At 67.0% G+C, this 109,090-nt stretch carries 104 protein-coding genes and 1 tRNA gene; 40 read left to right on the top strand and 65 right to left on the bottom strand.

The annotated features are described in order from the left end of the window. Positions 1–435 precede the first annotated feature (435 nt). Positions 436–639 (top strand): exodeoxyribonuclease VII small subunit, encoded by a 204-nt coding sequence (locus tag DPM12_RS15930; RefSeq protein WP_112259317.1) that lies wholly within the window; start codon positions 436–438, stop codon positions 637–639. Positions 640–701: 62 nt separating this feature from the next. Here DPM12_RS15930 and DPM12_RS15925 read toward each other — a convergent pair whose 3' ends face one another. The 11 genes from DPM12_RS15925 to DPM12_RS15875 all read right to left on the bottom strand — a co-directional run bounded on the left by DPM12_RS15925 (position 702) and on the right by DPM12_RS15875 (position 10,205). Continuing rightward, positions 702–1,232, bottom strand: coding sequence for a DUF4245 domain-containing protein (locus DPM12_RS15925; RefSeq protein WP_112259316.1), 531 nt, complete (start codon positions 1,230–1,232; stop codon positions 702–704). Positions 1,233–1,256: 24 nt separating this feature from the next. Further along, positions 1,257–2,327, bottom strand: coding sequence for an ABC transporter ATP-binding protein (locus tag DPM12_RS15920; protein ID WP_112259315.1), 1,071 nt, complete (start codon positions 2,325–2,327; stop codon positions 1,257–1,259). Beyond that, positions 2,324–3,127: an ABC transporter permease gene (locus DPM12_RS15915; RefSeq protein ID WP_112259314.1), complete on the bottom strand. Its 804-nt coding sequence runs from the start codon at positions 3,125–3,127 to the stop codon at positions 2,324–2,326. The genes DPM12_RS15920 and DPM12_RS15915 overlap by 4 nt, the downstream gene beginning before the upstream one ends. Continuing rightward, positions 3,124–3,957, bottom strand: coding sequence for a molybdate ABC transporter substrate-binding protein (gene modA, locus DPM12_RS15910; protein ID WP_112259313.1), 834 nt, complete (start codon positions 3,955–3,957; stop codon positions 3,124–3,126). Before modA ends, DPM12_RS15915 begins: the two co-directional genes overlap by 4 nt. Beyond that, complete coding sequence (locus DPM12_RS15905; protein WP_112259312.1) at positions 3,954–4,358, bottom strand: TOBE domain-containing protein; 405 nt, start codon at positions 4,356–4,358, stop codon at positions 3,954–3,956. Before DPM12_RS15905 ends, modA begins: the two co-directional genes overlap by 4 nt. 105 nt (positions 4,359–4,463) lie before the next feature. After that, the gene (locus DPM12_RS23250) at positions 4,464–5,195 is read right to left on the bottom strand and encodes a DUF1707 SHOCT-like domain-containing protein (protein ID WP_123788561.1); all 732 of its coding nucleotides are present in this window, start codon (positions 5,193–5,195) and stop codon (positions 4,464–4,466) included. Beyond that, a complete protein-coding gene (locus tag DPM12_RS15895) occupies positions 5,192–5,827 on the bottom strand; it encodes a DUF1707 SHOCT-like domain-containing protein (protein WP_112259311.1) in 636 nt (211 codons plus the stop codon). Before DPM12_RS15895 ends, DPM12_RS23250 begins: the two co-directional genes overlap by 4 nt. Positions 5,828–5,899: 72 nt before the next feature. Next, positions 5,900–7,099 carry an ABC transporter ATP-binding protein gene (locus DPM12_RS15890; RefSeq protein ID WP_112259310.1) on the bottom strand — a complete coding sequence of 400 codons (1,200 nt, stop codon included), beginning with the start codon at positions 7,097–7,099 and terminating at the stop codon, positions 5,900–5,902. A gap of 16 nt (positions 7,100–7,115) precedes the next feature. Then, the gene (locus DPM12_RS15885; protein ID WP_281269661.1) at positions 7,116–7,961 is read right to left on the bottom strand and encodes a carbohydrate ABC transporter permease; all 846 of its coding nucleotides are present in this window, start codon (positions 7,959–7,961) and stop codon (positions 7,116–7,118) included. Between the two features lies 1 nt (position 7,962). Continuing rightward, positions 7,963–8,916: a carbohydrate ABC transporter permease gene (locus DPM12_RS15880; protein WP_425467604.1), complete on the bottom strand. Its 954-nt coding sequence runs from the start codon at positions 8,914–8,916 to the stop codon at positions 7,963–7,965. A 2-nt stretch (positions 8,917–8,918) separates the two neighbouring features. Further along, positions 8,919–10,205, bottom strand: coding sequence for an extracellular solute-binding protein (locus DPM12_RS15875; protein WP_211659043.1), 1,287 nt, complete (start codon positions 10,203–10,205; stop codon positions 8,919–8,921). 133 nt (positions 10,206–10,338) lie between these two features. Here DPM12_RS15875 and DPM12_RS15870 point away from each other — a divergent pair, with 133 nt between their 5' ends. Beyond that, on the top strand, positions 10,339–11,028 hold the full coding sequence (locus DPM12_RS15870; RefSeq protein WP_112259308.1) for a spermidine synthase: 690 nt from the start codon (positions 10,339–10,341) through the stop codon (positions 11,026–11,028). Positions 11,029–11,041: 13 nt separating this feature from the next. Here DPM12_RS15870 and DPM12_RS15865 read toward each other — a convergent pair whose 3' ends face one another. Both DPM12_RS15865 and trhA read right to left on the bottom strand, forming a co-directional pair. Beyond that, positions 11,042–11,839, bottom strand: a complete 798-nt coding sequence (locus DPM12_RS15865; RefSeq protein ID WP_112259307.1) for a hypothetical protein — start codon at positions 11,837–11,839, stop codon at positions 11,042–11,044. 79 nt (positions 11,840–11,918) lie between these two features. Next, complete coding sequence (trhA, locus tag DPM12_RS15860) at positions 11,919–12,605, bottom strand: PAQR family membrane homeostasis protein TrhA (RefSeq protein ID WP_211659042.1); 687 nt, start codon at positions 12,603–12,605, stop codon at positions 11,919–11,921. Positions 12,606–12,748: 143 nt separating this feature from the next. On the opposite strand from trhA, the gene DPM12_RS15855 reads away from it, so the two are divergent. Further along, entirely contained in the window at positions 12,749–13,516 is a 768-nt protein-coding gene (locus DPM12_RS15855) for an isoprenyl transferase (RefSeq protein WP_112259305.1), read from the top strand. A gap of 351 nt (positions 13,517–13,867) precedes the next feature. Then, positions 13,868–15,145 carry an RNA 5'-3' helicase PhoH2 gene (phoH2, locus tag DPM12_RS15850; RefSeq protein WP_112259304.1) on the top strand — a complete coding sequence of 426 codons (1,278 nt, stop codon included), beginning with the start codon at positions 13,868–13,870 and terminating at the stop codon, positions 15,143–15,145. Between the two features lie 31 nt (positions 15,146–15,176). On the opposite strand, the gene DPM12_RS15845 is transcribed toward phoH2, so the two are convergent. The 6 genes from DPM12_RS15845 to DPM12_RS24520 all read right to left on the bottom strand — a co-directional run bounded on the left by DPM12_RS15845 (position 15,177) and on the right by DPM12_RS24520 (position 22,145). After that, complete coding sequence (locus tag DPM12_RS15845; protein ID WP_123788562.1) at positions 15,177–16,457, bottom strand: hypothetical protein; 1,281 nt, start codon at positions 16,455–16,457, stop codon at positions 15,177–15,179. A 2-nt stretch (positions 16,458–16,459) separates the two neighbouring features. Continuing rightward, positions 16,460–17,104: an ABC transporter ATP-binding protein gene (locus DPM12_RS15840; RefSeq protein ID WP_112259302.1), complete on the bottom strand. Its 645-nt coding sequence runs from the start codon at positions 17,102–17,104 to the stop codon at positions 16,460–16,462. An 88-nt stretch (positions 17,105–17,192) separates the two neighbouring features. Beyond that, complete coding sequence (locus DPM12_RS15835; protein WP_112259301.1) at positions 17,193–18,602, bottom strand: class II fumarate hydratase; 1,410 nt, start codon at positions 18,600–18,602, stop codon at positions 17,193–17,195. 148 nt (positions 18,603–18,750) lie between these two features. Next, complete coding sequence (locus tag DPM12_RS15830) at positions 18,751–20,823, bottom strand: thioredoxin domain-containing protein (protein ID WP_112259332.1); 2,073 nt, start codon at positions 20,821–20,823, stop codon at positions 18,751–18,753. Positions 20,824–21,060: 237 nt separating this feature from the next. After that, positions 21,061–21,525 (bottom strand): VOC family protein, encoded by a 465-nt coding sequence (locus tag DPM12_RS15825; RefSeq protein WP_112259300.1) that lies wholly within the window; start codon positions 21,523–21,525, stop codon positions 21,061–21,063. A 2-nt stretch (positions 21,526–21,527) separates the two neighbouring features. Further along, positions 21,528–22,145, bottom strand: coding sequence for a helix-turn-helix domain-containing protein (locus DPM12_RS24520; RefSeq protein WP_211659039.1), 618 nt, complete (start codon positions 22,143–22,145; stop codon positions 21,528–21,530). Between the two features lie 94 nt (positions 22,146–22,239). Here DPM12_RS24520 and DPM12_RS15815 point away from each other — a divergent pair, with 94 nt between their 5' ends. Next, a complete protein-coding gene (locus DPM12_RS15815) occupies positions 22,240–23,202 on the top strand; it encodes a formylglycine-generating enzyme family protein (protein ID WP_112259299.1) in 963 nt (320 codons plus the stop codon). A 4-nt stretch (positions 23,203–23,206) separates the two neighbouring features. Here the strand turns inward: DPM12_RS15815 and DPM12_RS15810 are convergent, their stop codons facing one another. Both DPM12_RS15810 and mca read right to left on the bottom strand, forming a co-directional pair. Further along, the gene (locus tag DPM12_RS15810; RefSeq protein ID WP_123788563.1) at positions 23,207–23,515 is read right to left on the bottom strand and encodes a hypothetical protein; all 309 of its coding nucleotides are present in this window, start codon (positions 23,513–23,515) and stop codon (positions 23,207–23,209) included. Positions 23,516–23,520: 5 nt separating this feature from the next. Next, positions 23,521–24,384, bottom strand: a complete 864-nt coding sequence (gene mca, locus DPM12_RS15805) for a mycothiol conjugate amidase Mca (protein ID WP_112259330.1) — start codon at positions 24,382–24,384, stop codon at positions 23,521–23,523. A 111-nt stretch (positions 24,385–24,495) separates the two neighbouring features. Here mca and DPM12_RS15800 point away from each other — a divergent pair, with 111 nt between their 5' ends. Together DPM12_RS15800 and greA are read left to right on the top strand one after the other, a co-directional pair. After that, positions 24,496–24,969 (top strand): DUF4307 domain-containing protein, encoded by a 474-nt coding sequence (locus DPM12_RS15800; RefSeq protein ID WP_112259297.1) that lies wholly within the window; start codon positions 24,496–24,498, stop codon positions 24,967–24,969. 187 nt (positions 24,970–25,156) lie between these two features. Beyond that, the gene (greA, locus tag DPM12_RS15795) at positions 25,157–25,660 is read left to right on the top strand and encodes a transcription elongation factor GreA (RefSeq protein ID WP_112259296.1); all 504 of its coding nucleotides are present in this window, start codon (positions 25,157–25,159) and stop codon (positions 25,658–25,660) included. A gap of 178 nt (positions 25,661–25,838) precedes the next feature. Here the strand turns inward: greA and DPM12_RS15790 are convergent, their stop codons facing one another. The 5 genes from DPM12_RS15790 to ilvA form a co-directional block, all read right to left on the bottom strand. After that, positions 25,839–26,678 carry an ABC transporter permease gene (locus DPM12_RS15790; protein WP_211659038.1) on the bottom strand — a complete coding sequence of 280 codons (840 nt, stop codon included), beginning with the start codon at positions 26,676–26,678 and terminating at the stop codon, positions 25,839–25,841. After that, positions 26,665–27,639, bottom strand: coding sequence for an ATP-binding cassette domain-containing protein (locus tag DPM12_RS15785; protein ID WP_112259295.1), 975 nt, complete (start codon positions 27,637–27,639; stop codon positions 26,665–26,667). Before DPM12_RS15785 ends, DPM12_RS15790 begins: the two co-directional genes overlap by 14 nt. Before the next feature lie 259 nt (positions 27,640–27,898). Continuing rightward, complete coding sequence (locus tag DPM12_RS15780) at positions 27,899–28,306, bottom strand: DUF2089 domain-containing protein (RefSeq protein WP_112259328.1); 408 nt, start codon at positions 28,304–28,306, stop codon at positions 27,899–27,901. Positions 28,307–28,311: 5 nt separating this feature from the next. Then, positions 28,312–29,145: a hypothetical protein gene (locus tag DPM12_RS15775; protein ID WP_112259294.1), complete on the bottom strand. Its 834-nt coding sequence runs from the start codon at positions 29,143–29,145 to the stop codon at positions 28,312–28,314. 56 nt (positions 29,146–29,201) lie between these two features. After that, positions 29,202–30,413 (bottom strand): threonine ammonia-lyase, encoded by a 1,212-nt coding sequence (gene ilvA, locus DPM12_RS15770; RefSeq protein ID WP_112259293.1) that lies wholly within the window; start codon positions 30,411–30,413, stop codon positions 29,202–29,204. A 120-nt stretch (positions 30,414–30,533) separates the two neighbouring features. On the opposite strand from ilvA, the gene DPM12_RS15765 reads away from it, so the two are divergent. Next, positions 30,534–31,523 carry an LLM class flavin-dependent oxidoreductase gene (locus DPM12_RS15765; RefSeq protein ID WP_112259292.1) on the top strand — a complete coding sequence of 330 codons (990 nt, stop codon included), beginning with the start codon at positions 30,534–30,536 and terminating at the stop codon, positions 31,521–31,523. A 4-nt stretch (positions 31,524–31,527) separates the two neighbouring features. On the opposite strand, the gene DPM12_RS15760 is transcribed toward DPM12_RS15765, so the two are convergent. Together DPM12_RS15760 and yczE are read right to left on the bottom strand one after the other, a co-directional pair. Further along, positions 31,528–32,670, bottom strand: a complete 1,143-nt coding sequence (locus DPM12_RS15760) for a cystathionine gamma-synthase (RefSeq protein ID WP_112259291.1) — start codon at positions 32,668–32,670, stop codon at positions 31,528–31,530. A gap of 7 nt (positions 32,671–32,677) precedes the next feature. Continuing rightward, positions 32,678–33,355, bottom strand: a complete 678-nt coding sequence (gene yczE / locus DPM12_RS15755; protein WP_425467602.1) for a membrane protein YczE — start codon at positions 33,353–33,355, stop codon at positions 32,678–32,680. 53 nt (positions 33,356–33,408) lie between these two features. Here yczE and yczR point away from each other — a divergent pair, with 53 nt between their 5' ends. The 3 genes from yczR (at position 33,409) to DPM12_RS24340 (ending at position 35,867) form a co-directional block, all read left to right on the top strand. Beyond that, complete coding sequence (gene yczR / locus DPM12_RS15750; protein WP_211659036.1) at positions 33,409–34,857, top strand: MocR-like transcription factor YczR; 1,449 nt, start codon at positions 33,409–33,411, stop codon at positions 34,855–34,857. An 87-nt stretch (positions 34,858–34,944) separates the two neighbouring features. Beyond that, positions 34,945–35,607 (top strand): peptide-methionine (S)-S-oxide reductase MsrA, encoded by a 663-nt coding sequence (msrA, locus tag DPM12_RS15745; RefSeq protein ID WP_425467603.1) that lies wholly within the window; start codon positions 34,945–34,947, stop codon positions 35,605–35,607. A 38-nt stretch (positions 35,608–35,645) separates the two neighbouring features. Beyond that, on the top strand, positions 35,646–35,867 hold the full coding sequence (locus DPM12_RS24340; protein WP_112259288.1) for a recombinase family protein: 222 nt from the start codon (positions 35,646–35,648) through the stop codon (positions 35,865–35,867). A gap of 2 nt (positions 35,868–35,869) precedes the next feature. Here DPM12_RS24340 and DPM12_RS15735 read toward each other — a convergent pair whose 3' ends face one another. The 3 genes from DPM12_RS15735 to DPM12_RS15725 all read right to left on the bottom strand — a co-directional run bounded on the left by DPM12_RS15735 (position 35,870) and on the right by DPM12_RS15725 (position 38,498). Further along, positions 35,870–36,073: a helix-turn-helix domain-containing protein gene (locus tag DPM12_RS15735; RefSeq protein ID WP_112259287.1), complete on the bottom strand. Its 204-nt coding sequence runs from the start codon at positions 36,071–36,073 to the stop codon at positions 35,870–35,872. Then, positions 36,073–36,834, bottom strand: coding sequence for a DUF2975 domain-containing protein (locus tag DPM12_RS15730; RefSeq protein WP_158542921.1), 762 nt, complete (start codon positions 36,832–36,834; stop codon positions 36,073–36,075). Before DPM12_RS15730 ends, DPM12_RS15735 begins: the two co-directional genes overlap by 1 nt. Before the next feature lie 299 nt (positions 36,835–37,133). Beyond that, positions 37,134–38,498 (bottom strand): cystathionine beta-synthase, encoded by a 1,365-nt coding sequence (locus DPM12_RS15725; RefSeq protein ID WP_112259285.1) that lies wholly within the window; start codon positions 38,496–38,498, stop codon positions 37,134–37,136. A 120-nt stretch (positions 38,499–38,618) separates the two neighbouring features. Here DPM12_RS15725 and DPM12_RS15720 point away from each other — a divergent pair, with 120 nt between their 5' ends. Continuing rightward, positions 38,619–39,662 carry an SGNH/GDSL hydrolase family protein gene (locus tag DPM12_RS15720; RefSeq protein WP_112259284.1) on the top strand — a complete coding sequence of 348 codons (1,044 nt, stop codon included), beginning with the start codon at positions 38,619–38,621 and terminating at the stop codon, positions 39,660–39,662. 142 nt (positions 39,663–39,804) lie between these two features. Beyond that, positions 39,805–40,035 (top strand): DUF4287 domain-containing protein, encoded by a 231-nt coding sequence (locus DPM12_RS15715; RefSeq protein ID WP_112259327.1) that lies wholly within the window; start codon positions 39,805–39,807, stop codon positions 40,033–40,035. Between the two features lie 158 nt (positions 40,036–40,193). Here DPM12_RS15715 and DPM12_RS15710 read toward each other — a convergent pair whose 3' ends face one another. Beyond that, positions 40,194–41,000 carry a Bax inhibitor-1/YccA family protein gene (locus DPM12_RS15710; protein WP_112259283.1) on the bottom strand — a complete coding sequence of 269 codons (807 nt, stop codon included), beginning with the start codon at positions 40,998–41,000 and terminating at the stop codon, positions 40,194–40,196. A 174-nt stretch (positions 41,001–41,174) separates the two neighbouring features. Here DPM12_RS15710 and DPM12_RS15705 point away from each other — a divergent pair, with 174 nt between their 5' ends. Further along, positions 41,175–42,971, top strand: coding sequence for a DUF3352 domain-containing protein (locus DPM12_RS15705; RefSeq protein WP_112259282.1), 1,797 nt, complete (start codon positions 41,175–41,177; stop codon positions 42,969–42,971). 26 nt (positions 42,972–42,997) lie between these two features. Here DPM12_RS15705 and DPM12_RS15700 read toward each other — a convergent pair whose 3' ends face one another. Then, positions 42,998–43,933 (bottom strand): alpha/beta hydrolase, encoded by a 936-nt coding sequence (locus tag DPM12_RS15700; RefSeq protein WP_112259281.1) that lies wholly within the window; start codon positions 43,931–43,933, stop codon positions 42,998–43,000. Between the two features lie 83 nt (positions 43,934–44,016). On the opposite strand from DPM12_RS15700, the gene DPM12_RS15695 reads away from it, so the two are divergent. Further along, positions 44,017–44,787, top strand: coding sequence for a type 1 glutamine amidotransferase (locus DPM12_RS15695; RefSeq protein WP_211659034.1), 771 nt, complete (start codon positions 44,017–44,019; stop codon positions 44,785–44,787). Positions 44,788–44,790: 3 nt separating this feature from the next. Here the strand turns inward: DPM12_RS15695 and DPM12_RS15690 are convergent, their stop codons facing one another. Together DPM12_RS15690 and DPM12_RS15685 are read right to left on the bottom strand one after the other, a co-directional pair. Beyond that, positions 44,791–44,991, bottom strand: a complete 201-nt coding sequence (locus DPM12_RS15690; RefSeq protein WP_112259280.1) for a cold-shock protein — start codon at positions 44,989–44,991, stop codon at positions 44,791–44,793. Positions 44,992–45,204: 213 nt separating this feature from the next. Continuing rightward, a complete protein-coding gene (locus tag DPM12_RS15685; protein ID WP_146751920.1) occupies positions 45,205–45,495 on the bottom strand; it encodes an HAD family hydrolase in 291 nt (96 codons plus the stop codon). A 44-nt stretch (positions 45,496–45,539) separates the two neighbouring features. Between DPM12_RS15685 and DPM12_RS15680 the strand changes: the two genes are divergently transcribed. Together DPM12_RS15680 and DPM12_RS15675 are read left to right on the top strand one after the other, a co-directional pair. Beyond that, complete coding sequence (locus DPM12_RS15680; RefSeq protein WP_112259278.1) at positions 45,540–46,781, top strand: MFS transporter; 1,242 nt, start codon at positions 45,540–45,542, stop codon at positions 46,779–46,781. Between the two features lie 396 nt (positions 46,782–47,177). Further along, complete coding sequence (locus DPM12_RS15675) at positions 47,178–48,560, top strand: GGDEF domain-containing protein (protein WP_123788565.1); 1,383 nt, start codon at positions 47,178–47,180, stop codon at positions 48,558–48,560. A 61-nt stretch (positions 48,561–48,621) separates the two neighbouring features. On the opposite strand, the gene DPM12_RS15670 is transcribed toward DPM12_RS15675, so the two are convergent. Both DPM12_RS15670 and DPM12_RS15665 read right to left on the bottom strand, forming a co-directional pair. Next, the gene (locus DPM12_RS15670; RefSeq protein ID WP_123788566.1) at positions 48,622–49,323 is read right to left on the bottom strand and encodes a hypothetical protein; all 702 of its coding nucleotides are present in this window, start codon (positions 49,321–49,323) and stop codon (positions 48,622–48,624) included. Between the two features lie 185 nt (positions 49,324–49,508). Beyond that, positions 49,509–49,964: a MarR family winged helix-turn-helix transcriptional regulator gene (locus DPM12_RS15665; RefSeq protein WP_112259325.1), complete on the bottom strand. Its 456-nt coding sequence runs from the start codon at positions 49,962–49,964 to the stop codon at positions 49,509–49,511. A 96-nt stretch (positions 49,965–50,060) separates the two neighbouring features. Between DPM12_RS15665 and DPM12_RS15660 the strand changes: the two genes are divergently transcribed. After that, the gene (locus DPM12_RS15660) at positions 50,061–50,285 is read left to right on the top strand and encodes a nuclear transport factor 2 family protein (protein ID WP_112259275.1); all 225 of its coding nucleotides are present in this window, start codon (positions 50,061–50,063) and stop codon (positions 50,283–50,285) included. 94 nt (positions 50,286–50,379) lie between these two features. After that, positions 50,380–51,246, top strand: coding sequence for an LLM class F420-dependent oxidoreductase (locus DPM12_RS15655; RefSeq protein ID WP_112259324.1), 867 nt, complete (start codon positions 50,380–50,382; stop codon positions 51,244–51,246). 55 nt (positions 51,247–51,301) lie between these two features. Here DPM12_RS15655 and DPM12_RS23645 read toward each other — a convergent pair whose 3' ends face one another. From DPM12_RS23645 to DPM12_RS15635, 3 genes are all read right to left on the bottom strand, one after another. Further along, a complete protein-coding gene (locus tag DPM12_RS23645; RefSeq protein WP_211659032.1) occupies positions 51,302–51,898 on the bottom strand; it encodes a hypothetical protein in 597 nt (198 codons plus the stop codon). An 84-nt stretch (positions 51,899–51,982) separates the two neighbouring features. Then, entirely contained in the window at positions 51,983–52,870 is an 888-nt protein-coding gene (locus tag DPM12_RS15640; RefSeq protein ID WP_211659031.1) for an MBL fold metallo-hydrolase, read from the bottom strand. Positions 52,871–53,017: 147 nt separating this feature from the next. Then, a complete protein-coding gene (locus tag DPM12_RS15635; protein WP_211659030.1) occupies positions 53,018–54,379 on the bottom strand; it encodes an MFS transporter in 1,362 nt (453 codons plus the stop codon). A gap of 219 nt (positions 54,380–54,598) precedes the next feature. Between DPM12_RS15635 and DPM12_RS15630 the strand changes: the two genes are divergently transcribed. Beyond that, positions 54,599–55,303: a TetR/AcrR family transcriptional regulator gene (locus DPM12_RS15630; RefSeq protein ID WP_112259273.1), complete on the top strand. Its 705-nt coding sequence runs from the start codon at positions 54,599–54,601 to the stop codon at positions 55,301–55,303. Positions 55,304–55,497: 194 nt separating this feature from the next. Here the strand turns inward: DPM12_RS15630 and DPM12_RS15625 are convergent. The 5 genes from DPM12_RS15625 to DPM12_RS15605 form a co-directional block, all read right to left on the bottom strand. Then, positions 55,498–55,571: transfer RNA gene (locus tag DPM12_RS15625), tRNA-Leu, on the bottom strand. Positions 55,572–55,658: 87 nt separating this feature from the next. Continuing rightward, on the bottom strand, positions 55,659–56,204 hold the full coding sequence (gene def, locus DPM12_RS15620; protein WP_211659029.1) for a peptide deformylase: 546 nt from the start codon (positions 56,202–56,204) through the stop codon (positions 55,659–55,661). Next, positions 56,201–56,719, bottom strand: coding sequence for a glycine cleavage system transcriptional repressor (locus DPM12_RS15615; RefSeq protein ID WP_112259272.1), 519 nt, complete (start codon positions 56,717–56,719; stop codon positions 56,201–56,203). The genes def and DPM12_RS15615 overlap by 4 nt, the downstream gene beginning before the upstream one ends. A gap of 9 nt (positions 56,720–56,728) precedes the next feature. Continuing rightward, positions 56,729–58,021: an SAM-dependent methyltransferase gene (locus tag DPM12_RS15610; RefSeq protein WP_112259271.1), complete on the bottom strand. Its 1,293-nt coding sequence runs from the start codon at positions 58,019–58,021 to the stop codon at positions 56,729–56,731. An 18-nt stretch (positions 58,022–58,039) separates the two neighbouring features. After that, positions 58,040–59,362: an NAD(P)/FAD-dependent oxidoreductase gene (locus DPM12_RS15605; RefSeq protein ID WP_112259270.1), complete on the bottom strand. Its 1,323-nt coding sequence runs from the start codon at positions 59,360–59,362 to the stop codon at positions 58,040–58,042. A gap of 294 nt (positions 59,363–59,656) precedes the next feature. Here DPM12_RS15605 and DPM12_RS15600 point away from each other — a divergent pair, with 294 nt between their 5' ends. Next, entirely contained in the window at positions 59,657–60,970 is a 1,314-nt protein-coding gene (locus DPM12_RS15600) for a hypothetical protein (RefSeq protein WP_123788567.1), read from the top strand. 17 nt (positions 60,971–60,987) lie between these two features. On the opposite strand, the gene DPM12_RS15595 is transcribed toward DPM12_RS15600, so the two are convergent. The 4 genes from DPM12_RS15595 to DPM12_RS15580 all read right to left on the bottom strand — a co-directional run bounded on the left by DPM12_RS15595 (position 60,988) and on the right by DPM12_RS15580 (position 65,314). Next, entirely contained in the window at positions 60,988–61,587 is a 600-nt protein-coding gene (locus tag DPM12_RS15595; RefSeq protein ID WP_211659044.1) for a methionine ABC transporter permease, read from the bottom strand. 59 nt (positions 61,588–61,646) lie between these two features. Beyond that, a complete protein-coding gene (locus DPM12_RS15590; protein ID WP_112259267.1) occupies positions 61,647–62,849 on the bottom strand; it encodes a methionine ABC transporter ATP-binding protein in 1,203 nt (400 codons plus the stop codon). Positions 62,850–62,927: 78 nt separating this feature from the next. Next, positions 62,928–63,845 (bottom strand): MetQ/NlpA family ABC transporter substrate-binding protein, encoded by a 918-nt coding sequence (locus tag DPM12_RS15585; RefSeq protein ID WP_211659028.1) that lies wholly within the window; start codon positions 63,843–63,845, stop codon positions 62,928–62,930. A gap of 557 nt (positions 63,846–64,402) precedes the next feature. Next, positions 64,403–65,314, bottom strand: coding sequence for a uracil-DNA glycosylase (locus DPM12_RS15580; protein ID WP_112259266.1), 912 nt, complete (start codon positions 65,312–65,314; stop codon positions 64,403–64,405). Between the two features lie 179 nt (positions 65,315–65,493). Between DPM12_RS15580 and DPM12_RS15575 the strand changes: the two genes are divergently transcribed. Continuing rightward, a complete protein-coding gene (locus DPM12_RS15575) occupies positions 65,494–67,488 on the top strand; it encodes an N-acetylmuramoyl-L-alanine amidase (protein WP_112259265.1) in 1,995 nt (664 codons plus the stop codon). Positions 67,489–67,643: 155 nt separating this feature from the next. Here DPM12_RS15575 and DPM12_RS15570 read toward each other — a convergent pair whose 3' ends face one another. From DPM12_RS15570 to DPM12_RS15535, 8 genes are all read right to left on the bottom strand, one after another. Continuing rightward, positions 67,644–68,573, bottom strand: a complete 930-nt coding sequence (locus DPM12_RS15570) for a Ppx/GppA phosphatase family protein (RefSeq protein ID WP_112259319.1) — start codon at positions 68,571–68,573, stop codon at positions 67,644–67,646. Further along, the gene (locus tag DPM12_RS15565) at positions 68,570–69,085 is read right to left on the bottom strand and encodes a DUF501 domain-containing protein (RefSeq protein ID WP_211659027.1); all 516 of its coding nucleotides are present in this window, start codon (positions 69,083–69,085) and stop codon (positions 68,570–68,572) included. Before DPM12_RS15565 ends, DPM12_RS15570 begins: the two co-directional genes overlap by 4 nt. Continuing rightward, positions 69,082–69,507 (bottom strand): septum formation initiator family protein, encoded by a 426-nt coding sequence (locus DPM12_RS15560; RefSeq protein ID WP_158542920.1) that lies wholly within the window; start codon positions 69,505–69,507, stop codon positions 69,082–69,084. Before DPM12_RS15560 ends, DPM12_RS15565 begins: the two co-directional genes overlap by 4 nt. 169 nt (positions 69,508–69,676) lie before the next feature. Next, positions 69,677–70,957 (bottom strand): phosphopyruvate hydratase, encoded by a 1,281-nt coding sequence (gene eno, locus DPM12_RS15555; RefSeq protein ID WP_112259262.1) that lies wholly within the window; start codon positions 70,955–70,957, stop codon positions 69,677–69,679. Positions 70,958–71,095: 138 nt separating this feature from the next. Then, complete coding sequence (locus DPM12_RS15550; RefSeq protein ID WP_112259261.1) at positions 71,096–72,085, bottom strand: adenylate/guanylate cyclase domain-containing protein; 990 nt, start codon at positions 72,083–72,085, stop codon at positions 71,096–71,098. Then, the gene (locus DPM12_RS15545) at positions 72,082–72,627 is read right to left on the bottom strand and encodes a PH domain-containing protein (RefSeq protein WP_112259260.1); all 546 of its coding nucleotides are present in this window, start codon (positions 72,625–72,627) and stop codon (positions 72,082–72,084) included. Before DPM12_RS15545 ends, DPM12_RS15550 begins: the two co-directional genes overlap by 4 nt. A 90-nt stretch (positions 72,628–72,717) precedes the next feature. Further along, a complete protein-coding gene (locus DPM12_RS23245) occupies positions 72,718–73,569 on the bottom strand; it encodes a biotin--[acetyl-CoA-carboxylase] ligase (protein WP_211659026.1) in 852 nt (283 codons plus the stop codon). A gap of 100 nt (positions 73,570–73,669) precedes the next feature. Then, entirely contained in the window at positions 73,670–76,279 is a 2,610-nt protein-coding gene (locus DPM12_RS15535; protein ID WP_112259259.1) for a phosphoenolpyruvate carboxylase, read from the bottom strand. 225 nt (positions 76,280–76,504) lie between these two features. On the opposite strand from DPM12_RS15535, the gene DPM12_RS15530 reads away from it, so the two are divergent. From DPM12_RS15530 to DPM12_RS15510, 5 genes are all read left to right on the top strand, one after another. Further along, positions 76,505–77,557 carry a hypothetical protein gene (locus DPM12_RS15530; RefSeq protein ID WP_123788569.1) on the top strand — a complete coding sequence of 351 codons (1,053 nt, stop codon included), beginning with the start codon at positions 76,505–76,507 and terminating at the stop codon, positions 77,555–77,557. Positions 77,558–77,846: 289 nt separating this feature from the next. After that, entirely contained in the window at positions 77,847–79,367 is a 1,521-nt protein-coding gene (locus DPM12_RS15525; RefSeq protein WP_342778799.1) for an acyl-CoA carboxylase subunit beta, read from the top strand. A gap of 93 nt (positions 79,368–79,460) precedes the next feature. Next, entirely contained in the window at positions 79,461–79,682 is a 222-nt protein-coding gene (locus DPM12_RS15520; RefSeq protein WP_112259256.1) for an acyl-CoA carboxylase subunit epsilon, read from the top strand. Between the two features lie 82 nt (positions 79,683–79,764). Next, positions 79,765–81,441 (top strand): DUF885 domain-containing protein, encoded by a 1,677-nt coding sequence (locus DPM12_RS15515; RefSeq protein ID WP_112259255.1) that lies wholly within the window; start codon positions 79,765–79,767, stop codon positions 81,439–81,441. 140 nt (positions 81,442–81,581) lie between these two features. Continuing rightward, a complete protein-coding gene (locus tag DPM12_RS15510; RefSeq protein WP_112259254.1) occupies positions 81,582–82,214 on the top strand; it encodes a Maf family protein in 633 nt (210 codons plus the stop codon). 73 nt (positions 82,215–82,287) lie between these two features. Here DPM12_RS15510 and DPM12_RS15505 read toward each other — a convergent pair whose 3' ends face one another. Together DPM12_RS15505 and DPM12_RS15500 are read right to left on the bottom strand one after the other, a co-directional pair. Then, a complete protein-coding gene (locus DPM12_RS15505) occupies positions 82,288–83,817 on the bottom strand; it encodes an acyl-CoA carboxylase subunit beta (RefSeq protein ID WP_112259253.1) in 1,530 nt (509 codons plus the stop codon). A 91-nt stretch (positions 83,818–83,908) separates the two neighbouring features. Then, positions 83,909–85,075: an acyl-CoA dehydrogenase family protein gene (locus DPM12_RS15500; RefSeq protein WP_112259252.1), complete on the bottom strand. Its 1,167-nt coding sequence runs from the start codon at positions 85,073–85,075 to the stop codon at positions 83,909–83,911. Positions 85,076–85,293: 218 nt separating this feature from the next. On the opposite strand from DPM12_RS15500, the gene DPM12_RS15495 reads away from it, so the two are divergent. The 6 genes from DPM12_RS15495 (at position 85,294) to DPM12_RS15470 (ending at position 92,218) form a co-directional block, all read left to right on the top strand. Then, a complete protein-coding gene (locus tag DPM12_RS15495) occupies positions 85,294–87,090 on the top strand; it encodes an acetyl/propionyl/methylcrotonyl-CoA carboxylase subunit alpha (RefSeq protein WP_112259251.1) in 1,797 nt (598 codons plus the stop codon). A 4-nt stretch (positions 87,091–87,094) separates the two neighbouring features. After that, the gene (locus DPM12_RS15490; RefSeq protein WP_112259250.1) at positions 87,095–88,558 is read left to right on the top strand and encodes a hypothetical protein; all 1,464 of its coding nucleotides are present in this window, start codon (positions 87,095–87,097) and stop codon (positions 88,556–88,558) included. Further along, positions 88,548–89,132, top strand: coding sequence for a hypothetical protein (locus tag DPM12_RS15485; protein ID WP_112259249.1), 585 nt, complete (start codon positions 88,548–88,550; stop codon positions 89,130–89,132). The genes DPM12_RS15490 and DPM12_RS15485 overlap by 11 nt, the downstream gene beginning before the upstream one ends. Beyond that, positions 89,122–90,261 (top strand): hypothetical protein, encoded by a 1,140-nt coding sequence (locus tag DPM12_RS15480; protein WP_112259248.1) that lies wholly within the window; start codon positions 89,122–89,124, stop codon positions 90,259–90,261. Before DPM12_RS15485 ends, DPM12_RS15480 begins: the two co-directional genes overlap by 11 nt. 197 nt (positions 90,262–90,458) lie before the next feature. After that, a complete protein-coding gene (locus DPM12_RS15475; protein WP_112259247.1) occupies positions 90,459–90,854 on the top strand; it encodes a PPOX class F420-dependent oxidoreductase in 396 nt (131 codons plus the stop codon). A 110-nt stretch (positions 90,855–90,964) separates the two neighbouring features. After that, complete coding sequence (locus DPM12_RS15470) at positions 90,965–92,218, top strand: hypothetical protein (protein ID WP_112259246.1); 1,254 nt, start codon at positions 90,965–90,967, stop codon at positions 92,216–92,218. Between the two features lie 65 nt (positions 92,219–92,283). On the opposite strand, the gene DPM12_RS15465 is transcribed toward DPM12_RS15470, so the two are convergent. Continuing rightward, on the bottom strand, positions 92,284–93,669 hold the full coding sequence (locus tag DPM12_RS15465) for an NAD(P)H-quinone dehydrogenase (RefSeq protein WP_342778798.1): 1,386 nt from the start codon (positions 93,667–93,669) through the stop codon (positions 92,284–92,286). A gap of 105 nt (positions 93,670–93,774) precedes the next feature. On the opposite strand from DPM12_RS15465, the gene DPM12_RS15460 reads away from it, so the two are divergent. The 5 genes from DPM12_RS15460 (at position 93,775) to DPM12_RS15440 (ending at position 99,864) form a co-directional block, all read left to right on the top strand. Next, entirely contained in the window at positions 93,775–94,638 is an 864-nt protein-coding gene (locus tag DPM12_RS15460) for a purine-nucleoside phosphorylase (protein WP_112259245.1), read from the top strand. An 88-nt stretch (positions 94,639–94,726) separates the two neighbouring features. Then, positions 94,727–96,487 carry a phospho-sugar mutase gene (locus DPM12_RS15455; protein WP_112259244.1) on the top strand — a complete coding sequence of 587 codons (1,761 nt, stop codon included), beginning with the start codon at positions 94,727–94,729 and terminating at the stop codon, positions 96,485–96,487. A 47-nt stretch (positions 96,488–96,534) separates the two neighbouring features. Then, a complete protein-coding gene (deoC, locus tag DPM12_RS15450; protein WP_112259243.1) occupies positions 96,535–97,485 on the top strand; it encodes a deoxyribose-phosphate aldolase in 951 nt (316 codons plus the stop codon). Between the two features lie 61 nt (positions 97,486–97,546). Continuing rightward, positions 97,547–98,995: an aldehyde dehydrogenase family protein gene (locus DPM12_RS15445; protein WP_112259242.1), complete on the top strand. Its 1,449-nt coding sequence runs from the start codon at positions 97,547–97,549 to the stop codon at positions 98,993–98,995. Continuing rightward, positions 98,992–99,864 carry an aldehyde dehydrogenase family protein gene (locus DPM12_RS15440; RefSeq protein WP_112259241.1) on the top strand — a complete coding sequence of 291 codons (873 nt, stop codon included), beginning with the start codon at positions 98,992–98,994 and terminating at the stop codon, positions 99,862–99,864. Before DPM12_RS15445 ends, DPM12_RS15440 begins: the two co-directional genes overlap by 4 nt. Positions 99,865–100,082: 218 nt before the next feature. Here the strand turns inward: DPM12_RS15440 and DPM12_RS15435 are convergent, their stop codons facing one another. From DPM12_RS15435 to DPM12_RS15425, 3 genes are all read right to left on the bottom strand, one after another. Continuing rightward, complete coding sequence (locus DPM12_RS15435) at positions 100,083–101,435, bottom strand: HAAS signaling domain-containing protein (RefSeq protein ID WP_112259240.1); 1,353 nt, start codon at positions 101,433–101,435, stop codon at positions 100,083–100,085. Between the two features lie 2 nt (positions 101,436–101,437). Further along, positions 101,438–101,773, bottom strand: a complete 336-nt coding sequence (locus DPM12_RS15430; RefSeq protein ID WP_112259239.1) for a PadR family transcriptional regulator — start codon at positions 101,771–101,773, stop codon at positions 101,438–101,440. Positions 101,774–101,925: 152 nt separating this feature from the next. Next, a complete protein-coding gene (locus DPM12_RS15425; protein WP_112259238.1) occupies positions 101,926–103,062 on the bottom strand; it encodes an adenosine deaminase in 1,137 nt (378 codons plus the stop codon). A 102-nt stretch (positions 103,063–103,164) separates the two neighbouring features. Here DPM12_RS15425 and pta point away from each other — a divergent pair, with 102 nt between their 5' ends. After that, positions 103,165–105,321, top strand: a complete 2,157-nt coding sequence (gene pta / locus DPM12_RS15420) for a phosphate acetyltransferase (RefSeq protein WP_112259237.1) — start codon at positions 103,165–103,167, stop codon at positions 105,319–105,321. 41 nt (positions 105,322–105,362) lie between these two features. Here pta and DPM12_RS15415 read toward each other — a convergent pair whose 3' ends face one another. Next, positions 105,363–106,319 carry an LLM class flavin-dependent oxidoreductase gene (locus DPM12_RS15415; RefSeq protein WP_211659024.1) on the bottom strand — a complete coding sequence of 319 codons (957 nt, stop codon included), beginning with the start codon at positions 106,317–106,319 and terminating at the stop codon, positions 105,363–105,365. A 59-nt stretch (positions 106,320–106,378) separates the two neighbouring features. Here DPM12_RS15415 and DPM12_RS15410 point away from each other — a divergent pair, with 59 nt between their 5' ends. After that, a complete protein-coding gene (locus DPM12_RS15410) occupies positions 106,379–107,575 on the top strand; it encodes an acetate/propionate family kinase (protein ID WP_112259235.1) in 1,197 nt (398 codons plus the stop codon). A 19-nt stretch (positions 107,576–107,594) separates the two neighbouring features. On the opposite strand, the gene DPM12_RS15405 is transcribed toward DPM12_RS15410, so the two are convergent. Then, the gene (locus DPM12_RS15405) at positions 107,595–108,899 is read right to left on the bottom strand and encodes a thymidine phosphorylase (protein WP_245951289.1); all 1,305 of its coding nucleotides are present in this window, start codon (positions 108,897–108,899) and stop codon (positions 107,595–107,597) included. Between the last annotated feature and the right edge of the window lie 191 nt (positions 108,900–109,090).

The raw sequence follows: 109,090 nt of genomic DNA, 5'->3' as shown, positions 1-109,090 counted from the left end.
AAGTAAGTCAGCACACTGTTGAGTTCTCAAGAATCGGACACACACAAAGCGCAACCGATGCTGAGCGCATCCGATGATCGTCGTCAAATTCGAAGGGATACTTCGAACTCCACGCCAACAAGACCGCTATCAGGCCTTGGATCCTCGGAATTGCCCTACCCGAGCGTGATGAAACCTCTGAGAACGGGTTCTCGGTAGGCTCCGACGCCCGGGCCTCCATCTATCGCCGCAACCCCAAGCATACATGAGTATGTCTCGACGATACGCCGATCATCCGGATTGATTGCCCCGGGCCGGCCACCGTTCTCGGCGTCCCGCATCCCGCGAGCAGATAGAAACTTACGACCCCCACCCATGCCCCGTCAAGTCGGCGGCTGGTGAACCAGCACACACCAAGACTCCGACGGCTGCGCGGCTGGCTGATAGTTTCGCCTCATGAGCAACGGGGAGCCGACCTACGAGGAGGCACGCGACGAGCTCGTCCAGATCGTGACGAAACTCGAAGCCGGCGGAACGACACTGGAAGAGTCGCTTGCACTGTGGCAACGAGGCGAGGAACTCGCCGCCCTCTGCGAGCGCTACCTCGAAGGTGCACGGTCCAAGCTCGATGCGCTGACGAGTAACGACGACTCCAGCTAGGCGCCTCGGACGGTTCGATCGCACCCACCTCGTGGATCCGCTCTGCTGCTCCCACGCCGGCGTCATTCCAACCAGCCGACGAACTCCTCGAGCGCTTCGTACGAGGCCGTGCCACGGACGATCGTCGCGACGCCGTCGTCGCTCCTTCGCACCAGGGCCCGATCGGGCCGCCGATCACGCTCCTGCCACCGTTGCCACGACTCCCCGTCGATACGGCTGGCACCATCCTCGTCGAACCCGGCCAGCCGCTCCCGCAGGTACGCCTCGATCTCGCCGTCCGACTGTTCGAGGCCGACGAACTCGTCGCCATCGATGAGAAAGCCCAATCGCCACCGGTTTCCACCCGGCCGCGTTTCATGGTCGATGCTGGTGGCACGCCACGTGTCCGGTGTCGACTCCGGTGCGAGCACGTCGTAAGGGTAGTCGTCCTGAATGGTGTCGACGACGCTCTCGTATTCGACAGGATCCGGAACCTGGCTCTCCGGCCGGTTCAGCGCGAAGAACCCGGCTATCAGGCCCAGAAAGCCGAAGAGCAGGATGCAGGTACGGACGACGTCGCTGAGTGTCTCGATACCCCGCTGCTTGCTCGCCATAAACCCATCTTCCTACGTGGCGTACTACGCGGGATACACGGTCACCTCGCTGGCCTTCACAGATGCCCACACGTCACTTCCCGGGCCAAGGCCGAGATCGGCAACGGCGACCGGCGTGACGTCGGCGAGCATGGGAACCGTTCCGTCAATCGTGAGCCGTACCAGGTCTCCGTGTGCCTCGACATCGGTCACCCGGCCGGGCCACACATTGCGAGCCGAACCCACCGGTCGATCCGTACTGATCGTCACCGCATGGGGCGGGAAGGCGACGTACACGGCTCCGCTGACCTCACGCGCGACGGCGACCACGGCGTGCGGGCCGACCTCGACGACAGTCCCCGAGGCCGTACCACGCAGCAGATTGAGCCCGACCAGGCGAGCCACGTACTCCGTGCGGGGGTGGCGCGCCAGCTCCGACGGTGTCCCGTCCTGAACGATCTCGCCGGATTCGAGTACGACGACCCGGGTGGCCAGCAACATCGCCTCGATCGGATCGTGTGTGACCACGATGGTGCAACCAGGGTATGACTCGAGGTGACGCCGCAGCTCCGCGCGTACCTTCGGCCGAGAACCCGCGTCGAGCGCGGCCAGGGGCTCATCGAGCAGCAACAGGCGCGGATCGACGATCAAGGAACGGGCCAGCGCCACCCGCTGCGCCTGGCCACCGGACAGCTCACGGGGCTTGCGCCGTTCGAACCCTTCGAGGCCCATGCGCTCCAGCCACGCGATCGCATGCGATTGTGCGTGTTCGCGTCGCATCCCCCGGGCACGCAGGCCGAACGCGACGTTCTCGACGACGTTCATGTGCGGAAACAGCAGATAGTCCTGGACCACGAACCCGACCCGACGGCGCGCCTTGTCTACGTGGAGCCGTCGGGCGGTGTCATCGAGAAGCACCCCGGCCACGCTGATACGGCCGGTATCCGGACGAAGCACACCTGCGAGTACCTCCAGCAACGTGGATTTGCCTGCCCCGTTCGGTCCGAGCAGGACAATCACTTCTCCGGGTTCAGCCGACAGCTCCACGTTCAAGACGAACTCGTCTCGCCGCACCATCACCGCCGCCGCAAGACCGGGAGGGAGAGGAGCCGTCATGTCGCACGCATCCATCTGCCACGCAGCGCGATCAGGATGGTCACGGAAATGCCGATCATCAGCACACTGAGCACCACCGCCGTATCGATGTCGCCGGCGCCGATGGCCACGTACGCTTCCAGCGGCAACGTTCGGGTGGTGCCCGGGAAACTGCCCGCAAAGGTGATCGTCGCGCCGAACTCACCCAAGGCTCTGGCCCAGCACAACACGGCACCGGCCAGGATTCCCGGAGCAACGGCAGGCAGGGTTACTCGCCGAAAGATCAGCCACGGCGACGCACCGAGCGTCGCCGCGATGTCGTCATAGCGATGATCTGCGGTACGCAGAGCACCTTCCACGGCGACGACGAGGAACGGCATCGCGACGAACGTCTGGGCCAGCACCACGGCTACGGTCGTGAACGGGATGCTCACACCGAAGAGCTGATCCAGCCAGCTACCCACCACACCGCGCCGTCCGAACGCCATGAGCAGCGCCACCCCACCGATCACCGGGGGTAATACCAGTGGAACCGTCACCAGGCCGCGCACCACGGTCAAACCGGGGAGCCTGCTTCTCGCCAGGATCCACGCCAGCGGCACGCCACCCAGCAACGACAGCGCCGTGGCCGCGGTCGCCGTCATCACCGAAAGCCGGAGCGCCGTCACTACGGACTCCGAGATCAGAAGATCGGGAAACCGTGCCCATGGTGCTCGCCAGAGCAATCCGGCCATCGGCAGGAGCAGGAGGCCCAGTCCCACAAGTGCCGGCACCAGGATCACGGGCGGTACGCGCCAGTCGTGCGGGCGGCGATGCGTCATGGTTCCAGGAATCCTGCGTCCTCGAGGACCGTACGGCCGAGTTCTCCCGTGATCTCCTCCATGACGGCCGTAGCCGCTCGACGATTCGGCGCGTCAGCCAGCAGCGCTGCCAGGTATTCGTTGGTTACCTCGCGCGCGCCATCCACCTGGATCATGTGGGCCGCGTCGCCGGCGGCCCAGGCGTCGGAACGGTACACCAGCGCGGCGTCGGCCTCCCCAAGCGTCACGAACGCGAGCGCCTCCTTGACGTCCGTGGCCAGCGTGTCCGCAGCCGGCTGCACATCGTGGTGCGCGAAGAGCGCCTCCGAAGCGCTCCCGCACGGCACCTGCGGTTCGCAGAGAGCGATCCTGAGATCTTCGCGACCGAGATCGGTGAGCCCGGTGACATCGCCGGGATTTCCGGGCGGCACGACGATCACCAGCGTGTTGCGGGCGACAACGGCCGCCTGTCCGTCCACGACTCCGCCGCGGACGGCGACGTCCATCGTCGGGCGGTTGGCGGTGGCGAGGATGTCGGCACGGGCACCGGACAACGCCTGTTCGACCAGACCGGAGCTGGGACCGAACGAGAAGGCGATCTCGAGGTCCGGATACTTCTGGGTGAGCTCCGTGGCCAGCTCCTCGAAGCTCTCGGTCAACGACGCCGCCGCGAGAACGGTCACGGGACCGGCGGGATCGTCGGGCGCCGACCCGGAAGCCGTCTCGGAATCCGCCGACGTGCCTGGGCGGGGCCGTACGCCGTCGTCGCTGGTCCCGGCGCCCAGCCAGGACCAGAGCACGAGAGTCACGAACATACCCACGAGGGCGAGGAGGGACCGGGTTCCCCTCATGCTCGCTCACCAGGTAGGTCGACGACGACGTTGGTGGCTTTGATGGAGGCGATCGCGGCGACCCCCACCTGCATGTCGAGTTCCTCGGCGGCTTCCCGGCTCATCAAAGAGACGACGCGGTGCGGTCCAGCCTGGATTTCCACCTGCGCCATCACGCCGTCCTTGCGGACCGAGGTGACGATCCCCGGAAAGTGATTGCGGGCAGATTCGTACGGTGCGGGCAGCGCGGCTTCCGAGGGGACGAGCTCGCGCGCCACCCGGGCGAGCTCGACGCCGTCGATGGCCATCCGTCCGGAGCCGTCCTGGGTGTAGGTCAGCCGCCCCTTCTCCACCCAGCGGCGCAGCGAATCGTCGCTCACGCCGAGGAGGCGGGCCGCCTCTGCGATCCGAAATTGCGGCACATACTCCACGATAACGCCGCATCTGCGCCATGACTACTGATCTGAGGACGCAGATGCGCGGACAGGACAAGAGATCATCGACGTCCCGAACCGGCTGCGTTCCGGCTAGCGTTTACGCTTCTTGGGCGGCCGGACCGTGATCTCGCCCAGCACGATGAACCCGCTGATCCGGCATACCGGCGCGCCCTGCGTCACCGGCCTGTCCAGCTTCATCTTCCGCTCACCGAGGATGTTGGTAATCGAATCCATGCGAACATCGATACCCTCCGGAACGATCACCGTGACGCTGCCGAGCACCGCTCCCACACGGATCTCCACCTCGGGAGAACGCACGATCGCATCCGTGAAATCGAGCTCGACACTGCCGATCAGCGGCACGACGTCAAGCCGTCGCGGAACCTCCCAGCGACCATCCCGCTTCTCGTCACTGAGAATCGCGTTGATCTGCTCCTTCTGGACCTGATCCGCGGGCTGATGGCCATCCGGCTGCCGTGGCACCGGATCGGCCGGTCGCGGATGCAGGGCGGGCTGGCCCTGCCAGTTCGGTCCCGCTGCTCCAGGTACGTTCGGTCCCGCTGCTCCAGGTATCGGATACGGCCCTTGGGGCAGGTCCCGAGTGATGGGTTGCAGATCACCGTACGTACGGGCCCGGTAAACGGCGTCGAGGCGCTCTTCGAGCTCGGTCAACGTCAAGCGTCCCTCACCCGCCGCCTGCCGTAATGCCTCCGCGACGCGCTCGCGATCCACGTCGGAACAGCGCAGATCGGCAGGGCTCTCCACTCGGGGAACCTCACTTTCCGGGGTCGGCTCCTCACGCTCCGACGGGGTCTCGCTCATGTCGAACTCTCCGGCTTGCGCTGGACAGATACGCCACCGAAGACAGCCGTGCCGGTGACTCGCACCGTCGGCGCTCCGGGCGAACCGGGCTGCTCACCAACTTGATCATCGAATGCGCCGAACACGCCACTGCCGTCGACGACGACGTGAATGTCGTCGGGAACGACGATCACCGCTCCCCCGACAACCGTCTTGATCCGGATCTCGACCTCGGCGGATTCGAACCTCGCCTCCCGAAGATCCAGCTCGGCGCCCCCGCAGACGAGGTTGATCGAGTATGTTTCCGGAACCACCCACTGTCCTCGCCGGCGGATACCGCTGAAGACCGCCTTGGCGCGACGTGTGCTCGGCACGCCCCCGAGCCGATCGGGCGTCTGGTATACGTCATCGGAGGGCGCCGACGACACCACAGGAGGGGCGGGACGATCTCGAAGTCTGGGGATATCTGGAAGGTCTTCAACGACCTGTTCCAGTTCTCCGTATGTCTTCGCACCGTACAGCGCATCGATTCGCTCATCGAGCTCGTTGATACTCAGCCGGCCGTCGGCCGCGGCCTCGCGAAGCCCTTCGGCTAGCCGATCACGGTCTGCATCGGAAGCCCGCAAGGTACGAGGATCTCGGCTGTCGTTCACACTGCGACCCTACAACGGCCCGCGTCCTCCCTGTGGAGGACGCGAACCAGGAGATCATCTACACGGTTCGCTCTACACTGCCGTCGCGCCGGCGGATTCGTCCACGTTCACGTCCCGGGCGGTCATGTTGAAGCCCGACACAGGATCGAAGACATGGACCTGGCGAAGATCCAGCCACAGCGACGCCGTGCTGTTCTCGGCGATCTGACTCGCCGTATCCAGGCCCACCACCAGCTGCGTACGCAACGCCTCACTGTCCAGTTCTCGTTCGAGGTCGGCCAGCTGATCGCGGATGTCGTCCGGAGCCTCGTAAGGAACGTAGGCGTATTGCTCGTTGCCCAGCCACTCGATCACATCGATATTCGCCTCGAACGTGACGCCGTGATCGCGAACCGCGTCGGACACGATCGCGGCATCGTCGAACGACTCCGGGCGGGCACCGAGCAGGACGATGTCCTTGCCGTCGAGCTCTGGGGAGCGCGAATCGGGCAACCGCATCGCACCGAACGGCGTGTTCAGCTCACCTGCCGATACCACGGCCGGGATGAAGTTCATCGGCGGAGAGCCGATGAACCCGGCGACGAAGAGATTGACCGGTTCCCTGTACAGCTCGCGTGGCGAGGCCACCTGCTGCAGGATGCCCTTGCGCAGGACCGCCACCCGATCTCCGAGAGTCATCGCTTCAACTTGGTCGTGGGTGACGTAGACGGTGGTGATTCCGAGCCGCTTCTGCAAACGGGCGATCTCCGTACGCATCTGACCGCGAAGCTTCGCATCGAGATTGGACAGCGGCTCGTCGAAGAGGAAGGCTTGCGCCTGCCGCACGATGGCACGGCCCATGGCTACGCGTTGCCGCTGGCCACCGGAGAGGTTGGCCGGTTTACGCCCCAGGTGCTCGACCAGTTCGAGCAACTCAGCTGCGCCATGTACGCGGCGCTCGATTTCGGCGTCGTCGAGCTTTTGCAGGCGCAGTGGAAAGGCGATGTTCTCGAACACCGTCAGGTGCGGGTACAGCGCGTAGTTCTGAAACACCATGGCGAGATTGCGATCTCGAGGTGCCTTCTCGTTCACGCGGGTGTCCCCGATGAAGAGATCGCCACTGGTGATGTCTTCGAGCCCGACGATCATACGAAGCAGCGTCGACTTTCCACAGCCCGAGGGGCCCACGAGGATCACGAACTCGCCGTCGGCGATGTCCAGGTTGATGTCGTTGACCGCAGGAAAGCCGTCACCGTACTGCTTGACAACGTTTCTCATCGTGATAGCAGCCATGAATTCTCCTCGAAGATCAGCCCTTGACCGCACCCTGGGTCAGGCCAGAGACGATGCGCCGCTGGAACAGCAGAACCAGGACGACGACCGGAATGGTGACGATGACGGCAGCGGCGGCGATGGCACCTGCCGGATCCTCGAACTGTGACGCGCCAGTGAAGAACGCGAGTGCGGCCGGCACCGGCCGGGCCGCCTCCGTCGAGGTGAGAGAGATGCCGTAGACGAAGTCGTTCCATGCGATGAAGAACGAGATGATCGCCGTGGTGAAGACGCCTGGCGTGGCCAGCGGAACGATCACCCTGCGAAATGCCTGCCACGTCGTGGCCCCGTCGACCTGAGCCGCCTGCTCCAGCTCCCACGGAATCTGGCGGAAAAACGCGGACAGCGTCCAGATGGAGATCGGCAAGGTCAAGGACAGGTAGGGAATGATCACGCCCGGCCAGGTGTCGTAGAGGCCGATGTGGCGCCACAGATTGAACAGGGGCGTAACGATCGAGATCACCGGGAAGATGGCTACGGCCAGCGCCGTCGTCAAGATCACCTTCTTGCCCGGGAACTCGAGCCGGGCGATCGCATATGCGCAGAACGTGGACAAGAGGACGGCGAGGAACGTGGCGATCACGGCGATGCCGATGGAATTGCGCAAGGCCGAGAGGAACAGTGTCTGCGCGTCACCCACGAGGATCATCTCGTAGTTGTCCAGTACAGCGTCGGCCGGAAGGAATTGCCGGTTGCCGAGGTCGGCAGCGCTCTTGAACGACAGCGACACGATCCAGGCAACGGGGAACAAGGCATAGATCAAGACCGCGGCGCCCGCGATCCACCAGAGGGCCTTCTGCCGCAACGTTGTCCGCTCGTCCACGTCACGCCTCCCCTCTCGCGCTGGCCAGATTGATCCGGAACAGCTTGATGTAGGCGACGCTGATGAGCACCACACTCAGGAACAGCAACACCGACACTGCGGAACCCAGACCGATCTCCAGCCGGCTGATCGTCTGCCGGTAAGCCAGGAACGACACCACTTCGGTGCCCTGCGCTCCCTGCGTCATGATGAAGACGTTGTCGAAGATGCGGAACGCGTCGAGCGTGCGGAACAGCAGCGCCACCATGATGGCGGCTTTCATGTTCGGGATCGTCACCTTGTAGAGGCGCTGCCACCACGTGGCGCCGTCGACTTTCGCCGCCTCCAGAAGATCATTCGGGATCTGTGCCAGCCCGGCCAGCAGGAGCAGGGAAATGAACGGAGTCGTCTTCCAGATCTCCGAGAGAATGATGACGGCGACGGCCGAACCGAAACTGCCAAACACGTTGGTGTCTTCGGTGATTCCCGGGACCCAGCTCAGCCACGACGTCGCGAATCCGGTGTTGATGTCGAAAGCGTAGAGCCAGGCGAACGCCGAGACGACGGTGATGATCGCGTAGGGGATCAGGATGGCGGTCCGCAGAAGCGGCCGCAGCACCCGCAATGCCCGGTGCATGACCAGCGCGAGCGCGAAACCGAGCACGGCCTCCACCGCTACCGTGATAGCGGTGATCAGCACCGTGACGCCGACCGCACGCCACCACACGCCGTCGGTGAGGATCACCCAGTAGTTCGTGAGCCAGGTGAACTCCCGCGCGTCCGGATCGGTGAGGCGGTACTTGAACAGCGACTCGTAGACGGCCTGGGCGATCGGGTAGGCCGTGACAAGCAACATGACGACGAACGCCGGCGCGGCCAGCCACCAGCCCAGGCGACGTTCGGCTCGTGCGCGCTCGCTCATCCGGCGAGGTGCCGGAGCGCTGCCCGCCGTGCCGGGCCGGGATGTCTCCGTGATGCTCACAGCAGCCGCTCCCCTCGCAACACGTCCAGGATCAGGTTGGTCGCCGTCTCCGGGGACTGGTCCGGCCGCACGGCGGCAGGCGGGTGCCACGTGTTCTGGATACCGGTCGACACCTCGTTGTAATAGGGCGTCTGTGGCCGTGGAGCCGCCACCTCCAGCGATTCCCGGATCACGTCGGCCATCGGGAAGACCTCGCGCACCTCAGGATCGTCGTAGGCGGCGGTGTGTGCGGCGGGATTGCCGTCGTTGACGAAGTAGAAAGCTTGGTTCTCCGGCGCGACAATGCATTGCACGGCGTCCAGCGCCGCATCCTCGTGCTCGGTGAACGCTCCGATGCCGATGTTGATGCCGCCGTACGGGGGCCGCGGCTGCTCGCCCGGCTCCATGGCTGGATACATCGTCCAGCCGATGTCGTCGAGAACGGCCTCGTCCAGCGTGCCTTCCTCGACGGCGTCGATGGTCGCCGCCCAGACGAAGGGCCAGTTGACCATGAACGATCCACGATCGCCCCGGAATTGCATCATGGCGCCCGGCTCGTCCTGGTTAGGCAGCCCGGGCCCGCCGAGTCCTTCCCGGCCGATGGTGCCCACGACCTCGGCCGCCGCCCGGCCGGCCGGAGAGTCGAGACCGAGCTCGACGTCCTCGACCGGCACCTCGGTATCAGTGATGATCTGTCCACCCGCCGACTCGACGAGGGCATTGATCCACACCGTCAGGGCCTCGGCACGAATACCCTGCACACCGATGTACGCGTCGTGCTCACGCGCCGCATCGATGATTTCGTCCCAGGTGACGGGTTCCTGCTGCGGATCCAGCCCGGCTTCTTCGGCTACCGATTTGCGGTACCAGAGAATCTGCGTGTTTGCCCAGAACGGCGCCGCGACCAGTTCGTCCTTCCACGTCGCGCCGTCGATCGCACTCTGCACGACGTCCTCGGTGACCACCCCGGCGACGTCGGAGGGTATCTGGGCGAGAAAGCCTGCCTCGGCGAACTCCGGGATGAACGGCGGATCGAGGCTCATCAAGTCGATGGACGAGTCGTTGGCGGCGAGCCGGCGTGCAAGCTGCTCACGCTGGGCCGAGGCCTCGCGTGGCAACAGCGACGTCTCGATCCGGTACTGGCCGTCCGCCTCCTGTGTACATCGCTCGGCAATCTCGGCTTGACCACCGTCGTCCGGATTGATGTACCAGGTGAGTGTCGGTGCCTCCGCGTCTGCGCCGCAGGCAGCCACGGCCGTGATCACGGCCACCGCCATTCCAGCGGCTACGCCCTTCTGCCCCACAGCGGCCTCCCCATTGAGCGCTCCCTGTGTCGCCCGAGCCGTGTTCGTCGCCACGAACCGGCACGGCGTTGAGGGAACATTACGCCAAGTCAATCCAGTAGCCAAGAGCCTGTATTCACATAGCCTGTCTGGTGTGGACGAATCACCAGAAACCCTTGCCCGTGGCGATGGCGTCGGCGGCGAGATCGTGCTGCGGCGACGCAACACCGGCCCGGGTGAGATACATGAACTCATCGTCAACGGCGCGTTCCTCATGGACACCGCGGAGACATCGACCGAACGCCTGCTCGCCGAGGCCGTGCTCGACCAGCATCCGGCCCCGCGCCGGATCCTCATCGGCGGGCTCGGCCTCGGGTTCACGGTCCGGGCACTGCTCGATGACCCGCGCGTCGAGCACGTCGACGTCGTCGAGCTCGAGCCATTGCTCGTGGAGTGGCTGCGAGCCGGGCTGGTGCCGGGTGCCGACACCACCCTCGCGGATGCCCGCGTCGAGATCCGCATTGCCGACGTGCGAGACGTACTCGCGGAGGCTCTCCCGGACTCCTACGACGCCATCCTGCTCGACGTGGACAACGGGCCAGGTTTCCTCGTCCACGAGTCGAACGCGCACGTCTACGAACCAGCAACGCTGTCCACGGCGGCGCGTGCCCTCGCCGGGGAAGGCATGCTGGCGATCTGGTCGGCCGCGCCGTCGGACGCACTGGCCAGCACGCTGGCCGACACGATCGGCGACGTCGCCGAGCTCGTGCGCACGGTACGGCGCCAGGAACGAGATGTGGAGTACCACGTCTATCTCGCCCGGCATCCAGGACGGCCCGGCTAGGGCAGCGGCCCCGTCACCGCCGGCCCTGCGACTCGAGGCTCGACTCACTCGGCGGCCAGGAACGCTCCTGGGCAGGATCGACACTCGCGTCATACACCGCGCGTTCTCCGAGCGGCTCGTCGAGCTCGAGCTCGACAGAGAAGCTCGGATTTCCAGGACATTCCGCGCCTTCCTGTACCGGTTCGACGAGGATCACCACCGAAACGGTGTCGTCATCGTCGAGAATCACGGGCTCCACGGCTCTGTCATCTGGCGCTTGTCCGTTCGCGCAGTCCACTTCCCACGCCCGGAGCGAGACCGTCGACGACGCAGCGTCCGGCTCGGTGCCCGGATCCAGGACGAATCGCGCGTGCCCCCACCCTGGCGCATCCACCTCGAGGCCGCACTGCCCCCAGGAACGGGGGACCCAGCCGCTGTCCGCTCGCTCCAATGTCGCGTAGGCATGGTTCGGCCCATCCGGTGGTGCGTCGTGCGCCGTTCCGAAGAGCTCCAGCTCGTCGTCGCTCTCGGACGCGATCGACCAGTCGTGGACCTCGAACAACTCGCGTTCACCCTCGATCGACGCGAGATCGATCTCGCTCGTGCGTTCACCGAGTGCCGGCAGCGACGAGGTGTCGGCCGGGATGTCGCCGAACTCGACGGGTCCGCACGAGACGACGAGATCGCTCGCCGCGGGTCCGGTCAGGCCGGGACCGCCGTCGTCGACGGCATCATCGGTGACGACGGTCGACGAATCGTCGTCACCGCATGCTGCCAGCAGCGCCAACGACGTCGCACCGAGTGCGGCAAGGAATGACCGGCGAACACTCATGCTGGTGTGACGTATCGCACCACACCACGGTTCCTCCGACACGCCCCGTACCCATCGCAGCCGTAGGGCGATCAAATGATCAGGTCGTGGCCACGGACCCGATACTGAACGCGGCGAGCCAGATCCCGACGTGGTGGCTGGCGAAGCCGGCCACCGTGAACGCGTGGAATATCTCGTGGAAGCCGAACCACCGGGGCCACGGATTCGGCTTCTTGAGGCCGTAGATCAACGCGCCCGCCGTATACATCAATCCACCGACGATGATCAACGTGACCACTGCCGCGCCACCGTGTGACGCGAACTGCGGCAGCCAGAACACCGCCGCCCAGCCGAGTACGACGTAGATGGGGATGTAGAGCCACCGGGGTGCGCCGAGCCAGAACACCCGGAATCCCACCCCGAGCAGGGCACCGATCCAGACCAGCGTCAGCAGGATACGCGCCTGCTCGGTCGGCAACACGAGCAAGGTGAACGGCGTATACGTGCCGGCGATGATGAGGAAGATGTTCGCGTGGTCCAGCCTCCGCAACGTCGCTCGTACCCGCGGCGACCACCGCCCCCGATGGTAGGCAGCACTGATACCGAACAACATCGCGGCGGTGAGAGTGTAGACGGCGGCGCTGATCCGCACCGCCGTCGACGGCGCCAGCACCACCAGCATCAACCCCGCCACAACCGCGACGGGAAAGGTGGCGACATGCAGCCAGCCCCGCAGCCTCGGCCGGACCGCCGACAATGCATCGCGTAGCTGCGTGTCGGTCGACATGGTGCCACGGTAAACCATAGCCGGGGCCCGAGCGTCCCATCTGTCCGGAACGTCAGGACGGATCATGGTCGAGAGCGGCCATGGGGGTAGTCTTCGGTCGGTGAGAGGGCACCCGGCAGCCGCTCGACCTGTCAGGAGGGTACGTGGGCACGAGACTGTTGCACGTCGTCTATCGACTATACGAACGTCGCCTGCGACACCAGCTCGAGTCGGCGCGGCTACCCGGACACGTTGCCGTCATGCTCGACGGAAATCGCCGGTGGGCCCGCGCGTTCGGGGCTCCGACGGCCAGCGGCCATCAAGCCGGCGCCGAACGGGCGCAGGAGTTCCTGCGGTGGTGTGACGAACTCGATATCCGCGTCGTCACCCTTTTCCTGCTGTCCACCGACAACCTCCGGCGTTCCGAGGACGAGCTCGTCCCGCTGCTCGGGATCATCGAGAACCTGATCCAGGACCTCGCGGCCGCCGCCCGCTGGCGCGTGCATCCGGTCGGTGCTCTCGACTTGCTTCCCGACCGGACCGCAACCGTGTTGAAGGAGGCCGCGGATGCCACGCGTGAGATCGACGGCATGCACATCAACGTCGCCGTCGGCTACGGGGGGCGCCAGGAGATCGCCGACGCCGTCCGCGCCCTGCTGCTCGAACAGGCCGACCGGGGCGGCTCGCTGGAGGAACTGGCCGGCACGGTGACGGCCGAGGACATCGCGCGGCACCTGTACACGAAGGGCCAGCCGGATCCGGACCTGGTCATCCGCGCGAGTGGTGAACAACGCCAATCGGGCTTCTTGCTCTGGCAGAGCGCCAATTCCGAGTACTACTTCTGCGAAGCACTGTGGCCCGACTTCCGGCTCGTCGACTTCCTGCGCGCCTTGCGTTCGTATGCCGAGCGGGAGCGCCGGTTCGGCCGGTAATCACGACGCAACGAGCCACCTCAACGTATCCCGGAGCACACGAGACCGTCACGTCTTGTTCACTCCGTCATCCGGGCGTGTCCGGGCGTGTGAAAGGCACCACGCTGTACATTAGGGGGTAGCGGCCGGTCGGGAAGCCGGTCGTCCGGGAGGCCCGTCCAACGTGCTGACACTACGGCGCGAAGGGAGGGCCGGCACCCGGCCCTTCGGGCCCGGTCCCGGCCCTCACAGCGAGAAGGGACGCCTGAGAGGGGTGCACTCAGGCGCGCGAGGGAGACGGACGTGACCGCTTCCAGCACTCAGACTCAAGGGCATCTCCCGACCCCCGATCCGGCAGACCGCACGACGTACGTGCTCGACACCAGCGTGCTCCTGGCAGATCCATTCGCTCCGCTGCGCTTCGCCGAGCACGAAGTGGTTCTGCCGATCGTCGTCATCACCGAACTCGAAGGTAAACGGCACCACTCCGAGCTGGGCTACTTCGCCCGCAGTGCCCTGCGGCTGCTCGACGATCTGCGGATCGAGCACAGCCGCCTCGACGATGCCGTGCCCGTCGGCGACGCCGGCGGAACGGTGCGCGTCGAGCTCAATCACAGCGATCCGGAAGTGTTGCCGCCCGGCTTCCGTCTCGGTGACAACGATTCCCGCATCCTCGCGGTTGCCTTGAGCCTCTCCCGCGACGGACGTTCCGTCGTGCTGGTCTCCAAGGATCTTCCGATGCGGGTCAAGGCCTCAGCAGTGGGACTGACGGCAGACGAGTACCGTGCCGAAACGGTCGTCGAGTCCGGCTGGACCGGCATGGCCGAACTCGAAGTGCCCAGCTCGCTCGTCAACCCGCTCTACCAGGATGGCAACGCCGATATCGAGGAGGCACGCGAGCTGCCCTGCCACACGGGTCTCGTGCTGCACAGCGAGCGGGGAAGCGCACTTGGCCGGGTCGCGCCGGACAAGTCGGTCCGGCTGGTTCGCGGTGACCGTGAGGTCTTCGGACTTCATGGCCGCTCCGCCGAGCAACGCATCGCGCTCGATCTCCTGCTCGACGAGGAGATCGGAATCGTGTCGCTCGGTGGACGGGCCGGTACCGGCAAGTCCGCCCTCGCACTGTGTGCGGGCCTGGAAGCCGTCCTCGAACGGGGACAGTACAAGAAGGTCACGGTCTTCCGCCCGCTGTACGCCGTCGGCGGGCAAGATCTCGGCTACCTGCCGGGCAGCGAGTCCGAGAAGATGAGCCCGTGGGCCCAGGCCGTCTACGATACCCTCGGAGCGTTGACCACACCGGATGTCGTCGACGAGCTCCTCGCACGCGACATGTTCGAGGTGCTGCCGCTCACCCACATTCGGGGCAGGTCGTTGCACGACTCCTTCGTCATCGTCGACGAGGCACAGTCACTGGAGCGCAACGTCCTTCTGACCGTGCTCTCCCGGGTGGGCAGCAACTCCCGTGTCGTCCTCACACACGACGTCGGCCAGCGGGACAATCTCCGGGTCGGACGCTACGACGGCATCGTGGCGGTCGTGGAGAAGCTCAAGGGACACCCGCTGTTCGCCCACATCACGCTGTCGCGTTCCGAGCGTTCCCCGATCGCCGCCCTGGTGACCGAGATGCTTGAGCAGAACGCAATGCAGTAGCCCGTCGGGGAATCAACCTGGTAATCGCGGGCTACGTCAGCCAGCTCACGAGAACGAGGCTGAGCAGCACGACATCCGGGCCAGCTATGGCCTTGTTGACCGCTTGGAGCGAGACGGCTCCCATCGGCGTGGACGCGACCGTGACGCTCGTTCCCGCGTCGGGTGCCGCATGGCGCCGCATGATGATGCCGACCGGCAGAACGACGAGAACCAGCGTCACGAGCGGTGACAATGAAAAACCGAGCATCATGACCATGGCAATCGCCAGGCAGACCGCCAGGCTCGGAACGACGAGCGCAATCGAGGTTCCGATTCCGCTGACGGCCCAGGTTCGTGGCAAGGCCCTCGAAGCGAGCCACGTCTCGGCACTCCGAGACGTCGAGAGCGTGACGAAGAACTCCAGGAATACGCCAACGAGCATGGCCGGCACGAGGCCGAGGATCTCGTGGACGGCAAAGATCAACGGCAGCGCCAGGGCAATGCCGATCGCGACAGCCGGAAAGCTGCGGATGAGCACCGCGATTGCCAGGTTGACCGGCCATGAGGCTCGGTACACCGATTCCGGAAGCAGTCTCCGGATCACCTTTGCGTCACGCTGCCGCACGATTCGGACGATCTCGCCGTCCATCAGCGTGACTCCGGCCCCCACGGACCACCTGTTTCTGGCACCGCGCTGGAGTTGCCACCGAGGTGTCAGCTCGGACCTGACGCCGGTTGACAACAGCGTCCTCGGCCGTGCCGCGGCCACGCTCACCATCAGGCCACACCCGATGATCGCAGCGACCAGAGCGTTCCACGCCACGCCCGTCGCGATGACAACACCGACCGCGCCGAGCGTGATCGGCACGAGCCGTGCGATCCCGTCGAGGTCACGACGTTGGACGTAAATGGTGACCATCACCAGGAGCACGAGCACAGTCCAGGTCACGAGCGACGGAACGACAGACGATGATCCGATGGCAGCCGACGCCAGGCCGGCCAATACGGCGATGACGGCGGCAAGAAGTGCACCGACCACGAGGACCTTGACGGCCTCGCGCCGCAGCCACCTGGACGGGTGCCGGCGCCACGCCAGCCATTGCAATCGACCGGCCGACACCGCCAGTGGCCCGGCAAAATACCAACCTCCGGACCATAGCCCCAGCACGAAGAACAGCAGGGACGCTGAGACCCATCCCGGCGGATGTCCTCGTCTCTCGGCCTCGGCGAGAATGTCCGGCACCGCACTGTTTCCCACCGCGTACAAAAGCATGGCGGCAAGAGCGACCGCGAGGGCCAGCTCGTACAGGCTTCCCCACGATCGCGACTTCATGCTCAGCCCGGCGCCGCCATGGTGATGACCGGACACCCCAGCCGCTCGACGAGCACCGACGAGTGACTCGACAGCACTATGCAGCGCCTCGGTTCCGCCGCTTGCTCTAGCTCGCGAACAAGCGTTTCGAACCCTTCGCTGTCGAGATGGTTTTCTGGTTCGTCGAGCAAAAGGACATGCCAGGGTCGCACGTGAACCGTCGCGAGTGCGGCGCGCTGACGCTGACCAGAGCTCAACGACTCGGGCATCCGGTCCCGTATTCCAGCAACACCGAACGACTCCAGCGCACGGTGCACCGCATCCGCATCACGCTCGGGCGACATCAGCATCATATGGTCGGCGACGGTGAGATCTGGAAGCCAGGTGAAATCGTCGAGAACACCGTAGACCGATCTCCAGTGAGATGCCGACGACGGATCAGAAACCTCACCAACAATCGTGATCGATCCCGCGTCCAGAGGCATGGCCCCAGCGAGACATTCGAGCAACGTCGACTTCCCCGCGCCATTCGGACCAACCAGCGCCACCAGACCGCCACCGCTGACCTCCAGGTGGAAGTTCTCGAAGACCAGCGTGTCGCGGAATGTCTTGCGAAGACCGACAGCCCGCAACACGGCCTGACCGCGTTCGCCCTCGCGCCCCGTCACCCTCGCGCCTCACTTGATCGAGTGCGAGTACGGGTTTCTATCGCCGCCCGCACTGGCACTCGATCACGATTGACCAACAAACGGCTGTTCAGGGGTACGTCATGCGCAGCACGTCGAGGGCCTCGTCGAGCTGGGCCTCGGTGAGCTTGCCCTGCTCGATGTAGCCGCGTTCGACCACCACCTCGCGGATCGTCTTGCGCTCGGCGAGGGACTGCTTGGCCACCTTGGCCGCCTCCTCGTAGCCGATATACCGGTTGAGCGGGGTCACCACCGACGGCGACGACTCCGCGTACTCGCGGCAGCGTTCCTCGTTGGCCGCCAGCCCGGCCACGCAGCGGTCGGCGAAAAGCCGGCTGATGTTGGTCAGCAGCCGGATGGACTCCAGCAGGTTGCGCGCGATCACGGGCAGCATGACGTTCAGCTCGAAATTGCCGGACGAGCCGGCGAAGGTGACGGCCGAGTCGTTGCCCACCACCTGCGCGCACACCATGCACAGCGCCTCGGGGATCACCGGGTTGACCTTGCCCGGCATGATGGACGAGCCCGGTTGCAGATCCGGGAGGGCGAGCTCGGCGAGACCGGTACGTGGCCCCGACCCCATCCAGCGGACGTCGTTCGAGATCTTGGTGAGCGACACCGCGACGGTGCGCAACTGGCCAGAAAGCTCGACCAGGCCGTCCCGGGCGCCTTGCGCTTCGAAATGGTTCCGCGCCTCGGTGAACGGGAGGCCGGAGTCCGCAGCGAGCCTGCTGATCACCTCCGAGGCGAAACTGGGCGGGGTGTTGATCCCCGTTCCCACGGCCGTCCCGCCCAGGGGAAGCTCGGCGACGCGCGGCAGCGTCGCCTCCAGCCGCTCGATGCCGTTGGCCACCTGGGCGGCGTAGCCTCCGAACTCCTGGCCGAGCGTGACCGGAGTGGCATCCATGAGGTGGGTGCGTCCGCTCTTGACGACGGAGGCGAACTCGTCGGCCTTGGCCGCGAGCGCCCCGTGCAGGTGCCGCAGCGCGGGAAGGAGATCACGCACGACGGCTCGGGTGGCGGCCACGTGGATGGCCGACGGGAAGACGTCGTTGCTGGATTGGGACGCGTTGACATGATCGTTCGGGTGGACCGGCGCGCCGAGACGCTCCGTTGCGAGCGTCGCGAGCACCTCGTTGGTGTTCATGTTGCTCGACGTGCCAGAGCCGGTCTGGAAGACGTCGATGGGGAACTCGTCGTCGTACTGTCCGCCGGCGACGTCGTTGGCGGCGTCGTGGATCGCCGTGGCGATATCCGGATCGAGCGCACCGAGCTCGGCGTTGACACTCGCCGCCACCCCCTTGATCGACGCCAGGGCATGCACCAGCGACGTTTCGATGCGGGTGCCGGATACCGGGAAGTTCTCCACGGCCCGCTGGGTCTGCGCGCGGTACTTGGCCGCCGCCGGCACCCGCACCTCGCCCATCGTGTCGTGCTCGATGCGGTATCCGTTCTCGGTGGTGTTCGTGACGTCACTCATCGCTTGCGCTCGTCTCCTCGATCATGGCGTCGTCGCCGTCGACTCGTACGTGTGCGGGCCAGCCCACCGCTGCCAGCAACGGCATGCGGGCACGCTGCCGACTCCATCATCCCGCGCGGCTCGCGCGTATCGACCTGAGGGTCGCCGGTCAGCTGGTCGACATCTGGCTGGCCAGCTCGCCGGGATCGTTGGTGGGACGCAGGCACGTGAATTGCCGGCAGACGTAGGCGGCCGGCGCGTCATCGACGAGCGGGCGATCGCGTAGCAGCGGCACGGCCGCCGCCTCCACTTCGTTCGTGTCGCCGACGGTCACCGCCGCTCCCGGGGACGGGTGCCGCAGCGCCGCGTGGTGCAGTACGCGGGTGCGATCATCCGCCGGGTCACCGACCACGGCAACCTCGATCGGCCCGGCGTGCCACGCTTCGGCGACGGACATTCCCCAGCCGGCGAACCGCGGCGCTTGCGCGGCCAGCGCGTCGTACACGCCCAGTGCCGCCTCCGCCGCCTCGCGGTGTCGTGCCGAACCGGTGTAGGCGGAGAACGTCAGCAGGGCGCCAGCCGCCGCCGACCACCCCGACGGCACGGCGTTGTCGGTCGGGTCCTGGGGGCGGCGGACACCGGCCAACCGGACATCGGTGGCGTCGTCGGCGGTGTCGAAGAAACCGCCGGCGCCGTCGGCGAACCGGGTGAGGACCACCTCGAGCAGCTGCTCGGACAGCGCCAGCCATGCCGGCTCGCCAGTGACGGCGAGAAGGGTCAGGAAGCCCTCGGCCACGTCACCGTAGTCGTCGAGCACGCCGTCGGCCGCACCGGCCGTGCCGTCGCGGGAGACCCGCCGCATCCGCCCGCGGTCGTCGAGATGCAGCCGGACCAGCACGTCAGCGCAGTCGACGGCGGCCTCGATCCACGACGGCTCGTCGAGCAACGCTCCAGCCTCGGCCAGGGCGGCAACGGCCAGGCCGTTCCACGCCGACACGATCTTGTCGTCGCGTTCTGGCTGCGGCCGCTTCTCGCGAGCTGCATGCAGCTCGCGCCGCACACGCGCCCAGCGTTCCCAGTCGTCGGGGTCGGCCGCTAACTGCAGGGTCGACGCGCCACGCTCGAACGTCCCGCTCTCCGTCACCCCGAACAGTTCCATCGCCCAGGCGGCATCGTCGGCGTCGAGCACCTGAGACATTTGAGCCGGGGTCCAGACGTAGGCGGCGCCCTCGGCGGGGTGACCATCCTCCGGGTCCGGCGAGTCGGCGTCGAGGGCGCTCGCGAACGCACCTTCCGGGGTGCGCAGGTCGCGAATCATGAACTCGGCCGTCTCCCGCACGACGCGCCCGGCGAGCTCCGATCCCGTGGCCCGCCACAGGTGTGTATAGGCCCGGAGGAGGAGGGCGTTGTCGTACAGCATCTTCTCGAAGTGCGGAACCACCCACGCATGGTCGACGCTGTATCGCGCGAATCCGCCGCCGAGCTGATCGTAGATGCCGCCGCGAGCCATGCGCTCGCCCGTCACCTGGGCCATCGACAGCGCATTCTCGTCACCGGTGCGTGCGTGGTGGCGTAGCAGGAATTCCAGGACCATGGACGGTGGAAACTTGGGAGCCGAACCGAAGCCGCCGTGCTCGTGATCGAATGTCGACGCCAGCCGCTGCACGCCCATCGCGAGACGCTCCGCGGACGGTGCCACTCCGGCGGCCTCGATGCGCGGGCCGGCGAGCCGGGAGGCGATCTCCTGAGCGGCATCGTCGACCTCGCCCCGCCGGTCCTGCCAGGCCCCGGCCACGGCCTCCAGCACCTGCCGGAACGACGGCATCCCGTGATACGGCTGTGGCGGGTAGTACGTGCCGGCATAGAACGGCTTTCCGTCAGGCGTGAGAAACACCGTCATCGGCCAGCCACCATGGCCGGTGAGCGCTTGCACCGCTTCCATGTAGACGGCGTCGACGTCGGGGCGTTCCTCGCGGTCGACCTTCACCGAGACGAAATTCTCGTTCATGTACGCGGCGACGGCTTCGTCCTCGAACGATTCGTGCGCCATCACGTGGCACCAATGACATGCCGCATATCCGACACTCAGAAGGACGGGGACATCTCGCCGTTCGGCTTCGGCGAATGCCTCGTCACCCCATTCCCACCAATCGACCGGATTATCCCGGTGCTGGAGTAAATAGGGACTCGATGCGTGGCTGAGGCGATTCACCCAAATCCTTCTTCGCGTGTCGGCGGGCATGTCGAACGGCATGGTCAATCCCTACCAGCCCACGCTACCCGCCGTACCTCGTTCCCCCGAATACCGTCCGCCTGACCCCCGAGCAGCAAACGATCTCCTATATGGGGTGACCCTAGGCCGGTGATCAAAAATTGACGTCGATACCCGGACGCGCCGCCAAACGCGAAATTCGCGACAACGGCGCGTCGGGTATCGACGTCAATTCTGGCGGCCGGAACCCAGCCGAGTTTCGACGGATCAGCCGGTCCCGGCATCACCGAAAGCCTGAGACATCGCCTCCTGGTCGAAGGCGGTCTCGTTGACCTCGTTGAGGCTGTACCAGTTTCCCGAAACGTCACGGAAGACCGCCTCAACTCCATAGGGACGCGTCGTGGGTTCTTGCAGGAACTCCACACCACGAGCCGAGTATTCGGCATACGTCTTGGCACAGTCGTCGGTGTTCCACGCCCCACCACTGAGCACACCCTTGGCCATCAGCGTCCGCAACATCGTGGCCGTCTCGTCGTCGTGCATCGGTGGTCCGGGAACGGTGAGCGCGAACTGGAACGTGGGCTGTGCCGGTGGCCCGACAGTCAGCCAGCGAAAACCGTCGTCCAGCTCCACGTCATGGCGGACCTCGAATCCGAGCTTGTCGACGAAGAACGCCTTCGCCTCGTCATAATCGTGCACATACACGCTCGCGACACCGAGCTTTGTGATCATTTCTACTCCTCACCCGAAGGGATGGTCATTTTGACGGACTCGCGCAAGTCGAAGTCAACGCTAGCCACGCCTGGCCTGGACGAGCTTCTCCAGGTGTGCTGTCTTACCTCGGCGCCCGGTTGGTCATCTCCCCGCTGGAATGTCGCTTCTCCAGCTGGTTCACCACTGGTTTCCGGTCGGCCACTTACCTCCGGATGCGTGGCAGCCGTTCGCTGCGCAGGACCACCCCCGGCGAGCAGGTAACACCCGGGGATCGGCGGCGGACCGGATGCCCGTGCCCGGCGCTGAAACTCCGACGGCGGCATACCGGAGAGCTTGGTAAAAAGGCTGCTGAACGAGCCCAAACTCGCGAACCCGACGAGGTGGCACACCTCGGTCACCGTGAGGTTGACCGAGCGAAGGAGGTCTTGAGCACGCTCGATCCGCCGGCGCGAGAGGTACTGACCTGGTGTCTCGCCATACGCCGCCCGGAACGCGCGCGTGAAGTGGTAGCGCGAATAGCCAGCCGCATTCGCAATCTGGTCGAGGTCGAGCCGCTCCGCATAACTGCGATCGATGAGATCACGAGCCCTGCGTACCGCGACCAGCGTCTCGACCGCGGCAGTACCTGGCATGCGCATGGTACGTATCGTAGGCGTATCCGCCGACATCGTCGGGCGGACCTGGCGAGATCTGCCCGCGAATGGCAGGTGATCAGCGAGAAGAGGACGGAGCATGAGCGAACACTCCCCGTGCTGTGGAGCCAGCCGAGCTGGCAGCACCTCGGACATCGACGACGATCCGGTCCCTCACCCGGCTGCTGCCACTGGCATCACGAACGCGCTTGACGCGAGCCCCATGGTTCACCTGCCAGGCGGCACGTTCATCATGGGTACAGACGCCGACGACGGCTACCCGGCGGACGGCGAGGGACCCGCCCGCGAGGTAACGGTCAGCCCGTTCTGGATCGACGCCACCACCGTCACCAACGCCCAGTTCGCCGCCTTCGTCGAGGCCACCGGCTGGATCACCGTCGCCGAACGGCTCGGCACCTCATTCGTATTCTCCGGTTTCCTTCCCGAGAATGTCGATGGAACCCAACCGGTACCTGAAGCGCCCTGGTGGCATGAAGTCCCGGGCGCCACCTGGCGTCACCCGGAGGGGCCAGGTTCCGGCATCGAGGACCGCTGGGACCATCCAGTCACCCATGTGACCTGGCGTGACGCCCGATCCTACGCGAAATGGGCGGGCAAACGGCTACCCACGGAAGCAGAATGGGAGTACGCGGCCCGCGGCGGCCTGGAACGGCGCCGCTACCCCTGGGGCGACGAGCGCGAGCCCGGTGGTCACCATCGCATGAACGTGTGGCAAGGCAACTTCCCGGATAACAACACCGCCGAAGACGGCTACGTGGGCACCGCGCCGGCGCATGCCTACGAGCCCAACGGATACGGCCTGCACAACATGACCGGCAACGTCTGGGAATGGTGCCTGGATTGGTTCGATCCCACCTGGCATCGCGACGCGCCACGTGTCGACCCTGCCGGACCGGGCCGGACCGGCCGCAAGTCCATGCGTGGCGGCTCGTACATGTGTCACCACAGCTACTGCTTCCGGTATCGCGTCGACGCGCGCAGCTCCAACACGCCCGACAGCTCGGCCGGCAATATCGGCTTCCGCTGCGTCCAGTCCGCCTGATCCGTCAGCGTGGGCCGTCGGTGCCCCCACGACGAGGCTCGTCTCCCACGGTGCCCGATGCGCCGTTTTCGCCGATGCCCTCAGAGCCGGATCGGTCACGATGGGTACCCGGCTCGGCCGCCCGAGCGCCGGTGCCCGACTCGTCGAAGTTCACCCGCCGCAGGTGCTTGCGCATGCCCCGATACAGCACGATCAGGGTGAGCAGGAGCGCCACGACAAGCCAGAACGTCGCCGGACCGGCGTTGACGGGTATACCGCCCCACTCACCGCTCCGGCCGTCGCGGAACGCGCCCACTGCTTCTATCACGTCCACGCCACTCACCTTACTCCGGCAAACAGATCATCTTCCGGTAGCCTCGGCTCGATCAAGCTACGAGCCAGCTCATAATCCTCGGTTGGCCACGCCTTCTGGTGGACCTCCAGGGGAACCGCGAACCAGCGCCCCTCGGGATCGATCTGTGTCGCGTGCGCCAGCAGCGCCTTGTCACGCACGGGAAAGTACTCGGCGCATTCCACCCGGGTAGTGATGCGCCGATCCCACTCGGGGTTCGGTTCCCAGTTCTCGAGCCGCTCCGCGTACGGCGATTCGAGGCCACGCCGTGTCATCTCCTCGTGCAGCGCGACGATCCGCTCGCGATGGAAGGCATGGTGGTAGTACAGCTTCGCCGGTTGCCAGGGCTCGCCGGCCTCCGGGTAAGCCTCGGGATCGCCCGCTGCGTCGAACGCGGCAACGGTGACCTTGTGACACATCACGTGGTCCGGATGGGGGTACCCGCCGTTCTCGTCGTACGTCGTGACGACGTGCGGCCGGAAGCGGCGCATGGATGCGACGAGCCCGGCAGCGGCTTGGTCGACGGGCTGCAGGGCGAAGCATCCCTCGGGCAACGGTGGTGGGGGATCACCTTCCGGAAAGCCGGAATCGACGAATCCGAGCCACTCCTGATGGATGCCGAGGATCTCGCGCGCGGCGGCCATCTCCTGCCGCCGAATCTCGCTCATATTCTCCAGGACGTCGGGACGATCCATGTTCGGGTTGAGGATCGATCCACGCTCGCCACCTGTGCAGGTCACGACGAGAACCTCGACCCCTTCGGCAACATAGCGTGCCGTCGACGCCGCACCCTTGCTCGATTCGTCGTCCGGGTGTGCGTGTACGTGCATCAACCTGAGTGTTTCCGCCATGCTCACCTCTCGCCCCTCGTTGGTGCCGGTTCGATGCCCGCACTACAGCAGCACGTACCGGTCACGACATAATGGTGCCGTACCGACCGCCCTCACCATTCGGAACCCCCTGTGACCCACGACGATTCCACGTTCCAGCACCGCCCGGCAGCTCAATCCGACGCCGACGCGGGCCATGACTGGTTGCGCGACCGATACGGGCACCAGGACGACGGCCGCACCCACAGCAACGGGCGTGGTGCGCGGCGACGTACACAGCTCATCCTTGCCGCCACAGGGGCCCTACTGGCAGTAGCGGTCAGCTGGTTCATCGTCGATCTCCAGAGCGATGGGTACCAAGCCGAGCTGCACTCGTGGAACGATCCCGTCGATGACCGGATGCCGGTGACGGTGGAAGTCGACCGCCCACCCGGCACCGCGTTGGAATGCGAACTGGTTGTGGTCGACCGCCGCTTCGTCGTCGTCGGACAGCTGACCCTCGAGATCCCCGCGAGCGACGACAGGCAGCAACGCGTCGATGCCGAGATACCGTTGCGCGGCGACGGGATCGCGCCAAAAGTAGAGGAATGTTCCGTCCCCGAATAGGAGAGGCTCCCAGCTCGCGGGCCGTGGGTTGGGCGATATGTCCGTTTTGTTCATGGCCGATGCGGCAGCTAAGTTGATATCGTTGTCTATTCTTCCCGAAAGTCCACCTGACGGGAACTGGGCTGTCGGAACCAGACCACACCCTCCAGCGGGTGTGGTCTTACCACGATAGGCAAGGAGCAATGCTGTGACCGCTGGAAGCGACAATGTCGCCTGGCTTACCCAGGACGCATACAACCGTCTCCAGGAAGAGCTGGAGCATCTGATGGGGCCAGCACGGAGCGAGATCGCCAAGCGGATCGAAGCAGCACGTGCCGAGGGGGATCTCTCGGAAAACGGCGGTTACCAGGCGGCCAAGGAGGAGCAGGGCAAGCAAGAAGCCCGCATCCACCAGCTGCAACAGCTACTGCAGCGCGCCAAGGTCGGCGAGACACCGTCGGATGACGGCGTCGTCGAGCCTGGCATGATCGTTGAGATCAAGTTCGCCGGTGACGACGAACCCGAGCAATTCCTGCTGGGTTCCCGGGAGCTGGCCGCGCTCGACGATTCCGTCGAGCTTGAGGTGTACTCGCCGCAGTCGCCGCTCGGGGCCGCCATCAACGGCCAGCCAGCGGGTGCGACTGTCACCTACCAGGCGCCCAATGGTCGCGACGTCACAGTCGAGATCATCAGCGCCAAGCCTTACGGCTGAGCGCGGGCGAACCTGCTCGAGCAGACCGAGATCCTGCCGGTACGTGGACGAAGGTCCGGCCGGCACACTCCCTGAACGAGAAGTGCGGGGCCGGGGATGGTCGTCCCGGCCCCGCACTTCTTGCCCTGGCGGCTACACGTTCCCTGGATCGACTCCAGTAACCCTGAGCCAGCCTTCGTCACTTGCTCGCTGCGGCCTTGTACTTGCGAACCGCCAGCGGGGCGAAGACCACGGTGATGAGCAGGCACCAGATGAGGGCCGCCGCCACCGGGTTCTGCATCGGCCACGCATCCGACACGATGATGCTCTCGTTTCCGAACAGCTCGCGAGCCCCTGCGACCATCGAGCTGATCGGATTCCACTCCGCAATGGTCTGCACCAGGGCCGGCATCGTTTCCGGTGGCACGAACGCGTTGGACAAGAACACCACGGGGAACAGCCAGATCAGACCCGCCGAGGCCGCGACCTGGGGATTGCCCACCGACAGCCCGATGACCGCACCAACCCACAGCATGGCGAAGGCGAACAGCAACATCAGCCCCACGCCAGCGAGGAACGGGCCGACGCCGTTGTGGACGCCCCACCCGACGATCACACCGCAGATCATCATGATGACGAGCACGACGAGCTGGCTGCACAGGTCCGAAACGACCCGTCCGGCGATCACCGATGAACGCGCCATGGGCAGGGATCGGAAACGATCGATCAATCCCTTGTGCATGTCGTCCGACAACCCGACGCTGGCCGGCGCTACCGCGAATGCCATGGTCTGCACGAAGATTCCGGCCATGAGAAACTCGCGGTAATTGACGCCCTCGACCGGAATCGCCCCGCCGAAGACGTAGGCAAACAGCAGCACGAACATGATCGGCTGGATGAACATGTAGATCTGGGTGTCGGGCACCCGGAGGCTACCCCGGATGTTCCGCCACGCGATGATCATAGTGTCGCTCAGCACCTGCCGGATGCCCACCGCCTGGACACTTCCTACCTGCGGTGCATGTTCAGTCGTTGCCACTGGACACCCCCTGGGCCACGGCCTCTGCCGCCGGTTCCTCTTCCGCGAACCGTCCTGTCAGATGCAAGAACACATCGTCGAGCGTCGGACGTCGCAGCCCGATGTCGTCGATCTCGACCTCTGCCGCGTCGAGATCACGGATCACCTGGACGAGACCCTTCGATCCGGTCGCCGCCGGCACCGTGAGACGCCGCGTGTGCTCGTCGACGGAACACTCACCGGCACTGCCTCGTTGCAAGATCTCCGTGGCCGTGGACAGCGCGGCGGGATCATGGACGACGACCTCGATGCGCTCGCCGCCCACCTTGGCTTTGAGCTCGTCGGCGGTTCCCTCGGCGATGATGCGCCCGTGGTCGATCACCACGATCCGATCGGCCAGTGCGTCGGCCTCTTCCAGGTACTGGGTGGTCAACATGATGGTCGCACCACCACTGACCCGTTCCCGGATCACGTCCCACAACTCCATCCGGCTCGCCGGATCGAGCCCCGTGGTGGGCTCGTCGAGGAACAACACCTTCGGGTGGATGAGCAAGCTCCCCGCCAGGTCGAGCCGGCGACGCATACCTCCCGAATACGTCTTGGCAGGCCGATCGGCCGCCTCCGCCAGCGAAAACTGCTCGAGCAGCTCGTCGGATCGGCGCCGGGCCTGCTTGCTCGACAGCTGGTACAGCCGCCCGAACATCCACAGATTTTCTCGCCCGGTCAGGTTCTCATCGATCGCGGCGAACTGCCCCGACAGGCCGATACTGGCGCGCACCGCCTGAGGTTGCGTGACGACATCGTGCCCGGCCACAGTCGCCCGCCCTCCGTCGGGAGCCAGCAAGGTGGTGAGCATCCGAACCGTGGTTGTCTTGCCTGCACCGTTGGGACCCAGCAGCCCCAGCACGGTGCCTTCGGCTACGGTGAGGCCGACGTCGTCGACGGCTCGCACCGCCTTCTCTCCCGAGCCGAAGGTCTTCATCAACCCTTCGGCAGAAATGGCATTCAATGTGCGATTCCTTTCGTGATCAGAGCAACATCACATCGCTCACGAAGATCAGCTTTGCGACCCACCAGGCAACACACTGCGGCCACGCTCGCACCGTCATCGCCTCAGCGGATCTCGACCAGCTACCGACTGTTCATGGTGTCAGGTGGCACCGACATGGTCGGCCGATGTCGCTGGTTCTCCATCGCCGGCTCTCCCCGGGCATCGGTGATGCGAAAGCCGGCGCGGTGCGTCAGCTCAGCAGCTCGGTCGCTTCTTCGAGATCGAGCTCACCAGCCGCCAGCCGCCGCAGTACGTCTTCACGATCGACAGGTTCTGCGTCGGACACGGTGACGTCTGCCTCCTCGATGCCAAGACGGCCCAGCAGCTCCGAATACCGGACACGGGCCGTCGGGTAACTCACCCCCAGTTCGCGGGCAAGCTCCTTCATATTGCCTCGTGATGTGAGGAAGACGCGAAGGATTTTTCGATCCTGCGCGCTCAGTGAACAATAAGTACACCCCGTGAATCGGCCGGACAACTCGGTGCCGCACGCCTCACAGCCCAGGCGTGTGACGTGCAGCACGTTGGCACAGACCGGACACTCGCGAGGCGGTTGATAACCCTCCGCCTCCCGGCCCGCGCGTGGCGAGGGCGGCATCGTGGTCATCGCGCATCCCCCCGGTCCGGCGTGCGAAGCACCACCGCTCCCATGACGGCCTCGACATCAATCTGCGACCCCCCGAGACCGACGACGATCTCGCCGTGCCGATCCCGGCCGCGGCGCTCGGGTTCGAGCGTGAGCCTGCCCATCTGGACGTCGGAGCGGACCTCGGCGTCCGTCCCCTCTTCCAGGGTGAGCTGCAACGAACCGGACTCGCAGCGCAACCAGGAGTGGCCTTGCGTTTGAACCATGTCAACCTGCGCGGACCCGGCCTGCACCAGAAGGTCGACCGGACCCTCGACATCATGGATCCGGCACGAGCCCGCCGTGACACGGACGTGGTCCAGCGCGCGCGCCCCGTCCACGTGCAGCGAACCTGCGATGACCTCGACCCCCACTGCGAGGTCGGGGCGCACCCGGACCTTCAGTTCCAGATCTCGCGCCAGGCCATGTTGAACCCGATCTGCAACCTCCCTCCAACGCCCACCGACCAACAGCGTGAAGGCGTCGTCGGCCCGAACGATCTCCGTCTCGCCGGTGACCAACAATGTGGCCCCCTCACGGCGAAGGGTGTGTGGCCCCTCCACCGCGACGGTGGCCACGCCGGGATCACCGACGATCCGGACCCGGCGAGACGTGGCCCGGACGGTGATTCTCGTGACCTCCGACGCTGCGGGCAGCGTGGCACCTTCGAGCGTGCCAGACTCGGTGACGGCCGGCTGCTCCTCGGATCCTGCCCCAGTGGTCTCGTCGAGCAGCTGCGCAGCCGTCGTCGGGTCCATCTCGCCGGCCGCGACCTTCTCCAGGATTTCACGGGTCGCGTCACCTTCACTCATGCCACGATCCTCTACCTGGATTCAATAATTGTCAACTCAGCTTTAGAAAAAAGAAGTTAATCTTCAGGTAATGACAAGGGGTATCCGGTGTGACGCAACCGCGCGATCACGCGCGAGCGATGCTCGGGGCCCCGAGTCTCGAGATGCAGCGCCACCTCCACCTGGTCAACCGGCAACGAAGCGCTCGTGCGCTGATGAACGACATCCAGGACGTTCGCATCAACCGAGGCGAGCTCCCCGAGCAGTTTGGCCAGCGCGCCCGGCGCATCGGGCACCCGCACCCGGATCGACAGGTAACGTCCCGCGGCGGCCATGCCGTGGCGAATGACCCGCATGAGCAACAACGGGTCGATGTTGCCGCCGGATAGCACCGCGACCACCGGAGGTTCGTACACACCCGGATCTTCGAGTAGCGCCGCCACCGCCGCGGCGCCGGCCGGCTCCACCACCTGTTTGGCGCGCTCTAGAAGCGATACGAGGGCCTGCGACAGCGCCTCCTCACTGACCGTGATCACGCTGCCGTGGTGCGCCCGGATGATGTCGAAGGGCACATCTCCCGGACAGCCCACGGCGATCCCGTCCGCCATCGTCGACATCCGCTCCAGCGAGACGGGCGCGCCCATACCCAGCGACGGGGGATATGCTGCTGCGCCTTCTGCCTGGACCCCGACGACACGCACGTCCGGACGGGAATGCTGGACCGCCATCATGACACCGGCGAGCAGCCCGCCCCCACCAGCGCCGACCAGTATGGTGCGCACGTCCGGGCATTGCTGGAGAATCTCCATGCCGACGGTGGCCTGCCCTGCCACGATGTCAGGATGATCGAACGGATGGATCAGCACGGCGCCGGTTTCCGCGGCGAACGCCCGGGCGGCCAGCAGCGCGTCGTCCACCGTCGTACCAGCGAAACGCACATCGGCCCCGTATGCCCGGGTGGCTCGTTCCTTGACGATCGGCGCTCCGTCCGGCATGAACACCGTCGCCCGCGTGTCGAGCATGCTCGCCGCGAGGGCCACGCCCTGGGCGTGATTGCCCGCACTCGCCGCGACGACACCGTTCTGGCGTTCCTCCGCCGACATCCGCGCGATCCGCACGTAGGCACCGCGTATCTTGAACGAACCGGCGCGTTGCAGGTTTTCGCACTTCAGATAGACCGAGCCGCCGACCTTGGCACCCAGCCACCGGGAATCCTCGATCGGCGTGGGCCGCACGACGTCGTGCAAGAGGGTGGCCGCCGACTCGATCCCCTCCATTGTCACGTCCATGAGTCCTGATCCTGTCACCACGAACGCGAGTCCGCATCAAGCCACCGGAGCACGCCAGCGTCAACCTCGACGCCGTGTACGCAACCGTTCGATCGCCCCGGGGGTATTAGTGTGGCACCTGTGAAACTCGCATGGTTGTGCAGTCATGAGTCATATCAGCCCGAGGTGCTCCTCGATCACGCCGTACTCGCCGAGCAATCCGGATTCGATGCCGTCACCGGTGCGGATCACTTCCATCCGTGGGTGGACGACGCGTCGGCGTCGAGCTTCGTATGGAGCTGGTTCGGCGCCGCCGCTCAGGCGACGTCCCGGGTCGAACTGGCCACGAGCGTCACCGCCCCGCTGTATCGCTACCACCCGGGATTGATCGCTCAAGCGGCCGCGACACTCGACCGGCTGTCCGGGGGCCGCTTCATCTTGGGCGTGGGCACGGGTGAAGCCATCAACGAGGCTCCGCTCGGCTACGCGTTCCCCGGCTATCGCGAGCGCATCGCCCGCATGGAGGAAGCCCTGCGGATCATCCACGGGCTGCTCGCCGGCGAAAAGCTCGACATCGACGGCGAGTACTACCGGGCGCAGACCGCGAAACTCTACAGCCCACCGGTCGGCAACGTCCCCGTCTGGATGGCCGCTGGCGGTCCCAAGTCCGCGACGTTCGCCGGCCAGCACGCCGAAGGTTTGATCACGAGCGTGAAAGACCCGGCGGACGCGCTCGAACGCGTCATCGGGCCATATCGCGAAGCCGCCGCCGCACGGGGAGCCTCGACCACCATCATGGCCACCCGGTGGGTGGTCCTGGCGAGCAGCGACGACGAAGCCTGGGAGGCACTCGCCCCGATGCGCGGGCTTCGCGCACCCGGCCGCCTGGAGACCGCCGACCCGATGGTGTTGCGGGAACGGGCCGACGCCATGGACCGGCAGGAGATTCTGGGCAAGTACACGGTCGTTCGTGACCTGGAGGGCCTGGCCGAGGCGTATCGGCCACTGGTGAGCGAGGTCGGCGCCGACTACGTCGCGATACAGGTCGCCAGCGCCGAGCCGGCGAGCACCATCAAACAGATCGGTTCCCAGGTGCTTCCCGCGCTCCGTGACTGGGCGGGCACCGGCTGACGAGTCAAAGCTGCAACGCCTGCTCGAGGTCGATGAGGATGTCGTCGATGCTCTCGATGCCCACGGACAGCCGGACCAGGTCCTCTGGCACCTCGAGCGGGCTCCCTGCGGCGCTGGCATGCGTCATCCGTCCGGGGTGTTCGATGAGCGATTCCACTCCGCCCAGTGACTCGCCAAGCGTGAAGACCTGAGCGCGATCACACACCTGCACGGCCGCCTCCTCGCCGCCAGCGACCCGGAACGCGACCATTCCCCCGAAGCGGTGCATCTGCTGCCGCGCCAGGTGGTGGCCCGGATGCGTGCGCATCCCCGGATAGAGGACGTCCGCCACGCGCGGATGCTCCATCAGCGCCGTCACCACGCGCTCGGCGTTGTCGCAGTGCTTCTCCATCCGCACGGCCAGCGTCTTCAGACCGCGCAGGACGAGCCACGCGTCGAACGGCCCGGCCACGCCCCCGATCGCGTTCTGGTGAAACGCCAGCCGTTCACCCAGCTCGTCATCGGCCACGACGAGCGCACCACCGACGACGTCGGAATGCCCTCCGCAATACTTCGTCGTGGAGTGAACGACGACGTCGGCACCCAGGAACAACGGCTGCTGGAGGTACGGCGTCGCGAACGTGTTGTCGACGACGAGCAGTGCGCCCACCTCGTGCGCGGCGTCGGCGAGCATCTCCACATCGGCGATGTTCAGCAGCGGATTGGTGGGAGTCTCGACCCACACGACCTTCGTTTCGGGCCGCAGTGCCGCGCGCACCGCGTCGACGTCGGATACCGGTGCTGACGTCCACGAAACACCCCAGCGTTCGACCACGCGGCTGACCAGCCGGTACGTCCCTCCGTATGCGTCGTCCGGGATGACCAGGTGATCGCCAGGCCCCATGACCGTACGCAAGAGCGTGTCTTCGGCGGCCATGCCGCTGGCGAACGCCAGACCGCGGCTGCCCCCTTCGAGAGAGGCCAGGCACTCTTCCAGAGCGACGCGGGTCGGGTTGGCCGAGCGGCTGTACTCGTAACCTTCGCGCAGCCCTCCGACCCCGTCCTGGGCGTACGTGCTGGTTGCGTAGATGGGTGGAATCACCGCACCGGTTCGTGGATCGGGTTCTTGACCGGCGTGGATGGCTCGCGTTTCGAATCCGTGCACGATATGGACCCTACGTGGTGCCGTCGGAGCCGCGCAGCCCGCCCGGCGATCCCGAACCCACGCGTGCCTGCGTGGGAACCGTCAACACCGGCAGCAACCGGTGCACCAGCGGGCCGATGCCTAGCGCGTAAAGCACCGTGCCGACACCGACGGTGCCTCCGAGCAGCCATCCCGCCGCCACGACACAGACCTCGATCGATGTCCGCACCACCCGCACCGAGCGGCCTGTCACCCGGACGAGGCCGGTCATCAGGCCATCGCGCGGGCCGGGCCCCAGGCGAGCCCCGACGTAGGCGGCGGTCGCGACGCCGTTCAGCACGATGCTGACGAGCATGAACGCGACGCGCGCCGCAAGGCCGTCCGGTGCAGGCAGGAAGAAGAGGGAGGCGTCGAGCATGAGGCCGATCACCACGACGTTGCTGACCGTTCCGACGCCCGGACGCTCGCGCAACGGTATCCACGCGAGCAACACCACAGCACCGGCGGTGATCGTCACGACGCCGATCGACAGCGGTGTCCGCAGGGCGATGCCCTGGTGCAGAACGTCCCACGGGTACACGCCCAGCCCAGCTTCGATCATCAGTGCCATGCTGAATCCGTAGAGCACCAGGCCGAGATAGAGCTGGATGAGGCGACGCGCGAGGTATGGGCCGGCGAGGGCTCGTCGTCGGGATGCCACGACCGACATCGTCGCGCATATTGGCATTTTTTGCGAGGGCCAATCGTGAAACAATGGCCTACATGCGAGCGATCGACGGTCGGCAACTGGCCCGGCTGCTTGGCCGTACCCAGGAGGCCGATCCGATCGGCGGCACCGGAACCGTCTATCGCCATCTCGCCTCGGCCATCCAGATGCTGATCCTCGACGGCCGGCTCGCCATACAGACCCGCCTGCCCAGCGAACGCGAGCTCGCCACCGCACTCGCGACGAGCCGCACGACGGTCACCGCGGCGTACGACGCCCTGCGAACCGCGGGGTACGCCGCCAGCAGGCGAGGCGCCGGAACCTGGACCACGCTGCCCGATGACCGGCCGGCCGATCCCGTCGCGGCATTCGCACCGTCCACGACCTCCACGCACATCGACCTGGCGCCGGCCGCACCTGAGGCGCCCGGCCCCGAGCTGCGCGCCGCCTACGAGCACGCGCTGACCCAGCTACCGCACTACATGTCCGGACACGGGTACCACATCCTGGGATTGCCGAGTCTGCGCGATGCCATCGCGGCCCGCTTCAATGCCCGAGGGCTGCCGACCACGCCGGAGCAGATCATCGTCACCTCCGGCGCACAACATGCCTTCACGCTGGTTCTCGCCGCGCTCGGGCGCGCTGGCGACCGCGTGATCATCGACCACCCGACGTATCCCAACGCGCTCGACGCCATCCGCCGTATCCACGCGGAGCCGGTTCCCGTGACGCTCGCCGAGGACGGGTGGGACCTCGAGGCGCTGGCGGCTGCCGTGCGCCAGTCCGGTCCCCGGCTCGCCTACCTGCTGCCCGACTTCCAGAACCCCACGGGCCTGCTGGCCTCCGACGTCGAACGCCGGCACCTGGCGGAGACGCTGGCCCGGGCCCGCGTCGTCACCGTCGTCGACGAGTCGAACGTCGAGGTCGGGTTCGTCACGCCGCCGCCACCGTTGGCCACCTATGCCCCGGGAGTTATCACTCTCGGCAGTGCCGGCAAGTCCTTCTGGGGCGGCTTGCGCATCGGCTGGATACGGGCCGAGCAGACGATGATCCGCAGGCTCGCGACCACCCGGGCCAACCTCGACCTCGCCTCGCCACCCGTCGAGCAGGAAGCCACCGCCCATCTGCTCCGGCAGGCGGACGAGATTCTCCCCCACCGCCGTGCTGACCTGCGAGAGCGCCGGGACGCGATGATCGCCCTGCTCGCCGAGTACCTCCCAGGCTGGCGTGTCCGGCCACCCGATGGCGGGCTCGCCCTGTGGTGCGACATGGGCATGCACGTGTCCAGCAGGCTCACCACGGCGGCCGGACAGCACGGACTCCGGCTGGCGGCCGGGCCACGATTCGGAGTCGACGGCGCCTTCGAGCGCCGGATCCGCCTTCCGCTCACCTTGCCCAGGGACGTCATGCAGCCGACAGTCCAGCGGCTCGCGCACGCGTTCGAGTCCGTCGCTGCTGGCGGAGACCCGGTGGCCACCACGAATCTACGCGAGCTCTTCGCGTGAGACGGAACATCGCGGGCGACGATAGCGTTACGCCGTGTAGAGGCTGTCCGCCACATCGTCACCATCGTTGCGAGGTCCTCCGTGTCCATCTTCGATCAATCCGCCAAGACCCGGCTGGTCCAACCCGACGACGCCCTACCCGGCCGGGCTTCCCGCCCGTTCGCCCTGTCCGGGACGCACACCGTCCTCGGAACGCCGATCGACGCGGCCCCGCCGGCCGGACACCAGGAAGCCGTTTTCGGAATGGGTTGCTTCTGGGGCGCCGAACGCGAGTTCTGGCAGGTTCCCGGCGTCTGGACAACTGCGGTCGGTTACGCCGGCGGATACACGCCCCACCCGACATACGAGGAGGTATGCAGCGGGCTGACCGGGCACGCCGAGGCCGTTCGCGTCGTCTTCGATCCCGACCGCGTGTCCTTCGCGGACCTGCTCAAGCTCTTCTGGGAATCCCACGACCCCACGCAAGGGATGCGACAGGGAAACGACATCGGCACGCAGTACCGTTCCACCATCTACTGGACCACCGAGGGGCAACGAGACGCCGCGCTGGCCTCCCGCGACGCATACGGCCAGCGGCTATCCAGCGCCGGACACGGCGAGATCACCACCGAGATCGCCGAACTCGGCACCTTTTACTACGCCGAGGACTATCACCAGCAGTACCTGTCGGAGGCCAAGAACCCCAACGGCTACTGCGGCCTTGCCGGCACTGGCGTCAGTTGCCCGGTCGGCACCGGAACCGGACTGTGACGCTACGCTGACAGCGCCGCGAAGACGCCGGGCTCGGCATTGTTCGCCACGAGAAGGACTGCGTTGACCGGCTAACACGCTCACCGCGCGAGCTGGGGGACGTGATCGATCTCGCCAACCGTCATGGGCTTGACTTGGCCACCTGTACCGGTGAGGTCGACCCAGCGACACCGGCCGGCCGTATGGTCGCGCGCATCCTTGGCGCTACAGCTCGCCAGGAGGCCGAGCGCAACGCGGAGTCTTGTCGGGCGTTCGACTGAACTCAATCGACGTACGTCAACAGGTCGCCGGGTTGGCAGTCAAGCTCTCGGCAGATGGCTTCGAGGGTAGCGAGCCGGATTGCTTTGGCTTTGCCTGTCTTGAGGATCGACAGGTTGGCCACCGTGATGCCGATGCGGTCGGCGAGTTCGGTGAGTGTCATCTTGCGCTCGACCAGCATCCGGTCGAGCCTGGTCTCGATCGGCATCAGACCGTCAACCTGCGCTCGGACTCGATCGCGGCACCATGGCGGAAGATCTCGGCAATCAGGAGTATCAGCCCGCCAAGGGCAAGCTGCCCCAAGTTCACGTCGTCCGGGTAGACGCCAGCGCTGAACGGAGTCAGGTGCGGCCCGATTCCAAACGACTCCATCGAATAGCCGACTTGCATGGCACTGGTGAAGTGATTCACGGCCGGTTCCAGGACAGAAATCGCAATCACCAGCCCTCCGATGGCACGCAGATGACGTACAGTGCGGTTGCTGAACGCCTCACCGGCAGCTGCCGTCGTGAGCAGCCGCCAGAGCAGGAGCAACAACCCGCTGAGCACCGCCAGGCCGATCACGCCTCTGGTGACCGTGGCCGCGACGTATGGGCTCCAGCCGCCCGTCGACACGAGCTCGACCTCGCCCCGCAACTTGGCAACCGTCGGCCGGACGTCCGCGTCCTGGCGACGCACCTGCTCCGTGGTCGACCCAAGGTCATCGTGCAAGAAGTTCCTGAAGCATTCGCTAGCGGAGGTAGTCGCCCTGATATCGGCCGACTCGCACACGTCCGCATAAAGCGCAACTGGCATCGAGATGGTGCTCTGGACGGAGAACGGTCCGACCTCGATGTCCGCGGGATACGTGACCTTTCCCGTCAGCGCCAAAACGCCTACCACCGCCGTCGTCACCGCAGCCGCCGCCACGAATGTGCCGGCGACCAGCGCGATCCAGCCACCGATCCGGAACGCTCGCCGCGTCGTCATGCCGCGTCCGCCTAGCCCACTACGGGAAACGATATATTGAGAAACAATAAAATCATATCGCATTGCGATATGTCATGGCGTGCACAATATCCGTCAGCGCATAGCCGCGCAGCGGTCAGCAACCGAGCAGACGGGAATCGCCCTGCTCGCTGTATGTCGCCGGCCAGACGACGACTTCATCGGATATTGGGACCTCACCGCGGGCCGGGCAACGGTCGATGAGCCAGAGATCGCCTACGAGCTGTATCAGCGTGCGCACGGACAGCTGACCAGAGCCGGCCTGCTCTTCGCCGGTGACGTCACTGAGCGACGTAGCCGAGCAGATCTGCCCGGGTCAAGACGCTCACCGGCCGCCCGTCCTCGATCACGAGCACGGCGTCGACCGTGCGAAGCATCTCGTAGGCCTTCGACACGGGTTGTCCCCCACCCAACGTCGGCAACGGCTCGGACATGTGCTTCTCGACCTGATCGGTCAACGTGGCCGTACCGCTGAACAGCGCGTCCATCAGGTCTCGCTCGAACACTGCCCCGGCGACCTCGGCCGCCATCACTGGGGGCTCGGCACGCACGACCGGCATCTGCGAGACGTTGTACTCGCGCAGGATCGCCACCGCGTCGGCGAGGCTCTCGGCGGGGTGGGTGTGCACCAGGTCCGGAAGGTCACCGGACTTGTCCCGGATCACGTCGCCCACCGTCGTGCCCTCCTCGGGCGACAGGAAGCCATACGACATCATCCAGCTGTCGTCGAAGATCTTCGACATGTACCCACGCCCGCTGTCGGGCAGCAAGACCACCACGACGTCGTCGGGTCCGGCCCGCTCGGCCACTTGCAGCGCGCCGGCGACGGCCATGCCGCACGAGCCGCCGACGAGCAATCCCTCTTCACGCGCCAGCCGCCGCGTGAAGTGGAACGAGTCATGATCCGAGATCGCGACGATCTCATCACAGATGTTCCGGTCGTATGTCTCCGGCCAGAAATCCTCGCCGACGCCCTCGACCAGATACGGGCGTCCGCTGCCGCCCGAGTAGACGGAGCCTTCCGGATCCACGCCGATCACCCGGACCTGGCCACCGGACACTTCCTTGAGATAGCGGCCAGTCCCGCTGATGGTGCCACCGGTACCGATACCGGCCACGAAGTGGGTGATCCCGCCCCCGGTTTGCTCCCACAACTCGGGGCCCGTGGTCTCGTAATGAGACCGGGGATTGGCTGGATTGGAGTACTGATCGGGCTTCCACGCTCCGGGGATCTCTTTGACCAGGCGATCGGAGACGGAATAGTACGAGTCGGGATGTTCAGGGGGCACCGCCGTGGGGCACACGACCACCTCGGCGCCATACGCCTTCAAGACGTTGCGCTTGTCCTCACTCACCTTGTCCGGGCAGACGAATATGCACCGGTATCCACGGCGCTGCGCGACGATGGCCAACCCCACCCCGGTGTTGCCGCTAGTGGGCTCGACGATCGTTCCGCCAGGGCCGATGCGGCCCGCGCGCTCGGCCTCCTCAACCATTCGCAGGCAGATCCGGTCCTTGACCGATCCTCCGGGGTTGAAGTATTCGACCTTTGCCAAGACGGGAACGGACAGATCCGCCCCCAGTGTTCCCAGCTTCACGATCGGGGTCCGGCCAATGAGCTCGATGACGTTCTCGTAGTACTCCACCCACCAAATCTAACTCCCGTCGACCCCCGGTGTCGCCGTTCACCAGGAGGTCAGATGCCTTTTCCCGGCTCTTCCAGCCAGCATGTGCCGAAAGCGTGATCCGCGAGTTACATTTGCGGCATGGTCGGGCCGTTGAATGCTGCGAACGTACGTCGTATCACCACTACCGCCGCCGCTTACGGCGGCGGTATCGGTTTGCTGAGCGCATCGTTCTATGGGTTACTCCGGCTGCAAGCATCGCTCGCGCGCCGCACCATCACCGGCGTCCCGCTCGAGGAGCCACCCAATGCCGACGGAGTCTACGGCGACCACCCGGGCTCACCGATCTCGTTTACCGTGATCGGCGACTCGTGCGCCGCGGGTTACGGTGTGCATCATCCCGACGAGGCACCCGGAGCTCTCATCGCCGCCGGTCTCGCCGAAATCGCCGAGCAGCCAGTGCGCCTGACTACGGTGGCCAGGGGCGGGGCGCGCAGCGCCGACCTGGCCGACCAAGTGGACCGCGCCCTGGTGGCGTCACCGAATGCCGCCCTGATCATCATCGGGGGCAACGACGTGACGCACTCGGTATCACCAGAACGGGCCGTGACGATGTTGACCGATGCCATACTGCGGTTGCGGGACGCCGGCTGCGCCACCGTCGTCGGTGCCTGTCCCGATCTCGGCACCATCAAGCCCATCCAGCCGCCGCTTCGCTGGCTGGCACGCCAATGGAGCCGCAAGCTCGCCGCGGCGCAGACGATCGCGGCCGTCGAGGCCGGCGCGCGCACGGTCTCCCTCGGCTCCATCCTCGGCCCGGAGTTCGCCGCCTCCCCACGCGAACTGTTCAGCGAGGACCAGTTTCACCCCTCCGCGGCAGGCTACGCGCATGCCGCGGCCGCGGTGTTGCCCTCCATCGCTGCCGGGCTCGGCCTCTGGCCGGCCGACGAGTACGAGCTCGAGCCGCCCGAGGGCGAGGGCGTCGCGCCGATCTCGGTCGCTGCCGCCACGGCAGCTGGCCACGGTGGGACCGAGGTGGCGGCAGCCACCGTCGACGGACGGGAGGCCGGTCCGCGCGGTCCCTGGGCGAAGATTCGCCGCAGGAACACGTCGAACAACGCGAACGTGCCGCCGCTCCCGGATGCCTCGGAAGATGCCGACGACGGTCACCTCACCTCGGCATGAACTCATCCCGACGCCAATCGCCCACCGCCGACGGCGGCTCGTGACCTGGCCGGAGAAAGGATCAACCGATAGGCCTTGTGCGACCCGTACCCGTGAGGCAGAGTCGTCATAAGGAGCCCCTCACGAGTAGATGGAGGCCGCTATGAGCCTGAACCACTCCGAGGAAACCCATCGCAATCTTCTCGCCAGAGTTCCTCGCATCACTGGACGAGAACTTCCCGAGTGGTTCGCGGCGATCGAGGACGGACCGTCGTTCTTGAGATTCGAAGACCGGGTCAAGTGGCTGCGCAGCGAGCACGGGCTGTCACACGGCCACGCGACCGCCATCGTCCACGAACACGATCTTCGCCGCGCAGCCCGCGCATTCGAGTAGCTCGGAGCGATACCGCCCCAACGAGCCGCGTAGCCACCGGCAGGCGCCCACCCTGACGTCTGCCGGGGTAGCACGCCACCCACAGAAATGGCCCCGTCCGGCTTCGTCACCGGAACGGGGCCACTCGCATATGAGGTGATGGGCTCGACTGCGACGGTTTACTCTCCGCGAAGGATGGCCAGCAGCCGCAGCATCTCGATGTAGAGCCAGACCAGCGTGACAGTGAGGCCGAACGCGGCCGTCCACGCGTACTTGGACGGAATTCCCTGCTTGACGCCCTTCTCGATGAAGTCGAAATCGAGGATCAGCATGACGGCGGCCAGGCAGACCGCGAACAGGCCGATGGCGATCCCGAACCATCCATCACGGAATCCGAACGTCCCGTCGGTCCAGTTGAACAGGCGGGCCACCAGGTTGAACATGACGAAGACGAGGTACCCGCCCATAGCGATCATCGCGCCCCGCACGAACTTGGGTGTCACCCGCACCCTGCCGCTGCGGTAGAGGAACAGCGCGACGGCGAAAACCGAGATGGTTCCGAGGATCGCCTGCGCGACGATGCCGTTGAGTGGCGTACCACCGGCGCTGAACGCGACGTTTTCGAACATGAAGCTGATCCCGCCGACGAACAGGCCCTGCAGGGCCGCGTAGGCGAGGATGAGCGGCGGGCTCGGCTCCTTCTTGAAGGCGTTGACGAGGCCCAGAACCAGGCCACCGATCAACCCGATCCAGACGAGTCCCGGCTGCCACCAGCCGACGACGGCGCCGATCAGGAGCACGCCGAGGGTACCGCCAGTACGGGTGACGACGTCGTCATACGTCATGCGCCCCGTCTGCGCCGGACTGGCCGACGGTGCGGCATACATATCCTCGAGCTGACCAGTGCTCGGCGTGTGCACGTCAGACGTGGCCGAACGGCCGCCGAATGCCGCCGCCCGGCCGAAGACCGGGTTTCTACTCTGCATCGCTCTCCTCCCAAGCCCACCGGTGGGCAGATTTGAACATTCACATCTACTGTACCGATCAGGCAATGCCCAGCCAGAGCCGGACAACTCCGAGGGTGACGGGGGAGGCAGATCGGTTCCGACTTCCGCTAGCCTACCCTTCGGACGTACGTGCATTGTGATGAAGGGGGCGAGATGTCCAACGCGGGCACACCCGGTGAAGACAGCAATCCGGGAGCCAGTGAGAACCCGCAGGCCGCTGGCAACGACATGCCGGACATGCCGTCCGGCTCGTCTGCCGAGCAGCCACCGCCGCCTCCACCGAGCCCGGCACCGTCCCCGGAAGGGACGCACTCCCCGGGATCGACGGCGTCCACGGCGAGCGTGCCGCCACCACCCGCTCCACCGCTACCGTCCGCCGGGGCAAACGAGCCTCCCAGGCGGCGCCGGCGTGGTTTCCTCATCGGCGCCCTGGTCGCCGCGATCGTGCTGCTCGTGCCCGGTGCCGTCTTCGCCTGGCGCGCTCTCGACGGCGGCGGCCCCCAGCCTCACGACGTCTTGCCCGCAGACACCCTCGGTTACGTCCGTCTCGACCTCGACCCCTCGGCCAGCCAGAAGGTCGAGGCCTCCCGCTTTCTCGACACCTTCCCCGCGTTGGACGACGTGGCCGAGTTCAACGGCGACGAAGACCTGCGCGAGGTGATGGTCGACAAGATGGCCGAGGACGCCGGCTGCGAGATCGACTTCGGCCAGGATGTCGAACCCTGGCTCGGCGACCGAGCCGGTATGGGTTTCCTGCCTCCTCGCGACGACGGGACCGACCCCGACGTCGTGTTCGTCATGCAAGTGAACGATGAAGACACGGCGGCATCCGGACTGGAGACACTCCAGGAGTGCGGCGGGGGCGAGCCCGAACCCATCCCCCACACGTTCGTCGACGGCTATCTGATCCTCGCCGCCGAGCAGGATCTTGCCGACGAATACGCCGAGTCTGCACGAGACTCCTCGCTTGCCGATAACGACGAATTCGTCGACGCCATGGACCGGCTGGGCGACCCTGGCATCGCGTCGATGTGGTTTTCCGGTGAGGCCCTCGTCGAGTTCGCGGACACCTCCATGATGGAGGACCAGATGGACACCTCCGACGAGTTCGGCAACGACCCGATGACGGGAATGGACCCCGGCGCTCCGGACATGGACCAGCTTCGCGAAATGGTCGAACAAACCTACCGCAGTATCGCGATGACGGTCCGCTTCGACGACGAGTACGCCGAGATCGTCACGGCGGCGACCGGAGATCTTTACAAGGAGCTCCCCGGCGGTGGCGTGCGTGCCGACGTCCCCGAGGACACCACCATGATGTTCGGGTTTGTCAACGGCAACCAGTATCTCCAGGACAACTGGGAGTTCCTCACGGAGTCGGCGGGCGAGGAAATGGCGATGATGGAAAACATGGTCACCGCCATGGGCCTCTCGCTGCCCGAGGATCTGGGGACGATGCTCGGGGACAACCTGCTCGTCGCCGTCGACGCCAACAATCTCGATCTCGATGCGCTCACCAGATTCGGGGACATGGAGTCCCTGCGGTTCGGCATGCGGGTCGACGGCGATCCGGACGCGGTGAGCGACGTCTGGAGCACCCTCGAGGAGATGGCGGCCATGTCCGGTGACTCGCTGGACGATGTGCCGTTGACCACCACGGACGACGGCTACGTGATCGCCTCCGACGACGCCTACGCCGGCGAGCTGACGGAGGGCGGCACGCTCGGTGAGACCGACAGCTACAACACGGCGGTCAAGGATGCCGACGACGCGCACGCGGTCATGTATCTCGACGCCGGTGTGCTCACCGAGGAGCTGACGTCCCAGCTCACCGCCGAAGGGGTGGAGCCCGAGATCATCGAGTCGATCCAGGCCATCCAGGCATTCGGCTACTCGGCACACCTCTACGACGGCTACACGGAGGCCACCTTCCGCATCATCACCGACTGAACATCACCTCACCGCCGAGGCGGCGTTCAGACGGCCGCCATCCACGTGAAAACCGTGTCGAAGTACCGTTCGCGGGCGGGTTCGGCAGAGAGTGCCAGGTCATGGATTCCCCCGGGGATCCGCTCGACCGTGACGTCCGGCCCCAGTGCGGGGGCGCGGCTGGCGATGTGTTCGACGTCGAGCACGCAGTCCGCGTTGTACATGCTGGGTGTCCACCTCTTCGGGTCGCCGCTGTGGGTGGAGCAGCACACCAGGACGGGGCAGTCGATGCTGAGCCCGCGCGCGACCTCGGCATGGCCGCGTCGTATCGCGCGCACCCAGCCGGCGAGTATGGGGAATCCTTCGTGCGGTTTCCAAGTGAGATCGTAGTCCCATATGCCGTCCGCGCCGCGATGGATGCTGCGCCCGTAGTGCGGAGCAAGCGAGCTGACCGGCACGTGCGGGCGAAGCCGTCCCAGCACGTCGATGATGCGGGTGAGCACCACTCGGCTGAACCATGAAGCGTTCAGATCGAACCAGGGGCTGTTGAGCACCAACGCATCGACAATCCCCTGGCCACGACGGTCGTGCGCCCACAGGCTAGTGATCAAACCGCCGGTGGAGTGCCCGAGCACCACGAGCGTGTCGTGCCCGTCCTCGTCCCGGACGATCTGCGCGGCAGCGTCCAGCTCGTCCTGGTATTCGCGCAGGTCGGTGCAGTAGTTCGGAGTCTGGTGCGGGAGGAGGGATCGGCCGTACTTGCGCAGATCGAGAGCGTAGAAGTCGTAGCCTTCCGCAGCCCACGCGTCGGCCAGATGCCGTTGAAAGAAGTAGTCGACGAACCCGTGGACGTACAGCACGGCCCGTCGCGACGGCGCATCCGGAACGCGCCGCACGAGTGTCGCGATGACATCGCCCTCGCCGTCGGGCGGCAGTTCCAGCGTGCGCGCACTGTACGGCGGACCAAGCACATCGGGTTTCATCGGAACATCATCACACGAGCACGCCACCAGCTCCCGCCATCCCGCGCACAGCCGAGCCAAACGACGTGCATATCCTCGGACGGGTGAGCGTGCCGCGCGTCCTGGTCATCCAGAACACCCGCCGCAGTGGGCCGCGCCGTCTCGGTGACTGGTTACGCGCTGACGGGCTCGAGCTCGACGTCAGGCTGCCGTTCGATGGCACGCCACTCCCCGATCGCCTGGATCATGACGCGCTCGTCGTTCTTGGCGGTGGTTTCATGCCGGACGACGACGAACGCGCCCCCTGGCTCGGCTCGGCGCGCTCCTTGATTTCTCAGGCCCTCGACGACGAGCGTCCCGTGCTCGGAATCTGTCTTGGTGGACAACTGCTCGCGCATGTCGGCGGCGGAAAGGTTCAGGCCGACGCTGGCATGCCCGAGCACGGCAGCACGTCGATCCAATTACGTGACGAAACCCGGGACGACCCGCTGTTGTGCGATCTGCCGTCCGAGGTCACGGCGCTCGAACACCATGTCGACGCCGTCATCGATCTCCCGCCGAACGCCAGCTGGCTGGCGTCGAGCGAGAAGTGCCCACACCAGGCGTTCCGCCTGGGATCGTGCGCGTGGGGCTTGCAGTTTCATCCCGAGGCGCCGGCTACGGCGATCCTGAACTGGGATGCCGACAAGCTTCGCCGGCATGGCCATGACCGCGAGCTCCTTTATGAGCAAGCGCTCACCGATGAGCCCACCGCTGAGCGCCATTGGAGGGCCATGGCCGCCGCGTTCGCCCGGACCGTCCGGGAACGGCACAGATCGAGATCATGCGCTGCCTGGCGGCCCCCTCCCGTAGGCGAAGGCCGCCTCAGCAGCTAGAACTCACAGTGTCCGTACGCGAGAGGCTTGCAGCCCCTTCGGGCTCTGGACTACCTCGAACTCCACCCTCTGATTCTCTTCGAGACTGCGAAAGCCAGTGCCGTCGATCTCGGAGTAGTGAACGAATACGTCCGGCCCATCTTCGCGGGAGATGAAGCCGAAGCCCTTCTCCGCGTTGAACCACTTGACTGTTCCCTGTGTCATTGTCTCTCCCTACAGGGTTGGAAAATTTCGGTGCCACACTGTGCGACACCTCAGGCCGGTCTAGACGCGACCTTCACATACCCTGAGGGTTGATGACGCGCCCGCAACCTCGTTACTTGCGAGCGTGCAGAACACGAACACAAAAACTACGACCAACTCCTAGGATACAACGTCGCGGGCGTACAGGGGAACGAGCGACGGGCCGGCTCTGCATCATCTCCCGGCCTGCTGGCCCTCGACGTCGGCGCGTACCACATGCGCGACCTCCGCGAGCGTCGAGAAATGCAGGTCCGGAGTTGCCACTTCCGCCGGTTCGGGCGTGGCGCCGTACCCGACCTTTTCGCGCCGGCGCTCGATCCAGCACGTCCGATAACCGAGCTTCTCCACCGCAACGATGTCGTGATACCGGCTCTGCGCCACGTGCATGATGTCGGAGCGGGTATAGCCGTGGACAGCCGGCCGCTGTGGTGACCCCGGCTTCCGGCGGATGCAACGTACTGTCATGACGAATTGCCCTATGTCATGCAGACGACCATACTCATCCATCTATGTCCGAGTCGCCAGCTTCGTTCCGCAGCGTCTTCGCGGTGCCCGAATTTCGCCGGCTGTGGACCGCGCATGCGCTATCCGTCGTCGGTGACCAGCTGGCTCGAGTCGCCATCACGATCCTCGTCTACGATCAAACCCGCTCGGCCGGCCTCTCGGCATTGACCTTCGCCTTGACGTTCCTCCCGGACTTGATCGGCGGTGCCGCCCTCGCCGGACTCGCTGACCGCTTCCCGCGGCGCACCGTCATGGTGAGCACCGATCTAGCTCGCGCCGTACTGGTCGCGGCTATGGCGATACCGGGGATGCCGTTGGCCGCACAGGCCGGCCTGCTCTTCCTCGTCCAACTGATCGCGGCGCCGTTCGCCACATCGAGGCAGGCGATCCTGGCCGACATGCTTCCCGGCGATCGGCTGACGGTCGGGTTGGGATCCATATCGATCACCTCGCAAGCCGGGTTCGGCATCGGCTTCGGCGCGGGCGCCGCGCTCGTGGCTCACCTGGGCGTCCATACCGCGCTACTGATCGACTGCGCGACATTCGTCGTATCCGCCACCATCATCCATTTCGGCATCAGCCTGTACCGGCCCACCCACGACGCGAATGGTGCGAGCGAACGAGGGCATTGGGAGGCTGTTCGGCAGGGTTGGACGATCGTCATCAACAATGCACGGTTACGCACATTAATGGCGATCGCCTGCTGCTCGGGGTTCTACGCCGTTCCCGAGGGCCTGGCCGTGCCCTACGCCGACGAACTCGGCGCAGGAACGGCCGCCGTGGGATGGCTACTCGCCGCGAACCCGGCCGGGACGGTCGTCGGCATGGCCCTCCTCCGCGTGATCAACCCTGATCGCCGGCTCACGCTGCTCGGCCCCATGGCAGTGTTCAGCAGCCTAGTCCTCTTGCCCACCGGATGGACGCCAGGACTCGCGGCAACGGTCACCTTGTGGACCCTCAGCGGGTTCTTTTCCGCACACGACATCGTGACCCAAGCCACGTACGTCCGCATTGCACCACCGGAGCGCCGGGGTCAAGCGATTGGCGTAGCGATCGCCGGACTCCGGGCAGCGCAAGGTATCGGGATCGTCGCCGCTGGACTCGTCGCGCAGATCGTCGCGCCGGCGGTGACCATCGCTGGTGCAGCCCTTCTGGGCACGATGGTCACCGCCGTTGCGGCGTACCGATGGATCCGGGCGTCGTCGCCTCGTCCCAGTTCTCCGCCTAAACCGAGACCTGCCAGTTGAAGTCAATGACGAGCCACATGCAAGCACCGCCACGGTACGTCAGTCCCAGCTATTCGCGCGCATGGCGAAACCTCCTCTCGACACTCGACTGACCACTCTCTCCGGTACGTCAGTCCCAGCTATTCGCGCGCATCACGAAACCTCCTTCCGTCCGGAATCCCAAGCAGGGGCTAGGCACGAAGACACGTCGATGCACCGCCAAGTGGGATGGAACTATCCAGCGATCGCATTCAAAGACCCCCGCACTACTTGGCGAGACAGCATGCTTCCGCCGCCCCGGCCAGCCGATCTCAATTTGCACCTATTGTCCATATTGCTTGACGGACGATTCGGATATTATGTGGCACACGTGCCCACAGAGGGTGTGGATCTGACCAAGCAGAGGCAGGTGCACGTGTGACACGGCGAACGTGGCAGTGGTGTCGAGGCTGGGCGCTATGGCGCGTGCCCAAGTCAGTGCTCGTTCTGATTCTTGTCGTTAACAGCCTCGCCGTCGTTGTCACAGCAGGCACTGCGTTTCTCGTGCGCATAGACGTCGAGGATCTCGCGCGATTCGGTATCTTGGCTGGTTTTGCCTGGGCATCAATCGAATTAACTCGACACATCGAGCGTCGACGCTCATTCGCGCATCAGGCCTACGTAGCCCATGTGGACCCTACAAATGTCTGGTTCTTCGCCGGGGTCATCGTGTTACCCCCTGCTCTGGCCTCTGCGCTGGTCTTGGTCACGGCTCTGCTTATGTGGTATCGCGTCAAAGAACGCAAGGCTGTGCCGTATCGACGGGTCTATTCCGGGGCAACCACTCTGTTGGGAGCTCAGACAGCAATACTGATCCTGTCAGCGGGAATGTCGGCCTACCCGGGCATCCCAAGCGAGTCGCTGCCAGTATCCCTCGTAGACGTAGGCGTCATTGTTCTGGCCGCGGTATTTTGCTGGGCGGTCAACTTCGGCCTGGTGCTGGCTGCTCTGGCCCTCTATAACCCCACGGTGCGCGCAAGCGATCTATTCGAGAACTTCAATGAGCAACTCGTAGACGCTGCTGCATTCGGTCTAGGGTTTGTCAGCGCCATACTGGTCGTCCACCAGCCGCTCGCGTTGTTAGGCGTGATGATTGCCATGGTCGTATTCGGCCGCAGTCTCTTGGTGAGCCAGTACGAGCATGCCGCACGCATCGACAGCAAGACCGGCCTCGCGACCGCAGGACGGTGGCACGATTTCGCCGCGGAAATGCTGTCCCGGGCACGACATCACCAGACGAACCTCGGTCTGCTCATCGTCGATCTGGATCACTTCAAGAGCCTCAACGACACCTACGGCCATTCATTCGGCGACGATGCTCTCAAGTCAGTCGCCGAAGAGTTGCGTAGCGAGGTGCGCGAATTGGATGCGTGCGGCCGATGGGGCGGTGAGGAATTCACGGTCCTCGTCTCCGATGTCGGCTCGGCTCAGAACGTGCACCGGGTAGCTGAACGCATCCGCCTGCGCATCCAGTCCATCGTCCTCCAACCCCCTGATCAAACCGACGAAACCGTCACCATCAGTGCATCGCTCGGTGGAGTGTTCTACGTCCCCGATGAGACAACGACGCTCGACGAGCTCCTCCTCGCCGCCGATTCCGCGCTCTACGAGGCGAAGAACGACGGCCGCAACACCGTACGGATGACCACCGCGGGCACCGCGCAACCACCGGCAGATGATCGGGGACCGGTCTCGACAACAGATTCGGAGTCAGGCGATGACGCGGACACCGAAACGGTCCGTAGACAGGATTCCGAGTAGGGCTCCGCAGAGCGTAGGGCGATCTCACCCGGCTCCACCACGAGCGACGATCGACGAGAAATCATCCGTCCGTGCGCGTCCGCCGGCTGCGGGACACCAAGACGGCGGTTACGACGATCCAGATCATGGCGGTGAACCGGCCGATTGCGACGAGCGGGGCGGCTCCGGAAGTCAGGAACGTGATCAGCGAGACGACTGAGATCGACGCGATCACGACGCCTACCACGGACAACCATCGAGGCAACGCGCCTGCAGAGATCGCCATCCAGGCGATACCAGCGACGAGCAAGCCGAGCGTCCCCACGTGCGCTGGTCCCCCAGCACCGAAGTAGAGGTGGTGCAATGCCTGCACGAGAGCCTCATCGTGGGTGATGTCCGCCTGGCCGAGCACCCATTGCAGCACTCCGTTGATTGCCAGAAAGATCGCGGAGAGGCTCCCACCGACCGCGCCGATGGCGGGAGCGGATGTGTTCGGCACGAGCTGTCGCATCCTCGATAGCGACGCGGCGGTGAACACGCCGAGCGCGATCGCCGCACCGAACTGCACGAGGCCCGTGATCTGAGAGACCGTCGGGTTGTCGGCAAAGTAGTCGCGGGCGGCGTCCGCGTCCGAGAACGGTGACGGCGCGGCACCCGCACCGAGGATGGGCCCGAGAATCAGGCTCGCGACGAACGACGCCACAAAGGTAACGGCAGGTGCGACGAGCGACGGCCCAGGGGCCGTGACGGCGGGCGGATCGGTGGTGTTCTGTCGTGTCGTCATGGTCGGCTCCTCAGCAGCTTCGCGGTTCGTGACGTGACGGGCCGGCTCACGGGAACGTGGGCAGACCGCCTCCGAAAACATTAGATTACTAATGATTCGATGTCTAATGTTCCGCAGAGACCCCCTGCCGCATCGCCCACGGATGCACGCTCGCTCGTGGACGTGATCACCCCGCGCGACGCGGGCTACACCTGGCCGTCATCCGCCGGTTCATAGCCAGCCACGTTCGCCCGGAGCCGGTCGAGGAGCTCGCGAAGGTGGCCCACCTCATCGTCGGACATCCCGGCGCGCAGTGCGCGGTCGAAGGTGACCGCGGCATCTCGCAATCGCAGGAACGCAGCCTCCCCTTCGGGCGTGAGTTCCATGAGATGGACCCGGCGATTCGCCGGGTCACGACGGCGCGTGACCAGCCCGCTGTCTTCCATCGCGGCAAGATGGTGGGTCAGTGTCGCACCGCGAATACCCACCGCGTCGGCAAGTTCACGCTGGTTGGCCACCGACCGGTTCTTCAGGGACATCAGGATCAGCCAGATCGGCCGCGAACCCCCTGCCTCGCTCAACGCCTCATCGAAGGCGCGGCTGACGGCCTTGGCAGTGTTCGACAACGCTATCCCGATCGGGAGCTCCCTGGGCGCCGACATGGCAGCCATGGTACCAAGAAACATAGCCGTCTAATTGATTGATATCTAATGATTAGCGATCTATGCTTTGGTGCGGGACCGGAAAGGAGATGACTGATGTCGACGACGGGTGCAGACGCACCGGCGCGCGAGCTGGTCGATCGATGGACAGTCGCCGAGCTGCAGGGCGACGTCGCCGTGATCAATGGCGTGCTGAACCAAGAGGCGGCCTACCAGGGCAAGCCGTTTTCGGGCCGGTTCCGTCTCACGCTGGTCGCGGTAGACGACGAGAGCGACCACAAGATCGTGAACATTCAACTGTCGTCCATGGCCGATCAGTAGATCGGCTCACATCCCAACCACGGCGCACCAGCAGCGTGCCCGCACCGCCATGACCGCAGAGGTGGGGGCGCGGCACCTCGAGGAAGGCGTACACATGCGGGTCGACATCAACATCACGAACTACTCCTGGCCCCAGACACCGGGCGCTGAGCTGAGCCGGATCGTGCAGCGCGCCGACGACGGCGGCCTGGACACGGTGTGGGTTGCCGATCACCTGTTACAGGTCGACCCCACCTCCACGCTCGAGGCCGAGATGCTCGAGGCCTACACGACCCTGGGATTTCTGGCCGGCCAGAGCCAGCACGTCCGGCTGGGCACCATGGTGTCCGCCGCCACCTATCGCCCTCCCGCGCTGCTGATCAAGGCGGTGACCACGCTCGACGTGCTCTCCAACGGGCGGGCATGGCTCGGAATCGGTAGCGGCTACAGCGAGAGCGAGTGCCAAGCGCTCGGGTTGCCGCTCCCACCCGTTAGCGAACGGTTCGCCCGGCTGGACGAGATCCTGCGGCTGGCGTTGCAGATGTGGACCGGCGACGAATCTCCGTTCGAGGGCAGCCACTACCAGTTGGAACGGCCCGTGAACATCCCCCAACCAGTGAGCCAGCCCCACCCGCCAATCCTCATCGGCGGGATGGGAGAGAACAAGACCCTGCGCATGGTGGCCCGGCATGCCGACGCGTGCAACCTCTTCGACGTGCCCGACGGCGGCGCCACGCTGCGCCACAAGCTGAGCGTGCTGGCCAAACACTGCGACGCCGAGGGGCGAGCGTATTCGGATATCACCACCACGGTGAGCACCCGCTTCGAACCGGGAGAAGCGCCCTCCGAGTTCGCCGACCGTTGCCATGCCCTTCGCGAACTCGGGTTCGAACACGTCGTGGCCATCCGGTCGGGACCGTGGACGGTGGCCGACGTGACCACACTTGCGAAGGCGCGCGAGCTGCTGGCGAAGGGCCCGTAGGCATCCGGGAGAGCGTGGTCGGGATGTCCGCAGCTACGACGCTCCAGGCACTGCCCTATCCATCAGGCGCCGCGCTCGCATGCGGCGCAGTGTCCCCGAGTGCGATCAAGACCTCCCGTAGCGCGTCCGCAGTGGCGCGAGCGCTGGCACCCCCTGGCCTGAAGGCGCCGGAGCACGTTGCCGTGCCACCGGACGAGAGCAGCAGGCCTTTCGACAGATCTGTGGGGCGTAGCCGGTACGGCGCACCCTGCCGGCGAAGCGTCGCCACGATGTCGAATTCCGCGCGTGTCAGGCCCAGCCTTTCCAGCTCCGTGTCTATGGACTGGTCCATGAGCGCCGTCAGGCGCGCGGCACGCTTGGCCAGCTCGAGCGGCAGCCCGGCGATCTCCGGTAGTTCGTCCGGCCACGTCGCGATCAGGTCGTCGACGAAGTCAAGGGCCGTCCCGGATTGAACATACGGGCACACGGCCAAGCAGGCCGAGGCCGTGGCAGAGGGAGCGCGACGCGTCCCGGCCACAACCGGCTCGGAAGTTGGCTCGGCGCCATGGCACAAGCCGACGTAGACCGGCCCGCCGACGAGGTACCCGGCCACAGCGATCTGCGGACAGCCGCAGCACTCGGCCAACGCGTCGCCGAGGTGACACACCGTCACATCCGAGGGGTGGTCGAGTACGGCGACCTCGCCACGGTCCAGCAGACTGCCGTCACGTCGTGATCGGGACGGAGAGACGGAGCCTCACAGTGCAGCGTCACCGGCGGTGTTGAGATCCAGCCGGATCGGGCCGCCAGCAGCGTGCAGCATGGCACCGATGCCTTCGGCAAGATCCAGATCGGTGCCGTGATTCTCGGAGTAGGCGACTCGCAGGTTCACCGGATGTCGCTCCTGATCGTGCCACCCGGCCCATCGCTGCCGGGCCCGTTCGGTCAGCGCACCGAAATCGCAGGTCTCCTCGGTGGTGACCTCCAGCAACCAGTGAAAGTACTCCCGCATTCCGGTCAGCACCGCGGCGTCGGCCGGCACGGGCCCGTGCCCCGGCACCACCCGCGCGGCGTCGAAGCTGTCGAGCCAATCCAACGCCCGCAACCACCCGGTGATCCTGCCCTGCAACGCAAACGGGGTCACTCCGGAAAACACCAGATCCCCGGCGAACAGCGTGCCCGAGACGTCGTCGTACACCACAAGATCACCCGGGGTGTGCGCGGTCTCCGGAACCGGAACAACCATCACCCGGCGGTCGCCCAGATCGAACATCGTGCGCTCGGACACCGGCTCGATCCGCTCCGGCGGATCGATCGCACCCCACATGCCATCCGGTGCGTCGAACACGCTGGGAAAGGTGTGTGGCCCGGCCCGAACGTCCGCACAGGCGGCTTCGGCCGCATACACGCTCGCGCCACGACGGGCCAGCAGACCCGCCCCGTTAACGTGGTCACCGTGGGCGTGGGTCAACACGATCCGCAGTTCTGCAGAATCGATACCGATCTGATCGATCAGCCGCCGTGTCAGGTGCTCCGTCGCCGCCGTGTCCACCATGACCGTGCCCGACGATCCCGTGACCCAGCCGGTGTTGTTGCGAAACCACCCTCCCGGAAGTCGCGCCGCAACCGAAACGCCTGGTGCCATCCGCTCGATGTGCATCACCTCCGTGCCCCCGGGGCAGTTCATGTGGCTCGGCTGCTGTTGATCGGCTGGAACCAGGTCGGGCCTTGCACGACCAACGCCATCGAAAGCTTCAACAGGAGCGTGCTGTTTCGACAGTGTAAGGGGTCCTCACCGGGCAAGTGCTGCTGTGCTTGGGCGGGGAAGGACAGTGAGGGCGATGAGAGCGGCGACCACCCAGAGCACGGCGCCGATTATCATGCCGAGCGCGTATCCGTCGTTGAGGGCCTCGAGCGTGGCGCTCTGGCCGGTACGGTGCTGGGCGGCGGTGCCGAGCACGGCCAGTCCGACTGACGCGCCGACCTGGCGTGAACTGCTCAGCAGGCCCGAGGCAGTGCCCGTCTCGTGAGACGCGACGCCCACCGTGGCAGTGGAGACAACGGGCCCGAGGCAGAGCCCGAATCCGACGCCGGTGACAATCGACGGACCAATGACGTCAGTGACGAAAGATCCGTCAGCACTGATGAGGCCGAACCAGGCGAACCCAACCGCGGCAATCAATGCGCCCGCGACCATGAGAGTCCGGCGAGCGACACGGTAGCCGAGTTTGGTGGCAAGTACGGAGCCGACGATCACACCAAGCGCAAGCGGCAGGAGCTGGATTCCTGTCATGGCCGGGCTGGCGCCGAGCACTCGTTGGATGTAGAGGGACACGAAATAGAAGGCTGAGGCCATGGTAGCGCCGAAAATGAGATTGTAGGCGTTGGCACCGGCCACCGAGCGGTTGGCGAAGAGGCCGAGCCGGATGAGCGCGTCGCGGGTGGTGGTCCGCTCGATATAGACGAATGCGGCCAACAGTGCGACGGCGACCGGCAGGGACGTCAGCGTGACCGGCGAGGTCCAGGAATGTTCGTCTGTGCGGACGATGCCGAACACGAGCAGGATCATTCCCACCGTGGCCAGCACGGCCCCCAATACGTCCGGACGGCCGCTGCGCCCGGTATGCAGATCGTCGGCGACACCGCGCCCAGCCAGGAGAAGCGCGCCAACGGCCATCGGAACACTGACGAACATTACCCATCGCCAGCCCGCGTACTCGGTAAGAACACCGCCGATCAGGACGCCAAGCACGCCCCCGCCAGCGTTCATCGCGCTCCACACGCCGAAGGCCTTGACTCGGGCCTTGCCGGAGGGGAACGTCGCGGTCAACAGCGCCAGCGCGGCCGGAGCCAGCGTGGCGGCCCCGATGCCTTGCACGGCGCGGGCAGCGACGAGATGGCAGGGTTCCTGCGCGAAGCCACCGGCGAGGGACGCTAGTGCGAACACGGCGAGCCCGAGCAGTAGGACACGCTTGAGACCGTACCGGTCGGCGATCTTGCCGCCCAGCAGGAGTAGCCCACCGAAAGTGAGGGCGTAGGCGTGGATCACCCAGGTCAGGTCAACTGCGCTGAAGCCGAGGCCAGCAGCGATCCGCGGGAGTCCGACGTTCACGACCGACAGGTCCACCGACACCATGAACTGCACGACAGCCACTGCGGCAAGGGTGAGTCCTGGCCGAGCACCCCGATCGGTGACCGATTTTCCGCTTGCTGATTCCGTGTTTGTCACCGCGGTTCAGTCCCTTGCACTGTTGTCGTATGGGAATTTAGGAACGCGTTCCTAAATTCCCATACGGATCACCCCGCTGTCGATCCCGGAGGTCGAAGCCACCCGATTTTGGGCGCGGAAGCGGCGAGACAGCATCATGGGACGGTGCCCCAACCCAATGCACCGCACGGCCGTATCGGCCGGCCGCCGGCGACCTCCCGCAGGCAGATCCTGGCCGCAGCCCGTCGGCTCATCGATCGGGACGGCTGGGAAAAGCTGACCATTCGCCGCCTAGCCGTCGAGATCGGCGTCGGGGCGACGACGCTGTACCACCACGTACAGGACAAAGAGGATCTGCTGTTCTTGCTGATCACCGAATACGCGGACCAGATTCCGCACCCCGACCTGCCCACCGACCCGCGAGAGCGCATCATCGCGACCGCCACCGCCATCCACGATGCCCTCGCAGACTGGCCGTGGGCCGCAGAGGTCCTCACAGCCGACGGGTTCATCGCCCGACTCGGCGAATCAGCCCTGTGGCTGGTCGAAACCATCCTGGCCGGAGCGATCGACCACGGATGTACACCCGAACAGGCCGTCCATGTCTTCCGCAACATCTGGTATTACACCGTCGGAGAGATCCTCGTCCGCGCCCACTCCCACCGCCGGCGGGCGGGCAACGAACGCCCTGCCGATCGTGGCGCCTTCTTCAGCAGCCTCGACGAGTCCCGGATGCCACACCTAGCCGCCGTCAGCGATCAATGGCCAACGCTGGCCGCGCAAGACACCTACCCCGAGGGACTCCGGGCCTTCGTCGACGGGCTGATCGCACAAGCCACATCGGCCATGCCGCCAGGCCAAGGTCGCTGATCAAGATGTCCAGATCGAGTGGGTGCGTGGTGGGACCAGGCCAACGCGTTGTCTCGTGTCACGATGCCCGGGAAGTAGGTTTCGTCGCCTCAGATCCGGATGCCGGCGCAAGCGGGCCGAGTCAATGCCGGGCTGGGCCTGCAGCTTGGCGTGGTGCTTTGCACGCGTGTTGGTCCAACAACCCGTCTGTGCCGTGCCCCCGGTGGGATTCGAACCCACACTGTGCAGATTTTAAGTCTGCTGCCTCTGCCTATTGGGCTACGGGGGCATTCCCGACGAAAAGCACTGTACGTCACCGCGTGACCATTGGCTATGGTTCCCGTCGCTACCCGAAGGGTAGCCCACGGCCCCCGCCTTACAGGTAGGTCTTACGCGCGTAAACGGCGTGTGCCCCAGCGACCCGGTCGAGGAAGAGAAAACCGTCACAGTGGTCGATCTCATGCTGCACGGCCCGGGCCTCGAACGCGTCGGTCTCCACCACGATCTCGTCACCGCTGGGCGGTAGCTGGCCGGTGACCGTCAGGCGCGTCGCGCGTTTGACATCACCGGTGAGCTCCGGCACCGACATGCACCCTTCGCGGCCCTTCTCCTTGCGCGACGCCTCGACAACCCGCGCATTGCACAGGACGAACGTGCCGTGTGTCGTTCTGGCCTTGGGATGCTCCGTCACGTCGACACAGAAGACGTGCCAGGCCAGCCCCACCTGATTGGCTGCCAGTCCCACGCATCCGGGCGACACGCGCATCGTTGCCACGAGGTCGGCCGCCAGCTGGACGACGCTCGCATCGCCCGGGTCAACCTTCTCCGAGGGCGTCGACAGCACCGCGTCCGGCGCCCGGAGCACCTCGCGCACTTGCCCTTCGGTCCCCAGGTCATGCACCGACCAATCGTGCAGGCTCACAAGACGTCCGTCTCTTGCGCTCGCAACGCGACGTCGATACCGAGCTGGCGACCGATGGCCGTGAGCTCGGCCGCCAGGACCGACTCGTCGGCATCCACCGGCAGATCCACTTCCGCGACAACCATATAGAGATCGTTCGTCAGGCGCGTGGTGAGATCGGTGATGTTCCCACCCGCGCGGGCCAGCACGCTCGTCACCGCCGAGACGATACCGAGCCGGTCGCCGCCGTGCACGGTGAGCACGTACGGGCGCCCGCTCGACGTACCGGGCTCGTCCCGGTCGACTTCGCGCGCGCTGACCTGCAACGTGCCGTCTGCGGCCAGATCACCGAGCGCGCGCTCGACCTGCGAGACGGTCGTATCTCCCTCGCAGAGCAGCATCATGGCGAAATGGCCACGCAGGCGGGTCATGGTCGAGTCTTCGAGGTTGATCCCGAGCTCCGCCAGCGCGCTCGTCGCTTCGGCGATGATTCCGGGGCGATCATGCCCGATGACGGTAACGGCGATGAGGCTCACGAGACACCATCAAACCGTACGGACCATCGGAACGTGACTGCGGCCCTCGTCGTCGCGCCGCACCGCCAGAACCTGATGGATCGCGATCCGTCCCGCGTCGAACGAGAGCGCCGAGCCCGTCATGTACAGCCGCCACACTCGCGCGCGGGCCGTACCGGCCAACCGCACCGCACGCATCCAGGCCGTTTCCACATTGTCCACCCAGGCGCGCAGCGTGCGGGCATAGTGCTCACGAAGGTTGTGGACATCGCGTACCTCGAACCCGGCACCCTCCAGCTCGCTGACGATGTCCCCGATCGGCATGAGCTCGCCGTCGGGGAAGACGTAGGCGTCGATGAACGTGCGCCGACGGCCGCTTCGGTGCGTCGCGTGCCGCTGTGCTGCCCGGACAATCTGCTGATTGAGCAGCCGGCCACCCGGGCTGAGCAGCTCGTACAGCCGCGCGGTATATGACGGCCAGTTCCTCGCGCCCAGGTGCTCGGCCATACCGACACTGGCGATGGCGTCATACGGGCCGTCGTCGATGTCCCGCCAATCCTGAACCCGGACCTCGGCGAGATCACCGATCCCGGCATCGTCGATCCGGCGCTGGGCGAACTCGCCCTGCGCTTCGGACAACGTCACGCCCACGGCCCGGACGCCGTACTCGCGGGCGGCGTGCAAGACGAGCGAGCCCCACCCGCAACCGACGTCCAGCAGCCGCATTCCGGGTTCGAGGCCCAGCTTGCGGCAGACGAGGTCATGCTTGTCCCGCTGCGCATCCTCCAGCGTGTATGCGGGATCGTCTGGCTTGGTCCAGTACGCGCAGGAGTACACCATTGACGAGCCCAGGACGAGCTCGTAGAAATCGTTCCCGACGTCGTAGTGGTGACTGATCGCGGCACGATCCCGCTTCTTGGAATGCCGCTCGCCGGCGAGCTCGGCTTCGATCACCGGGGGTTTCGGCTGCGGGCCGAGCGCACCGAGCAACACGGCCGAGCGCAGCGCCTCCGCGCGGTCGGAGGCCGACAGCTTGGGGCGGGAATCCACCCGGTCCAGCACGGTCTCGAGTTCGGCCAGGGCCTCTTCAAGGTCTCCCTCGACGTCGAGCTCGCCGGCTACCCAGGCGCGGGCCAGACCCAGCTCGTCAGGCTGCCATAGCACCCGCCGGAGAGCCCGGCGCGAGGTCACCACGATGACCGGGCCGTCTGCCGGACCGGCACGTGATCCATCCCACGCCCGAATCGCCAGCGGCGACGGTTGCGCCAGCACTCGCTCGACCAGTCCGGCGATTCGTCCTGCGGCTCCCCCGGCGCTCATCATGCTCAGTTTCTCACTCCTCTAATGCTTCGTGGTGGCGGCGCGGCGAAACTCCTCGCGGGGCATGCGCATCCGCCCCAGCGTCACCACTTCACGGCGGAACAGCAGGGCCATCGTCCAATCGACCACCACACGCGCCTTCCGGTTGAAGGTCGGCATCTTGCTCATGTGATACGTGCGGTGCATAAACCACGCGGGAAATCCCTTGACCTTCACGCCATACACGTGCGCGACCCCGCGATACAAGCCGAGGCTTGCCACCGACCCCACGTACTTGTGCCGGTAGGCCTTGGGCTGCTTCCCCTTCAACGTCGCGGCGATGTTCTTCGCCAGCAGCTTCGCCTGCCGTACGGCGTGCTGCGCGTTGGGCGCGCACACGGCGTCGGGATCGTCGGCGGTGAGATCCGGCACGGCGGCGTTGTCACCCGCCGACCAGGCATCATCGAGACCCGTCACGCGCAGCTCCGGCGTGCAGCTGACCCTGCCGCGCCCGTCCAGCGGGACGTCGCTCTCGGTCAATACCGGATTCGCCTTGACACCGGCGGTCCACACGATCGTATCCGCGTCGAAGGGCCGGCCCTTCGACAGCACGACATGGCCGTTCTCGCACGATTCGAGGAACGTCTTGAGCCGGATCTCGATTCCTCGCTTGCTCAGCTCCTCGACGGTGTACACGCCCATCTCGGCGCCCACCTCGGGCAGGATGTGGTCTGCAGCATCGACCAGAACCCAGCGCATCTCGCGAGCCCCGATCTGCGGGTAGTACCGCTTGCGCGCGTACTGGGCCATGTTCTCGAGCTCGCCCAGCGCCTCGGCACCGGCGAAGCCGCCACCGACGAAGACGAAGGTGAGCGCGCGGCGACGGGCGTGTTCATCGGTTGTGGACGCCGCGATATCGAGCCGATCGAGGACGTGGTTACGCAACGCGATGGCCTCTTCAACCTGCTTGAACCCGATCCCGTTGTCGGCCAGACCCGGGATGGGCAGCGTCCGGGGGATCGAGCCCAGCGCGAGGACGAGGGTGTCATACGTGAGCTCGTACGGCTCTCCCTCCTCCGGCGCTACCGTGACGCGCTTGTCCGCGTGAGCTATCGAGGTGACCCGCCCCGTGATCACGTGGCACCGGCGAAGCACGCGGCGCAACGGCACGACGACGTGCCGCGGTTCCAGCGAGCCAGCAGACGCCTCGGGCAGGAATGGCTGATAGGTCATGTAGGAGCGGGGATCGACGACCGTGATCCGGGCCTGCCCCGGGCCAAGCTTCTTCTGCAGCCCGAGTGCCGTGTACATCCCGACGTAGCCACCGCCGAGGATGAGGATGTGCGGAGCGTTCTCTTGGGTCATTCGTCACGCCTCTGTCCGAGTCTTGGAATATCCAACCAGGCCGTGGCGCGCCATCGCGACCCTGCCTCGTGTGTCCCGACACCTCTTACCCTAATAGCTTGTGAACATGTTCACAAGCTATTTACGCTCCAGATGCCGCGCATCGACCCGGCCGCAGGGTTTCCCCTTTCGCCTGACTTCCGAGGCAAAACGGATCAACCTTCACGATCTCGGTTGCGCACAGTCATATCACCTGTGAAAGTAAACGGTGGAAAGGTCTGGTGGCTTCGGTCCACGAATTCGGAAGGCGAGAACGTGCGAGTAGGTCGTGATGTCCAGGACGCGTTCGAGGCGAAGATACTCGGCGGTCTCAAACTCGTGCCCGGCGAACGCGTCGAACTTCTCGTGCGCCTCGACGGCAAGCAACCGGACGCCGACTGCCTCATCATCACCAACGGCCGCGTCATAGCACTTCAGAGCACCGACGAGCCCGTCACCTGGATCCGGCGCCAGGCACTGGCCGACGACGTCCAATCGTGGCGGCTCAACCGCAGGTTCCGCAGCCGGCTGTCGATCACTTCCGGCTACGGCCGCACGGAGGTCTTCGGCTCGAACCTGAACGTCTTCGACGACGATCTCGTCGAAGAGCATCTGGCACGGCTCGTACGCAACCGGGCTGCCCCCGCCACGTCTGGTGTCCTCAGGTCGCTCCGCGCCCAGGCGCACTGGGTGTCCAGCGCGCACGGCCGCGCCGTCTACGTCATCGACCGGGAACAGATTCCCTCGGACACGGGCACGGTCATCGATCTCGACATGGTCGAGCGGCAGCTGAGCCTGTTCGACTACTGGCCCAGCAGCGAAGTCCACCGGCACCTCGCCGCATGCCTGCCCATGGGCGGTTGCCATCTCGCCAGCGTCACCCCCGCAGCTCGACAACGATCCAGCACAGCGGTATCGCAGGAACACGTCAGCGCCGTCCTGCGGGCACTCGTCACCGTCGACACTGCCAAGATCAAGAAATCGGCCGGCCGGGAGAGCGACGTCCTCTCGCGGCTTATGGCCGTCGTCGCCCACATCCGCGCCACGTCCGCCTGGGCTTCGACCAGACTCGACGACGGGCTGCGCATCGACCTCGACGCCGAGGTCCGGCAGATCGCGCTTCGGAGTCACCGCATCGCACAGCTACGCATGGAGATGGGCGACCGGCCACCGGAGCGTTCCGAGACGGGCCGACGTGCGAACGCGGTGTACACGTCGTCGTGGGCATCCCTCGACACGCTTGTCGCCCACCTCGACGAGCGTGTCGATCGTCTGGAGGCATACCGCGACCGCCTGCGCGCGCTCTCCCGGGAGCTCGACGATCTCGCGGACGCCACCCGCGTTGCCGGTGTCACCGAGAAGATCGCACAGCTGGCCGCGTCCACGGCACCCGACGAATCCACAACGGCCGAGCTGACGCTGTTTCCCCACCCGCGCGAGGCCGTCGACGCTACGTCCGACGCGATCGCCGCCCTGCGCGAGGAGGTCGACCGGCTGTCGGAGCACGCCCACGCCTCCGCCTCCGCGTCGTCAGGATCGCACCCAACGTCGGGGCCGCGCCCCAGGGCGGGATCGGTACCGATCGCCTGACCAGCTACTTCCCTCGCCTAGCGGTGCAGCGCCTTTCTGGCCAACCAGTTTCCGAGCACCTGGGCGAGCTGGACGAGCACGACGATGACGACCACCGTCACGAACGTCACTTCCCAGTTGAACCGCTGGTAGCCATAGACGATGGCGAAATCACCGAGGCCGCCGCCGCCGATGTAACCGGCAAGCGCCGACATGTCAATGATGCCGATCAGCAGGAAGGTGTAACCGAGAACGAGTGGCGCCAGCGACTCCGGGATGAGCACGGTGAGGATGATGCGCAGCCGCGACGCCCCGACGGCCCGCGCAGCTTCGATCACTCCCGGATCGGTCGCCACCAGATTCTGCTCGACGATTCGCGCGGTGATGAACGATGCCATGATCGACATCGCGAAGATCACCGCCTCGTTGCCGATCGTCGTCCCGATCGTCATCAGCGTCAACGGCCCGACGGCGGTGATGAAGATGATGAACGGGATCGGCCGCACGATGTTCACCGCGATGTTGAGCACGGTGAAGATCGCGGCGTTTTCGAGCAGGTTGCCCCGGCGCGTCGCGTACAGCAACACCCCCATGAGGAGTCCGAGCGCCCCGCTGATCAGCAGGGTGACCGACACCATGTAGAGGGTTTCGCGCAGGGACTCCAGCAAGATGGGAGCGAGCGTGGACCAGTCGCTGTTCACTGGAACCCTCCAGACGATCTCTCGGGAGGCGTGCCGAGGCCGGTCGCCGAGCCAGCGGAGAGGCCGGTCGCGGGGCCAGCGATCTCGTCGGCGCCGCCGGCGCCGGAGATGCCGGGTGCGTCCGGTGATGACGGCTGCTCGTCACCCGCCACGACGGCGGAGGGATCGTTGCGCGGATGCTCCCGAGTTCCCAGGTCGTGAACGTCTGCCGTGCGACGCAGCTCCGCGATCAGCGCGTCGATCGATTCCTCGTCGCCGGCAAGCTCGACCGTCAGGCTGCCGAATGGACGCTCGTCGATCTCGGTGATTCCGCCGAACACGATCGAGCCGTCCACGCCGTGCCTGCGCAGCGTCGCCGTCAGGTCGGTGCCGCTGCCCTGGCCGTCGCGGACGCCTACCGTCACCATCCTGCCGGGATGCCGGTGCCTGAGCCGTTCGAGCACCTCCGGCGTCGGGCGGTCGCGCAGGGCCGTCCCGACGAACCTCCGGGTGGCACGCTCCCGCGGCGCCGCGAAGACGTCGTAGACACGACCGTGCTCGACTACCTTGCCGTGCTCCATGACCGCGACTCGCTGCGCGATCGAGCGGATGACGTCCATCTCGTGGGTGATGACAACGACCGTGACGCCCAGCTCCCGGTTCACCCGCTTGAGGAGGGCGAGAACGTCCTGCGTGGTGTCCGGATCGAGCGCGCTCGTGGCCTCGTCCGCGAGCAGGATCTTCGGCGAGGTGGCCAGCGCCCGGGCGATCCCCACGCGCTGCTTCTGCCCGCCGGAGAGCTGTCCCGGGTAGGTACGAGCCTTGTCCGCCAAGCCGACGAAGTCGAGTAGCTCGGCCACGCGCTGCTTGCGCCTCTCCTTCGGCCACCTCGCCACCTTCAGGGGGTAGGCGACGTTGCCCGCGACGGTCCGCGATTTCATCAGGTTGAACTGCTGGAAGACCATCCCGATACTGGCACGCAGCTGCCGTAGCTCCGATTCGCCGAGCGTCGTGACGTCGTGGCCATCGACCACCACCTGACCCGATGTGACGGTCTCGAGGGCATTGACGAGGCGCACGAGCGTGCTCTTGCCTGCCCCCGAGTATCCGATCACGCCGAAGATCTCGCCTTCTCCGACGTCGAGGGTGACCGAGTCGACGGCTCGCACGGCGTCCGGGCCGGAGCCGAAGACCTTCGTCGCCTCACGAAAACTGATCATCACACTCTCCCGCAGCGCACCCAATCTCCGCTGATCATGAACATTAACGGCTCCGCACGGAGCCGTTAATGTTCATGATCATGGGGAAGTGGTGTCGTCGTCGGTGGCTTCCAGGTTGGACTCGACCTCATCGAGGATCTCCTGGAGTTCCGAGGCCGGCTTCTCCGTGAACACCGCCGTACCACCCGACGCCCGCAGCGCCGCCTCCTGAACCTCGTCCTCGTGATAGATGTCGATCAACTTCTGGAACGTCTCGTTGTCCTCGTGCCCGGCACGCGCGGCCCAGACATTGATGTACGGCTGCGCCGCGGGCGAATCGGGATCGTCCTGATACAGCGCATCCGTCGGCTCCAGGCCGGCGTCCTCGACGAAGTCGTTGTTGATGATCGACGCATCCACGCTGTTCAGCGCCACGGCAGTCTGCTCGGCAGCAACGGGCGTCACCGTCACCTTCGACTCTTCCTCGACGACGTCAGACGGCAGCGACGTCGAGTCCCCGCCACCTTCGAGGGTGAGCAGCCCCGCATCCTGGAGGACGAGAAGCGCCCGGGCCTGGTTCGTCTCATCGTTGGGAATCGCGATCTCGCCGCCGTCCGGAATGTCCTCGATCGACGTGTGCTCCGTGGAGTACAAGCCGAGGGGATAGATCGCGGTCGCGCCGATCGGCGTGAGGTCCTCGTCGTTGGCGACGTTGTACGCGGCGAGGTATTGAATGTGCTGGAACTGGTTGAGGTCGAGCTGGTTCTGCGACAGCGCGGGGTTGGGCTGCGTGTAGTCGGTGAAGTTCACCAGCTCTATCTCGATACCTTCCTCGGCAGCGAGATCGCTGAAGATCTGCCAGTAGTCCTCGCTGGCACCAACCACACCGATCTTGATCGGGCTGCCACTGTCGCCTGTGGCGACCTCGGTCTGATCGTTGCCGCCGCACGCCGCGAGCACGGCACCTGCGGCGAGGACGCTGATCAACGTGGCACTCTGACGAATCATGTTCTTCATGTCCTTCCACCTGGCGGGCGACGGTCAGGGGTGGCCTGGCTCATCGCGTACTGGGTCGTTGCGGCGCACGTAGGCACCGGTCAGGGCTGTTACGTGGGCACAAGCGAATCGGCGGCGGGATCGCCGCGGACGAAGAAATACCGCGCCGGCGGCGCGTGCGGAGCCCCGCGCCAGATCAGCTCGCTCACCTCAGGAGCGACACCGACGCATGCCTGTTCCACACATCATCGCCATGCGACAGCTCGGGGCCGTCGACATGAGTTCGCATTGGTGGAACGAGATTCGGCACATGGTCTTCATCATGAGCATTAGACCTTCGGTCTTCAAATCAGGACCGACAAATCTCATATAGTGAACGATGATCGACCGCATTATGAGATGCCACGCGGACCGCAGGACCGTACACGGTCGAGGAGTTCAGCTAGCCCGCGCACAACGGGCGACGACCCGGCGCCCGTGCCCCAGCCACGAGCACAAGACACGGGCCAGAACGGCATCACAAGGACGAGGCACGGGGCAGAACGGCTCAGGCGGACGAGGCACGGGCCAGAACGGCATCACGCGGACATAGCGCGGGCCAGAACGGCGTCGAGCATCTCCTCGGTCAGCCGGCCGGTGAACGTGTTCTGCTGGCTCGGATGGTACGAGCCGAGAAGGCGTATCGGCGCAAGATCGCCGCTCGGCGCGGGATCGTGAACCGGGACCTGCCCGTCCCCACTCGCACCCGTACCCTCTCCAGCCAGGCGCTCCAGCACGACCTCGCTGCCATGCCCGAACTTCGGCCGCGGCCGGGGGACGCTCACTCCGGACCGGGCCAATGTCGTCAACGCTGCCGTCCAGGCGAACGAGCCGAGCGCGACCACCGCACGAACCGTTGGCAGCACCAGCGACACCTCGCGATCCAGCCAGTGCGCGCAGGTGTCGCGCTCACCGGGTGCCGGCTTGTTGTCCGGCGGTGCACAGCGCACCGCGGCCATGATCCGTGTCTCGCGGAGCTCGAGCCCGTCGCCGGCATGCTCGGATGTCGGCTGGTTGGCCAGGCCAGCCCGGTAGAGCGCGGCGAATAGCCAGTCTCCGCTGCGATCGCCAGTGAAGATCCGTCCCGTGCGATTCCCGCCGTGTGCCGCCGGGGCGAGGCCGACGACCAGGATGCGCGGTGCGCGAGCGCCCCAGCCGGGTGTCGGCCGCCCCCAGTACGGCTGCGCGTCGAACGAGCGGCGCTTGCCCGAGGCCACCTCCTCGCGCCACCGCACCAGCCGCGAACAGGCCCGGCACACGGAGGATCGCGCGGTGACCTGTTCCAGGGAGGCGTCGGCGGCGAGCTCGGCGACGCCCTCCGCGCCGCGCGCGACGGGTGTCGATTCGTCAGCGACGTCATCCGGCCAGCCGCTCCCCGGCTCGACCGGACTGGGGAAGATCTCGCCGGTGACGGGGTGGGCAAGGCGGGCGCGCTCGGCGTCGGCATCCATGGGGACCATTCTCCATGGGCCTCTCCACGTGACCGCTTGACGAACGATTTTCAGATATAACGTCTTTGCCCCGAATATTGACGGATTATTTTCATGTCCGGCAGGATGATCCGCACTGTGACGCCACATGTGAGATCGACGTCACACCCCGTCGCCACAGTCACGTGTTTGGAGGCTCGATGCGTCGACGATCCCCGCTTTCCCGCCACCACCTCGGTGCCGGCCTGGCCGGCCTCGCACTCCTCGTTCCGTTCTCCGTCGCACCCACCGTCGCAACCTCGGTAACCTCACCGGCCCCCGAGTCCCGGCACGATCAGTACGCCGCCGCGGCCGAGGAATACGGAGTACCTCTCCCCGTCCTGCTCGGCGTGTCCTACCTGCAATCACGCTGGGACACGCACGCCGGCGAGCCCAGCACGAGCGGCGGGTTCGGCCCCATGCACCTCACCGATGCCGACGAGATCGATGGACCCGGCACCGAGCCCCAGCACGACCTCGAGTACGACCGGCGCGGTGACGACGGCCGGGACTCCGCGGTCACCACCCGGCACGGCGCACCGCCTCCCGATCCCGCCGCCCTGAACACGCTCGACAAGGCGGCCGGGCTGACCGGCCTCGACGAGTCCGAATTGCGCACGGACGCGGGGACCAACATCCGTGGTGGCGCCGCGCTACTCGCCGCGCACCAGGAGGACCTGGGCGCACCGACGGGCAGCGAGACCGATCCCGCCGACTGGTACGGCGCGGTCGCCCGCTACAGCGGTGCCGACACGCTCGATGCGGCCGCCTTCTTCGCCGACGAGGTATACGACACCATCCGCACCGGCATGGAACGACGAGTCGACGACGGCGAGCGCGTCGTCCTCGACGCGCACCCGGGCATCTCCCCGGACCGTTCGTGGCTCGACGAGCTGGACCTACGCCAACCGGATCGTCCCGACGAGATCGAGTGTCCCCTGGACATCTCCTGCGAGTGGCTGCCCGCGCCCTACGAATTACGAGGTGACGGCACCGACGTGGGCAGCTACGGAAACCACGACCTCGGGAACCGGCCCGAACAGCAGGAGATCGAGTACATCGTCATCCACGACGCCGAAGGGTACTTCGACACTACCGTCGATCTGGCGCAAGACAAGGACTGGGTGAGCTGGAACTACACCCTGCGCTCCTCCGACGGCCACATCGCCCAGCACCTGGAAAGCGAGAACGTCGGCTGGCATGCGGGCAACTGGTTCGTCAACGCCAAGTCGATCGGACTGGAGCACGAGGGCTTCGCCGCCGACGGCTCCTGGTACACCGAAGCGATGTATCGCACGTCGGCAAAGCTCGTGCGGCACCTGGCGGAGAAGTTCGACATCCCACTCGACCGGCACCACATCATCGGCCACGACAACATCCCCGGTATCACGCCGGCCTACGTTCCCGGCATGCACTGGGATCCGGGCCCCTACTGGGACTGGAGCCATTACTTCGACCTGATGGGCGCCTCGCCCCGCACCACGGGCACCCCTCAGACGGGCCTGGTGACGATCGATCCCGACTTCGCTACCAACCAGCCCGCCTTCACCGGGTGCGACGAACGGGGTGAACCCTGCCCGGCCCGCGGATCGTCGTCGGTCATCCTGCACAGCGAGCCCAGCCACGACGCGCCGCTCGTCACCGACATCGGTCTTCACCCCGATGGCTCACCGGCCACGATGCACATCTCCGATCACGGGGCGAGGGCATCGGCGGGACAGACCTTTGCGATCGCCGATCACGATGGTGATTGGACGGCGATCTGGTATCTCGGCCAGAAGGCGTGGTTCCACAATCCGCCCGAGGATCGCGCCGCCGTGTGGTCGCGAGGCTTCGTCGCCACCCCGAAGCCTGGCCTGGACGAGATTCCCGTGTACGGGCGTGCCTATCCCGAGCCGGAGGCGTTCGACGAGGTGCCCGTCCAGGACATCGTTCCGTTGCAGTACACGATCAGCGCGGGCGAGCGGTATGCCGCCGGTCCGACGCTGCAAAGCGAGTACTACCGGTCGACGACGTACGACGGCTCCTCGCCCGGCGACTGGACGGTCGTCAGAGGTGAGATGGAGTACGTGCAGATCCAGCTCGGCCACCGGATGATGTACGTCGACCGCGACGATGTTGACCTCATGCCGGCCGCGCGGGGTGCACCACGCTGAGTACGCAGTCCGGGTACGGAAACCGCCCCCCGCGCGTGTTTTCCGTACCCGACTTCCTTCGCACCCAACTTCGATGCCGAGACGTGCACTATTAGGCCAGAATTCCGGGATTCTCGCACGTCTCGGCATCGAAGTCGGCGTAGCGCCGGGCAGGATCAGACGTCGGCGACCAGGCTCCACGCGATGCCGTCGAGGATGTCGCGCTCGCTGACCAGCACCCCGGAGGCGCCGGTGCGCTCGACCACGCAGCGCAGGATGAGCGCACCGGCCGCGATGACGTCCACCCGGCCGGGATGGATCACCCGTATCGCGGCCCGCTGCTCATGAGAGGCGGCGAGAAGCCTGTCGCTGATCTCGGCCACGGCACCGGCCGGAATCCGGGACAGGTGCACGGCCGAGGAGTCGTATTCGGCCAATCCCAGGTGAATGGCAGCCACCGTCGTGATGGTTCCGGCCAGGCCAATCACCGTTCCGGCGTCAATCAACGGCACGGTACGTGCCGCATCGTCCAATGCCGCCTCGATGACCTTTCGCGCGGCACTCACCTCCGCCGAGGTGGGCGGATCGGACCCGAAGCACCGCTCGGTGAGCCGGACCGAGCCGATATCGACACTGCGAGCCGACTCGGGCTCCGAGATCCCGGAAACGAACTCCGTGGACCCGCCGCCGACATCGACCACCAGGTAGGGCGCTCGCCGATCACCGTGGATCTCTCTGGTGGCTCCGGCGAAGGAGAGCCGTGCCTCGTCGTCGCCGCTCACCACGTCGGGCTCGACGCCCAGGAGCTCCCGGACGCCGTCGACGAACTCCGCCGAATTCGACGCGTCGCGGGTGGCGCTCGTGGCGATCATGCGCACCCGCTCCACCTCGAGGGCTCGCATCACCTCGGCGTATTCGGCCAGTGCCGACATGGTGCGCTCCAGCGCCTGCGGATCGAGCCGTCCGGTTCGATCCACATCCTGCCCCAGCCGCACGATGCGCAAGCGCCGGTCCAGGTCATGCTGGCGTCCCGAGGCGGGATCGGCGTCGGCGACCAGCAGGCGGATCGAGTTGGTGCCGCAGTCGACGGCGGCAACTCGTCTCACGTGGGTGTCCACGTGCAGGTCGTGGGAGTCCAGGGTTTCTCCTCGAGGTCGGCCATGCGATTCAAGGTCTCGTCACCCACCGGGTTGATTCCCCGCCCGACGGCCAGGCTGTGCGCGACCAGGGCATGCAGGCATTTGACGCGATTCGGCATCCCACCGGCCGACACTCCAGCGATCTCCGGAACCTGTGCGATACGTTCGCGCCGCGCCAGATAGTCGTCGTGCGCGGCCCGATAACCGGCAGCCACGTCGGGCGACGAGCACACCCACTCGGCGAGCTCCACCATGACACCGTTCGATTCCAGCGTGGACGCGGCGGCGACCGCACGCGGGCAGGTCAGGTAGAACAAGGTGGGGAACGGTGTGCCGTCGGGTAGCCGGGGTTCGGTCTCCACGACGGTGGGGTGCCCGTCGCGACACCGGTGCGGCACCCGCCGCACACCCCGCAACGGACGCCGGAGCTGACGTTTCACAATATCGAGGTCGGCGTCCGTCACGGTGCCGGCCGTCACGGCAACTCCTCCGGCGGGATCTCGTCGGCGGCCTCGACCGAGCTCCACAACCGTTCGTACCACGTTCCCTCTCCGGCTGGTGGCAATCCTTCAGGGCCCGTCTCGCCCTCCTCGTCCTTCTCCGGACGGATCACGACATACCCCTGCTCGTCCGGCATGACGAACCCCAACCGTTGCCGAGCCTGAAGGGCGACATAGGACGGGTCCTCCCACAGCTCCAGCTCGGTTTCCAGCTCGTCCACCCGTTCTCTGAGCTCTTCGGCTTCCTGTTCGAGCTCGGCCCGCTCGCCGTGCTGCTCGAACAGCGCCCGCAACGGGTACGCGTACGAGACCAGCAACACGGCGAGAACGAGCGCGAGCACGGCCGCCCGCCCGGTGACCGAGGGCCGGCCGCCCGAACCTCGAGCCGTCCGCGGGCGCATCGACGACGAACCCGATCTCGCACCGTCCGCACGTTCGACGCTGACCCGGGGTCGCCCAGCGCCGCGAGTGTTCCGGGTGCCCGAACGGGCACTTCGCGTCGCTGGACGCCGATTGGTCGGTGCACCCCCCGAGGGGCGTGCACCGGGCGCGCGACGGGAAGGTGGCATGTTATCTATTAAATCGCGGGAAAGCCGTGGAACCGGCGTAACGCGCGGCGTCGTCGAGCTCTTCTTCGATACGAAGGAGCTGGTTGTACTTCGCGACCCGCTCCGAACGCGCTGGCGCACCGGTCTTGATCTGGCCAGCGTTGGTCGCCACGGCGATGTCGGCGATCGTGGTGTCCTCGGTCTCTCCCGATCGGTGACTGATCATGCTGGCGAAACCTCCCCGGCTCGCCAGCGCCACGGCGTCGAACGTCTCGCTCAGCGTGCCGATCTGGTTCACCTTCACCAGCAGCGCGTTCGCCGCGCCCTCGTCGATGCCGCGAGCGAGCCGCTCGGGGTTGGTCACGAAGAGATCGTCGCCGACGATCTGCACCCGCTGACCGATGTCGCGGGTCAGGGTGGCCCACCCGGCCCAGTCGTCTTCGGCCAGCGGATCCTCAAGAGAGACCAGGGGGTAGTCGGCGAGCAGCTGCCCGTAGTACTCGCTCATCTGTGCGGCCGTCTTCGTGGCGCCTTCGAACGTGTAGGTGCCGTTGCCGAAGAACTCGGTGGCCGCCACGTCCAGGGCAAGCGCCACCTGCGACCCGGGAGTGAAGCCCGCCTCCTCGATCGCCTGCACGATGAGGTCCAGAGCGGCACGGTTGCTCGGCAAGTCCGGCGCGAACCCGCCCTCGTCGCCGAGGCCGGTCGCCAGGTTCTTCTGCTTGAGCACCTTCTTCAGCGCGTGATAAACCTCCGCGCCCCAGCGCAGCGCCTCCCGGAACGTCTCCGCACCGATCGGCGCGACCATGAACTCCTGAATGTCGACGTTGCTGTCGGCGTGAGCGCCACCATTGAGGATGTTCATCATCGGCACGGGCAACATGTGCGCGTTCGGCCCACCCAGGTACCGGAACAACGGCAGGTTGGCGGACTTGGCTGCCGCCTTGGACACCGCGAGCGAGACCCCCAGGAGGGCATTCGCACCCAGCTTGCCCTTGTTCGGCGTACCGTCGAGGTCGTTCATCTCCTGATCGATGAGCCGCTGGTCGCTGGCGTCATGTCCGAGCAGCTCGGGTCCGATCTCGTCCATGACCGCGAGAACGGCTTTCTCGACGCCCTTACCGAGATAGCGCTGCTTGTCGCCATCACGCAGCTCGACCGCCTCGAACTGCCCGGTGGAGGCGCCGGACGGGACGGCGGCACCAGCGATCGTGCCGTCGTCTAGTGCTACTTCGACCTCGACGGTGGGATTGCCGCGGGAGTCGAGGATCTCCCGCGCTCCGATAGCTTCGATCGTGGCCACGGCATTCTCCTGAAGTATGCGGATAATCTCGAATGAGCAGGTACGTCCGAGCAGTGACGACGGCGGCACTACTGCATATCCGTACCCTCCGGAAGCGTACCGGTCCCGAGGCCGTCGTTCGGAGGTCGGTTCGGGGTCTCAGATACGCGGGCTCACCGTGTAAACCTCCACGGGGCCAATCCCGCGCACGCTGATCGGAGGCAGGGCGCGCAGCGCGACGCTGGGCTCCTCTTCCAGGGCTTCCGCTGTGGTGGAATCCACCAGGACCGAGTTCCGCTCGGCCACTGCGGTCAGGCGCGCCGCGAGATTGGTCGGCGTGCCGAAGACGTCGCCGAGGCGCGCCACCACCGGCCCGGTGGCGATGCCCACGCGGATGTCGGGAAGCTTCGGTTCGGGCCCGATCTGTTCCACGAGCTGACATCCAATCGTTGCCGCCGTCAGTGGGGTGTCAGCCACGAAGACGACCTCGTCACCGAGCGTCTTCACCACTCGACCACCGCAGCCGAAAATGATGTCGTTCGTCGTCGCTTCGAACTTCTCGACCAGCTCACCCAGCGCTTCCACGCTCATCCCGCGCGACAGCCGGGTAAAGGACACGAGGTCGGCGAAGCCCACCGAGGCTGGTGCGGCAAGCAGCGGTGATTCGCCCACTTCCGCGATCGCGATCAGCCGGTTCACCGACGACGCCAGCTTGCGACGCCAGGCATAGATCAGTAGTCGCTCGAACTCGGGCAGCAACCGCTGCGCCATGTCATATGCCGAGCTGAGCCTGCTGCCGGCGCCCGTGCGGGTCGCCTCGTTTTCCTCCACGATCTCGGCCAGCGTCTCGACATGCCATTCGGCCAGCCGTCCCGTCATCCGACCCAGGGCACGAACCATCTGGACCGCCGTGTCGCGGTCCACCGCCTCGGAATCGATCAGCTCCCGCACACCGCGCAACGCCTCGAGGTCCCACACGGTGAACGCCTTTTCGTCCCCCACATCCGGGAAGCCCAGCGCGCGCCAGTACCGGCGGGCCTCATCCACCGGCAGACCGGCCGCTTCCGCGATCTGGTCGAACGTGTACCGGCGGGAGGCTCCGAGCAGGAGCTGTTCGAGCTCGTCCTGCGTCGGATGCTCGTTGGTCACTGGTCGTCGTTCTCCTCGGGCCCCTCGTCATCGCGCACCCATCCCTCGTCGTGCGCCTCGCCGACGAGTTCGCTCAGCCGGAGCTGCACGTGATGCACCCGGGGCACGTCGTAGAGCTTGATCTGGCCCTCTTCGCTCGCTGCCGAGACTATGAGCGTGCCACACCGCAGTATCCGGTCGATCAGCCGCTGTTCGAAAGCCGCGTCATTGATCCGGCGCAGCGGGATGTTACGGCCCGTACGGGAGATGACGCCGGTGCGGGTGATGAGCCTGACGTTTGTCACGGTGTACGTGGTTGTGAGCCACGTGAGGAACGGCCACAGCGACCAGATGAGGACGACGAGCACGGCAGCACCGATGATCACCCATCGACCGACTGTCACCCCGGTGCCGTCGTCGTCGGGCAGGATGCCCAGCCCGAAGCCCGCCGCGGCTCCCGTGACGATCAGGACCACGATCGGCGTAATCAGTGCCTTCGCGTGCGTCCGCAGGTGGAACTCGACACTCTCGCCCTCGCTGAGGAGTTTCTCGGGAAAGCGCATAGGCGAATCTTGGCACGTGTGGAGGCTCCGTGTTGACGACACGGCCGGACCCGCGACGACGATTGTCGTCACCGCTCCGTTCGCCGGCCGTCACGCGGTACCGGGTGCCGGGCGCAGGTGCACGATGTCCCCCGCGCCCACGGTCCACAACCCGCCGCTACCTCGGATGACGAGCCGGCCAGACGAATCGAGATCGACCGCCTCGCCCTCAGCGAACCGGTGATCCGGAAACTGGACCCGGACCCACCGGCCGAGCGTCGCGCAGCGGCGCCGGTACAGTTGCGCCAACTCGGACTCCGGATCGCCACCGTGGGAACGCCAGGCCTCGTAGCGCGCCGCGAACCGGTCGATCAGCACCTCCAACACGTCGTCGAAGCTCGGGGGTTCCGGCACGTCGCCGTCCGCACCCGCACCGTCGTCCGCACCCGCGCGGCGGTCCGCACCCGCGTCGCCGCTTTCACCCGCGCTGCCGCTCTCGTCCGCGCCGCCAGCCGCGACGAGCAGCGACGTTCCCGTCGGCGGAAGCTGCTCCGCACGCTGAGCGACGTTGAGACCGACACCGGCCACGGCCGCCGCACCAGCCTCCTCCTGTACCTGCTCGACCAGGATTCCGGCGAGCTTGCGCTCACCCACCAGGACGTCGTTGGGCCACTTCAGCACCGCGCGGATATCGGTGAGCTGTTCGACGGCGTCGACGACCGCCACACCCACCAGCAGCGGCAGCCACGCCCAGCGCTCGGGCGCCACGTCTGTCGGCCGCAGCAGGAACGACACGGCCAGGCTCGTGCCGGGCGGAGCCTGCCAGGTGCGGTCCAGCCGTCCTCGCCCCGCACGTTGATACTCCGCCGCGAGAACGATTCCCTCGGGGGCGCCGTCCCGGGCCAGATCGGCGACGTCGACATTGGTCGATCCGGTCTCCGCGACCCGTCGCACGTCCCACATGCCGTCCTCCCTGTCCGGCCCACCGGCCATCTCCAGCAGGTCACCGCACGCCAGCGTGAATGCCGCGCTCGACGGTAGTCACCGTATCCCGGTCAGCACCTCAGCCGGTGTTCTGCAGACCGGCCGCGACGCCGTTGACGCTGATCTGCAGCAGCCGCCGGCTCGCCGCCTCGTCCGCGGCGCCGGCATCGTCGCCCGTGCGCAACGTCCGCAGGGCGCGGACCTGGAGATAGGACAGGGCGTCGACGTAGGGATTGCGCAACGCCACTGCCCGGCCCAGCACCCGGCGGTCCTCGAGCAACCGGCTGTGGCCCGTGACCTTCAGCACCCACTCGGTGGCGAGCTCGTGCTCCGCCATGATCATCTCGGTCAGCTCCGGCCGATCTCCCAACTCCAGGTACCGGCTGGCGATCCGCCGGTCCGTCTTGGCCAGCGACATCTCGACGTTCTCGAGCATCACGGTGAACAGCGGCCACTCCTCGCGGGCGCGGCGCAGCAGGTCGATATCTGCCACCGCCGCCAGCCCGGAGCCGAGCCCGTACCAACCCGGAAGGTTGACCCGGGTCTGCGCCCAGGAAAACACCCACGGAATGGCGCGAAGATCTTCCAGCGACGAGACCGCCAGGCCCCGCCGTGCCGGTCGCGACCCCAGCGGAAGCGAGCCCACCTCCTCCAGCGGCGTGACCCGGGCGAACCACGCGGCGAACCCTTCCGTACGCACCAGCGCGTGGTACGCCTCCTGCGCCGCAGCATCGAGCGTGCGTGCCAGCTCGGCGAACTCGACCGCCGCCGCGCTGGCACGTTCCTCCACCTCCGGGGTCGACGCCAGCAAGACGGCCGACGAGACCTGCTCGACGTGCCTCCGGGCGATGGCCGGGTTTCCGTACCGCGCGAAGATGACCTCGCCTTGCTCGGTGAGCTTGAACCGGCCGTCGACGGAGCCCGGCGCCTGCGCCAGCACCGCGCGGTTGGCCGGCCCGCCACCACGGCCGAGCGCCCCGCCGCGCCCGTGGAACATGGTCAGCGTGATCTTGTGCAAGGCGGCCCACTCGGTCAGCTTCGCCTGCGCCTCGTACAGCTTCAGGGTCGCCGACACCGGGCCCACGTCCTTCGCCGAATCCGAGTACCCCAGCATCACCTCGAACCGGCGGTCGGTGGCGTCGAGCCGCTCCTGAATCTCGGGCAGATCGAGCGTCTCTTCCAGCACGTCGACCGCCGCGTCAAGGTCCGCGCCGGTTTCGAACAGCGGCACGACGTCGAGCTCGATCGGCCGCCCGTCGAGAGCATAGCGGGCGAGCTCGTGCACCGCCGCGATGTCGGCCGCGGAACGCGTGAACGAGACGATGTAGCGGCGGCACGCCTGCGGCCCGAAACGCGCCTGGATCTGTGCCATCACCCGGATGGTCGCGAGGACCTCCTGGGTCCGTTCGGATAGCTCACCGCCAGCCCGAATCTCCTCCAACGCCGCCTCGTGAACCGCGCTGTGCTGCCGGATCTCCAGCTCGGCCAGGTGGAATCCGAACGATTCCACTTGCCACACCAGGCTCTGCAACTCCCCATAGGCCTGGCGCAGCGCACCGGCCTGCACGAGGCTCGCCTGGATCGTACGAAGCTCGTCGAGCATCTCGTCCGCGTCCTCGTAGGCCAGATCCGCGTCGCGGCGGCGGGTGGCCGCCACCCTCGCGGAGACGTAGAGCAATGCGATGCGGTGCGGCTCGTTGGGCGAGCGGGTCGCGAGATCCTGGTACAGCTCCGGCTGGGCAGCTTCCGCGTCACCGAGCATCCGGCTGATCTCTGGCGACGGCGGCGTCGTCGCCGCATCCAGCGTCATCGACCGCCCCACCGTGGCACACGCGTTCTCCAACGCCGCCAGCACGTGATCGGACTGGATGGCCATCGCCTGCCGGGTAATGGCGCTCGTGACGTAGGGGTTGCCGTCACGGTCGCCACCGATCCAGGAGCCCAGCCGCACGAACGCGGGAACCTGCGGTGCACGCATCTCGCTGTCGCCGCCGCCGAGTGCCGTGTCGGCCCGCCGGTACACCTGGGGCACGACGTGGAACAACACGTCGTCGAACGCCGTCATCGCCGTACGTACCTCGTCGAGCGGGCCGGGCCGCTCGGCACGTAGCGGTGCGGTGCGCCAGAGCACGTCGACGTTCTCCACGATCAGCCGGTGCGTCTCTGCCGACTCGGACTCCCCGAGCCGCGGGTCGTCGCGGCGCGGGAGCAGCTCCGCGACCCGCCTGATCGCGTTGACGACGGCACGCCGGCGCGCCTCTGTCGGGTGCGCCGTCAGCACCGGGCGGAACTCCAGCGCGGACAGCAGGGTGTTGACCTCGTCCATGCCGGCGGTATCCGAGAGCTCGTTGATCGTCTGGGCGAGCGCCCCGGGCAGGGAGTCGTCCCCACGGTCGCCGGCGCGCAGGGCGCGGATGCGATGGTATTCCTCCGCGGTGTTCACCAAGTGGAAGTACGCCGTGAACGCCCGCGCCACTTCCTCACATCGTTCCATCGACCACGACGCGACCAGCCGCTCCGCCTGCACGGCGGCGTCGTCGCCCACGGTGAGGTCCTCGTGGTGCGAGGCGATGACCAGCTCGCGCAGCCGCTCGACGTCGTCGAGCAGACCCTGGCCACCGTATTCGCGCAGCACCTGGCCGAGTGCCTCGCCGAGCACGCGGACGTCGGCCCGCAATGCGTCGGGCATTTCGAATCGGGCAGCTTCACGGGATCCAGTAGCGGTAGGGGCCACGTCGCCTAGCGTATGACCCTCGGCCAAGGGGAAGCTCTCCCCACCCGCGCGCCGCTCCTCCCCGTCCCGCTGTCCCCTCCCGCTGATCATGAACACTAAGCGACCTATGCCCGACTAGTGTTCATGATCAGCGGGGATATGGGGACGTGGGGAGGCGGGCGCGCGAACTACAATCCCTCCATGCCCATGCGTTCAGATGCCTCGCACCGGCGACGTTCACTCCGCGCCCGGTTGCCGACCATCGTGGTGATCCTCGCCGCCACCGCCGTGGCCGCCTCCGGATGCGGCTCGTCCAGCAGCACCGACAGCACTGGCGAAACCGGGGGAACCGATGGAACCGGCGAAACCGGGGGAACCGCGCTGGAAGAGTCGCTGAGCCGGTTCCGAGCAGACGAGAGCACGCGAAGCTACGTCGAGTTCGGCAATGCCAGCCGCATCGACGAACTGTCCGGCGGAACGGTCGACGGCACCTGGGGCTCGCTTGCCGGCCTCGGCAGCGGAGCCCTCTTCCAGCATCGCACCGAGCTACCAGACGAGCTCGCCATCCACCCCTCGGAGGCGGAGTCGGCCATCACCACCGGACAGCCACCGGCCGCGCTCACTCTCCTCCAAGGCGGCCAAGACGGCGACGAGATCACATCCGCGGCCAACGATGCCGGCTGGACCGGCGACGACGTTCTCACCCTGGACGATCTCGGCACCAACCCGCTCGCCGTCACGATTCCCCAGATCGTTCCACTCGCCGAGGATGTCGCGGTGGGCAGCGCGGAAGCGGACATGTCGATCGTCGATACGGACGGCGACACGCTCGCCGCCGACCCGCTCGTCAGCGAGCTCGCCAGTTGCCTGGGCGACGTCGTGGGAGCCGGCTTCGCCGCGGCTGGCGACTACCCGACCTCCTACGGCGTGCGACCCGACGAGGATGATCCCGACACCGTCATCGGGATCATCTGTGTCGCTCCCCCGTCTGGCGAAGCCGAACGCCTGGCCAGCGATATCGAAGACGCGATCGCCTCCGGCGAGATACCCGGGTCCGGCCAGCCCTACGCGGATCACTTCGTGCAGCCTGACGTGGAAGTCCTCGCGGGCGACAGCCTCGAGAACGGTGACGTGAACGACGAGGTGGTGCGCGTCGCCGTCACTCAGACCGAGGATTCCTTCGCCATCGAGCTGTTCCAGCTGGCGGCCGCCAACGAGCTCCCCGGGCTGGAATCTCGCCTCGCGCTGAACTGACGGCTGGAGTGACAGTTGAACTGACAGGTCGCGCATCGGCCGGCTGATCGGCATCGCCGGCCATACCCCAGAACGCTCTGTTCTACCCTGCTATGGGACCAGCGATCCGGAGGGATGCATGACCGCTATGCACGACGGCTCGGACAGCGATGCCCCGGCAGGCACCGGCCCGACGGGCGGCGACCAGACACCTGACGGCCCGGCAGGTGATGACCTGGCACGTGATGACTCGGACAGCAGCCCGGACATTCACACGACGGCCGGAAAGCTCGCCGATCTCCGGAATCGGATGGAGGAAGCGGCCCACGCCGGTTCGGCCCGTGCCGTGGAGAAACAGCATGCGCGGGGAAAGAACACCGCCCGCGAGCGGATCGAGATGCTCGTCGACGAGGGATCGTTCGTCGAGTTCGACGAACTCGCCCGGCACCGCTCCACGGCGTTCGGCATGGAGCAGAATCGCCCATACGGCGACGGCGTCGTCACCGGTATCGGCATGGTCAACGGCCGGCAGATCGCGCTGTTCAGCCAGGACGTGACCGTCTTCGGTGGAAGCCTGGGGCAGGTCTACGGCGAGAAGATCGTCAAGATCATCGACTTCGCACTGAAAACCGGCTGCCCGCTCGTCGGCATCAACGAGGGCGGCGGCGCGCGGATCCAGGAGGGCGTGGTCTCGCTCGGGCTGTACGGGGAGATCTTCCGCCGCAACACCCATGCCTCCGGGGTGATCCCACAAATCTCCCTGATCATGGGAGCGGCGGCCGGCGGGCACGTGTATTCGCCCGCGCTCACCGACTTCACGGTGATGGTGGACCAGACCTCGCAGATGTTCATCACCGGCCCGGACGTCATCAAGACGGTCACCGGTGAGGACGTCACCATGGAGGAACTCGGCGGGGCCAACTCGCACAACACCAAGAGCGGCAACGCACATTACATGGCCTCCGACGAGTCAGACGCCATCGACTACGTCAAGGCCCTGCTGTCCTACCTGCCACAGAACAATCTGGACGAGCCGCCCACGTACGAGGTCGACGAACCCGTGTACGAGGTCACCGACCACGACCGCACGCTCGACACCCTCATCCCGGACAGCCCCAACCAGCCCTACGACATGCGGCGGCTGATCGAGACCGTTCTCGACGACGACGAGTTCCTCGAGGTGCACCCCCTGTTCGCCACGAACGTCGTCGTCGGATTCGGCCGGCTCGACGGCTATCCCATCGGCGTCGTCGCCAACCAGCCCATGCATCTGGCCGGCACGCTGGACATTGACGCGTCGGAGAAGGCCGCCCGGTTTGTACGCACCTGCGACGCGTTCAACATCCCGGTGCTGACCTTCGTCGACGTCCCCGGCTTCCTGCCCGGGACGGACCAGGAATGGAACGGCATCATCCGGCGTGGGGCCAAGCTGATCTATGCCTACTCCGAGGCCACGGTGCCGCTGGTGACCGTGATCACGCGGAAGGCGTATGGCGGCGCGTACGACGTCATGGGCTCGAAGCATCTGGGTGCGGACGTCAACATCGCCTGGCCCACGGCGCAGATCGCCGTCATGGGCGCGCAGGGGGCCGTGAACATCCTCTACCGGCGCGACATCGCGGCGGCGGAAGATCCCGAGGCTCGCCGGGCCGAGCTGGTCACCGAGTACGAGGACACGCTCGCCAACCCCTACGTCGCGGCCGAACGGGGCTACGTCGACGCCGTCATCGAGCCGTCCCGCACCCGATCCGCCGTCGCACAAGCATTGCGGGCGTTGCGCACCAAGCGGGAGACCCTGCCGCCGAAGAAACACGGCAACATCCCGTTGTGACCTGCCTGCCCCTCATGCGTGATCATGAACAGTACCAGTTCATATAGGACCGGAATCGTCCATGATCATGGACAAAGGCTTAGACTGCGCACTATGAGCGAGGAGACGGAGCCGCTGGTGCGCGTGGTCCGGGGAAACCCGACCGACGACGAGCTCGCGGCGCTGACCACCGTCATCGTGGCCAAGGCTGCCGCCACTGCCGAGGCGCGAGCGCCGCAGCCGCGGCCGTCCACGTGGGCCGCGTACTGGCGGTCGGTGCGCCCTCAGCTGCGTCCGGGCCCGGGAGCGTGGCGGGCGAGCGGCCTGCCGACCTGACCCCCCGCTGATCATGAACACTAGCCGAGTACATAGGTCGACTAGTGTTCATGATCAGCGGGGCGGGGCGTAGGGTGCGCGCATGAGTGAGACCCCCACCGAGACATCGCCCACCACCGTCGACGACGTCGCCGACGCCTACGTCGACGAGCTCGTCCAGCTCGACCCGTTCCAGGCCACCATTGCCGGCGTCGCGGGCCATCACGCCGAATCCACCGACCTCTCGCCCGACGGGTTCGCCGAGCGCAACGCACTGGTCAAGCGCACCCTCCGAGCGCTGGACTCGGCGCACGCGCGTGACGAGCGCGAGCGGGTCGCCGCCGAGGCCATGCGGGAACGGCTCACCCAGGAGGTCCGGGTGCACGACGCCGGGCTCGACCGCGCGCTGCGCAACGTCGCGAGCCCGGCGCACGAGGTCCGCGAAGTTTTCGACCTCATGCCCACCGAGACCGACGAGGACTGGGCGGCCATCGCGAGGCGGCTACGGGCGGTGCCCGGCAGCCTCGACGGGTACCGCGCCACGATCGAGGCGGACATCGCCGCCGGGCTGCCCCCAGCCCGGCGCCAAGTCCGCGCAGTCATCGAGCAGGCAAACCAGGCCGCCGAAGGGTTCTTCCAGCAGCTCGCCAGATCGGCGCCTGACTACCTGCGCGCGGAGCTGGATCGGCTGGCCGCCACCGCCTCGTCCGCCTACGCCGATTTCGCCCGTCATCTCGCCGACGACGTGACCCCGCGCGCCCGCACCGAAGACGCCGTCGGCCGGGATCTCTACCAGATCGCCAGCCAGTATTTCCTGGGCGCCGAGATCGATCTCGACGAGACATACGCGTGGGGTCTCGACGAGCTGTACCGGATCGAGTCCGAGATGGCCGGGATCGCGCAGCAGATCGTTCCGGGCGGTTCGGTCGACGACGCCGTTGCCGCCCTCGACGCCGACACATCCCGGACGATCGCGAACCCCGAGGCGTTCCGGGCATGGATGCAAGACCTCTCCGATCGCACGATCGCCGCGCTCAACGGGACGCACTTCGAGATCCCCGAGCCGATCCAGCGGCTCGAATGCCGTATCGCGCCCACCCAGGACGGCGTCGTGTACTACACCGGGCCGAGCGAAGACTTCGCCCGACCCGGCCGTATGTGGTGGTCGGTTCCCGAAGGAGTGGACACGTTCTCCACGTGGCGCGAGACCACCACCGTCTTCCACGAAGGCGTCCCCGGCCACCATCTGCAGATCGCCCAGATGGCGTACCGGTCCGACATCCTGAACCGCTGGCAGCGGCTGTTCGCGGGTGTCTCGGGGCATGCCGAAGGGTGGGCGCTCTATGCCGAGCGGCTCATGGCCGAGCTGGGGTATCTCGATGATCCTGGCGACCGCCTCGGCATGCTCGACGGCCAGGCCATGCGCGCGGTTCGGGTCGTCGTCGACATCGGGGCGCACCTGGGTTTCGAGATACCCGCGGAGGTGGTCCGCAACGACGGCCTCGATGCCGGGCCGTGGACCGGTGACGCGGTGTACGAATTCCTCAGCCGCCACACTCGGCAGGCGCCCGAGATCAACCGGTTCGAGACCACCCGGTATCTCGGCTGGCCCGGCCAGGCGCCGTCGTACAAAGTCGGTGAACGGATCTTCCTGGAGGCGCGGGAGAATGCCCGCCAGCGCAAGGGCGAGGCGTTCTCCCTCCCGGACTTCCACCGTGCCGTTCTGGATCTGGGCGCCCTGGGGCTCGACCCGCTCCAAGATGCCCTGGCCAGCCTCTGAGCCCGGACGGATTCCCCCAGCTCACCGCGAAACTCGACATCTCGACATACGGCACAAACCTCCGGCGTGGCGACGGTCGCGGGCGCGATGTTGACCACCCGGCAACATCTTCGTGATCAACTTCGGTAAGGTATGGGCGCGTGACGCGATTGCTTCTCGCCTCGACATCGCCAGCCCGCCTGGCGACACTGCGCTCGGCTGGTATCGAACCCGTCGTGCACGATCCAGAGGTCGACGAGGAACAGGTCCTGGCCAGCACCGAAGCCAGGTTCGGCAAGCTGGCCCCCGAAGACGCGGCGCTGACCTTGGCCCGGGCGAAGGCCGAGGCGGTGAGCGCGCGGGCGGCGGGCGAGTTCCTGGTGCTCGGCTGCGATTCGATACTCGAACTCGAGGGTCAGATCTACGGAAAGCCGGCCAGCGCGGCCGACGCCGCCAGCCGCTGGCGCACCATGCGAGGCAGGACGGGCGCTCTGCACACCGGGCACTGGTTGGTCGACATCCGCTCGACAACGGCCGCCGGGACCGGAGGGGCGATCGGGTCGACGGCATCGACGCGGGTGCACTTCGCCGAGCTCACCGACGCCGAGATCGACGCCTACGTCGCCACTGAAGAACCGTTGCGGGTTGCTGGCGCCTTCACCGTCGACGGGTATGGCGGGCCGTTCGTCGCCGGCCTGGAGGGCGATCACCACAACGTGGTCGGACTCTCGCTGCCGCTGCTGCGCAACCTGCTGGCCGACTTCGGGGTCGCCATCACCGATCTCTGGCGATAGCCCCGGTTCCGCTGATCATGAACACTAGGCGACCTATGTGGTCGCCTAGTGTTCATGATCAGCGGAACTGGGGCTAGACCGGCGGGACGCCGTGCCGGCGGCCGGAGAAATGCCGATCCTTGTGCGCGGCAGCCGCCAGCCGGGCCACGAGCTCCTCGCGCACCCGCTCCGGCTCGACGATCGCGTCGATCACTAGGTCGGAAGCCAGGCGCACGATGTCGATGTCCGCCTCGTACTCCTGGCGAAGCTTCTCGACGTAGGCCGCGCGCTCCGTCTCGTCCTCGATCGCGGCGATCTTGTTGAAATAGACCGCGTTGATCGCCGCCTCCGGCCCCATGACCGCGATCTTGGCCGTGGGAAGCGCGAGGCAGGCATCCGGGCCGAACCCGGGACCGCACATCGCGTACAGGCCGGCCCCGTATGCCTTGCGGACGATCACGGACACGGTCGGGACGGTCGCCTCCGACACGGCCGTGATCATCTTCGCGCCGTGACGGATGATGCCCTGCCGCTCGACCGCCGAGCCGATCATGAACCCGGGCACGTCGGCGAGATAGATCAGCGGGATGTTGAACGCGTCGCACATCCAGATGAACCGGGCGGCTTTGTCCGCCGAGTCGACGAACAGCACGCCACCCTTGACCGCCGGCTGGTTCGCGACGACGCCGACCACCTGGCCATCCAGCAGTCCCAGGCCAACGACCAGCTCGGGCGCGAACAGCGGCTTGATCTCGAAGAACGAGTCGGAGTCCAGGATGGCATCGATGACGTCGTGGATGTCGTAACCGGTGGCGTCGTCGGTGGGGATCAGCCCGCGCTCGAACGTGCGCGACGGCGGCGCCGGCGGCTGCCACGCCGGCTCGGAACGCCACGAACCGGGAAGGTACGAAAAGAACGCCCTGGCCTGCTCGATCGCGTCCGCGTCGTCGGCGGCGAGATTATCCCCGCACCCGGAGACGCTGGCGTGCATGCGCGCGCCGCCCATCTCCTCCAGGCCGACCCGCTCGCCCACCACCATCTCGGCCATCCGCGGCGAGCCCAGGTACATGGACGCGTTGCCCTCGACCATGATCACGATGTCGCAGAACGACGGGATGTACGCACCACCGGCCGCGCTCGGCCCGAACAGGCAGCAGATCTGCGGGACCTTGCCCGACAGCGCGACCTGGTTGTGGAAGATCCGCCCCGCTCCACGGCGTCCCGGAAACAGCTCGACCTGATCGGTGATACGCGCGCCAGCCGAGTCGATGAACCAGAAGAGCGGCAGCTCGTCGCGCAACGCGAGCTCGGTGGTGCGCACGATCTTCTCCACCGTGCGCGCTCCCCACGATCCGGCCTTGACCGTGGAATCGTTGGCGACGACGAGGGCCGGGCGGCCGTCGACGAGCCCGCGCCCGGTGACGACGCCATCCGCCGGCAGGCCCTGCGCCTGCGCGTTGGCCAGCTGCCCGTCTTCGACGAACGTGCCCTCGTCGAACAGCAACGCCAGCCGGTCACGCACGTAGAGCTTGCCCTGCGATTCCAGCTTCGCGGCCCCGGCATCGGAGGGAGCCAGCGTAGCTTCGCGCGCAGCCGCGACGTCAGCGTAGTGATCCTCGGCCATACCTCATTCTCCACCGTATCGTCGTCCGCCGCCTGCCGGCTGAGGCGTCGTGCGCGGGGGCTCGGCTGCCCGCAAGCCGGACCGCCGGGTCTCATTCGACGGAAAGGCCGAGGCCACGAGCGATCAGCATCCGCTGCACCTCGCTCGTCCCCTCGCCGATCTCGAGTATCTTCGCGTCCCGGTAGAAGCGCGCGACGGGATACTCCTCCATGAAGCCGTACCCGCCGTGGACCTGGGTGGCGATCCGGGTGGCCGTCACGGCGTTCTCGGTGGCGTGGAGCTTGGCACGAGCGGCTGCCTGTTTCACCGCATCGCGCGGCTTGCCGGCATCGCGCATCGCGGCGGCCTTGTAGGTCAGAAGCCGCGCCGACTCCACCATCACCTGCAGATCGGCGATCTGGAAGGCCACTCCCTGCTTGTTCCCGATCGGCACGCCGAACGCCGTGCGCTCGTTCGCGTAGCTGACCGATGCCTCGAGCATCGCCTGGATGCAGCCGACAGCCAGCGCCGCGATCGCGATCCGGCCCTCGTCGAGGGTGGCCAGGAATTGCGCGAATCCCTGGCCACGGGTACCGAGCAGGTGATCGGCCGGGACGCGGGCGCCACTGAAGCTGAGGGGGTGCGTGTCCGACGCGTGCCAGCCGAGCTTGTCGTACGCCGGCTCGACGGTGAATCCGGGCGTTCCCGAGGGGACGATGATGGTGGAGATCTCCGGTTTGCCCCGGGCATCGGTGCCGGTGCGGGCGGTGATCGTCACGCAGGACGTGATCTCGGTTCCGGAGTTGGTGATGAACTGCTTGGATCCGTCGATCACCCACTCGTCACCGTCGAGCGTCGCCCGCGTCTTCGTCGCACCCGCATCCGAACCGGAGCCGGGCTCGGTCAGGCCGAACGCCGCGAGCGCCCGGCCCGCCACGAGGTCAGGCAGCCAGCGCTGCTTCTGCTCGTCGGTGCCATAGGTGAGGATCGGGTTGATGCCCAGCCCAACGGCTGCTTCCAGCGTGATGCCAAGCGACTGATCGACCCTGCCGATCTCCTCGATGGCCACACACAGGCTGGTGAGATCACCGCCGGCCCCGCCGTAGGCTTCCGGAGCGGTCAGCCCGAACAGGCCGAGCCCACCCATGGCGCGCACCACGTCGACGGGAAAGTGATGCTCGCGGTCCCATCGCGCGGCGTGGGGTGCGATTTCCGCCTCGGCGAACTCGCGGACGACCTTGCGGAATTCCTCGTGATCTGCGGAAAGCTCGAACGTCATCGTTCCTCACCATCCTGCTCTCGTCCTCGCGCGCCCTCGCGCGCCCTCCCGCTGATCATGAACACTAACCGACCTATGTACTCGACTAGTGTTCATGATCAGCGGATGTCCAGCCAATCATGCCTGGCCAGCAGGTGGCCCAGCGACGGCCAACGTGATCCGACAGTGATCAATGCCGTCAGCTAGCCTGTAGCAACAGGCCACTGAAGGGAGAGGTCGTGAAACGTCGCGTCACCAGGGTGCTTGTCGCAAACCGCGGTGAGATCGCCGTGCGGGTCATCCGCGCCTGCAAGGACGCGGGGATTGGCAGCGTCGCCGTCTACGCCGACCCCGACCGGGACGCGCCACACGCCCGCCTCGCCGACGACGCCTACGCCCTCGGCGGGGAAACCAGCACCGAGACCTACCTGGACATCAGCAAGATCATCGACATCGCCACGCGTGCGGGTGCCGATGCCGTGCACCCGGGCTACGGCTTCCTCGCGGAAAACGCCGAGTTCGCCGAGGCCGTGGGCACGGCCGGGCTGACCTGGATCGGCCCGCCACCGTCCGCCATCACCGCCCTCGGCGACAAGGTCAGCGCCCGGCACATCGCCCAACGAGCGGGAGCGCCCCTCGTCGCGGGAACTCCCGAGCCGGTGTCCGGTGCCGACGAGGTCGTCGCCTTCGCCGAGCAGCACGGACTGCCGGTTGCGATCAAGGCCGCGTTCGGCGGAGGCGGGCGCGGCCTGAAGGTCGCCCGCACCATCGACGACATACCCGAGCTCTACGACTCGGCGGTACGCGAGGCCGTCGCCTCGTTCGGTCGCGGCGAGTGTTTCGTCGAGCGCTACCTCGATCGCCCCCGCCACGTCGAGACCCAGTGCCTGGCCGACGAGCACGGCAACGTCGTCGTGGTCTCCACGCGTGACTGCTCCCTGCAACGCCGCCACCAGAAGCTCGTCGAAGAGGCCCCGGCGCCGTTCCTGACCGACGCGCAGAACGCCGAGCTCTATCGCGCGTCGAAGGCCATCCTGCGCGAGGCCGGCTACGTCGGAGCGGGGACGTGCGAGTACCTCGTCGGCGCCGACGGCACCATCTCGTTCCTCGAGGTCAACACCCGGCTGCAGGTCGAACATCCGGTCACCGAAGAGGTCACCGGCATCGACCTGGTGCGCGAGATGTTCCGCATCGCCGACGGCGAGGAACTCGGCTACGACGACCCGCCAGTGCGGGGGCATTCCATCGAGTTCCGCATCAACGGCGAGGACGCGGGGCGCAACTTCCTGCCCACCCCCGGCCCGGTCACCGCGTTCCGGCCGCCGTCCGGGCCCGGCGTGCGCCTCGACGCGGGCGTCGAACAGGGCAGCGTGATCGGGCAGAACTTCGACTCCCTGCTGGCCAAGCTCGTCGTGACCGGTGCCGATCGCGAGCAGGCGATCGAGCGCTCCCGCCGGGCACTCGCCGAGTTCGAGGTGTCCGGCCTGGCCACGGTCATCCCGTTTCACCGTGCCGTACTCGATGACGACGCTTTCGCCCCGGCCGATCCGGGCAAGCCGTTCACCGTCCACACCCGGTGGATCGAGACGGAGTGGCACAACACCATCCAGCCGCACCCCGCGACCGGAGCCGAGGACACCGCGGCGCCGGCGGAGCGGGAACGCGTAACCGTCGAGGTCGGGGGCAAGCGACTCGACGTGGTCCTGCCAGCCGGGCTCGGCGCCAGCTCGACCGGGACGGGCTCGAGTGCCACCACCCGCAAACCTGTCCGGCGCAAGTCCAGTACGTCCGGCGCCACCTCGGCCACCGGTGACTCCCTCGTCTCCCCCATGCAGGGCACCATCATCAAGGTGGTCGCCGAAGAAGGCCAGAAGGTGACCGCCGGCGACCCCATCGTGGTCCTCGAAGCGATGAAGATGGAGCAGCCGCTGAACGCGCACAAGTCGGGAACCGTCACCGCGCTCGACGCCGAGATCGGGGCCACGGTCTCCAACGGCGGCATCATTTGCGAGATCAGGGACGAAACGGCACGCTAAACCGGTGTTCTGGCGTGCGAAGGGACTCTGGCGCAGGCCCGCCCGGGCGAATCCAGCGGTTCCGGCGGCCCTCGGCGCGGCCGCGGTGACGGCCGTCTCGCTGGCGTCACCCGCGCTGGCGATCACGGCTGGGCCCGCCGGGATGGCGAGCCGAAGCGAGCACGACGGCCAACGCGGCGCAGACGTCGGGGTCGAGGTCACCGACGTCGACGGGCGGATGGATCAGATCGTCGAGTTGCTGGACGACGACCCCATCGTGATGGATCGGGCCATGGGCAACGGCGACGCCGCCGCCGTGCGTGAACTACTCCGCTCCGACCTCGACGACTTCCCCCACCAGGCGTATGTCGTCCTGGTCAATCGCCTCCCCGGTGACGACCTGCCCCGGCGCGAGGACGACCCGTTCATGGAACCGGAGGAGATGGCCAGGCTGCTGCACAACCGGATCGGCGAGGACGCGCTCTACGTCGTCGGGATCGATCAGACCGTGCACGCGATCGCGCCCGGGCTCGACGACGTCGCACCCGAGGACGCCGGAATCGCCCTGCACGGCGCCACCTACGAGGTGGACGGCGAGCTCACCCCCGCGGCCGAAGCGCGAGCATACCTCTGGCTGGCCCCGCAGATACGCGATCCGTTCGCGCCGGACAACGAGGAGATCGCCGTCGACGCCGTCGCCGAGCTCGCCGAGGACCCGCTGATGCTGCGCACGAAGGTCGACTTCTTCGCCTCCGAGGCGGAGCGCGAGCTGACGGCGTCGCCGTCGAAGACGTCGCCAGACCGCCCCCACGTGGCCGTCGGCATCGTCGCTGCCATCACCGTCGCCGTCGTCGCGAACGCGTATCTCAACCACAGGGCCGCGCGCCAGGCGGCGATCGGCGAGCCCACGGACGTAGCCCCCGCACGCGAGCGGTTCCAGGCCGCGCTCGCCGAGCTCGACCGGTGGCGGCGCGAACCCGAGACCGACCCGCTCGCCACAGCTCCGGGCGGACCCCCGGGTGAAGGTGAGCATGCCCCGGAAACCGACGCGGGACACCGGGAGCGGGTTCGCACGTACGCCGACGCGGCATTGGCCTTGCGCCACAGTGATGACCCCGCCGACATCGTGGGCGGCGCCGTGCTCGCCGAGTACGCCGTAGCCGCCGCCCGGGAAGGGCCGCAGGATCCGCCGCGGCCGTGCTTCCTCAACCCGATGCACGGCGAGCACGCGACCACCACCCCGGTACCGGGCGATCCGTCGTCGGTGCGGGTGCCCGCCTGCGAGCGGTGTGCCGGCGCCGTGCAGCGGGGCGAACTGCCCGACATCCTGCGGATCCGGGACGGCCGGAAGGTGCAGCCGTACTACCATCGGCAAGACGTGTGGTCGGTCTCCGGCTGCGGTGCCCTGCGCGACGACGTCGCCGACCTCGTCCTCGCCGGCGCCCGAGCCGGAACGGCACTTCCGGGGAGGCTGGCGCATGAACGGTGAACGGCAGGGGCGACACGAGACGCGCAGCAGGCACCGGGCGGTCCTCGCCATCGGGGCGCTCGCCGGGCTCGTCGGGGCGGGCGTGTCGTGGTTCGCCAACCGCGAGCCCGAAGGTCCCGAGCATCCGTGGACGACCCGGGCCGAGCTGGCCGAGTTCGCGGACCTTCCCGGTGCCGACGAGCGGTTGCAGGATGCCGCCGACGCCCTGGAGGAATCGCCCCTTTACGTCGATCCCGCGCTGTCCTACCTGCTGCCACCAGACGAACGAGACGACATCGTGGACGCGCTCGAATCCGGGCCGCCCACATTCGTCGTCGTTGCCCCCGTCGTCAAGACGGACGGCATGGGCGGGAACCGGGATGCGGCCGTGATCGCACTTTCCGATGAGGTCGGCCTCGACGGCTACTATGCCGTCATCGATCAGGATCGGCGGTTGTCGTCGGTCGACCGCGACGGTGATGCCCTGGCGTGGCACGATCGGGTGGTCCCCGAGGGAAGCTTCGCCAGCGCCCTGGAGCGGATGTTCCACGAGGATCGTACCCAGTGGATTCCCGAGGAGACCGATGTCGACTGACCGGGCCGCCACTATCGCGGACGAGCTCGCCGAATCTCCGGTGCACGTCGAACCGGGTGCACTGCCCGAGGAACGGGTCGAGACCCTGACCGAGCTGGTCGACGGCTCGCCCGTGCCCATCTACGTCGTGTACGTGTCGATGGATTACGAGGACGAGTTCGGCGGTGACGCCGGACAGCTCCTGGCGCTGGTGCACGAAAAGCTCGGCGAGCCGGGCGTCTACGCCTCGGTGGACTGGAACGACTACCTGACCGTGCGCGAATACGACGTCGCCAGCCAATCCGGCGCTCGCAGCGTCGCGCAAGAAGAATCCGGGGCTGGCGCCAAGCTCGAACGCTTCGTCGAACTCGTCGCCACCGGCACCGGCGACGAGGTGCACCAGGAGATGCGAGAAGAGAGGACGGAAACGGAGTCCTCGTCGGATACGGAAGCGCTGCTCGGACTCTCCGTCGCGACCGTCGGCTTCATCCTGGTGGCAGCGGCGATCTTGGCTCTCGCACATCGCGCCCGGATACGCCGCGGCAGCCAGCGAGTGGCCACGGCGTTCTCGGTGCCGGCACACGTACGCGAAGCGGTGCGCGGCGCGCGGATGGACGCAGTCGACGAGCAGGCCCGAACGGCGATCCTGGAGCTCGGACAGCGGCTCGACAGCGTGGACGTGCCTGCGAGCGGGCGGCCGCTGGCCGAGTACCGGTCCGCGCTCGACGCCTACGACGCGGCGCGGCGCACGCAGGAGGGCAGTGCCGGCTTCGCCGACACCGTGGGCGCGCTGGTCCTGGCCGAGATGGGAGAGGCGCACCTGCGTCGCGCCGTGGGAAACGAGTCGCTACGCCGGCAACCACTACCGACACCCTGCTTCTTCAACCCCCTGCACGGGGCCGCCGCGAAGAACGTCGCGTTGCCCGGTGAGCGTTCGGGAAGCGGAGACGTGGCTTCGACAGGAACGCTGGTGGCGGCGTGCACGATATGTGCCGAGCAGGTCGGCGACGGTGTCGAGCCGGATATCCTCCAGGTCGCCGTGGACGGCCAGGACGTGCCCTACTATGAATCCGGATTCGAACCGTGGGCATCGACGGGATACGGGGCGTTGCGTTCCAACCTGGTCGAGCGAGTCCTCGCCGGCATGTAACCGGTCACGTAACCGGCCCGGCTGCCTTCGATCCCACCTTGATCGCCCAGACCCGACATCGATATCCAGACGTGCGGTTTTTCCGCCCACACAGGCCGGTTTGGCGCACGTCTGGGTAGCGATGTCGTTCCCGCTACTCTGGTGCCGGCACATTGGCCGATCCATATCGACTCCATATCGACGAGGAGAACCGCTCGATGCCGACACTGACCGACCATGCACGTTCCCTGTTCGCCCGGCCGATCCTGGGATGGGTCACCGTCATCCGCCCGGACGGGAGCCCGCACAACTCCGTGGTGTGGCTAGACGTCGAAGGCGACACCGTCCTGTTCAACACGGCGATCGGCCGGGCCAAGGAGCGCTACCTGCGGGAAAATCCATCGGTCTCGGTGAGCGTGCTCGACCCCGACCATGCCTTCAGCTGGGCCAGCGTCAGCGGCACGGCGACGTTCACCACCGACGACGGCAACGAGGTGATCCACCGGCTCGCGCACAAGTACACCGGGGCAGACTTCCGGGAGCTGGCCGAGGACGAGCGTCGAGTCACCGTGCGGGTGACACCCGAGCATCTGGTGGAGCAGTCCTCACACTGAGCTGGTGAACGCACCTGGGCCTGATCTTCCAAGCGCGTGGGTGACACCGGCGGGTGAGCCCGATCGACCAGAGTCTGGCACGCCACATCCACAAGTTGGATGATGGTGGTATGTCGAACGCGTGGGACGAAGCAGGGCAGGCACTGAGGGATTCGCACCTCTACGTCCACCCCGACGCCGAGGCGGAGCTGGAAGAGGCCGGCGCGCCGTTCCTGGACAATGAACAAGATGAGGCTGCCGAGCTCCTCGAAGGCGCCTCCACGCCAATCTGGTTCGCCGTGCTTCCCGAGGCAGCCCAGGGCCAACAGGGTGCGCAGCAACTCGCCACGGAACACGGGGAGGGCACCCACATCGTGCTCTACTCGTCGACGAATCCCAACAACGTGCGAGGTGACGCGTACACCTTCGAGTTCGACAACGCGGCCCTGAGTTCCGAAGCAGCACAGATCCTCAACAACTCCCCCGATACGTTCACGTTCATCGAGACGATGACGGCGCGACTGGAAAACGCCGCCGAGAACGCCGGACAGAACGGTGGGGCAGCCGGATCGGGCACGTCGGCGCCGAGTGAGGGCGGCGGTGGCCTCCTCCCCTTGGGCATCTTGCTCGCCGCCGGCGGTGGAGGATACCTGCTGTACCGGCGGAACCGGCGCAGCCGCGAGATGGCACAGCTACGGCAGGTGCGCGGGGCACTCGACGAGGACATCACCGCCTACGGCGAGCGGCTGTCCGAACTCGATCTCAACGTCCAGGCGAACTCGAACGTCCCGGTCGAGGCCCGACGGGAGTACGAGCGCGCGCTCGATCTCTACGAGAACGCGAAGATGTACGCCGACGGCGCGGAGAAGCCCGATGACCTCAAGGCGGTCACCCACGCGCTCGAAGAAGGCCGCTGGCTCCTCGGCTGTGTCGAGGCCCGGTTGAACGGCACGGCCCTGCCGGAACGGCGGGCCCCGTGCTTCTTCGACCCGAGACACGGCCCATCGGTCGAGGATGTCGAGTGGGCACCCGCAGGCGGCGCCCCCAGGCCCGTACCCGCGTGCCAGGCCGACGCGCTGCGCCTCAAGCAGGGAACCGACCCCGACGTTCGGCTCGTGCCCGCTGGCGACGGCGAGCGTCGCCCCTACTGGGAGGCCGGATCCGCATACAGCCCCTGGGCCGCTGGTTACTTCGGCGCCGTTCTACCAGCGATGATGGTGGGCACGATGCTCGGTACCACCATGGCCGCCCCGATGGCGTACGGCGCCGGCGCTGACGCGGGCGGCTTCGGTGGTGGCTTCGGCGAGGGCGGTGGCGACTTCGGTGGTGGCTTCGGTGACGCCGGAGGTGACTTCGGAGGTGGCCTCGACCTCGGAGGCTTCTGACGCCGAGACGGCGCTCGCCATCCACACCGCCCACTGGCCGTGTGTGTTTCGCGGAGACGATGCGCTCAGTCGCGATGCCGTAAACGGCGAGATGCCTCGGCCAGGGAGCCCGACAGCGAGGGGTACACCGCGAACGTCCGGGCCAGCTGATCTACCGTCAACGATCCCTCCACTGCCAGCGATATGGGATGGATGAGCTCGCTGGCGCGCGGTGACACCACCACCCCTCCCACGACGATTCCAGTACCCGTCCGGCAGAACAGCTTGACGAACCCATCGGAGATGCCCTGCATCTTCGCGCGCGCGTTCGTGGACAGCGGCAGCTTGACGGTGCGCGCGTCGATCTCGCCGGCGTCGATGGCCGCCTGGCTCCAGCCGACGGTCGCGATCTCCGGGGCGGTGAAGACGTTGGCCGCAACGGTCTTCATGTCGAGCGGCCGCACGGCGTCGCCCAGCGCATGCCACATCGCGGTGCGGCCCTGCATCGCCGCGACGGAGGCGAGCATGAGCACACCGGTACAATCACCGGCCGCATAGACGCCACGGGCCGACGTGCGCGAGACCCGGTCGACCGTCACGAAGCCGCGCGAGTCCACCGCGATGCCGCACTCGTCGAGACCGAGGTTCTCCGTGTTCGGCACCGAGCCGACCGCCATGAGGCAGTGCGAGCCTTCGACCGTGCGCCCGTCGGAGAGGGTGACGAGCACGCCGTCACCCTGCCGCTTCACCGACTCGGCCCGGGATTTGGACAGCACCGTCAACCCGCGCCGGGCGAACACGTCCTCCAGCACGCGAGCGGCATCGGCGTCCTCGCTGGGGAGGACGCGGTCCCGCGAGGAAACGAGCACGACGTCCGCGCCGAGCGCGTTGTACCCGCTGGCGAACTCCGCGCCGGTGACGCCGGAACCGACGACGATCAGCCGCTCGGGAAGCTCGTCGAGATCGTAGACCTGCTCCCAGCTCAGGATCCGCTCGCCGTCTGGCTGGGCATCGGGGAGGATACGGGGCCGCGCCCCGGTGGCCAGCAGCGCGACGTCGGCGATGAACTCTTCCGTGCCGCCGTCGTTCAGGTCGACGATGACGCGATCGCCGGGGGCGAGACGTCCGGCGCCACGCACGATCCGCACGCCCGAGCGTTCTACGGCGGCCTCCGTGTCCGCGGACTGGGCCCGTGCCAGCCGCATGACACGCGCGTTGACCCTCGCCAGGTCGACCCGAACGGCCTCCTCGCCCAGATCGAGGCCGAGCTCTGACGACTCGGCGACCTCGGTGAGTACTTCTGCGGTCGCGATCAGTGTCTTGCTCGGCACGCAGTCGGTGAGCACCGTTGATCCACCGACACCATCCCGGTCGATCAATGTCACCTCGGCACCCAGTTGTGCGGCCACCAGCGCCGCCTCGTAACCTCCAGGACCCCCGCCGAGAATCGCTACGCGTGTCACGGCCCCAATTCTCCCACGCCCCCTTCCGCTGATCATGAACACTTGTCGTCCTATGTCGTCGAGTTGTGTTCATGATCAGTGGAAAGGAGCGGTAGCGTCGACGACGTGTCTGATATGAATCCGACTTCGACGTCCGCATCCTCCACGCCGGCCCCGAGCTCGACGTCCCCACACGACGACGCTCGCGCAGCGGCCGCCCGGATCGCCGAGCTGACCGGCGTCGAACGGCACGACGTCGCGCTCGTCCTCGGTTCCGGCTGGAAGGCCGCAGCGGAACTCATCGGCCAGACCGTCGCCGAGATCCCCGCGACCGACATTCCCGGGTTCCGCGCTCCGGCCGTCGAGGGACACGCCGGCACGATCCGCTCGATCGCGATCGCGCCGCCTGACGGTAGCAGCGCCACCCGGTATGCGCTGGTACTCGGCGCCCGCACCCACCTGTACGAGGGGCGCGGCGTGCGTGCCGTCGTGCACGGCGTCCGGACTGCGGCCGCCGCCGGTGTCTCGACGCTGGTGCTCACCAACGGCTGCGGTGGCCTGCGCGAGGAGTGGCCGCCGGGAACACCAGTCCTGATCAGCGACCACATCAACCTGACAGCAACATCACCACTCGAGGGTGCCACGTTCATCGACCTGACCGACCTGTACTCGACACGCCTGCGCACCGCCGCTCGTCAGGTCGATCCCACCCTCGACGAGGGGGTTTACGTACAGTTCCCCGGGCCGCACTACGAGACGCCGGCCGAGATCCAGTTCGCCAAACGTATCGGCGGCGATCTCATCGGTATGTCGACGGCGCTGGAGGCGATCGCGGCTCGCGAGGCAGGCGTCGAGGTCCTCGGCATCTCGCTGGTCACGAATCTGGCCGCCGGGATCAGCCCGACCCCGCTGAGTCACGCGGAAGTGGTCGAGGCCGGCGAGGCGGCAGCTCCGCGCATCAGCAATCTGCTCGCCCAGATCGTCCCCCACCTCCCATGATCATGAACACTATCCGGCTACATAGCCCCACTAGTGTTCATGATCAGCGGGAGGGGCGTGTAGAAGGATCCGACGAAGGACGGCCGCGATGAACGACGTGCTGGACCAGGCCCGCAGCTGGCTCGTTGACGACCCCGATCCCGCCACCCGGGCCGAGCTGCAGGCCCTCATCGACCGCGCCGCGGCCGGCTCGCCCGACGCGTTCGCCGAGCTCGGTGACCGCTTCTCCGGATTCCTCACGTTCGGCACCGCCGGCCTGCGAGGTGTGCTGGGAGCAGGCCCGAACCGGATGAACCGCTCGGTGGTCATCCGCGCCGCGTCCGGGCTCGCCAGCTATCTGCACGCCATGCGCGAGCCGGTCCGGGGCGAGCAGCACCGGGTCGTGGTCGGTTACGACGCGCGGCACGGCTCGCACACGTTCGCCCTGGACACGGCAGCCGTCCTCACGGCCGCCGGAATCGAGGCGTGGCTAATGCCCCGGCAGCTTCCCACGCCCGCGCTGGCCTTCGCCATCCGCCACCTCGCCGCCGATGCCGGGGTCATGGTCACCGCCAGCCACAATCCGCCACGCGACAACGGATACAAGGTCTACCTGGGCGGGCCCGACGGCGGTTCGCAGATCGTCGCTCCCATCGACGCCGAGATCGCGTCGTACATCCACGACGTCCACTTCACCACCCACGTTCGACGCGCCACCGACGGCTGGCACACGGTCGACGAGGAGACGATCGACGCCTACGTCACCTCGGTGGCCCGGATGGCGGCGAACCCTCGCAGCGCGCCCGACGTCACCGGCGGCGACACCCCCGGCGTCGGCGTCGCCGCCACCGAACCGGGCCAGGACGGCCGCAGGGACCTGCGTATCGTGCTCACGTCGCTGCACGGTGTCGGCGGTGAGCTGGCCGTCGACGCGCTCGCCCGGGCCGGCTTCGGCGACGTTCATCCGGTGCCCGAACAGGCCGATCCCGACCCGGACTTTCCCACCGTCGCCTTTCCCAACCCGGAGGAGCCCGGGGCGCTCGATCTCGCCATCGACCTGGCCAGCCGGGTCGGTGCCGACCTCATCCTCGCCAACGATCCCGACGCTGACCGCCTCGCCGTCGCCGTGCCCGTCGCGCACACCCCGGGCTGGCAGATCCTGCACGGCGACGAGGTCGGCGCGCTGCTCGGCTTCCACCTTGCCCGGTCCGGCACCGACGGCGAACACCCTCAGCGCGTGTTCGTCAACACGATCGTGTCCTCCCGCCTGCTGGGCAGGATCGCCGCCGCCCACGGCATCGATCACGTCGAGACCCTGACCGGGTTCAAGTGGATCTCTCGCGTGCCCGGCATCACCTACGGCTACGAGGAGGCGCTCGGATACTGCGTGGATCCGCAATCCGTGCGCGACAAGGACGGGCTGTCCGCCGCCGTCCTGTTCGCCGATCTCGCCGCCGCAACGAAGGCCGCGGGCCGCACGCTCTGGGATGTCCTCGATGACCTCGCCCGTACCCACGGGGTCCATGCCACCGAGCCGCTGTCGATCCGCGTGGAGGACACCAAGCACATCGCCGACGCGATGCGCCGGTTGCGCCGCAATCCGCCGGCGGAGCTCGCCGGCTCTCCCGTGACCGCGCGCCATGACCTGAGCACCGGGGTCGATGGCTTGCCCCCGACCGATGGCGTGCGATACGTCACCGCCGACGACTCGCGTGTCATCGTGCGTCCCAGCGGGACCGAACCCAAGGTGAAGTGCTATCTCGAAGCGGTCGTACCGGTGTCGGACGGTGATCTGGATCACGCCCGCTCCGTTGCCGGAACCCGGATCGCTTCGATGAGAACCGACATCGGCGCTGCCCTCGGCTTGTAACAGTTGGGGAGTGTTTCCACCGTCACGTGACGCCTAGACTCGGGGATGTGACAACGCTGGACGAGGTGCGCTTATCAGACGTGACGTCCTCCGAGGCGTCCTTGCGGCAGTTCCTGCACGGCCTGCCCGCCGTCGACCATGTGGGCGCGGAGGCACGTGCCGCCGGTCTGGCCACCCGGTCGATCAAGACGACGGCGAAGCAGTTCGCCATCGACCTCGCGATCTCCATGATCGACCTAACCACGCTCGAAGGCCAGGACACGCCCGGCAAGGTGCGCGCCATGTGCTCCAAGGCGCAGCGCCCGGACCCGTCGGATCCCACCGTTCCACCGGTCGCCGCCGTGTGCGTCTACCCCGATCTCGTCGCCACCGCCCGGGCCGCCCTGGGCAGCAGCACGGTCAAGGTCGCGAGCGTCGCCACCGGATTCCCCTCGGGGCGCACGAGCCTCCAGGTCAAGCAGGCGGACACGCGCGAGGCCGTCGCCGACGGAGCTGACGAGGTTGACATGGTCATCGACCGCGGTGCTTTCCTGGCCGGCCACTACGGCCAGGTCTTCGAGGAGATCGCCGCGGTCAAGGAAGCCTGCGGGGACGCACACCTGAAGGTGATCCTCGAGACCGGCGAGCTCAGCACCTACGACAACGTCCGCCGGGCATCCTGGCTGGTCATGCTCGCCGGGGCCGATGTCATCAAGACCAGTACGGGAAAGGTTGCCCCGGCAGCCACGCTCCCGGTCACGCTGGTGATGCTCGAAGCCGTCCGCGACTTCCGGGACACCACCGGCCGCCAGATCGGCGTCAAACCCGCCGGGGGCATCCGGGCCACGAAGGACGCGATCCGCTATCTCGTGCTGGTCAACGAGACCGCCGGAGAAGACTGGCTCGCCCCGGAGTGGTTCCGCTTCGGCGCGTCGAGCCTGCTCAACGATCTGCTAATGCAGCGGCAGAAGATGATCACCGGCCGCTATGCCGGCCCGGACTACTTCACCCTGGACTAGACCTGCCACCCGACACCTGCCATCCGCCGGCGGAGAGGCAGAAACGAGCCGAGGACGAGCGATGACGAAGTTCGAATACGCACCGGCACCCGAGTCGCGCGCGATCGTCGATATCAAGAGCTCGTACGGGCTCTTCATCGGCGGCCGTTTCGTCGATCCCACCCAGGGGACGTCGTTCAAGTCGGTCAACCCGGCCACGGAGGAGGTGCTCGCCGAGATCGCCGAGGCGGGCCGGGAAGACGTCGACGCGGCCGTGTCCGCCGCGCGTACCGCGTACACGAAGACGTGGTCCTCGCTCTCCGGCCGGGACCGGGGCAAGTACCTGTTCCGCATCGCGCGCATCATCCAGGAACGTTCCCGCGAGCTGGCCGTGCTGGAGTCGATCGACAACGGCAAGCCGATCCGCGAGTCCCGTGACGCCGACATCCCGCAGGTCGCCGCGCATTTCTTCTATTACGCCGGCTGGGCGGACAAGCTCAACTACGCGGGATTCGGCACCAACCCGCAGCCCTACGGCGTGGCGGGGCAGATCATTCCCTGGAACTTCCCGCTGCTCATGCTCGCCTGGAAGATCGCTCCGGCACTGGCCACCGGCAACACCGTCGTCCTCAAGCCGGCCGAGACGACTCCGTTGAGCGCGCTGCTGTTCGCGGAGATCTGCCAGCAGGCCGAGCTGCCACCTGGCGTCGTCAACATCATCACCGGTGCCGGCGACACCGGCCAGATGCTGGTCGAACACCCGGACGTCGACAAGATCGCGTTCACCGGCTCGACGGAAGTCGGCAAGGCAATTGCCCGCAGCGTCGCCGGCACGTCGAAGAAGGCGACGCTCGAGCTGGGCGGCAAGGCCGCGAACGTCGTCTTCGACGATGCCCCGCTCGATCAGGCCGTCGAGGGCATCGTCAGCGGCATATTCTTCAACCAGGGACACGTCTGCTGCGCCGGATCGCGGCTGCTCGTTCAAGAATCCGTGTACGACGACGTGCTCGCCCGGCTCAAGCGGCGCCTGACCACGCTGCGCGTGGGAGACCCGCTGGACAAGAACACCGACGTCGGCGCCATCAACTCGGCGGAGCAATTGGCCCGTATCCGCGAGCTGTCCGACGTCGGCGAGTCCGAAGGCGCCGAGCGCTGGTCTCCGCCGTGCGAGCTGCCCGACCGCGGATTCTGGTTCCCGCCGACCGTGTTCACCGGCGTATCGCAGGCCCACCGCATCGCCCGGGAAGAGATCTTCGGACCGGTGCTGTCTGTGCTGACCTTCCGCACTCCCGCGGAAGCCGTCGAGAAGGCGAACAACACGCCCTACGGGCTCTCCGCTGGCGTGTGGACGGACAAGGGATCCCGCATCCTGTGGATGTCGCAGCAGCTACGGGCAGGCGTCGTGTGGGCGAACACGTTCAACAAGTTCGATCCGTCGTCGCCGTTCGGTGGCTACAAGGAATCCGGCTATGGCCGCGAGGGCGGCCGGCACGGGCTCGAGGCGTACCTGAAGGTGGGCGAGGCAGCGTGAGCGAAAGACTGGCCGTGAAGAAGACGTACAAGCTCTACATCGGCGGGAAGTTCCCGCGCTCGGAGTCGGGACGCTCGTACCAGGTCACCGACTCGAAGGGGCGGTTTCTCGCCAACGCCGCCTGGGCGTCGCGAAAAGACGCGCGCGACGCCGTGGCTGCGGCCCGCAAGGCGTTCCCCGGCTGGTCCGAGGCCACCGCCCACAACCGCGGGCAAGTGCTCTACCGCGTCGCGGAGATGATGGAGGGCCGCCGCGCCCAGTTCGTCGACGAGGTCGGATCCAGCGAAGGGCTGGGCCGCTCGCGGGCCGAGAAGGTCGTGGACGAGGCCATCGACCGCTGGGTCTGGTATGCCGGATGGTCGGACAAGATCGCCCAGGTCGTGGGATCGAGCAACCCGGTAGCCGGTCCCTACTTCGACTTCTCGGTGCCAGAACCCACCGGGGTCGTGGCCGTGCTGGCACCGCAGCGCTCGTCGTTGCTGGGCTTGGTATCGGTGCTGGCGCCGGTACTCGTCGGTGGAAACACGGCGGTGGTGACGTCCTCGTACGAACGGCCGCTGCCCGCCATCGCGCTCGGCGAGGTGCTGGCGACCTCAGATGTGCCCGGTGGCGTGGCCAACATCCTCACCGGCCGCGTCGGCGACACCGCGCCGACGCTCGCGTCGCACATGGACGTCAACGCGATCGATCTGGCCGGCGTCGCCGGCGACGACGAACACGCCGTCCAGCTGGAACTTGCCGCGACGGAAAACCTCAAGCGGGTCGTCCGGGCGCCCGCCAAGGAACCCGACTGGACAGCGGAGCCCGGCCTCGGCCGGATCACCAGCTTCCTGGAGACCAAGACGGTGTGGCACCCGGTGGGGATCTGACTCGAGCCCGGCACCAGCCCCTGCCCCGGCACCGACCCCCTTGCACGTTGCTGGCCCTTGCCCGGCACCGGCCCCTGCCCGTTGCCACTCGGCACCCATCTTCTTGGCCGTGTGGAACGTTCAGCGGTGAATGAAACGTTCCAAGCGTTCCACACGGCCAAGAAGTGCGCATCGGTGGTGCCGTATACCCGGGGTGCTCTCGCGCGCTCGGCCGAGAGCTACTTGTCGTCGTCCACTGGTGGTTGCGACGACGAGGGACGGTCGAGCCCGTCCAGCGACTCCGCAGATGAGCCAGCGGCGTCGCCCGGAGACTCCCCCGATGGGTCGCCGGTGGCGTCGCCCGAGCTTGACCCGTCGCCGGAGCTTGACCCGGCGTCGTCGGAGCCCGGCCCGGTGTCCGACGACGCGGCGATATCGGGCAGGTGATCACCAAACGGCGCCGCCAGCTCGGGTACACCACACCGCCCCTGGTCGTTGACCGTCACGCTCTCCCGCGGGAACACGTGTCGGGCCCAGGGGTTTGCCACGACGAACGTCTCTCCCGGTCTCGCATCTTCAACGCATCTACCGGTCGCCGGGATCTGGAGCGGTTCGCCGTTCTGGTCGTACAGGCGCACGCCCCTGAGGAGTTCGCCGTCCGGGCCGTACGGGAAGATGTTGCTGACCTCCGTGTCGGCGGCCAGCTCGAATTCCACGTCGGCAGCGTGACCGGCGTGCTCGTCGGCTGCACTCGGCTCGGGACGCTCCGCAGGCGGCGAGGCCACATACTCAACGTGATCCTGCGCGGTGAGCACACTGGTGGCCACGGCAACGCCGGCGATAGCCAGCCCCGCGTTGGCGGCGTTCAGCGCCCACAGCCGCATCCCGGTGACCGCGCCGTCGACGGTCCTGCGACCGGCCCAGACGGAGGCGACAGCGGTCACCAGGAAGACCGCCAGCCCCAAGCTCGCCGTACTGATGAAGCCGACGATCAGCCCCAGAGCAGCCGCCCGCACCATCCACCACGCCGGGCGCAATGACCGCACGTACTCGAGCGCCGGCTCGCCCCAGGCCTGCTGGCGGAACCATCGATGAAGCCGCAGGGCGGCGCCCGCGCCAGGGAGGCTTGCCAGCTCGGCTCGCCGGTCATCGGCGCGCAGCAGCAAGGGCAGCAGGAACGCGGTAGCGCTGGCGAGCGCGACGACGGCTGGCATCAGCATGAGCACCGCCTCGTCGTCCACGAACAGCACACCGACGACCGCCAGCGCGACGAACAGGGCGGCGGCGCCGGTCAGCGTGGCGATCAGGAAACGCAGGAGCCGCCGGCCGAAGCCCGCCGGGCGAGCCGGTTCCGCCGGCGCGTGCATGCCGGCCGCCCGGCGCAGCTCGGCGGCGTACTCAGCCGGTGGACCCAACCGGTCGACCAGCGCCTGCCCCGAGGTGTTCACGCCGAGCTCCACGGTCACGTCGTTCAGGTGCTCGCGCAAGTCGTCGATGACGTCGGCCAGGTCTTCGGGCGGGAGGTCACTCAGCTCGTCCCGGACCGCGGCGAGGTACGCCGCGGCAGCTGGGTGGTCGCCGTCTCCGGGCATGTTCACACTGCCTCCTTGGTGTCGCTCTCGAGCAGGCCGGCCATGCTGCCGGCGAATTCGTGCCAGGTCTTCTCCAACCGCTCAAGCTGGTCCCGGCCGGCCCGGTTCAGGCTGTAGTACTTGCGATTCGGCCCTTCCTCCGACGGCACGAGGTACGTGGTCAGCGCGCCTGCCCGGTAGAGCCGGCGAAGCGTGCCGTACACGGACGCGTCGGCCACCTCGTCGAAACCGGCCGCGCGCAGCCGCCGCACGACGTCGTACCCGTATCCGTCCGAGCTCCGCAGGACCGCCAGCACGGCGAGGTCGAGCACGCCCTTCAGGAGCTGACTGGTGTCCATGCGCGCTCCTCTATTGTGCGAAACTTAGTAGTGCGCATAACACATTACTAGATGCTGAGACCTCCTGACGAACCCCAGGCACCGTCCCCGGGTCCCTCGCGATGATGCGACCACCCCGGTGCGACGACGTGCCGACCGCCGCCGTGACACCCTCATCTGGCGGATGACGCACCCGGAGCAGCCACGGGACGCAGCCCGATGAGCGTGCGCTGCGCCTTCAACGCGGCATACCCGGGTTTCACGACGTCGTTGATCAACGCCAGCCGCTCGTCGAACGGGATGAACGCGCTCTTCAACGCATTGACCGCGAACCACTGGTAGTCGTCAAGGTCGTAGCCGAACGTTTCCGAGAGCAACGCCAGCTCGCGAGACATGGACGTGTTGCTCATCAACCGGTTGTCGGTGTTCACCGTGACGCGATACCGCAGCCGGGTCAGCAGGCCGAAGGGATGCTCCTCGATCGACGGCGCGGCGCCTGTCTGCACGTTCGACGACGGGCACAGTTCCAGCGGGATGCGTTTGTCCCGCACGTAGGCCGCGAGCCGTCCGAGCTTGACATTCCCATCCTCGGACGCCGCGAGATCGTCGACGATCCGCACGCCATGACCGAGCCGGTCGGCCCCGCACCACTGGAGCGCCTCCCAGATCGACGGCAATCCGAACGCTTCACCCGCATGGATGGTGAAATGGGCGTTCTCCCGGCGCAGATACTCGAACGCGTCGAGATGGCGCGTGGGCGGGAATCCCGCCTCCGCTCCAGCGATGTCGAAGCCCACGACACCGGTGTCGCGGTAGCGGACGACGAGCTCGGCGATCTCCCGGGAGCGCGCGGCGTGGCGCATGGCCGTGAGCAGGGTCGCCACGCGGATCGGCCGGCCGGCTTCGGCCGCACGGCGCTCGCCCTCCCGGAACCCGGCCTCGACGGCCCGCACCACCTCGTCCAGCGTCAGCCCGGCGTCCAGGTGCTGTTCCGGGGCGTAGCGCACCTCCGCGTAGACGACGCCGTCGGCGGCAAGATCCTCGGCACATTCGGCCGCTACCCGGGTCAGCGCCTCGCTCGTCTGCATCACCGCGACCGTGTGCTGGAACGTCTCCAGATAGCGCTCCAGCGAGCCCGAGTCGGCCGCTTCGACGAACCACCTGCCGAGCTCCTCCGGATCGCTCGCCGGTAGCTCGTGCCCGACCCGGGACGCGAGATCGACCACCGTGCTTGGCCGCAAACCGCCGTCGAGATGATCGTGAAGTATCACCTTCGGCGCCGCGCGGATCTCTTCCCATGTAGGAGCCATACTCGCGACGGTACACCCGCTCAGCGCCTGGTCATCGTCGATTGCCGACCACGATGAGACGGCCGATCGTCAACATTCACCGGCGCGCGCTAGCCTCGCCCCGTGGCCCGCAATGTCTATCTCGCCTCGGTGACCGGAGAGACGGGCAAGTCGACCGTCGCACTCGGCATTCTTACGGCTCTGACCAGGCGCATCGGACGAGTTGGCGTGTTCCGGCCGATCGTACGTAGCTCTGCCGGGACCGCCCGGCCGGCCGAACCGGCCGGGCAGGATGGGTCACCGGATTCCACCGCCGTCACGGCTCCTTCGGACTACGTCCTGGATCTCCTTCTCGCCCACGACGGCGTCGACCTGCCCTACGAGATGTGCGCCGGCGTGACCTACAAGGACGTACACGCCGACCGCGACGCGGCGCTGGGCACCATCGTGGACCGGTATCACCGCATGGCCGAGCACTGCGACGCGGTGCTCGTCGTCGGCAGCGACTACACCGACGTCGACAACCCCACCGAGTTCTCGTTCAACGCGCGGATCGCGGCGAACCTCGGGACGCCGCTGCTCCTGGTCCTGAACGGACGCGGCCGCTCGCCGGAAGAACTCCGGGCCATGGCCGACTCGGCGGCCACCGAGGTCGCCGCCAACTCGGGGCAGCTGCTCGGAATCGTGGCGAACCGCGTCGAGCCGGACGCCGTCGACACCATACGGACCGCCCTCGGCGCGATGTCGCCGGCATTCGCGCTGCCAGAAGAGCAGCTGCTGTCCGCCCCCACGGTCGCCGACCTCGTGGATCACGGCGGCACGCTGTACCGCGGGGATCCGGCCCATCTGGGCCGTGAGGTCCACGACTTCGTCATCGCCGGAATGACACTTCCGCACGTACTCGACCGCCTGACCGAGGGCAGCGTGGTCATCACGCCATCGGACCGCTCCGACGTCCTGATCGGCGTCCTCATGGCACATTCCGCGCGGACCTTCCCGGCGCTGACCGGTGTGGTACTCAACGGCGGGTTCGACCTGCCACCGCAGATCACGAACCTGATCGACGGCCTGGACGTCAACCTGCCGATCATCACCATGCCCGGTGACACCTTCACCACGGCCACCGCGCTCGCCGGCGTCCGCGGCCGGCTCACCAGGGACGCGACGCGCAAGGTCGAAACCGCGTTGACGCTGTTCGATGAACACGTCGACGAGGAAGCGTTGCTCGATCTGGTCGACGTCGCCGAGAGCAGCGCCGTCACGCCACTGATGTTCGAGCACCGGCTCGTCGACCGTGCACGGCAGCACCGGCGACACATCGTCCTGCCCGAAGGTGTCGACGAGCGGATCCTGCGGGCCGCGGACTCGGTCTTGCGACGCGGGATCGCCGACCTCACCGTGCTCGGCGATCCGGACCGCGTGCGAGAAGCCGCCACTCACGCGGGTGCCGACGTGTCCGCCGCGACGATCATCGACCCGCACCGCAGCGCGTGGCGGGAACGCTTCGCCGAGGAGTACGCGAGACGGCGCGCGCACAAGGGCGCCACGGTCGAAGCGGCCCACGATCAGATCGTCGACGTCTCCTACTTCGGCACGATGATGGTGCTGTTCGGATACGCCGACGGCATGGTGTCCGGGGCGATACACACCACGGCCGACACGATCCGGCCCGCATTCGAGGTGATCAAGACCGGTTCCGACGTCTCGACCGTGTCGAGTGTGTTTTTCATGTGCTTGCGGGATCGGGTCCTGGTCTACGGAGACTGCGCCGTCAACCCCGATCCGCGCGCCGAGCAGCTCGCCGACATCGCGATCTCCTCCGCCCAGACCGCCGAGGAGTTCGGTGTGCCACCCCGGGTCGCCATGCTCTCGTACTCGACCGGGGAATCCGGTACGGGCGCCGACGTCGACAAGGTTCGCACGGCGACCACCCTCGCGCGCAGCCGCCGGCCCGACCTGTCGATCGAAGGTCCGATCCAGTACGATGCGGCCGTCGACGCCGGCGTGGCACGCACCAAGCTCCCAGACAGCGAGGTGGCCGGCCGGGCCACTGTCTTCGTCTTCCCGGACCTGAACACCGGAAACAACACGTACAAGGCGGTCCAGCGCAGCGCGGACGCGGTGGCGATCGGCCCGGTGCTGCAGGGTCTGCGCAAGCCCGTGAACGACCTGTCCCGGGGCGCGCAGGTCCGCGACATCGTCAACACCATCGCGATCACCGCCATCCAGGCCCAGGCGGTCGGCGAGGACGCAGCGGCGGCGAAGGATGCCACCCGTTGATCGCCGACGGGATCCGTACCGTCCGCGTTCCCGCCGGGCGTTCAGCGCTCGGCGAGCTGGAGCACGTCGTCGACTTGCCCCCTGGCGGTCTCGACGTCGCGGGCGGGCCACAACCCGATGCTGTCCACCCCGGCCTCCTCGAGCGCTCGAACGTGCGCCATCGCGTCGTCCATGGTGCCGATCGGGGCCAGCTCGCGCCACCACTCGGGAGGCATGGTCACCAGGCCGTCGACGCCGTGCTCGCGGTAGTGCTCCAGCATTTCGGATGCAAATGGCAGCGTGGTGATACCCGGTGTCGGCTGGTCGAGCAGCGAAGCCAGCCATGGCGCCATGGTCTGGTAGGCCGTACGGCGATCCCGCTCGACACACAGCACGGAGAAGACCGCGAGATGAAACGGAACCGGCTGCCCGGCGTTCTCGTATGCCCAGCGCACGTACGACGGGGCGGCCGGCTCCGCCAGGACCACTCCGTCGGCGACCCGCCCGGCCAGCTCCATGGATTTCGCGCCACGCACGCCAGCGAGCAGCGGCGGGACGTCGTCCGGCGGATGGTAGAGCTGAACGTCGTCGAGCGTGACGTAGCGCCCGGCAGAGGTGACCCGCTCCCCGTGCAAGAGGCGGCGTACCGCCACCATCACCTCGTCCAGCGCCGCCAGGGGCGATGCCGGGCGCGCTCCCATCTGCTCCATCCAGGACTGGACACCGTGCCCGATCCCCGGCAAGATTCGGCCGGGTGCCAACGCGCACAGTGTGGCGATCTCCATTGCGGCGACGGCCGCCTGCCGCGCCACCGCCGGGAGAATACCGATCCCGACGGTGAGCCGGTCGGTCACCGCGGCAGCGGAGGCGGCCAGGCTGATTCCTGCAGTGTAGAAGCAGTCCTCGATCACCCACAGTTGGTCGGCTCGACCGTCCAGGCGGTGAGCGAATTCATTGACCAGCGAAGCGGGAAAGGTCCGGTCGAAGCACATGCCCACGTGTGCGCGTCTTGTCACCATGCGAACACCGTAAGGGTAGAGACTGACAGGGTGAGTAAGAACCAACTACGGGGTGTGCGATGAGCGCAATGGTGCTCGTGCTCAACTGCGGATCGTCGTCGATCAAATACCAGCTCATCGACGCAGACGACGGCAGCATGCCGGCCCGCGGGCTGGCCGAACGGATCGGCGAGAACGGCGGACACATCCGGCACGAGTGGTCGGGCGAACCACTCGAGAAGGACGTCGAGATGCCCGACCACGAGGCCGGCCTGGCCGCGATGCTCGACCTGTTCGAGCAGCACGGCCCACGCCTGTCCGACGTCGGTATCCGGGCCGTGGGACATCGCGTCGTACACGGTGGCGAGACGTTCGCCGAGCCCGTCACCATCGACGACGACGTGGAGCGGACCATCGACGAGTTGTCCGCCCTCGCGCCGCTGCACAACCCGCCGAACCTCGCCGGAATCACGGTCGCGCGACGCGCCTTGAGCGACCTCCCGCACGTGGCCGTGTTCGACACCGCGTTCCACCAGAGCCTGCCTCCGGTGGCCTACACGTACGCGCTCGACCGCGACGTGGCGGCGGAGCATCACGTGCGCAGGTACGGCTTTCACGGCACGTCCGTGTCCTACGTCACGCGGGAGACGGCACGGCTGCTGAACAGGGATCCGGCACGGACGAACATCATCGTGTTGCACCTGGGCAACGGCGCCTCGGCCACGGCGATCCGGGATGGTGCCTCGATCGACACCTCGATGGGGCTGACCCCGCTGCAAGGCCTGGTCATGGGGTCGCGCAGCGGCGACCTCGATCCCGGAATCCTCTTCCACCTGCGGCGCTCCGCCGGGATGTCCGTGGACGAGCTCGACGACATGCTCAACCGGCACAGCGGCGTGCTCGGCCTCACGGGAGTGCGCGACATGCGTGAGGTCCACCAGCTCGCCTCGGACGGCGACGACGCGGCGAAGCTGGCCCGGGACATCTACTGCTACCGGATCCGCCAGTACGTCGGCGCCTACCTGGCGACCTTGGGCGAGGTACACGCGGTGGTGTTCACCGGTGGGGTCGGCGAGAACGACTCCTGGGTGCGGTCCCGCTCGCTCGCCGGCATGCGCCGCCTCGGCATCGAGGTGGACCACGTGCGCAACGCCTCCCGTGGCTCCGGCACCCGGTTCATCTCTCCGGACGGCGCGAGCACCGTCGTCGCCGTGGTACCTACCAACGAGGAACTGGAGATCGCCCGGCAGACCATGAGCGTCGTCGACGGTCGGTGATTCCGCGGTCCTCGTCCCGTCACTCCCCCACCCGGTCGATGATCAGGGGCAGCAGGTCGGGACGCGAATCCGGCGGCGTGATGGTGAACGCGCCGTCGAGCGCCTGCAACGCACGCTCGAACCGCTCCGGTTCGTCCGTGTGCAGCGTCAGCAAGGGCTCGCCGCCCCGGACCAGGGCGCCGGGCTTGGCGTGCATCTGCACGCCAGCCGCTGCCTGTACCGCGTCTTCCTTGCGCGAACGCCCCGCGCCGAGCCGCCACGAGGCCAGGCCGATCGCGTAGGCGTCGAGACTCGCCACGATTCCCGATGCCGGCGCCTCGACCGTGTGCGTCTCGCGCGCGCTGGGCAGCGGCGCGTCCGGCGCGCCACCCTGCGCGGCGATCATCGCGCGCCAGACGTCCATCGCCGAGCCGTCGCGCAGCGCGTCCGCTGGGTCCTTGCCCGATATTCCGGCGGCAGCGAGCATCTCCCGGCCGAGGGCCACCGTGAGCTCGACGACGTCGTCGGGACCTCCGCCGTCCAGGACCTCGAGGGCCTCGCGCACCTCGAGCGCGTTGCCGACCGCCAAACCGAGCGGTGTCTGCATGTTCGTGAGCAGGGCCGCCGTGCGCACCCCCGCGTCGGTTCCGAGATCCACCATGGTGCGGGCGAGCTCGCTCGCGGATTCGACGTCCTTCATGAACGCGCCCGAGCCGACCTTCACATCCAGCACGAGCGCTCCCGTGCCCTCCGCGATCTTCTTGCTCATGATCGAGCTGGCGATGAGCGGGATCGATTCGACCGTCGCGGTGACGTCACGCAGGGCGTAGAGGCGCTTGTCCGCCGGGGCGAGATCATCGGTCGCGGCGCACACCACCGCGCCGACGTCACGCACCACGTTGAACATCTCGGTGCCGGACAGCGACGCTCGCCAGCCCGGGATCGATTCGAACTTGTCGAGAGTGCCGCCCGTGTGACCGAGACCGCGACCGGAGAGCTGGGGCACCGCCGCACCGCAGGCCGCGACGGTCGGGGCGAGCGGCAGGGTGATCTTGTCGCCGACGCCGCCCGTGGAGTGCTTGTCAGTGGTCGGCCGGCCGACTCCCGTCCAGTCCATCCGGGTACCCGAGCGCACCATCGCCTCGGTCCAGCGGGAGATCTCCGGGCGCGACATCCCGTTCAGCACGACGGCCATGGCCAGCGCCGACATCTGTTCGTCGGCGACGGCACCGCGGGTGTAGGCGTCGATCACCCAATCGATCTGGCCTGCCGAGAGCTCGCCCCGGTCCCGCTTGGTCCGGATGATGTCGACTGCATCGAACTGACGTGTCTCGCTCGCGTTCACTGGCCCGCCTTCTTCCCGCATGCTGCCGCTGCCTGCTCAGATCCTGCCCCACTGGGCCGCACTTGGCCATGCCGTCAGCAACCAGCGAACACCGTCCACCCACCGCCGCTTCCTCCCGCTGATCCCGCTGATCATGAACACTAGATGGCTCCATGGCAGGTTCAATCGGTGCTTGCAATGAGCAGCTGGTT

Source organism: Phytoactinopolyspora halophila, assembly GCF_003287285.1.
In the GTDB taxonomy this organism is placed as follows: Bacteria; Actinomycetota; Actinomycetes; order Jiangellales; family Jiangellaceae; genus Phytoactinopolyspora_A; species Phytoactinopolyspora_A halophila.
This window is presented reverse-complemented; position numbering and strand designations above follow the sequence as displayed.

Bases quoted from the DNA above. Each gene is read 5' to 3' on its own strand.
- DPM12_RS15930 (WP_112259317.1), top strand. From the start codon at position 436: ATGAGCAACGGGGAGCCGACCTACGAGGAGGCACGCGACGAGCTCGTC.
- DPM12_RS15925 (WP_112259316.1), bottom strand. From the start codon at position 1,232: ATGGCGAGCAAGCAGCGGGGTATCGAGACACTCAGCGACGTCGTCCGT.
- DPM12_RS15920 (WP_112259315.1), bottom strand. From the start codon at position 2,327: ATGACGGCTCCTCTCCCTCCCGGTCTTGCGGCGGCGGTGATGGTGCGG.
- DPM12_RS15915 (WP_112259314.1), bottom strand. From the start codon at position 3,127: ATGACGCATCGCCGCCCGCACGACTGGCGCGTACCGCCCGTGATCCTG.
- modA (WP_112259313.1), bottom strand. From the start codon at position 3,957: ATGAGGGGAACCCGGTCCCTCCTCGCCCTCGTGGGTATGTTCGTGACT.
- DPM12_RS23250 (WP_123788561.1), bottom strand. From the start codon at position 5,195: ATGAGCGAGACCCCGTCGGAGCGTGAGGAGCCGACCCCGGAAAGTGAG.
- DPM12_RS15890 (WP_112259310.1), bottom strand. From the start codon at position 7,099: ATGGCTGCTATCACGATGAGAAACGTTGTCAAGCAGTACGGTGACGGC.
- DPM12_RS15865 (WP_112259307.1), bottom strand. From the start codon at position 11,839: ATGAGTGTTCGCCGGTCATTCCTTGCCGCACTCGGTGCGACGTCGTTG.
- trhA (WP_211659042.1), bottom strand. From the start codon at position 12,605: ATGTCGACCGACACGCAGCTACGCGATGCATTGTCGGCGGTCCGGCCG.
- DPM12_RS15845 (WP_123788562.1), bottom strand. From the start codon at position 16,457: ATGAAGTCGCGATCGTGGGGAAGCCTGTACGAGCTGGCCCTCGCGGTC.
- DPM12_RS15835 (WP_112259301.1), bottom strand. From the start codon at position 18,602: ATGAGTGACGTCACGAACACCACCGAGAACGGATACCGCATCGAGCAC.
- DPM12_RS15830 (WP_112259332.1), bottom strand. From the start codon at position 20,823: ATGCCCGCCGACACGCGAAGAAGGATTTGGGTGAATCGCCTCAGCCAC.
- DPM12_RS15825 (WP_112259300.1), bottom strand. From the start codon at position 21,525: ATGATCACAAAGCTCGGTGTCGCGAGCGTGTATGTGCACGATTATGAC.
- DPM12_RS24520 (WP_211659039.1), bottom strand. From the start codon at position 22,145: ATGCGCATGCCAGGTACTGCCGCGGTCGAGACGCTGGTCGCGGTACGC.
- DPM12_RS15815 (WP_112259299.1), top strand. From the start codon at position 22,240: ATGAGCGAACACTCCCCGTGCTGTGGAGCCAGCCGAGCTGGCAGCACC.
- mca (WP_112259330.1), bottom strand. From the start codon at position 24,384: ATGGCGGAAACACTCAGGTTGATGCACGTACACGCACACCCGGACGAC.
- DPM12_RS15785 (WP_112259295.1), bottom strand. From the start codon at position 27,639: ATGAAGACCTTCGGCTCGGGAGAGAAGGCGGTGCGAGCCGTCGACGAC.
- DPM12_RS15780 (WP_112259328.1), bottom strand. From the start codon at position 28,306: ATGCCGCCCTCGCCACGCGCGGGCCGGGAGGCGGAGGGTTATCAACCG.
- DPM12_RS15775 (WP_112259294.1), bottom strand. From the start codon at position 29,145: ATGAGTGAAGGTGACGCGACCCGTGAAATCCTGGAGAAGGTCGCGGCC.
- ilvA (WP_112259293.1), bottom strand. From the start codon at position 30,413: ATGGACGTGACAATGGAGGGGATCGAGTCGGCGGCCACCCTCTTGCAC.
- yczE (WP_425467602.1), bottom strand. From the start codon at position 33,355: ATGTCGGTCGTGGCATCCCGACGACGAGCCCTCGCCGGCCCATACCTC.
- yczR (WP_211659036.1), top strand. From the start codon at position 33,409: ATGCGAGCGATCGACGGTCGGCAACTGGCCCGGCTGCTTGGCCGTACC.
- DPM12_RS15735 (WP_112259287.1), bottom strand. From the start codon at position 36,073: ATGCCGATCGAGACCAGGCTCGACCGGATGCTGGTCGAGCGCAAGATG.
- DPM12_RS15730 (WP_158542921.1), bottom strand. From the start codon at position 36,834: ATGACGACGCGGCGAGCGTTCCGGATCGGTGGCTGGATCGCGCTGGTC.
- DPM12_RS15720 (WP_112259284.1), top strand. From the start codon at position 38,619: ATGGTCGGGCCGTTGAATGCTGCGAACGTACGTCGTATCACCACTACC.
- DPM12_RS15715 (WP_112259327.1), top strand. From the start codon at position 39,805: ATGAGCCTGAACCACTCCGAGGAAACCCATCGCAATCTTCTCGCCAGA.
- DPM12_RS15710 (WP_112259283.1), bottom strand. From the start codon at position 41,000: ATGCAGAGTAGAAACCCGGTCTTCGGCCGGGCGGCGGCATTCGGCGGC.
- DPM12_RS15705 (WP_112259282.1), top strand. From the start codon at position 41,175: ATGTCCAACGCGGGCACACCCGGTGAAGACAGCAATCCGGGAGCCAGT.
- DPM12_RS15700 (WP_112259281.1), bottom strand. From the start codon at position 43,933: ATGAAACCCGATGTGCTTGGTCCGCCGTACAGTGCGCGCACGCTGGAA.
- DPM12_RS15690 (WP_112259280.1), bottom strand. From the start codon at position 44,991: ATGACACAGGGAACAGTCAAGTGGTTCAACGCGGAGAAGGGCTTCGGC.
- DPM12_RS15685 (WP_146751920.1), bottom strand. From the start codon at position 45,495: ATGACAGTACGTTGCATCCGCCGGAAGCCGGGGTCACCACAGCGGCCG.
- DPM12_RS15680 (WP_112259278.1), top strand. From the start codon at position 45,540: ATGTCCGAGTCGCCAGCTTCGTTCCGCAGCGTCTTCGCGGTGCCCGAA.
- DPM12_RS15670 (WP_123788566.1), bottom strand. From the start codon at position 49,323: ATGACGACACGACAGAACACCACCGATCCGCCCGCCGTCACGGCCCCT.
- DPM12_RS15665 (WP_112259325.1), bottom strand. From the start codon at position 49,964: ATGTCGGCGCCCAGGGAGCTCCCGATCGGGATAGCGTTGTCGAACACT.
- DPM12_RS15660 (WP_112259275.1), top strand. From the start codon at position 50,061: ATGTCGACGACGGGTGCAGACGCACCGGCGCGCGAGCTGGTCGATCGA.
- DPM12_RS15655 (WP_112259324.1), top strand. From the start codon at position 50,380: ATGCGGGTCGACATCAACATCACGAACTACTCCTGGCCCCAGACACCG.
- DPM12_RS15640 (WP_211659031.1), bottom strand. From the start codon at position 52,870: ATGGCACCAGGCGTTTCGGTTGCGGCGCGACTTCCGGGAGGGTGGTTT.
- DPM12_RS15610 (WP_112259271.1), bottom strand. From the start codon at position 58,021: ATGATGAGCGCCGGGGGAGCCGCAGGACGAATCGCCGGACTGGTCGAG.
- DPM12_RS15605 (WP_112259270.1), bottom strand. From the start codon at position 59,362: ATGACCCAAGAGAACGCTCCGCACATCCTCATCCTCGGCGGTGGCTAC.
- DPM12_RS15595 (WP_211659044.1), bottom strand. From the start codon at position 61,587: ATGGTGTCGGTCACCCTGCTGATCAGCGGGGCGCTCGGACTCCTCATG.
- DPM12_RS15590 (WP_112259267.1), bottom strand. From the start codon at position 62,849: ATGATCAGTTTTCGTGAGGCGACGAAGGTCTTCGGCTCCGGCCCGGAC.
- DPM12_RS15585 (WP_211659028.1), bottom strand. From the start codon at position 63,845: ATGAAGAACATGATTCGTCAGAGTGCCACGTTGATCAGCGTCCTCGCC.
- DPM12_RS15580 (WP_112259266.1), bottom strand. From the start codon at position 65,314: ATGGATGCCGACGCCGAGCGCGCCCGCCTTGCCCACCCCGTCACCGGC.
- DPM12_RS15575 (WP_112259265.1), top strand. From the start codon at position 65,494: ATGCGTCGACGATCCCCGCTTTCCCGCCACCACCTCGGTGCCGGCCTG.
- DPM12_RS15560 (WP_158542920.1), bottom strand. From the start codon at position 69,507: ATGCGCCCGCGGACGGCTCGAGGTTCGGGCGGCCGGCCCTCGGTCACC.
- DPM12_RS15545 (WP_112259260.1), bottom strand. From the start codon at position 72,627: ATGCGCTTTCCCGAGAAACTCCTCAGCGAGGGCGAGAGTGTCGAGTTC.
- DPM12_RS23245 (WP_211659026.1), bottom strand. From the start codon at position 73,569: ATGTGGGACGTGCGACGGGTCGCGGAGACCGGATCGACCAATGTCGAC.
- DPM12_RS15535 (WP_112259259.1), bottom strand. From the start codon at position 76,279: ATGCCCGACGCATTGCGGGCCGACGTCCGCGTGCTCGGCGAGGCACTC.
- DPM12_RS15530 (WP_123788569.1), top strand. From the start codon at position 76,505: ATGCCCATGCGTTCAGATGCCTCGCACCGGCGACGTTCACTCCGCGCC.
- DPM12_RS15525 (WP_342778799.1), top strand. From the start codon at position 77,847: ATGGAGGAAGCGGCCCACGCCGGTTCGGCCCGTGCCGTGGAGAAACAG.
- DPM12_RS15520 (WP_112259256.1), top strand. From the start codon at position 79,461: ATGAGCGAGGAGACGGAGCCGCTGGTGCGCGTGGTCCGGGGAAACCCG.
- DPM12_RS15515 (WP_112259255.1), top strand. From the start codon at position 79,765: ATGAGTGAGACCCCCACCGAGACATCGCCCACCACCGTCGACGACGTC.
- DPM12_RS15505 (WP_112259253.1), bottom strand. From the start codon at position 83,817: ATGGCCGAGGATCACTACGCTGACGTCGCGGCTGCGCGCGAAGCTACG.
- DPM12_RS15500 (WP_112259252.1), bottom strand. From the start codon at position 85,075: ATGACGTTCGAGCTTTCCGCAGATCACGAGGAATTCCGCAAGGTCGTC.
- DPM12_RS15485 (WP_112259249.1), top strand. From the start codon at position 88,548: ATGAACGGTGAACGGCAGGGGCGACACGAGACGCGCAGCAGGCACCGG.
- DPM12_RS15480 (WP_112259248.1), top strand. From the start codon at position 89,122: ATGTCGACTGACCGGGCCGCCACTATCGCGGACGAGCTCGCCGAATCT.
- DPM12_RS15475 (WP_112259247.1), top strand. From the start codon at position 90,459: ATGCCGACACTGACCGACCATGCACGTTCCCTGTTCGCCCGGCCGATC.
- DPM12_RS15470 (WP_112259246.1), top strand. From the start codon at position 90,965: ATGTCGAACGCGTGGGACGAAGCAGGGCAGGCACTGAGGGATTCGCAC.
- DPM12_RS15460 (WP_112259245.1), top strand. From the start codon at position 93,775: ATGAATCCGACTTCGACGTCCGCATCCTCCACGCCGGCCCCGAGCTCG.
- DPM12_RS15455 (WP_112259244.1), top strand. From the start codon at position 94,727: ATGAACGACGTGCTGGACCAGGCCCGCAGCTGGCTCGTTGACGACCCC.
- DPM12_RS15445 (WP_112259242.1), top strand. From the start codon at position 97,547: ATGACGAAGTTCGAATACGCACCGGCACCCGAGTCGCGCGCGATCGTC.
- DPM12_RS15435 (WP_112259240.1), bottom strand. From the start codon at position 101,435: ATGCCCGGAGACGGCGACCACCCAGCTGCCGCGGCGTACCTCGCCGCG.
- DPM12_RS15430 (WP_112259239.1), bottom strand. From the start codon at position 101,773: ATGGACACCAGTCAGCTCCTGAAGGGCGTGCTCGACCTCGCCGTGCTG.
- DPM12_RS15425 (WP_112259238.1), bottom strand. From the start codon at position 103,062: ATGGCTCCTACATGGGAAGAGATCCGCGCGGCGCCGAAGGTGATACTT.
- DPM12_RS15415 (WP_211659024.1), bottom strand. From the start codon at position 106,319: ATGGTGACAAGACGCGCACACGTGGGCATGTGCTTCGACCGGACCTTT.
- DPM12_RS15410 (WP_112259235.1), top strand. From the start codon at position 106,379: ATGAGCGCAATGGTGCTCGTGCTCAACTGCGGATCGTCGTCGATCAAA.